At 64.4% G+C, this 115,343-nt stretch carries 108 protein-coding genes (1 of these 108 cut by a window edge); 52 read left to right on the top strand and 56 right to left on the bottom strand.

Annotation, left to right across the window (positions count from 1 at the left end):
- Positions 1-591 (top strand): TetR/AcrR family transcriptional regulator, encoded by a 591-nt coding sequence (locus ACIA48_RS09825; RefSeq protein ID WP_396730174.1) that lies wholly within the window; start codon positions 1-3, stop codon positions 589-591.
- A gap of 3 nt (positions 592-594) precedes the next feature.
- On the opposite strand, the gene ACIA48_RS09830 is transcribed toward ACIA48_RS09825, so the two are convergent.
- Genes ACIA48_RS09830 through ACIA48_RS09840 form a run of 3 tightly spaced genes read right to left on the bottom strand, consistent with a single transcriptional unit; the run spans position 595 to position 3,849 of the window.
- A complete protein-coding gene (locus tag ACIA48_RS09830; protein WP_396730176.1) occupies positions 595-1,788 on the bottom strand; it encodes a DUF1214 domain-containing protein in 1,194 nt (397 codons plus the stop codon).
- A 4-nt stretch (positions 1,789-1,792) separates the two neighbouring features.
- Positions 1,793-2,932, bottom strand: a complete 1,140-nt coding sequence (locus tag ACIA48_RS09835) for a sulfotransferase family protein (RefSeq protein ID WP_396730178.1) — start codon at positions 2,930-2,932, stop codon at positions 1,793-1,795.
- A 5-nt stretch (positions 2,933-2,937) separates the two neighbouring features.
- Positions 2,938-3,849 (bottom strand): NAD-dependent epimerase/dehydratase family protein, encoded by a 912-nt coding sequence (locus ACIA48_RS09840; protein ID WP_396730180.1) that lies wholly within the window; start codon positions 3,847-3,849, stop codon positions 2,938-2,940.
- Between the two features lie 53 nt (positions 3,850-3,902).
- Here ACIA48_RS09840 and ACIA48_RS09845 point away from each other — a divergent pair, with 53 nt between their 5' ends.
- From ACIA48_RS09845 to ACIA48_RS09860, 4 genes are all read left to right on the top strand, one after another.
- Positions 3,903-4,523 carry a VOC family protein gene (locus tag ACIA48_RS09845; protein WP_396730755.1) on the top strand — a complete coding sequence of 207 codons (621 nt, stop codon included), beginning with the start codon at positions 3,903-3,905 and terminating at the stop codon, positions 4,521-4,523.
- Positions 4,524-4,643: 120 nt separating this feature from the next.
- Positions 4,644-5,576 carry an acyl-CoA thioesterase gene (locus tag ACIA48_RS09850; RefSeq protein WP_396730182.1) on the top strand — a complete coding sequence of 311 codons (933 nt, stop codon included), beginning with the start codon at positions 4,644-4,646 and terminating at the stop codon, positions 5,574-5,576.
- 11 nt (positions 5,577-5,587) lie between these two features.
- Positions 5,588-6,376 (top strand): SDR family NAD(P)-dependent oxidoreductase, encoded by a 789-nt coding sequence (locus ACIA48_RS09855; RefSeq protein WP_396730184.1) that lies wholly within the window; start codon positions 5,588-5,590, stop codon positions 6,374-6,376.
- A 65-nt stretch (positions 6,377-6,441) separates the two neighbouring features.
- Positions 6,442-7,287, top strand: a complete 846-nt coding sequence (locus tag ACIA48_RS09860; RefSeq protein WP_396730186.1) for a mycofactocin-coupled SDR family oxidoreductase — start codon at positions 6,442-6,444, stop codon at positions 7,285-7,287.
- A 3-nt stretch (positions 7,288-7,290) separates the two neighbouring features.
- Here the strand turns inward: ACIA48_RS09860 and ACIA48_RS09865 are convergent, their stop codons facing one another.
- Positions 7,291-9,051 (bottom strand): amidohydrolase family protein, encoded by a 1,761-nt coding sequence (locus ACIA48_RS09865; protein ID WP_396730188.1) that lies wholly within the window; start codon positions 9,049-9,051, stop codon positions 7,291-7,293.
- Positions 9,052-9,139: 88 nt separating this feature from the next.
- Here ACIA48_RS09865 and ACIA48_RS09870 point away from each other — a divergent pair, with 88 nt between their 5' ends.
- The 7 genes from ACIA48_RS09870 (at position 9,140) to ACIA48_RS09900 (ending at position 14,722) form a co-directional block, all read left to right on the top strand.
- Positions 9,140-10,498 (top strand): aromatic ring-hydroxylating dioxygenase subunit alpha, encoded by a 1,359-nt coding sequence (locus ACIA48_RS09870; protein WP_396730190.1) that lies wholly within the window; start codon positions 9,140-9,142, stop codon positions 10,496-10,498.
- Positions 10,473-11,123, top strand: a complete 651-nt coding sequence (locus ACIA48_RS09875) for a TetR/AcrR family transcriptional regulator (RefSeq protein WP_396730192.1) — start codon at positions 10,473-10,475, stop codon at positions 11,121-11,123. The genes ACIA48_RS09870 and ACIA48_RS09875 overlap by 26 nt, the downstream gene beginning before the upstream one ends.
- A complete protein-coding gene (locus ACIA48_RS09880) occupies positions 11,116-12,024 on the top strand; it encodes a sulfotransferase family protein (RefSeq protein ID WP_396730194.1) in 909 nt (302 codons plus the stop codon). Before ACIA48_RS09875 ends, ACIA48_RS09880 begins: the two co-directional genes overlap by 8 nt.
- A gap of 3 nt (positions 12,025-12,027) precedes the next feature.
- Positions 12,028-12,282: a hypothetical protein gene (locus tag ACIA48_RS09885; protein WP_396730195.1), complete on the top strand. Its 255-nt coding sequence runs from the start codon at positions 12,028-12,030 to the stop codon at positions 12,280-12,282.
- 5 nt (positions 12,283-12,287) lie between these two features.
- A complete protein-coding gene (locus ACIA48_RS09890; RefSeq protein WP_396730196.1) occupies positions 12,288-12,824 on the top strand; it encodes a nuclear transport factor 2 family protein in 537 nt (178 codons plus the stop codon).
- Between the two features lie 120 nt (positions 12,825-12,944).
- Complete coding sequence (locus ACIA48_RS09895; RefSeq protein WP_396730198.1) at positions 12,945-14,228, top strand: nitrate/nitrite transporter; 1,284 nt, start codon at positions 12,945-12,947, stop codon at positions 14,226-14,228.
- 11 nt (positions 14,229-14,239) lie between these two features.
- On the top strand, positions 14,240-14,722 hold the full coding sequence (locus ACIA48_RS09900) for a nucleoside deaminase (protein WP_396730200.1): 483 nt from the start codon (positions 14,240-14,242) through the stop codon (positions 14,720-14,722).
- An 11-nt stretch (positions 14,723-14,733) separates the two neighbouring features.
- On the opposite strand, the gene ACIA48_RS09905 is transcribed toward ACIA48_RS09900, so the two are convergent.
- The 3 genes from ACIA48_RS09905 to ACIA48_RS09915 all read right to left on the bottom strand — a co-directional run bounded on the left by ACIA48_RS09905 (position 14,734) and on the right by ACIA48_RS09915 (position 18,830).
- Entirely contained in the window at positions 14,734-17,643 is a 2,910-nt protein-coding gene (locus ACIA48_RS09905; RefSeq protein WP_396730202.1) for an RND family transporter, read from the bottom strand.
- Positions 17,640-18,086 (bottom strand): MmpS family transport accessory protein, encoded by a 447-nt coding sequence (locus ACIA48_RS09910; RefSeq protein ID WP_396730204.1) that lies wholly within the window; start codon positions 18,084-18,086, stop codon positions 17,640-17,642. The genes ACIA48_RS09905 and ACIA48_RS09910 overlap by 4 nt, the downstream gene beginning before the upstream one ends.
- 147 nt (positions 18,087-18,233) lie before the next feature.
- Complete coding sequence (locus tag ACIA48_RS09915) at positions 18,234-18,830, bottom strand: TetR/AcrR family transcriptional regulator (protein ID WP_396730206.1); 597 nt, start codon at positions 18,828-18,830, stop codon at positions 18,234-18,236.
- Positions 18,831-19,008: 178 nt separating this feature from the next.
- Here ACIA48_RS09915 and ACIA48_RS09920 point away from each other — a divergent pair, with 178 nt between their 5' ends.
- From ACIA48_RS09920 to ACIA48_RS09930, 3 genes are all read left to right on the top strand, one after another.
- Positions 19,009-19,713 (top strand): response regulator transcription factor, encoded by a 705-nt coding sequence (locus ACIA48_RS09920; protein WP_396730756.1) that lies wholly within the window; start codon positions 19,009-19,011, stop codon positions 19,711-19,713.
- Positions 19,710-21,221, top strand: a complete 1,512-nt coding sequence (locus ACIA48_RS09925; RefSeq protein WP_396730208.1) for a sensor histidine kinase — start codon at positions 19,710-19,712, stop codon at positions 21,219-21,221. The genes ACIA48_RS09920 and ACIA48_RS09925 overlap by 4 nt, the downstream gene beginning before the upstream one ends.
- Positions 21,222-21,329: 108 nt before the next feature.
- A complete protein-coding gene (locus tag ACIA48_RS09930) occupies positions 21,330-21,749 on the top strand; it encodes a DoxX family protein (protein ID WP_396730210.1) in 420 nt (139 codons plus the stop codon).
- Here the strand turns inward: ACIA48_RS09930 and ACIA48_RS09935 are convergent.
- The 5 genes from ACIA48_RS09935 to ACIA48_RS09955 are packed head-to-tail and all read right to left on the bottom strand — an operon-like array spanning position 21,712 to position 28,412.
- Complete coding sequence (locus ACIA48_RS09935; protein ID WP_396730212.1) at positions 21,712-23,451, bottom strand: DUF3556 domain-containing protein; 1,740 nt, start codon at positions 23,449-23,451, stop codon at positions 21,712-21,714. The genes ACIA48_RS09930 and ACIA48_RS09935 overlap by 38 nt on opposite strands.
- Before the next feature lie 5 nt (positions 23,452-23,456).
- Positions 23,457-24,596 (bottom strand): epoxide hydrolase family protein, encoded by a 1,140-nt coding sequence (locus ACIA48_RS09940; protein WP_396730214.1) that lies wholly within the window; start codon positions 24,594-24,596, stop codon positions 23,457-23,459.
- Positions 24,593-25,726, bottom strand: a complete 1,134-nt coding sequence (locus tag ACIA48_RS09945; protein WP_396730216.1) for an aromatic ring-hydroxylating dioxygenase subunit alpha — start codon at positions 25,724-25,726, stop codon at positions 24,593-24,595. Before ACIA48_RS09945 ends, ACIA48_RS09940 begins: the two co-directional genes overlap by 4 nt.
- A gap of 9 nt (positions 25,727-25,735) precedes the next feature.
- A complete protein-coding gene (locus ACIA48_RS09950) occupies positions 25,736-26,647 on the bottom strand; it encodes an alpha/beta hydrolase (protein ID WP_396730217.1) in 912 nt (303 codons plus the stop codon).
- Complete coding sequence (locus tag ACIA48_RS09955) at positions 26,640-28,412, bottom strand: amidohydrolase family protein (RefSeq protein ID WP_396730219.1); 1,773 nt, start codon at positions 28,410-28,412, stop codon at positions 26,640-26,642. The genes ACIA48_RS09950 and ACIA48_RS09955 overlap by 8 nt, the downstream gene beginning before the upstream one ends.
- Positions 28,413-28,480: 68 nt before the next feature.
- Here ACIA48_RS09955 and ACIA48_RS09960 point away from each other — a divergent pair, with 68 nt between their 5' ends.
- Entirely contained in the window at positions 28,481-29,380 is a 900-nt protein-coding gene (locus tag ACIA48_RS09960; RefSeq protein WP_396730221.1) for an alpha/beta fold hydrolase, read from the top strand.
- A gap of 58 nt (positions 29,381-29,438) precedes the next feature.
- On the opposite strand, the gene ACIA48_RS09965 is transcribed toward ACIA48_RS09960, so the two are convergent.
- The 4 genes from ACIA48_RS09965 to ACIA48_RS09980 are packed head-to-tail and all read right to left on the bottom strand — an operon-like array spanning position 29,439 to position 34,656.
- Entirely contained in the window at positions 29,439-30,464 is a 1,026-nt protein-coding gene (locus ACIA48_RS09965; protein WP_396730223.1) for an alcohol dehydrogenase catalytic domain-containing protein, read from the bottom strand.
- Entirely contained in the window at positions 30,461-31,891 is a 1,431-nt protein-coding gene (locus tag ACIA48_RS09970) for a phytoene desaturase family protein (RefSeq protein ID WP_396730224.1), read from the bottom strand. Before ACIA48_RS09970 ends, ACIA48_RS09965 begins: the two co-directional genes overlap by 4 nt.
- The gene (locus ACIA48_RS09975) at positions 31,879-32,661 is read right to left on the bottom strand and encodes an SDR family oxidoreductase (protein ID WP_396730226.1); all 783 of its coding nucleotides are present in this window, start codon (positions 32,659-32,661) and stop codon (positions 31,879-31,881) included. The genes ACIA48_RS09970 and ACIA48_RS09975 overlap by 13 nt, the downstream gene beginning before the upstream one ends.
- A 27-nt stretch (positions 32,662-32,688) precedes the next feature.
- On the bottom strand, positions 32,689-34,656 hold the full coding sequence (locus tag ACIA48_RS09980) for a flavin-containing monooxygenase (protein WP_396730227.1): 1,968 nt from the start codon (positions 34,654-34,656) through the stop codon (positions 32,689-32,691).
- A 114-nt stretch (positions 34,657-34,770) separates the two neighbouring features.
- Here ACIA48_RS09980 and ACIA48_RS09985 point away from each other — a divergent pair, with 114 nt between their 5' ends.
- Together ACIA48_RS09985 and ACIA48_RS09990 are read left to right on the top strand one after the other, a co-directional pair.
- The gene (locus tag ACIA48_RS09985; RefSeq protein ID WP_396730228.1) at positions 34,771-35,694 is read left to right on the top strand and encodes a metal-dependent hydrolase; all 924 of its coding nucleotides are present in this window, start codon (positions 34,771-34,773) and stop codon (positions 35,692-35,694) included.
- A gap of 65 nt (positions 35,695-35,759) precedes the next feature.
- On the top strand, positions 35,760-36,434 hold the full coding sequence (locus ACIA48_RS09990; RefSeq protein WP_396730230.1) for a TetR/AcrR family transcriptional regulator: 675 nt from the start codon (positions 35,760-35,762) through the stop codon (positions 36,432-36,434).
- Here ACIA48_RS09990 and ACIA48_RS09995 read toward each other — a convergent pair whose 3' ends face one another.
- The gene (locus tag ACIA48_RS09995) at positions 36,435-37,937 is read right to left on the bottom strand and encodes a serine hydrolase domain-containing protein (protein WP_396730232.1); all 1,503 of its coding nucleotides are present in this window, start codon (positions 37,935-37,937) and stop codon (positions 36,435-36,437) included.
- Between the two features lie 59 nt (positions 37,938-37,996).
- Here ACIA48_RS09995 and ACIA48_RS10000 point away from each other — a divergent pair, with 59 nt between their 5' ends.
- The gene (locus ACIA48_RS10000) at positions 37,997-38,803 is read left to right on the top strand and encodes a DUF1906 domain-containing protein (RefSeq protein ID WP_396730234.1); all 807 of its coding nucleotides are present in this window, start codon (positions 37,997-37,999) and stop codon (positions 38,801-38,803) included.
- Positions 38,804-38,937: 134 nt separating this feature from the next.
- Here the strand turns inward: ACIA48_RS10000 and ACIA48_RS10005 are convergent, their stop codons facing one another.
- The gene (locus tag ACIA48_RS10005; protein ID WP_396730236.1) at positions 38,938-39,264 is read right to left on the bottom strand and encodes a hemophore-related protein; all 327 of its coding nucleotides are present in this window, start codon (positions 39,262-39,264) and stop codon (positions 38,938-38,940) included.
- Positions 39,265-39,457: 193 nt separating this feature from the next.
- On the opposite strand from ACIA48_RS10005, the gene ACIA48_RS10010 reads away from it, so the two are divergent.
- Positions 39,458-41,785, top strand: coding sequence for an arylsulfatase (locus ACIA48_RS10010; protein WP_396730238.1), 2,328 nt, complete (start codon positions 39,458-39,460; stop codon positions 41,783-41,785).
- 80 nt (positions 41,786-41,865) lie between these two features.
- Here ACIA48_RS10010 and ACIA48_RS10015 read toward each other — a convergent pair whose 3' ends face one another.
- Together ACIA48_RS10015 and ACIA48_RS10020 are read right to left on the bottom strand one after the other, a co-directional pair.
- The gene (locus tag ACIA48_RS10015; RefSeq protein WP_396730240.1) at positions 41,866-43,461 is read right to left on the bottom strand and encodes a flavin-containing monooxygenase; all 1,596 of its coding nucleotides are present in this window, start codon (positions 43,459-43,461) and stop codon (positions 41,866-41,868) included.
- Complete coding sequence (locus tag ACIA48_RS10020) at positions 43,458-44,381, bottom strand: alpha/beta hydrolase (protein WP_396730242.1); 924 nt, start codon at positions 44,379-44,381, stop codon at positions 43,458-43,460. Before ACIA48_RS10020 ends, ACIA48_RS10015 begins: the two co-directional genes overlap by 4 nt.
- A 63-nt stretch (positions 44,382-44,444) precedes the next feature.
- On the opposite strand from ACIA48_RS10020, the gene ACIA48_RS10025 reads away from it, so the two are divergent.
- Positions 44,445-45,689, top strand: coding sequence for a cytochrome P450 (locus ACIA48_RS10025; protein ID WP_396730244.1), 1,245 nt, complete (start codon positions 44,445-44,447; stop codon positions 45,687-45,689).
- On the opposite strand, the gene fadD1 is transcribed toward ACIA48_RS10025, so the two are convergent.
- The 7 genes from fadD1 to ACIA48_RS10060 all read right to left on the bottom strand — a co-directional run bounded on the left by fadD1 (position 45,665) and on the right by ACIA48_RS10060 (position 52,061).
- The gene (fadD1, locus tag ACIA48_RS10030) at positions 45,665-47,242 is read right to left on the bottom strand and encodes a fatty-acid--CoA ligase FadD1 (RefSeq protein WP_396730246.1); all 1,578 of its coding nucleotides are present in this window, start codon (positions 47,240-47,242) and stop codon (positions 45,665-45,667) included. The genes ACIA48_RS10025 and fadD1 overlap by 25 nt on opposite strands.
- A complete protein-coding gene (locus ACIA48_RS10035) occupies positions 47,235-47,636 on the bottom strand; it encodes a Zn-ribbon domain-containing OB-fold protein (protein WP_396730758.1) in 402 nt (133 codons plus the stop codon). The genes fadD1 and ACIA48_RS10035 overlap by 8 nt, the downstream gene beginning before the upstream one ends.
- 32 nt (positions 47,637-47,668) lie before the next feature.
- Positions 47,669-48,871: a thiolase family protein gene (locus tag ACIA48_RS10040; protein ID WP_396730248.1), complete on the bottom strand. Its 1,203-nt coding sequence runs from the start codon at positions 48,869-48,871 to the stop codon at positions 47,669-47,671.
- Positions 48,868-49,284, bottom strand: a complete 417-nt coding sequence (locus tag ACIA48_RS10045; protein ID WP_396730250.1) for an acyl dehydratase — start codon at positions 49,282-49,284, stop codon at positions 48,868-48,870. The genes ACIA48_RS10040 and ACIA48_RS10045 overlap by 4 nt, the downstream gene beginning before the upstream one ends.
- Before the next feature lie 101 nt (positions 49,285-49,385).
- Positions 49,386-49,889: a MaoC family dehydratase gene (locus ACIA48_RS10050; protein WP_396730252.1), complete on the bottom strand. Its 504-nt coding sequence runs from the start codon at positions 49,887-49,889 to the stop codon at positions 49,386-49,388.
- The gene (locus ACIA48_RS10055) at positions 49,886-50,905 is read right to left on the bottom strand and encodes an acyl-CoA dehydrogenase family protein (RefSeq protein ID WP_396730253.1); all 1,020 of its coding nucleotides are present in this window, start codon (positions 50,903-50,905) and stop codon (positions 49,886-49,888) included. The genes ACIA48_RS10050 and ACIA48_RS10055 overlap by 4 nt, the downstream gene beginning before the upstream one ends.
- Before the next feature lie 4 nt (positions 50,906-50,909).
- Positions 50,910-52,061, bottom strand: coding sequence for an acyl-CoA dehydrogenase family protein (locus tag ACIA48_RS10060; protein ID WP_396730255.1), 1,152 nt, complete (start codon positions 52,059-52,061; stop codon positions 50,910-50,912).
- 123 nt (positions 52,062-52,184) lie between these two features.
- Here ACIA48_RS10060 and ACIA48_RS10065 point away from each other — a divergent pair, with 123 nt between their 5' ends.
- Positions 52,185-53,963 carry a serine/threonine-protein kinase gene (locus tag ACIA48_RS10065; RefSeq protein WP_396730257.1) on the top strand — a complete coding sequence of 593 codons (1,779 nt, stop codon included), beginning with the start codon at positions 52,185-52,187 and terminating at the stop codon, positions 53,961-53,963.
- 7 nt (positions 53,964-53,970) lie between these two features.
- Positions 53,971-54,726 carry an acyl-[acyl-carrier-protein] thioesterase gene (locus ACIA48_RS10070; protein ID WP_396730259.1) on the top strand — a complete coding sequence of 252 codons (756 nt, stop codon included), beginning with the start codon at positions 53,971-53,973 and terminating at the stop codon, positions 54,724-54,726.
- 3 nt (positions 54,727-54,729) lie between these two features.
- On the opposite strand, the gene ACIA48_RS10075 is transcribed toward ACIA48_RS10070, so the two are convergent.
- Positions 54,730-55,419: a TetR/AcrR family transcriptional regulator gene (locus tag ACIA48_RS10075; protein WP_396730261.1), complete on the bottom strand. Its 690-nt coding sequence runs from the start codon at positions 55,417-55,419 to the stop codon at positions 54,730-54,732.
- A 104-nt stretch (positions 55,420-55,523) separates the two neighbouring features.
- Between ACIA48_RS10075 and ACIA48_RS10080 the strand changes: the two genes are divergently transcribed.
- Genes ACIA48_RS10080 through ACIA48_RS10090 form a run of 3 tightly spaced genes read left to right on the top strand, consistent with a single transcriptional unit; the run spans position 55,524 to position 57,883 of the window.
- A complete protein-coding gene (locus ACIA48_RS10080; RefSeq protein ID WP_396730760.1) occupies positions 55,524-56,225 on the top strand; it encodes a carboxymuconolactone decarboxylase family protein in 702 nt (233 codons plus the stop codon).
- Between the two features lie 3 nt (positions 56,226-56,228).
- A complete protein-coding gene (locus ACIA48_RS10085; protein WP_396730263.1) occupies positions 56,229-57,062 on the top strand; it encodes a mycofactocin-coupled SDR family oxidoreductase in 834 nt (277 codons plus the stop codon).
- A gap of 2 nt (positions 57,063-57,064) precedes the next feature.
- On the top strand, positions 57,065-57,883 hold the full coding sequence (locus tag ACIA48_RS10090; protein ID WP_396730265.1) for a mycofactocin-coupled SDR family oxidoreductase: 819 nt from the start codon (positions 57,065-57,067) through the stop codon (positions 57,881-57,883).
- Between the two features lie 9 nt (positions 57,884-57,892).
- Here the strand turns inward: ACIA48_RS10090 and ACIA48_RS10095 are convergent, their stop codons facing one another.
- Positions 57,893-59,032, bottom strand: a complete 1,140-nt coding sequence (locus ACIA48_RS10095; protein WP_396730266.1) for an acyl-CoA dehydrogenase family protein — start codon at positions 59,030-59,032, stop codon at positions 57,893-57,895.
- Between the two features lie 94 nt (positions 59,033-59,126).
- Between ACIA48_RS10095 and ACIA48_RS10100 the strand changes: the two genes are divergently transcribed.
- Entirely contained in the window at positions 59,127-59,774 is a 648-nt protein-coding gene (locus tag ACIA48_RS10100; protein ID WP_396730268.1) for a TetR/AcrR family transcriptional regulator, read from the top strand.
- On the opposite strand, the gene ACIA48_RS10105 is transcribed toward ACIA48_RS10100, so the two are convergent.
- Genes ACIA48_RS10105 through ACIA48_RS10125 form a run of 5 tightly spaced genes read right to left on the bottom strand, consistent with a single transcriptional unit; the run spans position 59,739 to position 64,439 of the window.
- Positions 59,739-60,503, bottom strand: a complete 765-nt coding sequence (locus ACIA48_RS10105) for an SDR family NAD(P)-dependent oxidoreductase (protein WP_396730270.1) — start codon at positions 60,501-60,503, stop codon at positions 59,739-59,741. The two genes, ACIA48_RS10100 and ACIA48_RS10105, sit on opposite strands and share 36 nt — an antisense overlap.
- Entirely contained in the window at positions 60,500-61,531 is a 1,032-nt protein-coding gene (locus ACIA48_RS10110) for a phosphotransferase family protein (protein ID WP_396730272.1), read from the bottom strand. Before ACIA48_RS10110 ends, ACIA48_RS10105 begins: the two co-directional genes overlap by 4 nt.
- On the bottom strand, positions 61,528-62,121 hold the full coding sequence (locus tag ACIA48_RS10115; protein ID WP_396730274.1) for a TetR family transcriptional regulator: 594 nt from the start codon (positions 62,119-62,121) through the stop codon (positions 61,528-61,530). Before ACIA48_RS10115 ends, ACIA48_RS10110 begins: the two co-directional genes overlap by 4 nt.
- A 6-nt stretch (positions 62,122-62,127) precedes the next feature.
- Positions 62,128-63,147, bottom strand: a complete 1,020-nt coding sequence (locus tag ACIA48_RS10120; protein ID WP_396730276.1) for an NAD(P)-dependent alcohol dehydrogenase — start codon at positions 63,145-63,147, stop codon at positions 62,128-62,130.
- Positions 63,144-64,439: an acyl-CoA dehydrogenase family protein gene (locus ACIA48_RS10125; RefSeq protein ID WP_396730278.1), complete on the bottom strand. Its 1,296-nt coding sequence runs from the start codon at positions 64,437-64,439 to the stop codon at positions 63,144-63,146. Before ACIA48_RS10125 ends, ACIA48_RS10120 begins: the two co-directional genes overlap by 4 nt.
- A 92-nt stretch (positions 64,440-64,531) precedes the next feature.
- Here ACIA48_RS10125 and ACIA48_RS10130 point away from each other — a divergent pair, with 92 nt between their 5' ends.
- The gene (locus ACIA48_RS10130) at positions 64,532-65,533 is read left to right on the top strand and encodes an NADPH:quinone oxidoreductase family protein (protein WP_396730280.1); all 1,002 of its coding nucleotides are present in this window, start codon (positions 64,532-64,534) and stop codon (positions 65,531-65,533) included.
- A 14-nt stretch (positions 65,534-65,547) separates the two neighbouring features.
- Here ACIA48_RS10130 and ACIA48_RS10135 read toward each other — a convergent pair whose 3' ends face one another.
- On the bottom strand, positions 65,548-66,111 hold the full coding sequence (locus tag ACIA48_RS10135; RefSeq protein ID WP_396730282.1) for a nuclear transport factor 2 family protein: 564 nt from the start codon (positions 66,109-66,111) through the stop codon (positions 65,548-65,550).
- A 103-nt stretch (positions 66,112-66,214) separates the two neighbouring features.
- Between ACIA48_RS10135 and ACIA48_RS10140 the strand changes: the two genes are divergently transcribed.
- Complete coding sequence (locus ACIA48_RS10140) at positions 66,215-66,838, top strand: TetR/AcrR family transcriptional regulator (RefSeq protein WP_396730283.1); 624 nt, start codon at positions 66,215-66,217, stop codon at positions 66,836-66,838.
- A gap of 4 nt (positions 66,839-66,842) precedes the next feature.
- Here the strand turns inward: ACIA48_RS10140 and ACIA48_RS10145 are convergent, their stop codons facing one another.
- Genes ACIA48_RS10145 through ACIA48_RS10155 form a run of 3 tightly spaced genes read right to left on the bottom strand, consistent with a single transcriptional unit; the run spans position 66,843 to position 69,195 of the window.
- On the bottom strand, positions 66,843-67,682 hold the full coding sequence (locus ACIA48_RS10145; RefSeq protein WP_396730285.1) for an SDR family NAD(P)-dependent oxidoreductase: 840 nt from the start codon (positions 67,680-67,682) through the stop codon (positions 66,843-66,845).
- Positions 67,679-68,422 carry an SDR family oxidoreductase gene (locus ACIA48_RS10150; RefSeq protein WP_396730287.1) on the bottom strand — a complete coding sequence of 248 codons (744 nt, stop codon included), beginning with the start codon at positions 68,420-68,422 and terminating at the stop codon, positions 67,679-67,681. The genes ACIA48_RS10145 and ACIA48_RS10150 overlap by 4 nt, the downstream gene beginning before the upstream one ends.
- 2 nt (positions 68,423-68,424) lie before the next feature.
- The gene (locus ACIA48_RS10155; protein WP_396730289.1) at positions 68,425-69,195 is read right to left on the bottom strand and encodes an SDR family NAD(P)-dependent oxidoreductase; all 771 of its coding nucleotides are present in this window, start codon (positions 69,193-69,195) and stop codon (positions 68,425-68,427) included.
- 96 nt (positions 69,196-69,291) lie between these two features.
- On the opposite strand from ACIA48_RS10155, the gene ACIA48_RS10160 reads away from it, so the two are divergent.
- Entirely contained in the window at positions 69,292-70,485 is a 1,194-nt protein-coding gene (locus ACIA48_RS10160; protein ID WP_396730291.1) for a cytochrome P450, read from the top strand.
- Here ACIA48_RS10160 and ACIA48_RS10165 read toward each other — a convergent pair.
- Positions 70,482-71,108, bottom strand: a complete 627-nt coding sequence (locus ACIA48_RS10165; RefSeq protein ID WP_396730293.1) for a class I SAM-dependent methyltransferase — start codon at positions 71,106-71,108, stop codon at positions 70,482-70,484. The genes ACIA48_RS10160 and ACIA48_RS10165 overlap by 4 nt on opposite strands.
- Complete coding sequence (locus ACIA48_RS10170; protein ID WP_396730295.1) at positions 71,105-72,469, bottom strand: cytochrome P450; 1,365 nt, start codon at positions 72,467-72,469, stop codon at positions 71,105-71,107. Before ACIA48_RS10170 ends, ACIA48_RS10165 begins: the two co-directional genes overlap by 4 nt.
- Positions 72,470-72,546: 77 nt before the next feature.
- Between ACIA48_RS10170 and ACIA48_RS10175 the strand changes: the two genes are divergently transcribed.
- The 6 genes from ACIA48_RS10175 to ACIA48_RS10200 are packed head-to-tail and all read left to right on the top strand — an operon-like array spanning position 72,547 to position 78,540.
- Positions 72,547-73,146 carry a TetR/AcrR family transcriptional regulator gene (locus tag ACIA48_RS10175; protein WP_396730297.1) on the top strand — a complete coding sequence of 200 codons (600 nt, stop codon included), beginning with the start codon at positions 72,547-72,549 and terminating at the stop codon, positions 73,144-73,146.
- A gap of 44 nt (positions 73,147-73,190) precedes the next feature.
- Complete coding sequence (locus ACIA48_RS10180) at positions 73,191-73,871, top strand: metalloregulator ArsR/SmtB family transcription factor (RefSeq protein WP_396730299.1); 681 nt, start codon at positions 73,191-73,193, stop codon at positions 73,869-73,871.
- Between the two features lie 25 nt (positions 73,872-73,896).
- A complete protein-coding gene (gene mddA, locus ACIA48_RS10185; protein WP_396730301.1) occupies positions 73,897-74,670 on the top strand; it encodes a methanethiol S-methyltransferase in 774 nt (257 codons plus the stop codon).
- A 14-nt stretch (positions 74,671-74,684) separates the two neighbouring features.
- Positions 74,685-76,049 carry a rhodanese-like domain-containing protein gene (locus ACIA48_RS10190; RefSeq protein ID WP_396730303.1) on the top strand — a complete coding sequence of 455 codons (1,365 nt, stop codon included), beginning with the start codon at positions 74,685-74,687 and terminating at the stop codon, positions 76,047-76,049.
- Positions 76,046-77,302: an MFS transporter gene (locus ACIA48_RS10195; RefSeq protein ID WP_396730305.1), complete on the top strand. Its 1,257-nt coding sequence runs from the start codon at positions 76,046-76,048 to the stop codon at positions 77,300-77,302. Before ACIA48_RS10190 ends, ACIA48_RS10195 begins: the two co-directional genes overlap by 4 nt.
- On the top strand, positions 77,299-78,540 hold the full coding sequence (locus tag ACIA48_RS10200; protein WP_396730307.1) for an MFS transporter: 1,242 nt from the start codon (positions 77,299-77,301) through the stop codon (positions 78,538-78,540). Before ACIA48_RS10195 ends, ACIA48_RS10200 begins: the two co-directional genes overlap by 4 nt.
- On the opposite strand, the gene ACIA48_RS10205 is transcribed toward ACIA48_RS10200, so the two are convergent.
- Complete coding sequence (locus ACIA48_RS10205) at positions 78,531-79,742, bottom strand: CynX/NimT family MFS transporter (protein WP_396730762.1); 1,212 nt, start codon at positions 79,740-79,742, stop codon at positions 78,531-78,533. The genes ACIA48_RS10200 and ACIA48_RS10205 overlap by 10 nt on opposite strands.
- A 74-nt stretch (positions 79,743-79,816) precedes the next feature.
- On the opposite strand from ACIA48_RS10205, the gene ACIA48_RS10210 reads away from it, so the two are divergent.
- The gene (locus ACIA48_RS10210) at positions 79,817-80,485 is read left to right on the top strand and encodes a FadR/GntR family transcriptional regulator (RefSeq protein WP_396730309.1); all 669 of its coding nucleotides are present in this window, start codon (positions 79,817-79,819) and stop codon (positions 80,483-80,485) included.
- Between the two features lie 27 nt (positions 80,486-80,512).
- Here the strand turns inward: ACIA48_RS10210 and ACIA48_RS10215 are convergent, their stop codons facing one another.
- Both ACIA48_RS10215 and ACIA48_RS10220 read right to left on the bottom strand, forming a co-directional pair.
- On the bottom strand, positions 80,513-81,931 hold the full coding sequence (locus ACIA48_RS10215; RefSeq protein WP_396730310.1) for an SDR family NAD(P)-dependent oxidoreductase: 1,419 nt from the start codon (positions 81,929-81,931) through the stop codon (positions 80,513-80,515).
- 78 nt (positions 81,932-82,009) lie between these two features.
- Entirely contained in the window at positions 82,010-83,500 is a 1,491-nt protein-coding gene (locus tag ACIA48_RS10220; RefSeq protein ID WP_396730312.1) for an FGGY-family carbohydrate kinase, read from the bottom strand.
- A gap of 130 nt (positions 83,501-83,630) precedes the next feature.
- Between ACIA48_RS10220 and ACIA48_RS10225 the strand changes: the two genes are divergently transcribed.
- The gene (locus ACIA48_RS10225; RefSeq protein ID WP_396730314.1) at positions 83,631-84,413 is read left to right on the top strand and encodes an LLM class flavin-dependent oxidoreductase; all 783 of its coding nucleotides are present in this window, start codon (positions 83,631-83,633) and stop codon (positions 84,411-84,413) included.
- Between the two features lie 5 nt (positions 84,414-84,418).
- Here the strand turns inward: ACIA48_RS10225 and ACIA48_RS10230 are convergent, their stop codons facing one another.
- Positions 84,419-85,780, bottom strand: coding sequence for a tryptophan 2,3-dioxygenase family protein (locus ACIA48_RS10230; RefSeq protein ID WP_396730316.1), 1,362 nt, complete (start codon positions 85,778-85,780; stop codon positions 84,419-84,421).
- 233 nt (positions 85,781-86,013) lie between these two features.
- Entirely contained in the window at positions 86,014-86,712 is a 699-nt protein-coding gene (locus ACIA48_RS10235; protein ID WP_396730318.1) for a DsbA family protein, read from the bottom strand.
- A gap of 65 nt (positions 86,713-86,777) precedes the next feature.
- Between ACIA48_RS10235 and ACIA48_RS10240 the strand changes: the two genes are divergently transcribed.
- Both ACIA48_RS10240 and ACIA48_RS10245 read left to right on the top strand, forming a co-directional pair.
- Positions 86,778-87,653 (top strand): 3-keto-5-aminohexanoate cleavage protein, encoded by an 876-nt coding sequence (locus ACIA48_RS10240; RefSeq protein WP_396730320.1) that lies wholly within the window; start codon positions 86,778-86,780, stop codon positions 87,651-87,653.
- A 63-nt stretch (positions 87,654-87,716) separates the two neighbouring features.
- Positions 87,717-90,875 carry a cytochrome P450 gene (locus tag ACIA48_RS10245; protein ID WP_396730322.1) on the top strand — a complete coding sequence of 1,053 codons (3,159 nt, stop codon included), beginning with the start codon at positions 87,717-87,719 and terminating at the stop codon, positions 90,873-90,875.
- Here the strand turns inward: ACIA48_RS10245 and ACIA48_RS10250 are convergent.
- Positions 90,872-91,519 (bottom strand): L,D-transpeptidase, encoded by a 648-nt coding sequence (locus ACIA48_RS10250; protein WP_396730324.1) that lies wholly within the window; start codon positions 91,517-91,519, stop codon positions 90,872-90,874. The genes ACIA48_RS10245 and ACIA48_RS10250 overlap by 4 nt on opposite strands.
- 227 nt (positions 91,520-91,746) lie before the next feature.
- On the opposite strand from ACIA48_RS10250, the gene ACIA48_RS10255 reads away from it, so the two are divergent.
- Entirely contained in the window at positions 91,747-92,997 is a 1,251-nt protein-coding gene (locus tag ACIA48_RS10255; protein WP_396730326.1) for a cytochrome P450, read from the top strand.
- Entirely contained in the window at positions 92,990-93,652 is a 663-nt protein-coding gene (locus ACIA48_RS10260; RefSeq protein ID WP_396730329.1) for a TetR/AcrR family transcriptional regulator, read from the top strand. Before ACIA48_RS10255 ends, ACIA48_RS10260 begins: the two co-directional genes overlap by 8 nt.
- A 499-nt stretch (positions 93,653-94,151) precedes the next feature.
- Here ACIA48_RS10260 and ACIA48_RS10265 read toward each other — a convergent pair whose 3' ends face one another.
- The 6 genes from ACIA48_RS10265 to ACIA48_RS10290 all read right to left on the bottom strand — a co-directional run bounded on the left by ACIA48_RS10265 (position 94,152) and on the right by ACIA48_RS10290 (position 100,702).
- Entirely contained in the window at positions 94,152-95,471 is a 1,320-nt protein-coding gene (locus tag ACIA48_RS10265; RefSeq protein ID WP_396730764.1) for an amidohydrolase family protein, read from the bottom strand.
- 291 nt (positions 95,472-95,762) lie between these two features.
- Positions 95,763-96,956, bottom strand: a complete 1,194-nt coding sequence (locus ACIA48_RS10270) for a thiolase family protein (protein ID WP_396730331.1) — start codon at positions 96,954-96,956, stop codon at positions 95,763-95,765.
- Positions 96,956-97,390 carry a Zn-ribbon domain-containing OB-fold protein gene (locus tag ACIA48_RS10275; RefSeq protein WP_396730333.1) on the bottom strand — a complete coding sequence of 145 codons (435 nt, stop codon included), beginning with the start codon at positions 97,388-97,390 and terminating at the stop codon, positions 96,956-96,958. The genes ACIA48_RS10270 and ACIA48_RS10275 overlap by 1 nt, the downstream gene beginning before the upstream one ends.
- Positions 97,383-98,807 carry a Rieske 2Fe-2S domain-containing protein gene (locus ACIA48_RS10280; protein WP_396730335.1) on the bottom strand — a complete coding sequence of 475 codons (1,425 nt, stop codon included), beginning with the start codon at positions 98,805-98,807 and terminating at the stop codon, positions 97,383-97,385. Before ACIA48_RS10280 ends, ACIA48_RS10275 begins: the two co-directional genes overlap by 8 nt.
- A gap of 16 nt (positions 98,808-98,823) precedes the next feature.
- On the bottom strand, positions 98,824-99,726 hold the full coding sequence (locus ACIA48_RS10285; RefSeq protein ID WP_396730337.1) for an SDR family NAD(P)-dependent oxidoreductase: 903 nt from the start codon (positions 99,724-99,726) through the stop codon (positions 98,824-98,826).
- An 85-nt stretch (positions 99,727-99,811) separates the two neighbouring features.
- Complete coding sequence (locus tag ACIA48_RS10290) at positions 99,812-100,702, bottom strand: enoyl-CoA hydratase/isomerase family protein (protein ID WP_396730339.1); 891 nt, start codon at positions 100,700-100,702, stop codon at positions 99,812-99,814.
- An 84-nt stretch (positions 100,703-100,786) separates the two neighbouring features.
- On the opposite strand from ACIA48_RS10290, the gene ACIA48_RS10295 reads away from it, so the two are divergent.
- The 3 genes from ACIA48_RS10295 to ACIA48_RS10305 are packed head-to-tail and all read left to right on the top strand — an operon-like array spanning position 100,787 to position 103,480.
- Entirely contained in the window at positions 100,787-101,224 is a 438-nt protein-coding gene (locus ACIA48_RS10295) for an SRPBCC family protein (RefSeq protein ID WP_396730341.1), read from the top strand.
- Positions 101,221-102,414, top strand: coding sequence for an acyl-CoA dehydrogenase family protein (locus ACIA48_RS10300; RefSeq protein WP_396730343.1), 1,194 nt, complete (start codon positions 101,221-101,223; stop codon positions 102,412-102,414). The genes ACIA48_RS10295 and ACIA48_RS10300 overlap by 4 nt, the downstream gene beginning before the upstream one ends.
- Positions 102,404-103,480: an acyl-CoA dehydrogenase family protein gene (locus ACIA48_RS10305; protein ID WP_396730345.1), complete on the top strand. Its 1,077-nt coding sequence runs from the start codon at positions 102,404-102,406 to the stop codon at positions 103,478-103,480. The genes ACIA48_RS10300 and ACIA48_RS10305 overlap by 11 nt, the downstream gene beginning before the upstream one ends.
- Here ACIA48_RS10305 and ACIA48_RS10310 read toward each other — a convergent pair.
- Genes ACIA48_RS10310 through ACIA48_RS10320 form a run of 3 tightly spaced genes read right to left on the bottom strand, consistent with a single transcriptional unit; the run spans position 103,464 to position 106,346 of the window.
- Positions 103,464-103,883, bottom strand: coding sequence for a nuclear transport factor 2 family protein (locus ACIA48_RS10310; protein ID WP_396730347.1), 420 nt, complete (start codon positions 103,881-103,883; stop codon positions 103,464-103,466). The two genes, ACIA48_RS10305 and ACIA48_RS10310, sit on opposite strands and share 17 nt — an antisense overlap.
- Positions 103,880-105,106 carry a cytochrome P450 gene (locus tag ACIA48_RS10315; RefSeq protein WP_396730349.1) on the bottom strand — a complete coding sequence of 409 codons (1,227 nt, stop codon included), beginning with the start codon at positions 105,104-105,106 and terminating at the stop codon, positions 103,880-103,882. The genes ACIA48_RS10310 and ACIA48_RS10315 overlap by 4 nt, the downstream gene beginning before the upstream one ends.
- 25 nt (positions 105,107-105,131) lie before the next feature.
- A complete protein-coding gene (locus ACIA48_RS10320) occupies positions 105,132-106,346 on the bottom strand; it encodes a cytochrome P450 (protein WP_396730351.1) in 1,215 nt (404 codons plus the stop codon).
- A 130-nt stretch (positions 106,347-106,476) separates the two neighbouring features.
- On the opposite strand from ACIA48_RS10320, the gene ACIA48_RS10325 reads away from it, so the two are divergent.
- The 3 genes from ACIA48_RS10325 to ACIA48_RS10335 are packed head-to-tail and all read left to right on the top strand — an operon-like array spanning position 106,477 to position 109,896.
- Positions 106,477-108,561 (top strand): CoA transferase, encoded by a 2,085-nt coding sequence (locus ACIA48_RS10325; protein ID WP_396730353.1) that lies wholly within the window; start codon positions 106,477-106,479, stop codon positions 108,559-108,561.
- Positions 108,548-108,781, top strand: coding sequence for a hypothetical protein (locus ACIA48_RS10330; protein WP_396730355.1), 234 nt, complete (start codon positions 108,548-108,550; stop codon positions 108,779-108,781). The genes ACIA48_RS10325 and ACIA48_RS10330 overlap by 14 nt, the downstream gene beginning before the upstream one ends.
- On the top strand, positions 108,778-109,896 hold the full coding sequence (locus ACIA48_RS10335; RefSeq protein WP_396730357.1) for a thiolase family protein: 1,119 nt from the start codon (positions 108,778-108,780) through the stop codon (positions 109,894-109,896). The genes ACIA48_RS10330 and ACIA48_RS10335 overlap by 4 nt, the downstream gene beginning before the upstream one ends.
- A gap of 12 nt (positions 109,897-109,908) precedes the next feature.
- Here ACIA48_RS10335 and ACIA48_RS10340 read toward each other — a convergent pair whose 3' ends face one another.
- The gene (locus ACIA48_RS10340) at positions 109,909-111,129 is read right to left on the bottom strand and encodes a CaiB/BaiF CoA transferase family protein (RefSeq protein ID WP_396730359.1); all 1,221 of its coding nucleotides are present in this window, start codon (positions 111,127-111,129) and stop codon (positions 109,909-109,911) included.
- Between the two features lie 176 nt (positions 111,130-111,305).
- Here ACIA48_RS10340 and ACIA48_RS10345 point away from each other — a divergent pair, with 176 nt between their 5' ends.
- The 4 genes in view from ACIA48_RS10345 to ACIA48_RS10360 are tightly spaced (at most 51 nt apart) and all read left to right on the top strand, a layout consistent with a single transcriptional unit that may run on beyond the window.
- The gene (locus ACIA48_RS10345; protein WP_396730361.1) at positions 111,306-112,529 is read left to right on the top strand and encodes a CaiB/BaiF CoA transferase family protein; all 1,224 of its coding nucleotides are present in this window, start codon (positions 111,306-111,308) and stop codon (positions 112,527-112,529) included.
- The gene (locus tag ACIA48_RS10350) at positions 112,526-113,743 is read left to right on the top strand and encodes a CoA transferase (protein ID WP_396730766.1); all 1,218 of its coding nucleotides are present in this window, start codon (positions 112,526-112,528) and stop codon (positions 113,741-113,743) included. Before ACIA48_RS10345 ends, ACIA48_RS10350 begins: the two co-directional genes overlap by 4 nt.
- Positions 113,740-114,186, top strand: a complete 447-nt coding sequence (locus ACIA48_RS10355; RefSeq protein ID WP_396730363.1) for a VOC family protein — start codon at positions 113,740-113,742, stop codon at positions 114,184-114,186. Before ACIA48_RS10350 ends, ACIA48_RS10355 begins: the two co-directional genes overlap by 4 nt.
- A 51-nt stretch (positions 114,187-114,237) precedes the next feature.
- A protein-coding gene (locus tag ACIA48_RS10360) for a cytochrome P450 (protein WP_396730365.1) crosses the window boundary here: on the top strand, positions 114,238-115,343 show its 5' portion. The gene runs 88 nt beyond the window's last position; the window shows 1,106 of its 1,194 coding nt (coding positions 1-1,106); it begins with the start codon at positions 114,238-114,240; its stop codon lies beyond the right edge, outside the window.

The raw sequence follows: 115,343 nt of genomic DNA on the forward strand, positions 1-115,343 counted from the left end.
TTGGCCAGCGAGGGCGCCAAGGGGTTGAGCCACCCGAAGGTAGATCGCTATGCCGAAGTGCCGAACGGCAGTACGTCGTTTTACTTCCGAACCCGCTCGGCATTGCTACAGGCAACAGCGCAACGACTTGCCGAGCTGGATCTCACAGACCTGATGTCGGTGGCGGGTCCGACCGACAGTGACGAGAAGGGACGCCCGGAGGGGGCACCGACACTCGCGACGATGGTCATGCTTTCCGGCGAGGAACCACGGCTGACTCGAACAAAGGCGCGATTCGAGCTGCTGCTGCAAGCCAATCGCGACCCCGAGCTGGCCGAGGTCTTCAGACACAACAGCGAGATCTTCACCGAGTTGCATCGCAAGGAAATCCTGTCGCGGTCGCGGCCCGAGGAGAAGCCAATCCCAGAGGTATTGGACGAACAGACTGCCGTCACAATGAGTTTCGTCAGTGGTCTGCACATGAGGTTCATCGCCGGCGATCGCTCCGTCAACAGTGCCGAGCAACTCGACCTGTTGCTCAAAGGCATCGCAGACGGCATCGCGGACGCCCACGGCAAGAGTGGTCGCCCTCGCCGCAATCCGACGGGCTGAACATCACCAAATGCGGCGGAACTGGGCTCCGATCCGTCGCTGCCGCAACTGCTCTGCCCGCTCCCGCGCCGTGAGGACCGCTGTGCCGGCAGGCAGGTGCTCGAGCACATCGGAAACGGGTACCTTGGTCACCGTCGCCTCGGGATATTCGTCTGCACGATAGAAGCGGGCCTGCAGAATGCCCCACGGCCAATCGGCCTTGTCGAGCCAATTATGTACGCCGGGATCTCTTTTCGATACCACACCACGGAACCAGCCGTCCGGGTCGATGCGCGCCTGAAAGTCGTTGAGGCTCGACTGGCGGTTCACCCAGTCAACTGTCGAGAAGCGGTCGTCGGCCACCAGGATCTGCCAGTAGTGACATGGGTTGGGCACCGGGAACTCCACGACGAGCGCCTCGTCGTCATCGATTTCATGGATGCCGTCGTAATAGGCCTGTTTGGTCGCCAAGCCGCCGCCCTGCTGGATCCATTGTGAGCGCAGTAAAACGTTGATGCCGTGGTGCTCCCGGTAGAACCGGACGAGTTCCATGTCGAAGTCGATCATTCCCTTGATCCAGTCGCCCATCTCGGAGAACCTGCGGGCAATCTCGACGGATGACATGTCCTCCCCCGCATCGTCGAGCCGGTTGATCGCAACCTGCGCGTCGATCTCGGTGTTCCAGTCGCACGCACACTTTCGCATCAGCAGCTTGCCCGCCTCAGGGTTCAGTGGCCACCAGTCGCCGTCTTCACCCGCAGGACGCTCGGCGCTGAGGACCACGCGGAACGAGCCATCCTCGGCGATGGTGAGGTCGTCCAGGTCGTGGGTGATGGCCTGGAACTTCATCTGCCGCTCAACACCCTTGAGACTCTTCATCATTCCCGGCGCGGACTGTGTGATTTCCACAAAGCGCACCGTGCCCCGGCGTCCGACCAGCTCGTAGACGCCGGAGCCGTCGACCTCGGCGTTGAGGTACACGTAGTCGGGATTGGGGCCACCCTGATTGCACGCGTAGTTCCAGAGCGGCATGAAGACAGGTCGCCGAGCGTCGGTGTACACGTGGCACAGATAGCCGCAGGCCAGGATCGACAGCGCCAGCTTGTTCATGTCCTGCACCTCGGCCTCGGATGCGTCGGGGCGCCAGGTCGCCAGTAGATGGTCGGCAACGCCCTTGAGCGCCTCCATCTGCTCGTCCCAGGTCGGTAGTAGGGTCACGGTGTCATCCCTCCACCGCCACATCGAAATGGCGGATATAAAAGTCATAGTCGGAACGAATCTGTGCGGCGCTGAGATCGAACTGCTCGGGTGTGTAATGATGAGTGCCCTTGGCGCCCATGGTGTTAGCCTCCTGCCAGGTGAAGATTGTCTGCTCGACAGCTGGCGTTAGCTCGAGACCCAGCCAGTGGTACACGCGTCGGATCGTGCCCCTGGGATCGGAGACCAATTCACGGTGGTGAACGTCGAGGAACCGATTTTCGCCGATGCGAGTGCGCTCTTCGATGGCGCGCCGCATGCCCTCACGTAGATGCTCACTCACTTCGTGACCCAACGCATGGAGGTCACGCTGGCCGTCGGCGGGAGGAAAGATCGTTGACACCAGACTGGTGTAGGACGGCACTACCTTCGCGGGGTCTCGATGCGTCATCACGAACCGCATATCGGGGTACGCCCGCGACAACGCCTCCAGGTGGAACTTGTGGTGCGGGGCCTTGAACAGCCAGAGTTCGGGCGGACGCTTCGACCCGAGCAACTTCACGACTCGACGGTGGTACCGGTAGGTCTGCGTCAAATCCGCACTACGCCACCACTTCCGGTAACCCGCGACCGGAAGCGTCATCTGCTGGCCATGAAACGCCATTCCGAGAATCTCGGTGTCTTCCATGGTCGCGTCGACCTCGAAGATGTGCATGGCCGCGCTTTCGGCCGGCCGCTCCTGGTGCCTGCGTACGAACTCCACGCGTCGCGGGTCCTCGGCTTCACCCTCGGCGACCGGCGGCGGCACCGGCTTGGTCTGCTCCCACCCGCGCAGACAACGGAATTGCGGGTCGAGCGACAACATGTCGGCCAGCGCGGTGGTCCCGGTGCGCGGGAGCCCGTTGATGTCGATGGGGCCCTTGATCGGGACGTTGGCCACCTCAGGATGCTCGGCATACCAGGCCTCGACATCGAGCCGGTTGACCAGGCGACGCCGTAGGTCGCCGATCACCGCGTCATCGGTGTCCGGGTGCAGGTCGCCGTCACGTTCGAGGCTCTCCAGCAGGACCGCCAGACCGTCGCGGAAATCGCCGGGACCGAAATCGACGTGACCTCCCTCGGCGGCAGCCTCGGCAAGCAGCTGCTCGGGCGATGGATACCGCATACGATTCATTTCACGCGGTCCGGATAGTGGTGCGCGGCCATGGCACGGAACCCTTCACGCCAGTCCACTGTGCACGGTCCGGTGATCGATATTCGCTTGGTGTGGGCACCGACTGAGCCGATCGATGCCCCCGGAACTGCTTCGACGCGGAGATCGAGCTCCACACCGAGCAGGTCCGCGAAATATCGTGACCACTCCTGCACGGACACCGGCACGTCGCCAGCCCAATTCACGATCGTCGCAGGAACACTTGCTGCCTCGATCAGCGCCTCGACTTGCGCATTGATGTCGGTGTAGTGAATCGGACTGTAGGGCAGCGGATCCCACCGCGCCACCACAGGTTTGCCCTCGGCGATCGCATTGAGATGCCACAGCGGCAGACCCCCGCGCTCACCGTAAGCACTACCCATGCGGGCGATAGTGATCGGCAGGTCGAACTCGCGTGCGCAGTACCGGGCCACCGCTTCCTCGGCGATTTTCACGATGGAGTACGGCTGCGGGGTGGGCAGTCCGGCGTCCCCGATCGGATCGTCCTCGGAAAAGGGGTGCCAGGGATCGGGATGGGGTCTATAGACGGTGATTGTGGACATCACCAGCGCCGCTTTGGCATTGCGGCAGTGTGACAGCAATAGTCCGGTACCCTCCGCGTTGACCCGCAATCCCTGATCGTAATCCTCGCCGAAATCTGCGGCGATATGCAGTAGATAGGTGAAATCGTCTGGGACGGAGCTGAAGTCGGCGTCACCGAGGTCGACGGTTCGCGTGGTGACGCCCAGCGCCTCGACGTCGTCGCGGATGACGGGATCGGAGAACCGGGCGATACCCCACACCTCGTTGTGCGGCGCAAGTGTTTTGGCTATGCCATGTGCGATTCGTCCACCTGGCCCCGTGATGAGGATCTTTTCGCCGCTCAACATGTGCCACTCTCCCGTCCCGTCCGAGTGTGCGCCATGTGCCGGTGCCCCGTGTCATGATCGTCGTCATGGACGCGGACGCAATGACGCCACCGGCCCATCCGCTGTTCGAACAGCCATGGCCCGAGGGCGAGTTCCGGTTCTTTCAGCTCGGCCACGTCGTCGACGACGTCATCACGGCCGCCGCCCGCTGGGTGCAGACCTTCGGTATCGGTCCCTTTCACGTGCTTCCCGTCGTCGGCCAACAAGCCGACTACGGCGGCGAAATCCGCACGGTTCAGATCCAGGTCGCCGTCGCCCAGGCGGGGCCTGTCCAGATCGAGTTGATCCAACAGCACTGCGATACACCGAGCATCTTCTCCGAATGGAGCCGTGGCGGCACGTCCGCTTTTCACCAGATAGCCACGCTGACAAGCGATTACGATGGGAAGATCGCACACTTCCGGGCTCTCGGCCATTCGATTGCCGCGGAGAGCCTCGGCGGCGGGTTTCGGGTGGCCTACATCGACACCGCAGCGGAGTTCGGGTTCTATACCGAGGTCGTCCAAGCCCCACCCAGCTTCGTGGACCAGGTACGCAGCATCTCGGACACCTGCGCCGACTGGGACGGGCGCGACCCCGTGCGAATCATGACGCGGGGCGGCTACCGAGTGCCAGAAGGGGCCGACGGGCAGTGATCCGGACATCAGCGGCAATGCCACCCCCACGTCAATGTAGTGAGCTAGTCTACGCAATGACTCTAAAGTCTTAGAGCAACGGAATGCAACCAACATCCCAAACCCAGCAGGAGGACGCAGGTGGGCGGTGAACAGTCCACCTCGGCCGATGATCTGACGGGCCCGCTGCGGGGCACGGCACTCGAACAGTCGGTCCTGCGGGCACTCGACACTCTCGAGCGGGCACTGCAGCTAGAGCCCATGGGCGACAACTCGTTTCGCGCGACCAACGAAGCTGATCGCTTTGGCCGCATCTTCGGAGGTCAGCTGCTCGCGCAGGCGCTGCACGCAGCATCATCGACCGTTGAGCAGCACAAACCACACTCCCTCCATGCCTACTTCCTGCAGACCGGCGACTCAAGACAACCGGTCGAGATTGTCGTGGAAGGCGTTCGCGACGGGCGGAGCATGTCGACGCGGCAGGTGAGCGTGGCGCAGGGTGACCGCACGCTACTCACCGCGCTGGCGTCGTTCCACAGCAACCCGGCAGAACCTGAGGCCAGCTCGGAATCGCTCGATGTGCCGCGACCGGAAGACATGCCGCTCCTACAGCACTGGGTTCATCGCGTGCCGCCGCCGATGCGCAAAAACGCACAGACGTGGATCGACGTCCCACCCGCGCTGGAGATGCGGATTGCGGAGCCAACGACATTTCTGGGCGGCAGGCAGACCTCCGGACCGCGGTCGCACTGGATGCGCCTACCGCGAAGCATCGCCGATCCGGCACTGCACGCCGCGCTTCTTGCCTACGCCAGTGACTATCTGATGCTCGACATGGCACTTCGCAGCCATCCTCATCCCGCCGACTACGCGTCGGTGGCGGCGGTGAGCCTGGACCACGCCCTCTGGTTGCACCGCCCGATTCACTTCGACGAATGGCATCTCTACACGCAGGAAACAGCTGCCATCACCGGGCATCGCGCGATGGTCCGCGGGACCATTCGCGACACGGCCGGCCACACGGTGGCCAGCACCGCACAGGAAGTGCTCATCCGCCCCCTCGCGGGCACGTAGTCAGGACGGCGATGTTCGAGGACGACGTATTCGATCTGACCGGGCGCGTTGCGCTCGTGACAGGCGGCGGAACGGGAATCGGTGCCGCGACGGCGATGCTGCTTGCCAAACATGGCGCCGACGTCGCAATCGCCGCGCGGACAGTGTCCGATCTGGAGCGAACCGCCGCGGAGGTGACCGCTGCCTCGGGGCGCAGGTGCCTCGTCGTGCCGACCGACGTCAAGGTCGAGGATCAGGTAGTGGCGATGGTGGGTCGAACCGTCGATGAACTCGGGCGGCTGGACATTCTGGTCAACAATGCCGGTGGCACACGAATGGGTCCGCTGCAGGATCTTCCGACCAGAGCGTGGGACTCGGTGTTCGAGCTCAACGTGCGATCGGCCTACGTCGCGACGCGTGAGGCCGGAATTCACTTCCGCGCGCAGGGATCCGGCGCGATCGTGAACATCTCGTCAGACGCCGGCATCCACGGCGTGAAGGGCGGCGCGCACTACGCTTCGGCGAAGGCTGCTCTGCAGATGTTCACGACGGTCACCGCCGCCGAGTGGGGTCGATACGGAGTACGGGTCAACTGCATCGCAGTCGGAGCCATCGCATCCGAGCGAGTGGTTGCGGCGTGGGAAGTCGCCGGCATCGATCAATCCGAGTTCGCGGCTAGAGTCCCCTTGGGTCGCGCCGGCCGGCCCGACGAAGTGGCATGGGCCGTCCTGTTCATGGTCAGCGACGCCGCCTCGTACATCACCGGCCAGACGTTCGCCGTCGACGGCGGGCCGAGCCTCGGCGGTATTCCGGATTCCTGAGCGCCATCGTTGACTTCGCTCCTGTCGCAGCGGAATGTGTAGAGGCCATTGAACGAAAGGTGACGATGACTAAGACAATGGGTCGGGTGGCCGGCAAGGTCGCTTTCATCACGGGCGCAGCGCGCGGTCAGGGCCGCGAACACGCCATCCGGCTCGCCGAGGAAGGCGCCGACATCATCGCCGTCGACGCCTGCACCGACATCGACGGCGCTCCCTATCCCTTGGCGACCGAGGCCGACCTCGACGAAACAGCAGCGCTCGTCGAGAAGTTGGACCGCCGCATCGTCACCGCGAAGGCTGACGTCAGGGACGTCAAGGCGCTCGGAGCCGCACTGCAACAGGGAATCGACGAGCTGGGCCGGCCGGACATCGTCATCGCCAACGCTGGGATCAGCGGCAGCCCCGCCCCCGCCGCGATGATCTCCGAAGCCGCCTGGCAGACGATGCTCGACATCAACATCACGGGCGTATGGCACACGGTCAAGGTAGCCGTCCCGCACATGTCCGACGGGCGTGGCGGATCGATCGTCCTGGTGAGTTCGATGCTGGGTCTTCGCGGCGGCGGCTACATGGCCCACTACGCCTCGGCCAAGCACGCCGTCGTCGGCCTGATGAACTCACTCGCCAACGAACTTGCCCCGCAATGGATCCGGGTGAACTCCATCCATCCAGGCAACATCCAGACGCCGATGATCGACAACGAGCAGTTCCACCGCACCCTGCGGCCTGACCTCGCCGAGCCGACCATGGCCGACGCGGGCGAGATCATCGGCACCTTCCACATGCTGCCGGTGCCCTACTTCGAGGCACGTGCGGTCAGCAACGCGGTGCTGTTCCTGGCCTCGGACGAGGCCAAGTACATCACCGGCGCGGCGCTCCCGATCGACGCGGGAGCGACCGCGAAGTTCTGAGGCTCAGCGCGCTCCGCGCACCAGCCGGCCGGGGCGGGCGCCGGTGTCCACGCTGTTGCGGCGGGTGACGACGCCATTGACGATCGTGGCGCTGTAGCCGCTGGCATTCTGGACCAGGCGCTGACCGCCGGCCGGCAAGTCGTAAACCATCTTCGCCGGGTGCAACGTCAGCGCGTCCATGTCGATGACGTTGATGTCGGCCTTCTTGCCCTTCTGGATGACGCCGCGATCGGTCAGCCCGAACAGCTGCGCGGTGTCGTGAGATTGCTTGCGCACCACGTACTCCAGCGGCAGTTTCTCTCCCCGGTGGCGATCCCGCGCCCAATGCGTAAGCAGGAACGTCGGATACGACGCGTCGCAGATCATGCCGCAGTGCGCGCCGCCGTCGGACAAGCCCATCACGCCCGCCGGGTGGGTCATCATTTCGCGAACGGCGTCGCAGTTGCCGTATGAGTAGTTGAACATCGGCAGCATCAGCATCGAGGTCGCATCCGACTCGAGCATCAGATCGTAGAGAGTGGCGAGCGGCTCCTCACCTCTGTTGGCGGCGATCTTTTCCACCGTTCGTTCGTCGGTCGGCTCGTAGTCGGGCGGATCGCCGATGTGATAGATGCGACCGAGGGAGTGCTGCACGAGGGCGAACATGCCGTCGAACAGCTTCGTCGGATCCGGCGCCAGGTCGTCCTCCGCCAGGATCGCCGCCTTCACCGCGGGATCGGCGAGCCGCTGCGCCAGCTCTTCTCGGCTGCATTCGGCCTTGAGCCGACGGAATGTCGGGCGATGCGTGAACGCGTGGTGGCCCGGGAAACCGAAGAGCATGCCGAACGGCCGAGCGGCGACCTGTGGAAACAGTCGGCTACCCGCTTCGTAGGCGTCCGCCGAGATGTCCATCAGCTCACGCCACAGGTCAGGGGCGGCGTCGACCTGGATCATGGCGAAGGACACCGGCCGGTCGATCTCGGCGCTCAGTCGCTTCATCCACTCGAGTTCCTTCTTGGGCGCGACGATGTCCTCACCCGCCGCGCCTTGCGGCGCGAGTTCGAAGACAGCCTGGCCGCCCGCGGCCATCGCACGGCCGAGGCCGAACAGTTCGTCTTCCGCGGCGAATGTGCCCGGCACCGGCTCACCGTCCATCGCGCGGTGACCCAGCGTCCTGGACGTCGAAAGGCCAAGGGCGCCGGCCTCGATCGCTTCTTGCACCAGCCGGGCCATCGCCTCGATGTCCTCAGGGGTGGCGGGTTCGTTGCGGGCCCCCCGCTCGCCCATCGCATAGGCGCGGATCGCGCCGTGTGCGACCTGGCTTCCGACGTCGATCGCGAGTTCGTGTTTGCCGATCGTGTCGAGGTACTCGGGGTAGCTCTCCCAACCCCAGGTCAGTCCCTCGGTAAGGGCGGTGCCGGGAATGTCCTCGACGCCCTCCATCAGCTCGATCAGCCATTCCTCCGAACCTGGCCGCACGGGGGCGAACCCGACGCCGCAATTGCCCATCACGACCGTCGTCACGCCGTGTCCGCTCGAGGGCTCCAGCGAGCTGTCCCAGCTCACCTGGCCGTCGTAGTGGGTGTGGATGTCGACGAATCCCGGTGCGACGACCTTGCCCGTCGCGTCGATCGTCTCGGTCGCGTTGCCCTCCAGCGGCGCGTCACCGGACCCGCGGCGCCGAATCTCGACGATCTTGCCGTCCTTGACGCCCACGTCGGCCAGGAATCGGTCGCCGCCCGTGCCGTCTACGACGGTTCCGCCAGTGATTTTCAGATCGAACACGATTTACTCCCTCAACGTCCGGGCTGCCGTTATGGTGGCCAATGTAACACCGTTACAGATGGCGGCAGCCGGAATCGGAGGGCGAATCGTGACGCGAACGGCACCGGTTGGCCGCATCGTCGGGAACCCGACCCACACCCAGCGCGAGGACGCCATCGGTACGCCACCACAGCGGCCCACCCTCGTGCCGGCGCAGCGCTACTACTCGCCCGATTTCGCTCGCCTCGAGTCAGAGCGGATGTGGCCCAAGGTGTGGCAACTCGCCTGCACCGTCGACCACGTCGCCGAACCGGGCGACTACTTCGAGTACCGCTGCGGGTCCTACTCCGTCCTGATCGTGCACGGCGACGACGGCGAGTTGCGCGCCTTCCAGAACGTGTGCCGTCATCGGGGCAATTCGTTGTGCGCCGGATCGGGGTCGGATCTACGCGAACTTCGGTGCGGCTATCACGGATGGACGTGGGACCTCGCCGGGTCGCTCAAGCGTGTGCCAAACCGGAAGGGGTTCGGCGCGCTGAAGCTGACCGATTTTCCGCTGCTGGGTGTTCGCGTCGCAACGTGGGAACGGCTGGTATTCGTCAACCTCGACTCCGATGCGATCCCGCTGCGCGACTACCTCGAGGCCATGCCCGCCGACATCGAATGGAACCGACTCGGCGACTTCCGGTGCTACGCCACCATGACCATCGAGGTCGACGCGAACTGGAAGACGATCGCCGACGGGTTCAGCGAGACGTACCACATCCAGACACTGCATCCCGAACTTCACCGTTGCATGGACGACGTCTATGCGCCGCAAGTGATCTGGGGCCACACTGGAAAGTCCGAACAGGTCTACGGCGTGCCCAGCCCGTCGATCAAGGAGGGGGTGACCGACGCCGAGGTGTGGGACGCCTACGTCACCACACAGGGCGCGCTGATGGGCGTCGAGGAGGGCACGCCGTTTCCCGCCGATCAGGATGGGCACGCGGCGGCGGACGTGATCGCTGCGCGGACAAAGGCTTTCGCTGACGGGCGCGGAGTCGACCTCAGTTGGGCGAGCACCGACCAGGTGATGCGGCTGCACCAATACAACGCATTCCCGAACATGTCGCTGCTGACCAACGCCGATCACCTGACGGTGCTGGTCGCCCGCCCCGGACCCGACCCCGACCGCGGCGAGTTGGTGATGATCGTGTGGATGCGGATGCCCCCGGACGCGCCACGAATCAAGCCGACCGACGTGCGGATGACGGCAAGCGATGCGCACCCCGGCCTGGTGCTCACACAAGACATCGAGGTGTTGGCGGGCCTGCAGCGCGGCCTTCACCAGCCGGGGTTCACTCACGTGGTGCTGTCCAACGAGGAACGCCGCGTGATCAACATGCACCGCAACCTCGAACGCTATCTGGATCTACCCGAAGCAGATCGCATCACCGGTGGTGAGACGGTTGACGTCGCCACGTAGCAAGAGCGGTGCGTCCGTCACGGCCGATCAGATTCTCGAGACCGCCGCCGGGATGATCGATGTCGACGGGGTGGAGGCATTCAGCATGCGCCGCCTGGCCGAGCAGCTGGGCGTCGCGGTCACCTCCATCTACTGGCACGTCGGTGGCAGGGACAAACTCTTCGACAGCCTGGTCGAGGGACTACTCGCACAGATGGCGTCTCTGCCGAGCGACGGCGACAACCCCGTCGACCGGATTGCGTCGATCGCGCGATCGCAACGCAGGCTGCTCATCGAGAAGCAGAATCTTTTGGCCATCGCCCACGAACGCGACCGAACACCGCAGCTGTTCCTGCCCATTCAGCAGCGGCTGGCGGCGGAGCTGTCCGGACTGGGCATCACAGGCACCGAAGCCGCGCTCATGGTGCGCGTCGTGGAGGTTCACGTGATTTCCTCTGCGATCATGCAGTTCTCGGCGGTCCGCGGCGCCAAGCACGACGAAGAGGATCCGTCCCTGTGGGCCGACGCGTGGCCCGACCGGGCACTCGTCGAAGCCCTGCAGTCCCCGACCGACTACGACGCGGTGTTCGAGTACGGACTGAACGCGCTGCTGGCGCCTTTGCGCGACAAGGTGTCCGGTGGGTGACGTCTCGTCTGCGGAGGTCATCGCCACCGCGCAGGAAAGCGCGGGACTCTCCGACTTCGGTGGTGACGAATGGCGAATTGCGCTCGACGCGCTGACTGACGCACTGTCCGCGGAAGCGGGCTTGACGGAGTTCGGAGACGTCGTCGCGCTGGGCGACCTTGTCGGCTCCCTCACCAGACGACTGCAGATCGTCGAGTACCGGCGCACGCACCCCGAAGTCGCCGAAATGCACGTAGAGCGGCCAGTTTTCATCGTCGGCCAGGTGCGCACCGGCACCACGATCCTGTACGAACTCTTAGCTCAGGATCCCGACGCGAGGGCACCGTTGACATGGGAGGTCGACGCGCCGTGTCCGCCGCCGGAGGCGTCGACGTATCACACCGACCCGCGCATCGAGGACAGCCGTCAGATCCAGGAGATGATGACGTCGATCATCCCCGACCTCAAGGCGATGCATCCGATCGGACCGCTGCTCGCGCAGGAGTGTGTCCGCATCACGGGGATGGACTACAAGAGCTTCATTTTCCCGACGATGTACCGCATCCCGTCCTACGCCCAGTGGCTGCTGCGCGCCGACATGGCATCGGCGTACCAATGGCATCGCGGCTTCCTCCAGCATCTCCAGTCGCGAATCCCGGTGAACCGCTGGGTGGTCAAGTCACCCGGGCACATCTGGGCCCTGGACGCGATGATGAAGGAGTACCCGGACGCGCAGGTGATCCAGACCCACCGAGATCCGCTCCGGACCATCGCGTCGGTGTCCTCGCTGGCGTGCACGCTGCGCACATTCGCGGCCGAACCGACGCCCATCGAAGAAGTCGCCCGCGAGTGGGCCGACTACGTCATCGACGGACTCGACCGGTCGATCGACGCGCGGGAGTCGGGAATCATCCCCGCCTAGCAGGTGGTCGACGTCCAGTATCAGTCGTTCGCGGCCGACCCGATCGCCGCCGTCGCGGCCGCGTACGACCAACTCGGACTGGAGTTCACGGCCGAGGCCGAAACGAAGATGCGCGCCTTCCTGGCCGCCCAACCGCCTCACGAACACGGCGGGCATCATTACACGTTCGCGCAAACGGGGTTGGACGAGAACGAACTCCGCGAGCGGACGGCCCGCTATCAGAACTTCTTCGGCGTCCCCAACGAGCCACTAGGGTGAGCGCGATGGACCCGGCACTTCAGGACATGCTCGATGAGCATGCGCTGCGAAAGCTTGTCCATGCCTACTGCCGCGCGGTGGACCGCGGTGATATCGACGCGCTTCGGAAGCTCTACCACCATGACGCCGTCGACGCCCACGGCGCGTTTTCGACAGGCGCGGTCGAGGGGTTCTTCGAGCAGCTCGTTGCCGCTCGTCCCTACCTACGCGCGATGGCGCACAACATCACGACGGTGAACTTCGCGATCGACGGGAACGCGGCGGAGGGCGAAATCTACAACATCGCGGTTCACACGCTCGCCGGTAAGGGCCGCGACATCGACCTCGTGATCGGCGGTCGCTATCTCGACAAGTACGAGAAGCGTGACGGCGTGTGGAAACTACTCGAGCGAACCATCGTCACCGACTGGGCACGCGTGACCGATCCCTCGTCGATGGATATGAGCCACCCGATCACCGCTGACACGCTCAAAGGCGCCCTCGACACGACGGACCCCTCGTATCAGTTCTTCTCGCTGATCGTCGGCCTCAGCGCAAGCTGAGACCCGCCTAGATCAAGATCGGCAAACCTGACACAGCGGCCCGAGTAGCGGTTATCCTCGGTTTTATCCGCGCGGTCCAGAACAGGGCTACGCACACGGGGAGTGTGATTGGCATGCGCGATGGCGACCTCTGAGCGCGCTCCGCACCGGGCCCAGGCGATTGTCGTCTGGGGCCTCGGCACGTTCTTCCTGGGGCTGGGCCTACTCACCGCGGTGATGATCGGGATCGTGGCCGAACAGGTCCGAGACCGTCTCGAGGTCTCCGAGCACGCCATCGGCATGTTGAGCGCCGTCTTCTATGTCGCGTACTCGATCGCTCAGTTCATCGGCGGCATCATGCTCGACCGTCTGAACCCGCGCTGGATTCTCGGAATCTCCTCGCTGATCGCCGCGGTCGGGTGCGTCCTACTCGCCAACGCATCGACCATGAGCGTCACTGTCGCCGGCAGGATCATCCTCGGGATCGGGCTGTCGACCAGCTTCCTCGGAGCCATCTACCTCGCCAGAATCTGGTTCCCTCCGCAGCGATTCGCGGTGATGTCGTCCATCTCGCAGTTGGCGACCAACGTGGTTCTGGCCCTCATGCTGATCGGCCTCTCGGTCACCGAGACCATCCCGCCGCTGCACGCCGCCATGATCGGCATGGCTATCGGCTACGTGGTACTGGGGATCGCGATCCTGCTGCTCGTGTTCAGACCGGCCACAGCCGAAACCGCTCCGCAGGCCGACGGCGGGGCCGGCATCGGCAGCCAGTTGCGGATGGTGGTGGGAGTCCCGCAATTCTGGCTGGGCACAGCATTTTTCGCGAGCGTGTTCGGTGTCCTCATTGCGTGGAACGACCTGTGGGGAATCATGAACCAGCGTGCCTACGGGCGCACCCTGGAGATGGCGACGGCGTTGACGTCCACCGGAGCCATCGCCGCGGGCGTCGGCGGCCTGCTGTCGGGCTGGCTCTCGGATCGGCTCGGGAAGCGATCGCGGATCACCCAGATCACCATCTGGCTGCTGACGCTGACGATAACCCTGGTGCTGTTCCTTCCGCGGCTGCCAACGGCCGGCGTGTTCGTTCTCTTGTTCGTCTTCGGATTCCTGTTGGGCAGCAACATTCTTGGCTTCGCCCAGGTAGGGCAGCACATCCCCGACAACGCGCAGGCGACCGCGTTCGGTCTGATGACCAGCTTCGGTTTCCTGACCGGCGCCGGGCTCGACTATGTGATCGGCGTTCTCGTGGGCGAGGCCCCGCAGGCCGGCACGGACATCGCGATCAGCCACTACCGGGGGGCGTTGATCCCCCTGCTCGTCGTGCTCGTCGTCGGCTCGTTGTGCGCGCTTGCATTGAAGGACCGGGCGCAACCGCCGTCAGCCGCGACCGTCGATCCCCTGCCAGTACAGACCGCCAAGTAAGGAGCCGATTGATGGACGACATGAAGTACCTCCTGCATGCCGTAGACGTGTCCAAACGATCTGTGCGCGAGGGGAATCACCCGTTCGGGTCCGTCCTCGTCGACAGCGAGGGCAACGTCCTTCTGGAGCAGACGAACACCGAAGTCACCGAGTCGGACTGCACCGGACACGCGGAAACCGCGCTGATGCGCCAGGCGTCGAAGAAATACGACAAAGACTTCCTCGCCACGTGCACGCTGTACACGACCGCGGAACCCTGCTCGATGTGCGCGGGAGCCATGTACTGGGCGAACGTCCGACGGCTCGTGTACGGCATCACGGAAAAGCAATTGCTCGCCGAAACCGGCGACGACCCGCGAAACCCGACGCTAAGCCTCGACTGTCGAACGGTGTTCGGGGCGGGCCAGAAGGACATCGAGGTTGTCGGCCCGGTACCGGAGGTCGCCGACGCCGCGCTGGAACCGCACAAGAACTACTGGAACCAGCAGAGCTGACGTCACCTTACTTAACGGCGTTCGGACGACGCGACTGGATCGCCGTCCTCCCACAGCAACAGCTGACGGACGGAGGCGCGAGATCCATAGGGCTGCAACATCGTGCTCGCCGGCCGCGGGCGCACTTTCAGCGGCCACCAGAACCACCGGCCCAGAAGCACGGCGATGGACGGTGTCATAAACGAGCGCACGATCAGTGTGTCGAACAGCAGGCCGAGGGCGATCGTGGTGCCGATCTGGCCCAGCACGACCAGATCGCTGTACACGAAGGACGCCATGGTGAACGCGAACACCAAACCGGCCGCGGTCACCACTCCACCGGTACCCGCCATTGCCCGGATGATGCCGGTGTTCAACCCGGCACCGATTTCCTCCTTGAAGCGAGATATCAACAGCAGGTTGTAGTCCGAGCCCACGGCCAGTAGCAGGATGATGGCCAGCGGGATGATGACCCAATACAACTTAATGCCCAAGAGGTGCTGCCAGACCAATATCGACAGACCGAGTGAGGCGCCTAGTGACAGCGCCACGGTGCCCACGATGACGATCGCCGCGATCAGGCTGCGCGTGATGAACATCATGATGAGCAGGATCAGGCTGAGCGCCGCGATCACGACGATCATCAAGTCGTACTTGGCGCTTTCCTGGATGTCCTTGTACGTCGCCGCCGTGCCACCGATGTAGATGTGCGAACCGGCCAGCGGCGTGCCCTTGACGGCCTCCTCCGCCGAGTGCCTGATCGCATCGATGTGCGAAATACCCTGCGGGGTCGCGGGATCGACGTCATGGGTGATGATCATCCGCGCGGCCTTGCCGTCGGGTGACAGAAACAGTTTCAGACCGCGCTGGAACTCGGCGTTCTGGAACACCTCGGGCGGCACGTAGAACGAGTCGTCGATCTTCGCCGCGTCGAACGCCGCTCCCAACGCCGTGGAGTTCTCCAGGGCCGCCGCGTTCTGGCTGTAAATGCCCGACAGCGTTGCGTAATTTGTCATGACCAGATCGCGGTTGGTCATCTGGCTGGCGATCTGGGGCGGGATCAGCTCGAGCAACTTCGGCTGTATCGAGTCCAGCTTGTCCAGGCTTGTCGTGACGTTGGCGAGCTGATCGGTGAGCGCATTGATGCCGTCAAGCGCATCGAAAAGCGACCGAATCGCAAAGCACATCGGGATGTTGTAACAGTGTGGCTCCCAATAGAAATAGTTGCGCAGCGGGCGGAACTGGTCGTCGAAGTTGGCGATCTTGTCGCGCAGGTCCCGGGCCACTGCGACGGTTTCGTGGAAGGCCGCGACCTGCTCGTGCGTCGCGTCGTTCGCCTGCTGTTGCAAGGACGCCTGCTGTCGCAGAATACCAATCGTCTTGTCGATCTCGTCGACCTGCTTGAGCAAGTCGTTCGCCCTGTCCTGCTGATACCCGAGATTCTGTATCTGACCGGCACTTTGGGCGCTGATCTGAAACGGAATCGACGTGTGGTCCAGCGGCGTGCCGAGCGGGCGGGTGATCGACTGCACCTGTGCGATACCGGCCGTGTGGAAGACGGCCTTCGCCACGCGCTCCAACAGGATCATGTCGGTCGGATTGCGCAGATCATGGTCAGCCTGGATCATCAGCAGCTCCGGGTTGAGCCGGGCTTTCGAGAAGTGCCGCTCGGCAGCGGCGTAACCGATGTTGGACGGCGCCCGGTCAGGCATGTAGACGCCGACGTCGTAGCTGGTCTTATATCCGGGCAGCGCCAGCAGACCGATCGCGGCCACCGCCATCGTCGCCACGAGGATCGGTCCGGGCCACCGCACGATCGCGGTACCGATCCGACGCCAACCCCGTGTCCGCGCTTTGCGTTTCGGGTCCAGCAGCCCGAAACGCGCGCCAATGGTCATCACCGCGGGCGCGAGGGTGAGCGCGGCCGCCAAGGCCACGAACATGCCTATCGCGGCGGGGACGCCGAGGCTCTGAAAGTACGGCAGCCGGGTGAAACTCAGACACAGGACCGCGCCCGCGACCGTCAGACCCGAACCAAGGATGACGTGAGCGGTCCCGCGGTACATGTTGTAGAAGGACGTCTCCCGGTCGATCCCGTTGTTGCGGTCTTCGTGGTACCGGCCCATGAGGAAGATCGCATAATCGGTGCCAGCCGCTATGACGAGCAGCGTCAGGATGTTGGTCGAGTACGTCGAGAGTCCGATGATGCCTTCGTTGCCGAGGAAGGCGACAATGCCTCGGGCCGCCGACATTTCGATGAGCACGGTGATCAACACCAGCAGCATGGTGGCGATCGAGCGGTAGACGAGCAGCAGCATCACCGCGATCACCAGCACCGTCAGCACCGTGACCTTGGTGGTGCCTTCGTTGCCGACCTCGAACTGGTCGGCGACCTGGGGCGCCGGACCGGCGACATAGGCCTTGATGCCCGGCGGGGCAGGCGTGCTGTTGACGATGTCGCGCAGTGCGTCGACGGATGCTATGGACTGCGCCTCGCCCTGGTTTCCCGTGAGGAACACCTGAACGTAGGCCGCCTTACCGTCCGAGCTCTGCGATCCCGCGGCCGTCAGCGGGTCTCCCCAGAAGTCCTGAACGTGCTGAACGTGCTTGTGGTCCTCCTCAATTCGATCGATCAGGGTGTCGTAGAACTGATGGGCGGCTGCTCCCAGCGGCTCGTCGCCTTCCAGCACCACCATTGCCGCACTGTCGGAGTCGAATTCCTGGAAGACCTCGCCAATCTTCTTGAACGCCTGCAGCGACGGCGAATCGGGCGAGCTCAACGCCACGTTGTGTTCTTCGCCGACGATTTCCAGCTGCGGCACGAGGGCATTGGTGAGGCCGGCGATCACCAGCCAGAACAGGATGATGGGCACGGACAGCACGCGGGTCGACTTCGCGACGCGGTCCGTAAAGGACGTGCGTGACTCCTGATGGGTGCTCATCCAGATTTGTCCAGGCAGAAGGTGTACGCGTTCATCGTGTTGACCGTTCTCTCGTCCTTGACCACGTCATCGATCACGATGCGACAGCCGAGGGAGTCGCTATCGCCCTGCGCCATGACGTTGACAAGTACTGCCGTCTGGGTCGTGGTGATGTCGTATCTCCACGGGAGCGCCACATTCTCGGCGCGCTGAGGTTGAGCGTTGACGTCCAGATAGTTGATCGTCGCCACGGCGCCCGGTGGGCCGAACACCTCGAGGACCACGTGTTTGGGATTGAACGGAATGATCTCGTCCGAGAGGGCTTCGGCGGTCGAGGTGTCGTGGTTCGACCCGAATACGCCGTGCAGGCGAAAAACGGCGTACCCCGCGATAGCCACGACCACGACGGCGACGATGAGCATCCAGCCACGACCGAGAAGCCGACCAACCGAAATCCGCTGCACCCGCCAGCCTTTCGATACCCGCGACACGAGGACCGGACTGAACCCTAGTCCAGTCCAACGACATATCAACCTCGTTGACAGTACGGTACGGTACCGGACAGCACAACCCGTATAAGCCGCGCCGATTCCCGCTGGCCAGGCCGTTTTCTAGCGGTTGTGGCGGGTGAGGCTGGGCATCATGACGTCGTCGACCAGCGATTGCACCGTGCGCCGACTCGGCGGCCGCAACGAAAAGATTGACCGGAAGATGAGGTAGCCGGGCAGCACGTCCCAGAGGTCCTCGGTGATGGCGGCCGCATCGATCTCCCCGCGCGCGACGGCCTGCCCCAATATCTGCTTGAACAGGGCCTTCCGCTGATCAAGGAACTGGTGCTGCATGACGTCGTTGAGCGCGGGGTTGCGCGACACCTCCACCATCACCGCGCGCATGGTGCTGGCGTGTGTGCGCGCCTGATCGCAGATCACATCCCCCAGCTGCAGCAGGTCGCCACGCAGGGTGCCGGTCTCGGGGGCGACGGCGACGTGGCGGACGCCTTCGATGAATGCCGCCAACACCAGTTCGGCCTTGGTCGGCCATCGGCGGTACACCGTCGCCTTGCTCGCCCGCGCGCCGGCGGCGACCGCGTCGACGGTCAAGCCGTCATAGCCCTCTTCCTGCAACAACCGCAAGGTGACGGCCAGCAGTTCGGCCTCCCGCGGCGACCACGGCGACGACTCCACAGCGTGAGCGGCACCGGTGGTCATCGCACCAGGGTAGATCGATTCAACTCGTCGCGACCATTACCGCGCTGGACGTCGGCACATGTGAAGTTCCTATGAGGAAAGTGCCGATCCGCTGTGAGACCGCGAGAATGGTCGGGTGACGTCCGCGCCAGCCAGCAACCGGGGGCCCCGTCGCGCCGTACTCGGCCAATTGCCGCGGATGTACCGCGCTGACGGGTCCGCGATTCGCGTGCTTCTGGTCGACGATGAACGCGCGTTGACGAACCTGGTGCGGATGGCACTGCGGTATGAGGGGTGGGAGATCGACGTCGCGCACGATGCCGCCGAAGCCGTCGAGAAGTATCGAGCGAACGTCCCCGACGTCATCGTCCTCGACATCATGCTGCCCGACATGGACGGCCTTGGCGTGCTGGCGCAGATCCGCGACTCCGACACCTACACTCCGACCCTGTTCCTCACCGCTCGCGATTCGGTCGCCGACCGCGTCGGCGGGCTGACCGCAGGCGGCGACGACTACATGACGAAGCCCTTCTCGCTCGAGGAACTCGTCGCCCGGCTGCGCGGACTGCTGCGCCGAACCGCCTACCTGACCCCCACCGATCACGAGTCGCTGACCGTCGGCGATCTCACTCTCAATGTCGCCAGCCACGAAGTGACCCGCGACGGCGTGCCGATCTCGCTCACCACGACTGAGTTCGAGTTGCTGCGGTTCCTGATGCGAAACCCGCGACGCGCGTTGAACCGTCAAGAGATTCTTCGGCGTGTGTGGGACTACGACTTCGGCGGGCGATCGAGCATCGTCGATCTGTACGTGTCGTATCTGCGCAAGAAGATCGACACGGGCCACGAACCGATGCTGCACACCGTACGCGGCGTGGGATACATGCTGCGGCAACCGGAATGAAAGAGACCTGGCAGCAGTGGAGCATGCTGCGGCAGCTCGTCGTCGGCGTTTCCGCAGTGGTCATGATCGCATTGGTGACCGTCGGAACCCTATCGGTCGTGACGCTGCGGTCCTCGGTACTCGGAATCATCGACACCCAACTATCCGGAGCCGCAGACGGATTCAGCCAGTCGCTGACTAAGTACCGAGTCACGCCTCTTCCGACGGGTGAGCTGCCGCCGCCCGGGGCGATGAAACCGCTCACGCACCTCATCGGACAGGCAGAAGGAAACGTCGTCGCACTCATTCAGGGCGGCAAGGTCGTCGATTCCGCCTATTTTGTCAACGGCGAGGGGCGCCCGGCCCCGCAGACGGCCGTCGACGCCATCGCTGCCTCGTCGGCGGCGGGAGCCGTGGCGCACACCGTCGAGCTGCCTGGGCTCGGGTGGTACCGGATGGTCAGCCGACCCGGTGACGGCGACGAAATCCTGGTCACCGGAGTATCGCGAACGCCGGCGTGGAATGCGATGGTGCGCGAAACCATCGTCGTGTCGGCGATGACCGCAATTGCCCTCTTGGTCACCGCGCTGAGCACGGTGGCGATCGTGCGGTTCGCCCTGCGTCCGCTGCGCCGGGTGTCAGCGACGGCAGCCGAAGTGGCGACGCTGCCACTCGATCGCGACAACTACGCCATCACCCCACGCGTTCCTGGCCGCGACACAGATCCCCGTACCGAGGTGGGACTCGTCGGCGACACGCTCAATCGACTGCTCGACCACGTCGAACGCGCGCTCGCCGACGTCGCCGCCTCGGATCGGCGGATGCGCCAATTCATCACCGACGCCAGCCATGAACTACGCACTCCCCTTGCGGCCATCAACGGCTATGCCGAATTGACGCGCCAAGACAGCTCGGTGCTACCCGAGACCACCGAATACTCTCTAGCGCGCATCGAGGCCGAAGCACACCGAATGAGTTCATTGGTCGCGGATCTGCTTTTGTTGGCGCGGCTCGACGAGGGCCACGATCTCGACAGCACCAGCGTGGACCTCGCCGACGTGGTCGCCGACGCCGTCAACGATGCGAGAGTTTCGGCGCCGACTCATCACTGGCAGATGAACGTTCCGGACAATGAAGTGTGGGTTCGTGGGGACCGTACGCGGCTGCACCAGACGCTGGCTGTGTTGCTGTCCAACGCACGGGTGCATACGCCCGAAGGGACGACCGTGGTCACCACGGTCGCGACCGGGCGGGCCGATGACGGCAAGGCGTACGTCGAGGTGACGGTGTCCGATGACGGGCCGGGAATCGACTCCGAGCTGCTGCCCCATCTCTTCGAGCGGTTCGTGCGGGCCGACAAGTCGAGGTCGCGTGAAGCAGGTAGTTTCGGGTTGGGCCTTTCGATCGCCGCCTCGATCGTCGAAGCACACGGCGGTACGATCTCGGCTCAATCCGATTCGGGAAGAACCGCTTTCAGCGTGCGCCTACCCACCGCCGAGGCACCGGCTCAGCACGCCTCGTCGACGTAAATCGTGTCGGTGATTTAACAACGATCCGTGATGCTGATACGGAAGCCGAACATGTGAATCGTCTATGAGTGACGTGACGCGGTCCGGGTGCCGACCAACGATGGATATATGACCGCTACTTCGGTAATCCCCGCCCGCCTGCAATCACCGACCGCAGCGAGAACCGCACTGGGTGTGTTTCGCATCCTCGTGGGCTTGCTGTTCATGACTCACGGGACGGCCAAGCTCTTCGGGTGGCCCACGGGTACCCCGGCCGCGCTGGGCGCCTGGCCGATGTGGTGGGCAGGTGTGCTCGAGGTGGTGCTCGGCGGCCTCATCGCACTCGGCCTCTTCACGCGTCCCGCGGCATTCGTCGCATCCGGCATGATGGCCGTCGCCTACTTCTGGATGCACTTCCCAGATGGCTTCTGGCCCAGCGTCAATGGCGGCGAGGCTGCGGTGCTGTACTGCTTCGTGTTCCTGCTGCTCGTCTTCACGGGGCCGGGAGCTCTCACGGTCTCCCGGCGGTCTTCCCAGCCGTCACCCTGATCGGGACGTCGTCCTGCCACGGCTGACGGATGACGAGATCGGCGATGTTGAAGGTCCCACGCTCGAACTCGCCCGTTGCGGCGTCGACGAGGCGGTACTCCTGGCGTTGGTGGTGGATGGGTTGACCGTCGATCATGATGATGCGGACTTCGCCGGGCTCGAAATGACAGCGCGCTTGCAACGCCCGAACCAGGTTCTCGTTGTGCAGATGACCGTCGCCGAAGCTCCACCCGAGCGCGTACGCGGCTACCATCTCGCCCTCGACCACCGCGTAGTCGCCCTCACGCCCCGGTGGCATGACGCGGTTCAACAGTGTGACGACCGCGCGGCCATGCGCATACATCGCACGGAACGCCAAGCCGCGATGCATGGCGATCTCGGCGTTCTCCGGGCCGACGAGTTGTTCGAGTTGTTTGTGCTGCAGCTGGCCCAGACCGATTCCCTGCGCGTGAATCTTGTCCGTCGCGGACTCGGTCAGGCACCACGTCGAAATATCCCAATTGCCTGCGTAATAGCGCATCCCCGGCAGGAAGGACACCGAGGGCGGATGGATATTGCCGAGCATGATCGCCACCACGATCACGGCCATCAGCGCCGCGACGAGCCACGGGTGCTCGAGATCACCGAGGCCGAAGCCGGCATGCGCGACAAACAGCGATCCGATGCCGAAGATCATGAAGACGTTCCACTCCAGCGGCACACCCAATGGGATCGCTGTGAGAATCACCAGATGGAACACCACCATGACGATCGCGGCCACCGCACTCACCACGCCGCCATGGGAGAAGAACAACACCAGCGGCACACCCATCTCGATCACGGTGCCACCGTGCGCGAGAAACTGCGGAATGATGCTGGGCCGTATGTCTTCTGGGAAGCGCCGATACAGCGCCTTGCGTAGCCATCGCCACCGGATCAACGGATTGTTTCCCATCATCGTCGCGACGACATACGGAAAGTGGTGGTTCAGCTTCGATGTCGCCGCACCGATCCAGATCGCGACCATCACCAGCTTCGCCGCGACGATCATGTCCACACCGGGCAGCAGGAACGTCGCTGTCAGCGCCCCGTACACCTCGCCGCGGCAGGCGAGGAAGATGAGCTTGTCGCGAAGGCCCACAACGGCGAGCAGGACGACGATCAGCGCAATGTTCCAGGTGGGCAGCAGACCAACGCCGGTGTCCAGCGCAGGAACGGGTCCGGTGCCGTCGGACAGCAGGGCGTAGACGGTCGTCGTCAGCAGGCCCGCGTACAGCACGACCTCGAACGGGGTGCGACGATCACCGGCGGTCAAGGGAATTCGGTTGGGCCACGGTGGCAGTCGCAGCGTTCCCGTGCGCAGCCAATAGAGCACCGAGCCCATCGGTGGCTTGAATTTTCCTGTCAGTGGGCCGAATCCACACCCCAGCCCGAGCACCTCGAACAGCAGTGCCCACAGCACGACCTTCTGAAAGACGATCGGTTCGCTCCACCACGACGTGACATTGCCCCATCCGTCGATCCCGCTGGTGGCCAACGCGAAACACATACCGCCTACGATGAACAGCACGATCTTCACGGCGTACACCACATAGAGCACGTCGGGATTGCCCATCCCCCGCTCGGCGATGTGCTGCACAAGTGGCTTCAGCCGTTCTGAACGGCTGCCCGATCGCCATGACTGATACTCGATTTCCGGTGAATCGGCCTTGAGAAACCCCATTGCGCTTAAAACACTCCCAATTCCCGAAGAGCGTCACCGTAATTGTTCACGTCGGCTGCGAACAGCTGCGGCTGTTCGAACGCGGCGAAGTGCCCGCCGCGGTCCTGCACACTGTGATGCACCAGGTTGTAACGTCGTTCGGCCCAAACCCGCGGTGTCTGCAGAAGCTCGTAGGGGTAGACCGCGTAGCCCGTCGGGACGTCGACCTGTCCGCTCCATTCACTCAGCGCTGAGTTTCCGGCCCGTGTCGCCTCGCAGTAAAGTCGTGCCGCCGACGTCGCGGTGCCGGTGAGCCAGTACAGCATTAGGTTGTCGATCAGGCGGTCGGTGGAAATCGGCATGCCCTCGCGGATGTCGCACCACGCGTGAAACTTCTCCAGTATCCAGCCGGCCAGGCCCAGCGGTGAATCGTCGAGCCCGAAGCCAAGCGAATGCGGCCTCGTCGACTGAATGTCCATATAGGCTGTGCCGTCCGTGATGCGTTGCGCAGACGAGACCAGCGCATTCAGTTCGCTTTCCGTGACGCCTGTCATTGCGTCGGCGTCCACGCCGTCGAAGGGTGCGAACAACATGTTGGTGTGGATGGCGGCCACGTTCGGCACGTGGTGCTGACCGAGATGCCGGACGACGAGTGCGCCCCAGTCCCCGCCCTGGGCAAGGTATCGCTCGTAGCCGAGCTGGGCCATCACGTCGGCGACCGCGGCGGCGACCTTGGCGACGTCCACACCGCGCTCGGACGTCGGGCCCGAGAATCCGTAGCCGGGCATGGAGACGACGACGACGTGGAAACGCTCGCGCAGCATCGGCAGCACGTCGAGGAACTCGACGATGGACCCTGGCCACCCGTGAACCAGCACCAGCGGGATCGCATCGGCGGCGTCGGACCGCGAATGCAGCAGGTGTATCCGCTGGCCGGCGGCGGTGGTGACGAACGATCCCCACTCGTTGAGCTCGGCTTCGGTTGCCCGCCAGTCATATCCGTCACGCCACCGGTCAATGACTAACCGCAGGAACGCCTGCTCGGTTCCGTAGTCCCAGCCACTGCCGGGCAGCTCGGCCGGGAATCGCGCGGAGTCCAGCCGGCGACGCAAGTCGTCGAGATCGGCCTGTGCAATGGCGATCGGGAACGGCGTCATCGTGCTCATCTGATACTCCCGGAGAGTGACTGCCGCCGGACCGACGCCAAGTGGTGCAGCAGGGGCTCGTTGCGACCGAACACGACGTGGTCGACGCCGGCCTCGAGTCCCCGCTGGCATGCCGCCGCCATCGGGAAGTCCTGGCCGTCGAGTACCTGTGCTGCACCGTCGATTCCCATTTTGTACCAGGCGCGTTCCTCGTCCGTGGTCACTTCTATGGGCGCCCCGATGGAGAGATAGATGGTGGTCTCGCCGGGATTCCTGCCCGGGTACGCGCGCAGCATCTGCGATGTCCCAGGGGCCTCGATCAGCACGCAGCTGGGAAACAGGCCGTAGACGACGGTGCCGAAGAACTGGTCGGGCCAGTCAGCCTCGGGGGTGTCGCGGTACTGGACGATGTCGCGGAACGGGAACGACCAACGAATGTGGCGACCGTAGATGTCGTACACGGAGTTGTTCGAGGCCAGCGGATCAAGGGTGTCGGCGTGGACATAGGGAAAGTGATAGCCCTCGAAATTCACATCCACAGCGAGCTTCCAATTGCACGCGATGTCGAAGCGCCGGCTCTCCGCGTGGTGATTGTGGTCGAAACCGTATTCCGAAAGCGGTGCCGCAATGTCACCCAGGGCCGCCGAAACGTCGACGTCGTCCGACAGTCCCACGACGATCAGGCCCGCTTCGCCACTGACGGGCAGCGGGATCAGACCGCGCTGGTCCAGGTCCGCTCCGTCGAACATCTTGCGTGCGGGAGTCCCGGTGAGTCGGCCATCGAGACCGTAGGTCCAACCGTGATAGGGACACTTGAATATTCGCGTCTTCCCGCAGTCGTCGGCGACCTGCGCGCCGCGATGCGCACAGCCGTTGACGAACGCGCGAAGCACACCGTCCTTCCCACGAACCACCAGAACGGGAACGCCCATCACATCTTTGGTGGTGTAAGAACCTGGCGCCGCGACTTCGCCCGTCCAGCCGATGACGTGCGGCACACTCCGCAACATCCGCAGGTCGGCGTCGAAGTATTCGCGGTCTACGTACACGTCCCGCGGCTCGCGCCAGACGTCGTCGGCGATGTCGAGGGTGTCGTTCTCGAAATGCTTGAGGACGCGGCGCGTGAGGTCGAGAGCTTCCTGCCGTGGCATCGTGCCTCCTCAGAAAAACGCGTGGTCGTCGACGAGCGCCGCACGCAACGCTCGACACTGACTGGCAAAGAAGCGTTGAGACACCGAGGCATTCGTGGCGATCAGGTCGAATGCGTGGAAGGCTCCGTGCGCGATCTCTTCGTGCACCGGCACGCCCGCCTCCCGCAGTCGCGCGGCGTACGCGACACACTCCTCGTGGAAGAGGTCCTGGTCACCCACACCGATCCAGGTCGGCGGCAGCCCCGAAAGGTCGGCCCGCCGCGCGGGTACGGCCGCCACCGGATCGGCACCGGCGAGGTACCACTGCCACGCCAACTGATTGTCGTCACCCGACCACATCACGCGTCCCCGGTCGCCGTTCGACCCGGTGCGGTCGTCGAGCATCGGGTACACCAGCATCTGCAGTCTGAGCTTGACGTCACCGCGATCGCGTGCGAGTTGAGCTGCGGCAGCGCTGAATCCGCCACCCGCGCTCGCACCGCCGACAGCGACCCGCGTGGAATCGACCCAGGTCTGACGGGCCAGCCAGCGCAACGCCGAATAGCAATCCTCCAGCGGTGTGGGAAAGGGGTGTTCAGGGGCCAGCCGGTGATCCACCGCCGCGACGGTGACGTCGGTGAAGTTGGCGAGCTTGCGACAGAACGCATCTTCCTGTGCGGCATTGCCCATCACCATGCCGCCGCCGTGGATCCACAACATCGCGGGACCGGGCTCGCCGATTCCGGTGGGTCGATGGACGCGCACGCTGACGCCGGGCGCAACGTCGGCCACCTCGACACCGCGAATCCTACCGACTGCTCCCGCCACCTTCATCAATGCGCGTGGTCGCGTCAAACTACGCTGCAGCGCATAGCCTTTGGGCAGAAGACGGGCCCGCGACCGAAGTTCGGGATCGAACCTCGAGTAGTCGATCTCACCCACTGACGGCCACCGCCGGCTGTGCGGGAGCCGCGATCTTGCGGCCGGCGCGCAGGAAGCTACCGGTACGCACGGTGCCGACGATGTCGGTCGGCACCCCCTTGCGGAACACCGTGCGACCGCCGACGAGAACGGCGGCGACCGTGTCGTCGTTGCGGTTGACCATGCGGCTCAACCCGCCATACTGCTCGACGGATTCCTCGGCGTACGCACTGAGCGACTCGTCGAGGTGAGCGGGATCGACCACCGCGATGTCGGCACGGTCACCCACCCGCAGGTGCCCGGCGTCCAGTGAGTACCAGTCCGCCAGCTCCCCCGTCAGGCGGTGCACCGCGTGCTCGGCCGTCATGAACGGCGCCCCCGCCTCGGCGCTCTGATGCACGTGACGCAGCAGGCAGAGTCCGCTGTTGTAGAACGCCATGTTGCGCAGGTGGGCACCGGCATCTGAGAAGCCGACCTGCACACCGGGATCCACCGCCAGCTTCTTGAGCACCTTGGGTCGGTGGTTCGAGATGACGGTGCGCCACCGCAGGTCTCGCCCATGCTCGAGGACGAGGTCAAGGAAGGCGTCCACCGGATGTACACCGCGGTCCAGTCCGAGCTGACCGAACGTCTTGCCGATCAGCGAGGAGTCTGGACAGGCGACGATGTCGGCATCGAAGAAATCGCGGTGCCAGGCGCCGATGCTGAACCTGTCGTCGTACTCCTTGCGGAACTGGCGGCGGTAATCTTCGTTCCGCATCAACTCATTTCGTTCGACCTCGTCGCGCAGGTGCAATGCCGCCGCGCCTGCGCCCAGCTCCTCGAAGATCACCAGATCGATGCCGTCGCCGTACACCTCGAACGGCACCGGAAGATGCTGCCACCGGAAGTCGCCGCCGAGCGCGTTGATCAGGCGGGCCGCACCGGTCAGGATCTTGTAGCCGATCGGGTTCGACTTGGCGTCGGCGGCCGCCAGGAAGCTGATCTTCAGCGGGCGGCGCAGCCCACCGATGGACCTCGCCAGTTGCGCCGCCACCCGCGGCGGGTGCTGGATGTCGGGACCGCTCTGCAGCACCCGGCCACACTTGCGGACAAGCTGCGTGAGCCGTCGCATCTCGCGTCGCTTCACGTAGGTCGACGGCAGCGTGCGGGATCGGCAGACATCGCCGTCGATCCGGTCGAACAGCAACTGCTGCGACGACAGTCCGATGAAGCCGGCGTCGAGCGCCTCGGTCAGCCAGCGCTCCATCGTCGCAAGCTCGGCCTTCGTGGGCTGGTCGTCCTTTGTCGTCGCGCGCTCGAGTCCCATGACGGCGGTGCGCATGTCGGAGTGACCGATGAACGCGGTCACATTCGGCCCGAGCGGTCGGGCCTCGACTGCCTCGATGTACTCCTCGGCGGTGGACCAGGTCTTGTGCTGATCGACGGCGGCAATCACGTGGTCGCGCGGGATGGCCTCGACCCTGCCGAAGAGGTCGCCGGCGTCGGTGCCGTCGACGTGCACCGTGGAGATGGAGCACGATCCGACGACCACCGTCGTCACGCCATGCCGCAGCGATTCCGACAGCGACGGTCCGTTGAGGAGTTCGACGTCGTAGTGGGTGTGGATGTCGATCAGGCCGGGCGTCACCCACTGCCCCGTTGCGTCGATCTCCTCGATGCCCTCGATCGGATCCTCGGTGACGACCGCGACACGGCCGTCCCGAATGCCGACATTGCGCACCGAGGACGGACCACCCGTTCCGTCGAAAAACCGGCCGTTCCTGATCACCACGTCGAAGCGCACGGGCTCTCCCCTCCATCGTCGGGTTGCGACCATCACAATACACTTATCGAATATTGTATGGTCAAGGGGTGACCGAGCCCGAAGTGGTCGAATTCGACCTTCCCCGCCTGCGGATGACCGCTCTCACCTGGGGTCCGCCGGACGGCAGGCTGGCACTGTGCGTCCACGGTTTTCCCGACAGCGCACACAGCTGGCGACGACTCGCACCCATGCTGGCGGCCAGGGGATTTCGCGTTGTCGCACCGTTCACCCGGGGCTATGCGCCGACCGGGCCCGCGCCCGACGACGACTACCACCTGGGCGCGTTGATGAGCGACCTCGTCGATCTGCACCAGCACCTCGACGGCGGATCCAATACGGTGTTGATCGGCCACGACTGGGGCTGCTTCACTGCCAACGGACTCGCGGCATACGCCGGATCGCCGTTCGGTGCGTACGTCTCGATGGCACTGCCGCCGCTGCGCGCGTTCGACAACTCGCGACACAGCCTCGCGGAGAACCTGCGGATGTCGGCCGTTCAGCTGCGCAGGAGCTGGTACGTCCTCTTCTTCCAGCTGCCGTTCCTTCCGGAGCGCGTACTGCACCGAGTCATCCCGCGACTGTGGAAGGACTGGTCGCCCCCGGGTGCCGACGTTGACGACGACGTGGCGCGCACCCAGGCCGCGCTCCCGACCCTCGCCCATCGCAAGGCCGCCGTCGGGTATTACCGCGCGATGATCCGATTCACCCGGGCCTCGCCGCCGTATGCGGGCCTGCACCGCTTCCGGTTCAGGCTTCCGCTCACCCCGGTGCTCGTGCTGCACGGGGAACAGGACGGCGCGGTACAGGTCGGTTACCTCGCCGGCGTGATCGATGCCCTGCCGCCGGGCAGTCGGGTGCAGACCATTGCCGGGGCCGGCCACTTTCTCCAGGTCGACCAGCCCGAGGCGGTATGCGCGGCGATCCTCGACTACCTGAAGGTCGAGTGAGCTTGACGGGTTGATTGCGTGCACCAGGTACACGCGATCAACCAGCTAGTGCCACACGTCAGATCGTCAGCGACACCTTGACGCAGTCGGCGGTGCGTGCCGCCACCGCAGCGTAGGCCGCGGGGGCGTCAGCCAGCGGCATGGTGTCGGTGAAGATACCGCTGACGTCCAGGCGGCCCGACTGCAGCAGCGGTACCAGTTCCGGCCAGGTGCGCTGTACGGGTGCGGTGGTCATCCTCAGCGTGATGCTGCGAATCAGGCTGATGGTCGCGGGGAATGGGAACGGTTGCAGGTTGTGGACACCGACCACGGAGACCGTGCCGCCCGCCCGGACCAGGTTCAGCGCGTCGGTCATCGAACCATCGCTGCCGACCGCATCGATGACTGACGCTGCACCACGTCCACCGGTCGCCTCCTGAACTGCCTGCAGTGCAGGCGGTTCCAGAGGAGTCGCGCCGAGCCGTTCGGCCCGGAGCCGCCGGCCTTCGACGGGGTCGACGGCGAAAACGGTACCCGCGCCGAGCGTCAACGCACTCTGCACCGCACACAGGCCGACCGCCCCGAGGCCGAGCACCACCACCGTGCCGCCGGGCGGGAAGTCGGCCCGCTGCGCGGCGGCCCACCCGGTGGCGAGGTTGTCCGTCAGCAGCAGCGCCTCCTCGGTGTCGATGTCGTCGGGCAGGCGCAACAGCTGGAAGTCTGCCGCGGGCACGGCCAACAGCTCCGATTGCGCCCCGCCGAGCGCACCGGCGCCGAAGATCCGTGGACCACCGACGCAGGTCACCGGGTCGCGGGTCTCGCAGCCCGCACACGCCCCGCAGCCGGCGACGGACGAGACCAGCACCTCGTCACCGACGGCGAATGTGCGTACGTCAGGCCCGATCTCGACGATCGTGCCAATCGCTTCGTGTCCGAGTGGCACCGGATCCGCGAGCGGGTAATCGCCTTCGTAGAAGTGCAGATCCGAGCCGCAGATGGCGGCAGATCGCACCTCGATGACGGCGCCGTCGGGGCCGGGCAGTGTCGGGTCGGGCAGCGTCTCCACGCGGACCTGTCCCGGCGTATCGATCACGACGCTCTTCATCGGTGGTCACCCTTTCTCAGCTTCTTCAGCGCCAGTTGCGCCGCGTTGAAGCCGCACATGCCGTGTGCGCCCGGTCCCGGCGGCGTCGCCGCCGAGCAGATGTACATTCCCGGCACACCAAGACTGTACGGAGACAGCGTTATTCGTGGACCGAAGACGAGTTGCCGAATGTCTTTGGCTCCGGTGTTGATGTCGCCGCCGACGTAGTTCGTGTTGTACCTACTCATCTCGGTGGCCGAACTAACCTCGTAGCCGACCACGCGGTCGCGGAATCCCGGGGCGAACCGCTCGATCTGCGCGAAGATCTGCTCGGTCGCGTCGCCGGTGTATCCGTTAGGCACGTGGGCGTAGGAATACAGCGGATGCACGTCACCGGCCGAACGCTGCGGATCGGCCAGGTACTGCTGGCCGATCAGGACGAAGGGCCGCTCCGGCATCCGCCCCATATGGAGTCCGCGTTCATTCTCGGCGACTTCGGCGAAGTCACCGCCGAGATGCAACGTGCCCGCGCGATGTGCGTCGGGGTGGCTCCACGGCACGCCACCTTCGACGGCGAAATCGACCTTGAACGCCGCAGGCCCGAAGCGGAAACGCTGGTATGCCTTGACTATCCGGGACGGCAACCGCTCGCCGAGGACGGCCGCGACTGCGGGCGGGTCGAGGTCGAAGATGGTGACATCGGCGGGCGGCAACTCGGCCGCCGACGTGATGCGGACACCGGTTTCGACCCGTCCGCCCAGTTCGACTAGCAGCGCGGCCAGTGCGTCGGTGATGGCGCGCGAGCCGCCGGCTGCGACGCCCCATCCCGCGTTATGTCCTGCGGTGAGGATGCCCAGCCCGATGGCCGACGTCAGCGGCCGGTCCAACGGCTGAAATGTATGCGCCGCAACGCCTCCGAAGAGGGCTCGGGCCTGCTCCGTCGTGAAGGTCTTGGCGAGTACGGAGGCCGGAAGCACAGTCGGCAGCCCGAACCGCGCGAGCGTGAACGGATGGCGCGGCACCCGCAGCAGCGGTCCCAGGATGTCGTCGGACAGTGCGTCGTAACGGCTCTCGTTGTGCGCGAACAGCGTCCGCCACCGCCCGCCGTCACGACCGAGCCCGGCCGCGGTCTGCTCGACGGAGCGGTACAGCACACCCGCGGTGCCGTCGTCGAGCGGATGCACGCAGTCGACCTCGGGAAACCGCCACTCCAGGCCGTACCGCTCCAAGCCGAGAGCGTTCAGAAACGGTGAACCCACCGCCATCGGGTGCGTCGCCGCGCAGGAGTCGATCAACAGTCCGGGGACTATCGCCTCGACCGTGCGGGTGCCGCCGCCGATCGTGTCGGCGGCCTCGAGCACCGTGACCGAGAGACCCGCGCGGGCCAGGGTGACCGCCGCCGCGAGTCCGTTGGGACCCGCGCCGACGATCAGTGCTACGTCACCCACTCGGGCTGCTGCTCGACCTCGACGGCGGAGAAGTCCTTGTGCCCCAGCCCGGCGGTGCACCCGCCGTCGACGACGAACTCCGAGCCCGTCGAGTAGCTGGAGTCGTCACTCGCGAGGTACACGACGAGATTGGAGACCTCGCGTGGGTCCGCGGCGCGGCCAAGTGCCGTTTGGAAGATGTCGTCGGGCACCCACTCGGTCATCGGTGTCTTGATGAGACCGGGGTGGATCGAGTTGACCCGAATTCCGCTGGGCCCCAACTCCAGAGCGGCCGACTTCGTCAATCCGCGGACCGCGAACTTCGTGGCAGTGTAGCCATGGCACGCGATGGTACCCGCCATGCCCTCGATCGACGAGATGTTGATGATCGACCCGCGGCCGGCGGCCTTCATCGGTGTCACCGCCGCGCGAATGCCGAGGAACACGCCGGTGAGGTTGATGTCGAGGATGCGGTGCCACTCGGACAGTTCGTAGTCTTCGATGGTTCCGACGTTGAGGATGCCGGCGTTGTTCACGAGGACGTCGAGGCCGCCGAACTCGTCGACCGCCATGGCGACGGCCTGCTCCCAGTCGTCGGGTTGGGTGACGTCGAGATGGAGGTAGCGCGCTGAGTCGCCGACGTCTTTGGCGACGACCTCGCCCTCGGCATCGAGGATGTCGCCGAGAACGACCTTGGCTCCTTCGTCCACCAGCGCGCGCACGTGTGATGCGCCCATCCCCCGGGCTCCGCCGCTCACCAACGCGACCTTGCCGCTCAACCGTCCCGCCATCAATTCCTCCTGCTAGGCCGGCCCAAGCTAGGGCCGCAGTTCATAGTCGTCCGGATTCACATGGTTGGTCCAGGTCCAATAGTCGAAGATACGAAACCCGTACAGCGTCGGCAGATCGCCTGCGGCGTTCTTGTAGTAGCTGCTGGTGACCGCCGGATGGCTGTACACCATCTCACGCAGGCGTTCCTGGGCACGCCGGTTGTACTCGTCGCACACCTGGGCTCGGGGCATGGCCGATCCGAAACCACCGGACGCCACCATGTCGATACACCCCATGATGTATCGCATCTGGCACTCCGAGTTGTAGATGATGCTGGCGCCGTTCACCGCATTGGTACCCGGACCGTACATGCAGTAGAAGTTCGGGAAGCCCGGCACCGTGACACCCAGGTACGCATACGCCGAATCACCCCAGGCCTCGTTGAGTTCCAGCCCGCCCAGCCCGCGGACGTTGATTGGTCCGAGTTGGTGGTTGACGTCGAACCCGGTGGCCCAGAGCAGCACGTCGGCGGGTCGGTGCACACCGTCGACAGTGGTCACTCCGTGGGCGGTGATCTCAGCGATGCCGTCGGTGACCAACTCAACGTCGTCGCGCTGCAATGCCGTGAGCCAGGTTCCGTTGTCCTGCAACGTCCTTTTGCCCATCGGCGGGTACTTCGGGGTGACCTTTTCGAGGAGCTCCTCGTCGGTGCAGAAAACCCGCATCCACGCGATGAACATCTCACGGATCGCGTGGTTCGACTCGTTGCACGACAGCCCGCCGTTGTCCCAATCGGGGTCGATCTTGACCTGCTCGTCGAGCGCGTCGGCGATCGGCCACCACGACACGAATCGCAGCCATCGCCCGTAGTACGGCAGATGGCGAATCGCCCACCTGGCGCCATCGGGAATGGCGTCGTGATAAATCGGGTTGGGCGCCATCCACTGCGGAGTGCGCTGATAGACGTCGACCCGCTGGGTGAAGTCCGCGATAGCGGGCACGAGCTGGAATCCGCTGGCCCCGGCGCCGATGACCGCCACCCGCTTGCCATCCAGGTCGACGTCGTCGCGCCAGTCCGCGGTGTGAAAGGACGGCCCACTGAAGCCGTTGGCGCCCTTGATGTCTGGGATCACCGAGTTGCTGAACTGCCCGACGGCACAGATCAGCGCCCGCGCGGTCAGCACCTCGGCTCCGCCGTCGGCCCCGCTGATCGTCACCTGCCAGGTCGCCGACTCGTCATCCCACGCGGCGCCGGTGACCGCGGTGTTGAAGCGCACGTGCGGAGCGATGTCGTGCTTGGTCGCGACGTCCTGCAGGTACTGGAGGATCTCGGGCTGTTCGGAGTAGTAGTGCGTCCAGTGGTCGGTGGGCTCGAACGAGTAGGCGTAGTACTGATTGGCGATGTCGACGCGGCAACCGGGATAGCGATTCGCCAGCCAGGTTCCACCAACCGCGGACTGCTTCTCGACGATCGTGAACGGCACGCCCGCCGCCTTGAGCTTGATCCCTGCCAGCAAGCCCGCCTCACCGCATCCGATGACCACGACCGGGAAGTCGCTGCGCTGCTCCGGTGTCGACGCGAGTGCCGGTCCGTACTGGTCGGCGCGGCTGAACCGCAGGTCGGCGGCGACGTAGTCCACGTGGTCTTCAGTCACCGTCCCCGCCGACATCACGTCGAACATCACCCGCATCTGCTCGGGATCGGGAACGAACGGGGGCGGGCATCCGCGATCGCGGTAGTCGCGGATGACTTCGAACGCCCGCTCGCGCACCAGCACCTTGTCGGGTTCGCTCATGGCGCCCTGGAGGTCCATCGCAATGAGCGCGTAGGGGCCGGGCAACTCGCGGAGTAGGCCCAGGTCGCCCGTCATGTGCACCATCGACATCAGCAGCGCGGGCACGCTGGCCTCGGCGACCGCGGCCCGGATCACGTCATCGGAGTCGTCGAACGGCAGCCCGATCAACGCGTCGATGTCTGTGCCCCGAGTGGTGGTGGTTACCGACGAATGACCCATTCAGTCACCATACACAATCGTTTCAGCGTATGGTCTAGAGATTGCGATTGATATGGCCATACATTTCTCTAATTACGTATTGTCATCGTCGAGCGACCGGGCTACCGTCGAGCAATGACGAATCTGCAAGTGCGTCGCGTGCGGTTCGACCTCGCCGGTGACGACATCCCCTTCAATTGGCATCCGCAACGACCGGCATTTGCCATGCAGTGCAACCTGATCACCTTCTTCGCACCGGGTTTCGAGAAGTTCATCGTCGATGCGACCCGCGAAGCAATTCCCTTGATGCGCGATCCGTCGCATGCCGAAGAAGCCAATGCCTACCTGCGCCAGGAAGCCCAGCACTCGGCGGCGCACATGAGCCACTACCGAGCGCTCGTGCGCCGCTGGCCGGGCCTGCAGGAGACGATGGACGAGGTCATCGCGTCTTACGACCGGCTCACCGCCACAAAGCCTTTGGCGTGGCGGCTGGCCTACACCGCAGTCATCGAGAACACCTTCACGCCTTACTTCAAGGTATTCCTCGACCACGAGGACAAACTGTTCGAACCCGGTGACGAACGCGTCGCGTCGCTGTTCCTGTGGCACTTCGTCGAAGAGATCGAGCACCGCAGCTCCGCGTTGATGGTCTACGACGCCGTGCACGGCGACTTTCCCTACCGCGTGCGGACGATCGCGGCCGTGATCAAACATCTCGGCGAGATCATTTCGATCGTTTCTCGCGGATTCCAAAAGCACGTACCCGAGGCCGATGGCGGGCACTACGGTCGGCTGCTTCCCAATGGATTGACGCCGCGGTCCATGTTCTCGGCCGCACGCGCGTCCCGGCAGCTGACCGAGCCAGGTCAGGCCACGTATGCCGGCGTGCCCAAGCGGGAGTTCTGCACAATGCTGACCGGCCTTGTCCGATCGCAGGGTCCGAGCCATGACCCGGAGTTCGAGAACCTCCCGCCCTTCGCCGGACGGTGGTTCCGGCGCTACAGCGAGGAGCCGAAGAGCGCTGCCCGCTGGTATTCAATCGGCGCGGCCAGCCGATAGCGCCACTATGTGCGACGATGCCGCCGATATGATCGCGGCATGCAGGTCGCACGGGTAGGCGCGTAATGGTTCGTAGTCACGGCTGGTCGGGGAACACACCGACCTCCGACGAGGAGGCAATCACCCGCATCCTCGACGCGGCCGACGAGATCATCGCCGAGCGCGGATCCGCGATGCGCATCGCCGACGTCGCCCGCTCACTCGGCGTGACTCGCCAGACTGTGTACCGCTACTTCCCCGGCACCGAAGCGCTCTTGCTCGCAACAGCGATGCGATCCGGCGACGGCTTCCTGGAGCAGCTGGCCAACCACGTCCGCGGCGAGACCGATGCCGTCACCGCGGTGATCGAGGGCCTGGCCTTCGCGATCGAAAACTTGTCCAAGGACGAGCGTATCGGGTTCATGATGACCAAGCGATCGCGCGGCGAGGTCGCCCCGTCGCTCACCTCCGATACCGCGCTTTCGTTCAGCCGATCCATGCTGCACCGATACGAGGTGGACTGGGAGGCAAACGGTTTCGACGAAGAGGCCCTCGGTGAGCTGTCCGAGTTTTGCCTCCGGGTGCTGTATTCGTTTCTCATCGATACCGCCAAGACCCCGCGCCATGGGGAGAACCTGCGCACCTTCCTGGCCCGGTGGGTCGGACCAGCGGTCATCTACCCACGTTTCACCGATGCGATGGGATCCCTCACGAAAGTGACGGCGCCGCCGACGCGATCGCGACGACGTTCCGCTTCCTGACTAGAGACGCAGCGCGCGGGCGGCCAACGTCGCGAGGTCGCCCTGCAGATTCGTGATCGGGGCACTCCCACGTAGATGAATCACGTTCGTCAGAAGGATGACGTAGGTGTCTGAGCCCGGATCGATCCACAGCGATGTTCCGGTGAACCCCACATGGCCGAAACTGCCGATGGGGAACACCATTCCCCGTGGCTTGGAATGGCCGGTGTCGATGTCCCAGCCGAAACCGCGCAGATTCTGGCCCGCGATCGCCGGATAGTGCGGGGCGAGCAGCGGATGCTCTGTGTTCGGGGTCGCCGCGATAGCTTCCTGGGTCGCGGCGTTCGCCGCCGCTATTTGTCCGGGAGTATGCCCTGGCTGCTCGGGACTCGTCATGAGCTGCAAGGTCGCCTGTGTGAGCGGAAACGTGCTCGGCCGGCCCGCCAGCCGATCCAGCAACGCTTGGGCATAGATGCTCATGTCGTGCGCCGTCGAGAAGACACCGGCACTGCCGGCGACGCCACCCATGCGGCGCGCAGTCGGATCGTGCACGGTGCCGCGCAGCAGGAAGTCGAGGTCGGGGTTGGCGCCCGGAGCGGCGCGACCTTCCTCGTCACGCGCGGTCGGCGCCACCCGTGGCAAGATATCGGCGCTCCAGTCGTCCGGAGGGCAGGTGCTCGTTGGTCCAGGAAGCCATGCGACCGCGGATCCTCTGATCTGGTGCGGCCCACACGCTTTCGCCGGCGGCAGATATCGAGTATCCCCCATGCCGAGCGGCTCGAAGACATTCTGCTGCACGTAAACGTCTTCCGGTTGACCGGTGATCCTCTCCACCATCAAGCCGAGCAATATGAAGTTGACGTCGGAGTAGCGGAAGCCCGCACCGGGGGCCGCCTCCAGTGGCTTGGCGAGCGCGCGGCGGATGCCTTGAGCCTTGTCCGGTCCATTCAGACCCCACGGATCGCGAAGATCTAGTTCGCCCACCAAACCCGAAGTGTGCGTGAGCAACATACGCACCGTCACGTCGGCGCGTTGCGGATCATGCCCGGGGTTGAAGTCGGGCAGATATGTCTCTACGGCGTCATCGAACTGGACCTTGCCCTGTTCGTACAGCTGCATGACAGCGGTCGACGTCGCGAGCGATTTTGTCAACGACGCCAAATCGAAGATCGTGTCCTCGGTCATCGGCTCTTCGGGTGCCGGTGCTCCATCCGGTCCCGGTTCACCGGCGAGCTTGCGCATTCCGAAGGCCTGCTCGAACACGGTCGTGCCGCCGTGTCCTACCACGACCACCGCCCCAGGGAGCTCGTGTGCCGCGATCGCGTCGTTGATGAGCGCGGTGACGGTGTCGAAGTCCTTGTTAGGGATCGGTTTTGGCGTTATTGAAGGCGTCACGGACGTTGTGGTCTGCGTCGCCTGCGTGCTTTCAACAGGTTCGGGTTGGCGCACCTCACCGCACGACGTCGTCGCGGCGAGTGCCAGCAGGACAGCAGCGACAGCGCGGGCCTTACCTGAAGCTGTCATCGCCACCTCATCGGATCAACCCTCAGCATATGTAGTCGGGACCTTGTTACCATCGCGGCGTGGTCGACTCGAGTGCGCCACCCGGTCGCGGCGTAGCGCCAACCCGCCGAGAGGTACTGAAATATGCCCTCTCGGCACCTGCTTTGCTGATTGCCGGGTCCGCCGCGGCGACCATGGGTACCCCTGAGGCGTCGGCCGCGCCCGCGAAACTGATCGATTTCACGCACCGGCAGGTCGCTCCTGAGCTGATCAAGTCGGCGGGCTTCGACGGCGCGCTTGTCTATGTGTCCGAGTTGCGGCCTAACGCGGACTTCGATTTCAAGCCCGTCACCCGTGGATATGCGGACGGGTTGCGCGCGGAGGGGCTCGAAGTCGTCAGCTGCTATCAGTACGGAAAGCCCAATTGGCCGAACGCTCCGTCGGATTACACCCGCGGCTTCGACGGTGGCGTGGCGGACGGGCAGACGGCAATGCGACTGCACACCGCGGCCGGCGGACCGGATTCCGCGCCGATCTTCTTCAGCGTCGACGAGGACATCGACCTCGATATCTGGAACAGCGTTGCGGTGCAGTGGTATCGCGGCATCAACTCGGTGCTCGGTGTGAACCGCACCGGCATGTACGGACATGCGAACGCATGCGCATGGGCGATCCAAGACGGTGTAATCGGACCGTCGACCAGTCCCGGCCACGCGTGGGCGTGGCAGACGAGAGCGTGGTCCGACGGTGCGCGCGAGCCGGCGGCTGTGCTGTATCAGGACGTGATCGTCACATCCACCGACCCGGGGGTCATTCTCGGCGGGACCAGCGTGGACGTGGATCTGGTCCTAGCGCCCGACTTCGGGCAGTGGTCGCTGCCGCGGTAGTCACGACTGCCGATGTCGCCGCCGGGGCGGCTCCGCGCTCCAAGAAACCTGCAAGGCCCGTGCACCAATCTGCTGTCAGCAAGTGCGGGGGCCCCACCCGACGAGGTCCCCGCACTTGCCGCAGCAAGTTCGGGTCAGTAGTTGTTGCAGGTGTTGGCGATCGCCGCCATGGCGCCGAAGTACTTCTGACCCCATGACGTGGCCTGGTACTCCTGAGCGAGCTGCACGCGTTCGCCCGGAGGCGCGGACAAGAAATTGCTCAGCATCACACCTGCGAGCGGGTTCGCATTGAACTTCTCCGCCAGCGCGGGATTCTCGCTGCTCAGGGCTGCCATGACCTGCGGATAGCTGCAGGTGGTATCGATGATGGGGTCTGCGGACGCCACCCCGAGTCCAGCGGTTAACGACAGCGCAGTACCACCGATAGCGGTGATCACCAGGCTTTTCAATGAATTGAGCATGATCCGGGGACCTTCCAACTTATGCAGTGGCCCCCGACTGGCCCTGACTTCAACAGTGCACCCATGGTAGCTCGCGATTGCTCCGCCGTCACGAAAAGTGCTAGAGCCGGCCGGTCTTCTCCCTCTAGACACATAGTGGTAGGTCAGGCCCCCTAGAGTGGCTCGCACGTAGCCGAAAAGCGAAAGGACAGGGATGTCTGACAACGTGGTGGCCCCAAAAATCACCGGTGGCGAAACACTGCCCTTCGCGCCCACCCCTTCGGCGAGCATCGCGGGACGCACGCTTCAGGAATCCACCTACGCCCAGCGGGTCGTGCCCCGACGTCTACCGGAAAACGCGCCGAATGTCGTCATCGTGCTCATCGACGACGCGGGCCCAGGTCTGCCCACGACCTTCGGTGGCGAGGTACGCACCGACACCATGGACAGGGTGTGCGCTGACGGAGTCTCCTACAACAGGTTTCACACCACCGCGATGTGCTCGCCAACGCGGGCGTCACTGTTGACGGGCCGCAATCACCACGAGATCGGCAACGGTCAGATCGCCGAGCTGGCCAACGATTGGGACGGGTACGCGGGAAAGATTCCACGTAGCAGCGCGACGGTCGCCGAAGTGCTCAAGCAATACGGATACGCCACCTCGGCGTTCGGGAAGTGGCACAACACGCCCGCCGAGGAGACCACCGCGGCCGGCCCCTTTGAAAACTGGCCCACCGGACTGGGATTCGAGTACTTCTACGGATTTCTCGCCGGTGAGGCTTCTCAGTACGAGCCGCATCTCGTGCGCAACACGACGGTCGTCGCACCCACCAAAACCCCCGAAGAGGGCTACCACCTGTCAGAGGACCTGGCCGACGACGCCATCGGCTGGCTGCGGCGGCACAAGGCGTTCAACGCGGACAAGCCGTTCTTCATGTACTGGGCCAGCGGCTGCCTGCACGGACCGCACCACATCATGAAGGAATGGTCCGATAAGTACGCCGGCAAGTTCGACGAGGGCTGGGATGCCTACCGCGAGCGAGTCTTCGCGCGCGCCAAGGAGAGTGGCTGGATCCCGCAGGACTGCGCGCTCACCGAGCGCGACGAGAAGCTGGCATCGTGGGACAGCATCCCCGAGGACGAGAAACCATTTCAGCGACGCCTGATGGAAGTGGCCGCCGGCTTCGCCGAACACGTCGACGTCCAGGTCGGGCGGATCGCCGACGAACTCGACGAACTCGGCTACGGCGACAACACTTTGTTCTTCTACATCTGGGGGGACAACGGGTCGTCGGGCGAAGGTCAGAACGGGACGATTGCGGAACTTTTGGCGCAGAACGGAATTCCCACCACGGTCCGGCAGCACATCGATGTCCTCGATGAACTCGGCGGGCTGGACGTGCTGGGCTCACCGCTGGTCGACAACCAGTACCACGCTGCGTGGGCGTGGGCGGGCAGCACTCCGTACAAGGGCATGAAGCTGCTCGCCTCGCACCTCGGCGGTACCCGTAACCCGATGGCGGTCAAGTGGCCCAGCCAGATTCAGCCCGACGCCGCGCCGCGGGACGCGTTCCTGCACTGCAATGACGTCGTCCCGACGATCTACGACGTCATCGGGATCGAGCCGCCGCTCGTCGTCAACGGCACCCCGCAGATCCCACTAGCCGGTTCGAGTTTCGCACGCACGCTCACCGACCGATCGGCCGAAGGCGGCAAGAAGACCCAGTACTTCGAGATCATGGGCAGCCGAGCGATCTACCACGACGGCTGGCTGGCCAGCGCGCGCGGTCCACGGCTGCCGTGGGTGCCCGGTCAGCCCGAGGGCATCGCGACCTGGACACCTGACAACGACCAGTGGGAGCTGTACCACCTGGACGAGGACTGGTCACAGGCCAACGACCTCGCCGACGCGCATCCCGACAAGCTGGTCCAGATGCGGGAGATGTTCGCCATCGAGGCCGCGCGGAACTCAGTGCTGCCCGTCGGCGGCGGCCTATGGGTACCCGTCTATCACCCGGAGTTGCGGATCGCTCCGCCCTACAAGGAGTGGGAGTTCTCCGGCGACACCGTGCGGATGCCCGAATTCTGCGCACCGGCGCTCGGTAACAAGAACAACACCGTCACGATCGAACTGGATCTGCCCGAGAACGCCAACGGCGTGCTGTACGCCCTCGGGGCGGCCGCGGGCGGACTGACGTGCTATCTCGACGACGGCTACCTCTGCTACGAATACAACCTGTTCATCCTGATGCGCACCAAGATTCGGTCTGAGGCGAAGCTGTCCGCAGGCCCGGCGACGATCACGGTCGACACGCGTTATGCCGAGCAACGCCCGGCGGGTCCGCTCGACGTGTCGCTTCGGGTCGGGGACGACACCGTCGCTACGGGCCAGGTGCCCGTGAGCGCTCCCCTGTTGTTCACCGCGAACGACTGTCTGGATATCGGCACGTGCCTCGGCTCGCCGGTGTCACTGGATTACCGTGAGCGCGCGCCCTTCCCGTTCGAAGGCCATATCCGGCGCGTGCACGTCGCCTATACGTAGGCTCCGAACGTGCACGCAGTGCGAAATTTTGACGAGTTTTTCGCAGTGGACGCACGTTGGATTTGGCACCGAGCAGGCGATCACGGCGAGCGCGTCGTCAGCACCAACCCGGCGTACTTCGCGGACGCCGTGTCGTCGAGATGGGTTCGGTAGACACCGAAACCGCCCGCGTACGGCATGAACACCCGCTTCTTGCCGTCGATGTTCGCACCGAGGTACCACGACGACTGCGCCTTGAGGAACAGCGTGCGTGCGGCCGCCTCGCCCACATGCTCAGTCCACGCCACCGCGGCGTCGCGCCGCGGCTCGACCTCGGTAATGCCCTGATCGCGCGCCGCGGCCATGAGCTTTACCGCCCAGTCGACCTGAACCTCCGCGTGCAACACCATGTTCGCGAGCACCGAAGGGCTGCCGGGCCCGCTGAAGCTGAACAGATTCGGAAGTCCGGGAACCATCACTCCCAGGAACGTCACCGGCCCGTTCGCCCAGACATGCGACAGCCGGTCGCCGCGGGGACCCACCGGATCGATGCGCGTCATCGCTCCGGTCAACGCGTCGAATCCCGTGGCGAACACCAAGACATCGCACGGGTAGATCGCGGCGCTCGTGCGGACGCCGTCGGCCGTGACCTCCTCGATCGGCTCGCGCCGCAGATTCACCAGCGCGACGTTGTGACGATTGAACATCTCGAAATAGCCCGCGTCGGTGCAGATCCGTTTGGTTCCGATCGGGTGGTCCGTCGGGATCAGGTCATGCGCCACAACGGGATCGGCCACGATCTCGCGGATGCGGTCCTCCGCGAACTGCCGCGCGATGTCGTTGGCTTCCAGAACCGACGTCTGATCGGGAAATGTCTTGCTGAACAACACCCCGCCGTCGCGCCACCGCGCCCACAGCGCCTGCAGACGCTCTTCGGGTTCTGTCTCGAGCGCCTTCTTGTGATAAGTGCCGTGCGGTGTACCCGCAGGCGCATACGCCGACTTCTTCCGCCGCTCCGGGTACTCCTCACGAATGCGTTGCAGGTCATCGTCCGACCACGGATGGTTCGGCATGGGAATGGTGTAGTTCGGCGACCGCTGGAACACCGTCAGCGTGTCCGCCTGCTCGGCGAGGATCGGCGTCACCTGGATGCCCGACGATCCCGTGCCGATGACACCCACCCGCTTGCCGCGCAGATCCGGATGCTCACGCGGCCAGGCCGCCGTGTAGTACACCTCCCCCGCGAAGCCATTGAGGCCGGGAATGTCGGGCCGGTTGACCGCGGACAGACATCCTGTCGCGCACAACAGGAATCGGCCGCGGTGGGACTCGCCCGTCGAGGTCTCGACCACCCACTGCCCGGCGTCGAAGCGCGCGCTGATCACCGTGGTGTCGAATCGGTAGTGCTTGCGTAGATCGAACCGGTCCGCCACATGATCGAGATAGGCAAGGATTTCCGGCTGCGCCGCGAACCGTTCCGACCACGTCCAGTCGCCCTGCAGGTCCTCGTCGAAAGAGTAGGAGTAGTCGACACTTTCGACATCGCAGCGCGCGCCCGGATACCGGTTCCAGTACCACGTGCCGCCCACGCTCGGCGCCGCCTCTAGACCGAGTACCGTCAAACCGTCCGAGACGCAACGGTGCACCGCATATAGTCCGGCAAAGCCGGCGCCGATGACGATCGCGTCCACGCTCATACCGGAACCCTCATCAGCCCCCGGATATCCGACCACAGCAGATCACGCGCCGAGGTACCGGCGGCAAACGGCATCATCGTCACGAAGCCGTGGAACAGACCGGGGAAATCCCGATGCACCACAGGCACTTTCGCTGCCCCTAGCTTCGCCGCGTAGCCGGCGCCCTCGTCGTGCAGGACATCGAATCCCGCCGTCACGACCACCGCTGGCGGTAGGCCTGCAAGAGTGTCGGCGCGCCCGGGCGCCACCAGTTGCGTCGGCGCGGCGCCGTCGAGGTACTGCTGCCAGTACCACTGCATCGCCGCGCGGGTGTTGACATAGCCGCTGGCGTACGCCTGGTAGCTCGCCGTCTCGAAGGTCGGCTCGATCACGGGATAGATGAGCACCTGGCCCGCGGGCATCAGCACCCCGCGTTCACGACACATCAACGCGACCACCGCCGCCAGGTTGCCGCCCGCGCTGTCACCGGCCACGATCAGCCGCCCGGCATCCACGTCGAGGTCGGCGGCGTGCTCGACGACCCATCGATACGCGGCGTACGCGTCCTCGACGGCCGCGGGCGCGCGGTGTTCGGGAGCGAGCCGATAGTCGACCGACACCACGACGGACTCGGTGTGCCGAGACATCGCCCGGCAGAAGCTGTCGTGCGAGTCCAGGTCGCACAGCGCGAATCCGCCGCCATGGAAGAAGACCACCGCAGGGTGAGATGCGCCGTCGCCGTGCGGGCGGTAGATCCGCACCGGGAGGTCGCCGCCCGGACCTGTGATGACGCGGTCGTCGGCGCTCGCGACGTCGTCGAGGTTTTCGACGGGCAGCCGGCGGCCGACGAGGATCGCCCTGACCTCCGGTGCCGTCATCGTCTCGACCGCGGGAAAGGCGCCGTCGACGGTGCGCATGAATGCCTGAACGCCGTCGTCCACGATTCGAACCGTATCCCACGGTTGGCTGGTTACGATCACGAAAAGCCACCCTGAGGAGGTCTCATGGCCGCTCCTAATCTGCCTGCCGGCTTCGATTTCACCGATCCCGACATCTACGCCTCCCGCCTACCCATGGAGGAGCTCGCCGAGGTCCGACGCGCGGCCCCGATCTGGTGGAACGAGCAGGCCCCCGACGCCGGCGGCTACCGCGACGGCGGTTTCTGGGTGGTCAGCAAGCACCGCGACGTCCGCGAGGTGTCGCTGCGCAGCGACGTGTTCTCCGCGGCCGCGAAGACCGTCGTCCCGCATTTCAAGCCTTCGGTCGACGTCGAGGGACAGATCGCTGCGTCGAAGTTGTCGCTGCTGATGATGGACGACCCTGAGCACGCCCGGCTGCGCAAGATCGTCTCGCGAGGGTTCACGCCGCGCGCCGTCGACCGACTACGCGCCGAGCTGAACGAACGGGCGCAGCGGATCGCCGCCGAAGCGGCGACGCACACCTCAGGTGACTTCGTCCTCGACGTCTCTCGTGAGTTGCCGTTGCAGGCGATCGCCGAACTCCTGGGTGTTCCGCTGGAGGATCGGGAGAAGTTGTTCGACTGGTCCAACCAGATGGTCGGCGGTGACGATCCCGAGTTCGAGGAACACAACTCTCTGGGCGCGGTCGTCGAATTGATCGGCTACGCGATGGAATTGGCGAAGCTACGGGAGAAGGAGCCGGGCGACGACATCGTGAGCACGCTGATCGACTCCGAAGCCGACGGTCAACTCACCGAGGCCGAGTTCGGGATGTTCGTTGTCACGCTTGCGGTCGCGGGTAATGAGACGAGCCGCAACTCGATCACGCAGGGCATGATGGCGTTCACCGATTTCCCTGATCAATGGGAGCTGTTCAAGCAGCGGCGACCGAAGACTGCCGCCGACGAGATCATCCGCTGGGCCAGTCCGATCACGGCGTTTCAGCGCACCGCTCTGGTGGATACGGAACTATCAGGTGTGCCGATCAAGAAGGGCCAGCGCCTGGTGCTCTTCTACCGGTCCGCCAACTTCGACGAAGACGTCTTCGACGACCCGTATACGTTCAACATTCTGCGAGATCCGAACCCGCACCTGGGTTTCGGTGGAACTGGCGCGCACTACTGCGTCGGCGCCAACCTCGCGCGGATGACGATCGACCTGATGTTCAACGCGATCGCCGATCACCTACCCGACCTACGACCAGTGTCGGCGCCGGAGAGGCTGCGGTCGAGCTTCATCAACGGCATCAAGCACTGGCAGGTCGACTACCGAACGACCGCCACCGTGTAGCAACGGCTGCGGGCCTCGCGGCCCCACAGCACACCGTCACCCGCGGTGACGCCCTCCTGGATCAGTGCGCGCTTGAGGATCTTGTTCGTCGCGGTCTGAGGCAGGTCGTCGTTGATCCGCACGTAGCGCGGCCACGCCTTCGGTGACAGGTCCTGCTGTGCGGCAAGGAAATCCTCGAACTGCTGCGGTGTGAGTTCCTGGTTGAGGACGAGGGCCGCCATCACCTGGTCGCCGACGTGTTCGTCGGGCACGGCGTACACCGCGACCAGGCCGATCTCGGGCATGCGTTGCAGAATCCGCTCGACCGGGCCGGCCGCGAGATTCTCGCCGTCGACTCGCATCCAGTCGGCGGTGCGGCCGGCCAGGAAGATCCATCCGTCGGCATCGCGGTAGGCGAGGTCGCCCGACCAGTACATCCCGTGCCGCATCCGCTCGTCGGTGGCCGACTGGTCGTTGTAGTAGCCGGTGAAACCACCCGATCCGTAGGTGTTGACCAACTCCCCCACGGCGTCGTCGAAGTTGGCCAGCGCGCCGTGCTCATCGAATTCCGCAGTCGCGCATTCGGTCACAGTGTCGGCGTGGTACACGCTGACCCCCGGATAGCCCTTGCCAATCGATCCCGGCGGGCATCCATCCTCGCGCATCACCACGACCGCGAACTCGCTCGACCCGAAGCTGTCCACCACTCGGCAGCCGAACCGCGTGGCGAACAGGTCGATATCGCGTTCGGTCGCTTCATTGCCGAACGCCGCGCGCAGTGTGTTGTCGGCGTCGTCGGGCTTCTCCGGCGTCGCGAGGACGAGAGCGAGCGGCTTGCCGACGTAGTTCATGTACGTGGCGCCGTAGTGCCGGATATCTGGCAGGAACCGCGACGGTGAGAACTTCGCGGGCACCATCGTCGCGCCACAGGCGATCGCGACGGCCCATCCCGCCGCCACGCCATTCGAGTGGAACAGCGGCATCGACAGGTAGGCCACATCGTCGGCGGTGAGCTCGAAGCGGTCTACCAGGCTCGCGCCGCACAGCACCGCCATCGCGTGCGCGAACCGCACCGCCTTGGGGTCGCCACTGGTTCCCGAGGTGAAGATCATCAGAGCGGTGTCCTGACCGGTGACTTCGCGGTGCGGGACAAGCGGTTTCGCCGCGTGCACGGCCGACTTATACTCAGCGCTGTCGACGTCGACGACGGTGGCGCCGCCGAGGTCCAGTCCGTCCAGCAGCGGCAGATGGTCGGTGTCGACAAGCACCAGTCGGCAGTCGGCGCGCCGGATGTCAGTCGCCAGCCCCTCGCCGCGCCGCGTCGTGTTGATCCCGCACAGCACGTAGCCGCCGAGCGCGGCGGCGGCCATCGACCGCAGCATCTCCGGCGTATTGCCCAGCAGCGCACCGACATGCAGCGGCCCATCCGTGGCGGCCATGTCGATCAGGACCGCGGCCTCCGCCGACGCTTCTCCCAGGTGCTCGCGCCACGTCCACGTCCGGTCGCCGTGCAGCATTGCGAGGCCGTCGTCGTCCTTGCGGGTGCGCAGCAGCTGTTGCACCGTTTCAATCATGGGCGGGCCGGTAGCGGAGCAGGGTCACCCCGTCCTCGTCACAGAACACCGGGGAGACGCGCATGCCGATCCGGATGTCCTCCGGTGCCACATCGATGAGCTCGGTGCTCACTCGCGGACCGGCGTCCCATTTGACGACAGCCAGCAGTTGCGGCTGTTTCTCAGCCCATGGCGGTCCGGTCGGTCGGCGCGCGACGGTGTAGGTGTACACCGTTCCCGCACCGTCGATCTCGCGCCATTCAAGGTCCTCGGCGAGGGTGCCGGGCGCCAACGTGCGCGGGTAGAACACGTATTTACCCGACGATGGCGAGTATTGAATCAGTATTCGATGCTCGCGCAACGCATCCCAGTACGGCTGGGATACGGGTGTCGGTTCTGGCGTGGGCGTGGCCATCTCGGATCCGTCCTTCTTCGCGCGAGCGCTCATCAGTCACCTCCCAGGATCAAGGCGACCTGCTCGCTCATGATGCCGCCGGTGCCGCTGACGAACGCCGTGTTGCAGTCGGACACCTGGGCGGCGGCCGCGCGTCCCATCACCTGCCGCGCACCGTCGACGACGTGATGCATACCGCCTGCCATACCTGGCTGCCCGTACGACAGTTGCCCGCCCGCGGTGTTGAGCGGGAAGTCGCCGCGGAAGGTCAGATCGTGGTCAGTCAGCCACGTCATGCCCTCACCTTTGGGACAGAATCCCGCGTCCTCGAGTGTCATCAGCACGGTGATCGTGTAGCAGTCGTACACCGACGCCACGTCGATGTCGGACCGCTGTAGCCCTGCCATCGCGAACGCGCGTTCCGCGGACCGAGTGACCGGCGTGTTGAGCAGATCGTCGGCGTAAGTCGGCGTCTTGAATCGGATGTGCTCCCCGAAACCCTTGAGCCACACCGGGCGATGGCGGCCACGGCGTGCCACATCGGCGTTGGCGATCAATACGCCGGAGCCGCCCTGCACGCGCATCACGGTTTCGAGCATGTGGATCGGGTCGGCGATCACCGGGCTGTTGAGTACGTCGTCGACGGAGATCGGTGTGCCGTGAAAGACGGCGCCGGGGTGCGCGCACGCGTTGGTCCGCTGGTCCACCGCGATCTTGGCCAATGCTGCGGCGTCGTAGCCGAATTCGTACCCATAGCGCTGCGCGATCTGTGCGAAGGGTCCGTTCTGGCCTACGTTGCCGAACGGGATCTCGAATTCGGCCTGCGGCGAACCGTAGTGGTTGCTCGACGCGCCGTACCAGCTGAGTGTGCGCCCAGGCTTCGCCTCCGACCGGGGGATCTCGGTGGACCCGGGAACTACGGCGAGCACCGCATCGCACAGTCCCAGTTCGACGGCGGCGGCGGCGCGCCACACCATGCCGGCCGCGGTCGCGCCGCCGAGGTCGACGCGGTCGCCGAAGTTCAGCGGCAGACCCAGGTATTCGGACAGCGTGGCCGGGGCGAACATGTCGGACTCCGCGATGCCATGTGTCGAAAGGCCGTTCACGACAGCAGGATCCACACCGGCGTCCTCGATGACCATCTTGGCGAGGCGCGCGTACTGATCCAGGGTGAACGACGGCGGGCCGCTCTGCCGCTTCTCGGCGGGCAGCTCCGCGATACCGATGATCGCCGCCTCGCCACGCAGACCCGTCACGTCGCGGCTTTCGACGGCAGCGCGACGGTCGCGGTGCCCGGCATCAGGACCTCGTCGCCGCGTTTGCAGTAGATGTCGAGGTCCACGAGGCCGTCTTCCCGTTTCCCGGTGATGACGCCGCCAAAGGTCAACTGCTGTCTGGGATACGCGATCGCGCGGTTCTGGACGGAGAACGCGACCAGCCGTCCCGCGCCACCGATCCAGTCGGTCAGCGCCCGCGACAGCAGCGCCGCCTGCAACGGACCCTGGACAAGGACGTTGTCATAGCCCTCGGTATCGCGGGCCCAGTCCTTGTCATAGTGGATGCGGTGGCCGTTGTACGTGGCCGCGCTGAAGAAGAACATCTGCGTCTCGTCGACGCTCGCCGTCAGTGCGGGAATTTCGTCACCAGTGTCGACGTCCTCGAACAACACTTGCTCGCGAGCAGACGTGAAACCCCCCTTTTGTGGCGCATTTTGGGGGTTTTTGCGTTCCCCAGCTGACGCGTGGGCCCAGCTCGCGGAACGATCGGCAGTCATGCGGGGCGCGCGATCATCGACGTTGATGCCTCGGCGAGAAGCTCACGATGCTGGTTGCGGTATTCGGAACGCCAAGTCACCACCACGAATCTGCCGGACCGACCTTCCTTCTCGACGATCGACTCGACGGTGCGTGTCATTTCGATCGCGTCGCCGTGGTAGGCGGGCAGGTGAAAGCTGGTGCTCTCCCCTCCGGCCATGCGTCGCGGCGCCTTCGGGAACGCCATGCTGCCAGTCACCGCACCGGACGACCCATCGGGCCGCAACTCGCCGAGTGCGGCGACACCGAGGACCGAGTACTGCAGATACATCGGCGGGCAGATGATGTCGCGATAGCCGTGCTGCCGCGCGTAGTCCGCGTCAAACCACAACGGGTTGTGATCGCCGACCGCGGCGGCCCAACGCTGCCAGTCCCGCCGGTACACCTCGCCGGAGGCGACGGCGACCACGGTGCCGACCTTGGCCGCCGAGTCGGCGTCGATGAGGCTGTCCGTACTCACCGCGCGCCTGCCCAGTTCGTCTTCCCGTCAAGCCATTTCGCGGCGACATCCGCGCCGCCGCCCAGCGTCGCAAGCACCCGCGCGCGTTCGGAGAACAGGTGGAGGCCGGTGTCGACGACGTACCCCATCCCTCCGTGCAGCTGATGCGCGTCGAGGGTGATCTTCTTGACATCGGCGGCCCGCATCCGCGCGATCGCGGTCTCGCGCGTGGCCGTACTGCCGCGGCCGATCCAGAACGTCGCCGATTGCGCCGCCAGCCGCGCCGCCGCCAGCGCGATGTGCATGTCGGCGACCACGTGCTGCGCGGCCTGAAACGACGCGATCGGTCGGCCGAACTGTTCGCGCATCGTCGTGTAGGCGACGGTGCGGTCGATCACCGCGTCGCCGACCCCCACGAGATCCAGACAGTCCAGTGCCACAATGGCATTAGCCATCCGTCGCAGTGTTTCCTCGTCGACGGGCGTGGGCTCGTCGACCAGGACGTCGTCGAACCGGACCGTGAACACTCCGAAGCCGCCCATGATGGGCAGCGGCTCGATCTCGATCCCGTTCGCCGCGGTGTCGACGGCGACGACGCCCGCGTCGGCGCTCGCGACGATCACATCGGCTTGGTCAGCGTCCGCTACGTAGTCAGCACTGCCGCTCACCCGCCATGTATCGCCGTCGCGGCGCACGCGCAGTCGGGGCGTCACGTCGGCGGCATCACGGGGATTGAACAGCGCATATGTGCCGCGCGCCTCGCCCGACGTCAACCGGGGCAGCCACGCCGATCCGACACCTAACCAGTCCACAGCCAGCGCCGCGTACACCGTGCTCTGAACGACTTTGGGGCACAACGCCCGTCCCGCCTCGACGCAGAACACGCCGATGTCGTTGAGGCTGCCGTCGACCACCAACCCGAGGACACCCGCCGAGGCCAGCGCCTTCCACTGCGCGTCCGGATCGAGATCGGCCGCCAGAACGCTGCGGCACATCGCGGCCAGATCGCGCTCGTCCTGCGAAGGAATCACCCGCATACCGTCACCTCCCGTACGACGGCATCCGGTGACCGCGCTGAGCGATCACATCACGAAGAACCTCGTTGGTGCCGCCGCCGAACCGCATCAGCGGTGACACGCGGTAGAGCCGCTCGAAGAATCCGTCCACGGGTGCGCCCGCGCTGCGATGCGCCCGCAGGCCCTCGGGACCTAGCATGTCGATGGCGAGATCCGCGATCCGCTGCCGCAGCTCGCTGGTGAAGATCTTCTCGACGCTGACCTCCACGGAGGGGATGCGGCCACTGTCGAGCATCGAAGCCGCCTCCAGACCCATCAACCGAGCGACCTCGACATCGGCCTCAGCTTGCGCCAGCCGCCGACGGAACGCCGGATCGGGGTCACTGACGAGCGCGGTCAGCTCATCGAGCGCGCGGCGCAGGTCGCCCACATTGATGAGCGCACCGCGCTCCAGATCCAGCGCGCCGGTGATGTAGGTCCAGCCCATGTTCAGCTCACCGATCAGGTTGGTGACCGGCACCCGGACGTCGCGGAAAAACGTCTCGTTGGTCCGGTAGCCAGACCACGCGTACAGCGGGTGGATCTCGATACCAGGACTGTCGATCGGAACCGCGATCACCGAGATGCCACGGTGCCGCGGCGCATCCGGGTCGGTGCGCACACACAGCCACTCGTGGGTGGATCGCTGGGCCCCGCTGTTCCAGATCTTGGAGCCGTTGATCACCCATTCGTCACCATCGCGCACCGCACGCGTGCGCAGGCTGGCGAGATCGGTGCCCGCGTTGGGTTCGGAGTAGCCGAGCGCGAACACGATCTCGCCCCTGGCGATGCCCGGCAGGAACTCCTTCTTGTTCTGCTCCGTGCCGTGCCTCATGATCATCGGCGCCACCGACGTCACCGTCAGGTCGGGTCCGGGAACGCCGACGTACTCGAACTCGCCCATCAGCAGGTGCTGGTGCATGGCGGTGAGCCCGAGGCCGCCGTATTCCTTGGGCCAGTTCAGCCCGAACCAGCCCTTCTCGCCGATCTTGCGCCGAAACGCCGTCAGCTCACCGCCCTGGTGTTCCAGTCCGTGCTCGGCCATCTCTGCACGTAGCGCGGCGGTCGCGTGCTCGTCGAGGAACTGCCGTACTTCGGCGACCCAGGCCCGCTGCTCGTCATCGAGCTCGAAATCCACGCAGGCGACACTATCGAGAAAGTGTTCACGCGGCGGGCGAACGCACGTTGTCCCAGGCCATCCGAAAGGGCCCGTCACCGGCATAGTTCGTCGCCCGCGCGTCCTGGTTTGTAGTCTTCGTGGATGCCGTTTGAGAACGGCGAGGTCTTCGCCGGCTACGTGATCCAGCGATTGCTGGGCACCGGTGGTTCGGGCGAGGTCTACCTCGCCCAACATCCTCGCCTGCCCCGTCAGGATGCGCTGAAGGTGCTCTCACTGGATTCAACGGCCGATGAGGAGTTCCGCGCGCGGTTCAACCGCGAGGCCGAACTGGCGGCCACGTTGTGGCACCCACACATCGTCGGTGTGCTCGATCGTGGTGAGTTCAAGGGCCGGCTCTGGATCTCGATGGACTACGTGGACGGCACCGATGCGGGCCGACTGCTTCGCGAGAACTACACCGGCGGCATGCCGGAACAGGAAGTCTTCGAGATCGTGACGGCCATGGCCGATGCGCTCGATTTCGGTCACGAGCGACGTCTGCTTCATCGTGACGTCAAACCGGAGAACATTCTCGTTGCCGCCGCCGATGGTCATCGGCGACGGGTGCTGCTGACCGACTTCGGGATCGCTCGCCGGATCGACGACGCAAGCAACCTCACGAACACCAACATCGCACTGGGCACGATCAATTACGTGGCGCCCGAGCAGCTGCTCGGCAAGCCGCTCGACGGCCGGGCGGATCAGTACGCACTGGCAGCCACGACGTTCCATCTGTTGACGGGGACGCCGGTGTTTCAAGACCCGAATCCCGCCGTCATCATCAGCCACCATCTGGGTACGACGCCGCCGCGGATATCGGAGCGTCGACCCGATCTCGCGCATCTCGACGATGTGCTGGCGCGGGCGCTGTCCAAAGACCCGACGCTGCGCTACCCGACGTGCATGGGCTTCGCGCGAGCCCTCACCCAGTCGAGTCCACGCCCGCAGGCACCGACCACGGACGCCGCCGAGACCTCAAGTGAGCGCCCGGTCACGCAACGTCTGGAACGTCTTGTCATTCATGGCACTGCGCGAGGCGTACAGCGCCGCGCTCTCGGCGCCCAAGCGGAGATCGGACTGCTGTCGTTTCACCTGGTGCCGTTCGAACCGGTCGCCGGGCGGACTGCTCCGGTCCCCGTGGAGATACAGACTGAGCTCGTCGCGGATCAGCTCACCGATGGGGACGAGGTCGAGGTCAGCGGAACCTGGGACGGCGATGGCCTTGATGCGGACACGATCGTCAACATCTCAGCCGGCCCGAAACGGCGGCGGCCGCAGGTCCCGGCGCCTAAACCACCCCAAGACGACGCACCAACCAACACTCGTAATCGCTGGCTGATCCCGATTGCAGCACTTATCGCAGTGATCGCGCTGGCGGCGGGCGCGGTACTTTATTTCACGACCGGATCCGGCGTCTCGCGCGGCCCCGGTCCGATCGTCAAACCTGAGAGCGCGACCGTCTTCTCTCCCGGCGGTTCGACGGACAACCCGCAAGACGCGGGCAAGGCCATCGACGGTGACCCGAATACCGCATGGTCCACTGTCACCTATCGCGACGCAGTTCCCTTTCCGACGTTCATCGAGGGCCAGGGCTTGATGCTGCACCTGGCCGGACCGACGGCACTTAGTGCGGTCACCATCGACATCTCCAGCACGGGAACCGAAGTGCAGATCCGCTCATCGTCGACCGAGAAGCCCGCGGCGTTGGCCGACACCACCGAACTGGCCCCCACCACCACGCTGCAGCCAGGAGAGAACCGTATCGAAATCGAGGATCCGTCCAAGACATCCAATGTCCTGGTGTGGATCTCGAAACTGGGCACGACGGACGGCAAGAGCCGCACGGAGATCTCGGAGGTCACGCTGCAGGCAGCGGGCTGAGTACGCGATGCAGAACGACGCTGTCGACCGTCGACTGAGCCCGCTGCCGTCGGCCGGCTACGTCTACCAAACCTCGTGGCCCGTGCCGACCGGCGACATAGGTAGTCAGCTGCAGCTGCGTCTCGACGGGGTGGCCCGCTTCATCCAGGAGGTCGGCGCCGAAAATCTGCTCGACGCAGGCGAAGCCGAAGACCATCCGCACTGGCTGGTGCAGCGCACGGTGATCGACGTCATCGAACCGATCGAATGGCCCAACGAGGTGTCGTTCAGCCGCTGGTGCTCGGCGCTGTCGACGCGGTGGTGCACCATGCGCGTCGACCTGGTCGGAAACGAAGGCGGACGCATCGAGACCGAAGGGTTCTGGATCGCGATCAACGAGCGCACCCTCACGCCGCAGCGGGTCTCCGACAGTCTCATCGAGAAGTTCGCGACCACCACCACCGAACACCGTCTCAAGTGGCGACCTTGGCTGACCAACCCCGACGCCACCGATGTCATCACCCCGTTTGCATTGCGCCGCACCGACATCGACGTGTTCGAACACGTCACCAACACCGCATACTGGCACGCCATTCACGAAGTCATGGCCGACGTACCCGACGTGTGTCGTGCCCCGTACCGCGCCGTCATCGAGTACCGCCGGCCGATTCAGTACGGCGAAGACGTCACCTTGCGATGGGCGCGCCGCGACGACGACGTGAACATCGCCATCGCCGTTGGCGAGGACATACGAGCCGCGGCGCTGTTGCGCAAGCTCGAGTAAGACCTACGGCAGCGCGCGCAGCATCGGCCGTTTCGCGCTTGCGCCCTTCAGGGCGACGAGGGTTTCCTCTGAGGGAGTCGCCGCCAGGAGCGCAACGAAGCCGTCAAGAAGTGAACTCACATGCACAGCGTAGGACGGCACCGGCATGCCGACAAGGCGCGCGCGATGGCGGTCGGCACAGGCGTGCACACACATCGAAGAGACATCATGGATGCGGTTGTCGCGCAATGGTTGCGGCACAAAGTCGATCAGTGCGCCGACTCTGTCGACGTAGCTTTGATGTGACTCCCGATGTGCATCCGGCAGCGAGGTCAGCGGATTCACCGAGTAGTCGTAGCGCAGGAGCTGCTCGAGAAATGGTAGATAGAAACAGCTTTCATCCTCGGCGAGTTCGATCAACGGTAGTTGATGCGCCTCGACGACGGCTCGCAGGTCATCGGATGGCGTGCGAGCCTCCAAGAGTTGTCGCCGACGCGTCAGATGCTCGAGACGGTTGAGCAGGATCGCCTGGATAAGACCTTCCTTGGATCCGAAGTGATACTGCACGGCCGACTTGTTCGCCATACCCGCTTCGGTGCCGATCTGGCGCAGCGGCACGCCGTCGAGACCGCGCTGTGCGAACAACCGCTCGGCGGTGAGCACGAGCTGCTGCTTTGCCGACGGCCCCACCGGTACGGGCGCGGACTTGGACATGGAATTCAGAATCCCACACTGGACGAATTAAGTCTATCGCCTTATTCTTCAGTCGTTAGACTTCGATTGAAAGCGTGGTGCAGGTGGAGGCCTATCAAGACGTGATGGTCGCCGACCCGGTGTTCGGCCCGGTGTGGGCGCGTCCTGGCCTGAGCCGACGCGACCGGCGATTCGTCACCCTGACCTGCGTGTGCGCGTCGGAGAGCGTCAGCCAGATGAACGACCACGTGTACGCGGCGCTGGCCAGCGGGGATATCACCTATGACGAACTGCTGGAGTTCGTTCTTCAGTTCGCCGTGTACTGCGGGTGGCCACGCGGGTCCGAGGCCGAAGGGGCGGTGCGGTCGCAGTTCGCCCGGCTCGCCGCCGAGCGAGGCGAAGACGTTCCACCGCGTTCGGATCTCCCGTTGGAGTCTTTGGGGCCGACGGATCACGGACGTCGCCTCGACGACGGCGAAAAGTGCTTTCTGGACGTGAACCTGCTTCCGCCACCACCGCGGGATTCGCCGTACTTTCAGGCCGGCATTCTGGCGTTCGTCTTCGGCCACCTCTGGCGGCGACCCGACCTCGGCCGCCGCGAGCGTCGGTTGATCACGGTGGCCGCGGTCGGAGTATCTGGAGCATTGGGCCCGATCTATTCGCACGTCGGGTCGGCGCTGGAGTCTGGCGACATCAGCCGTTCAGAGATGGACGAAGTCATCCTCCAGTTCTCCGCCTACGCGGGGTTCCCGAAAGGCCGTGTCCTACAGAAGGCTGCCGACGACTCGTGGCAGCGGATATCGGCGTCCAACAAAGAAGGGCAGTGAGAAGTGTCGAGATCACTTGAGGGACGCGTCGCGTTCATCACCGGGGTGGCCAGAGGTCAAGGCCGCAGCCACGCGGTGCGGCTCGCTCGCGAAGGCGCGAACATCATCGGTATCGACATCTGCGAGAACATCGCTGCGAATCACTACCCGATGGCGTCGCGCGAAGAGCTCGACGAGACAGTCGATCTCGTCGAGCAGGCCGGCGGCAAGATGCTCGGAACTGCCGCGGACGTGCGCGACTTCCACGCCGTCAAAGCCGCCGTCGATGCGGGGGTTGACCACTTCGGACGCCTCGACATCGTGCTGGCCAACGCGGGCATCTCTCCTCTGGCGTTCCGCGAATTGACCATCGAGGAGGAACTCGAACAATGGCGAGCGGTGACCGCTGTCAACCTGGACGGCGGCTATCACGCCGCCTTCGCCTGCATTCCGCACCTGATCGCGGGTAACCGTGGCGGCGCGATCGTCTTCACCAGCTCCACGGCTGGGCTAAAGGGGTTCGGCGGCGTCCAAGGTGGCGGTCTCGGTTATGCGGCGTCCAAGCACGGCGTCGTCGGTCTCATGCGCACGCTCGCCAATGGATTGGCGCCGTTGAGTATTCGCGTCAATACCGTGCATCCGACGGCGGTCAACACGATGATGGCGACTAACCCAGTCATGACGGAGTTCTTGGAGAACTACCCAGGCGGTGGCCCGCACCTGCAGAACCCGATGCCCGTCGAAATGCTCGAGCCAGAAGACATCAGCGCCGCAATCGCCTACCTGGTGTCCGACGAAGCCAAATACGTGACCGGCGTGACGTTCCCGGTCGACGCCGGCTTCTGCAATAAGCTCTGATCGTGGCGGGCAACGATGCAGCCGGACGCGCAGCCGGCAAGAAGGTGGTGGTCACCGGCGCGGCCCGCGGAATGGGACGAAGTCATGCCGTCCGACTCGCCGAAGAAGGCGCGGATCTCGTCCTGGTCGACATCTGCTCTCCTATTGACGAATTGGACTATCCGCTGTCGAGTGAGGCCGATCTGGAGGAGACCGCACGCCTGGTTCGCGAGCACGGCCGGACGGCGATCACATGCGTGGCCGACGTGCGCGACGAAGCCGCAATAAAAGCCGCGATCGACGCGGCGGCCGACGAACTGGGCGGGTTGGACGCTACCGTCGCCAATGCCGGCGTTCTCACGGTGGGCACCTGGGATGTGACAACCGCAGAACAGTGGCGCGTGGTGGTCGACGTGAACCTCATCGGAGTCTGGAACACCTGCGCCGCGGCGATCCCACACCTGATCGAACGGGGCGGCGGCAGCCTGGTGAACATCAGTTCGTCGGCGGGTGTGAAGGGCACACCACTACACGTGCCCTACACGGCGGCCAAACATGGCATCGTGGGTATGTCACGTGCGCTGGCGAATGAACTTGCTGCGCAGAGCATTCGGGTCAACACCGTTCATCCGACGGGAGTGATGACCGGGATGGCACCACCGTCGATGCATGAACAGATGACGGCACGCACCGATCTGGTACCGATCTTCCTCAACGCGCTGCCCGCCCCGCTCATCGAAGCCGTCGATGTCAGCAACGCCGTGCTGTTTCTGGTCTCCGACGAGTCGCGCTACGTCACCGGGCTCGAGTTCAAGGTCGACGCCGGAGTGTCGATCAGGTAGCCGTTTCCCTCAGAGTCCCAATGTTTTTGCGATGATGTCGCGCTGGATTTCGCTCGTCCCGCCGACGATGGTGCCGACAACGGTGTGGCGCACCATTTCCTCCATGCCCGATTCGGTCGCATACCCCATGCCGCCCATCATCTGCATGCCTTCGAGGGCAGCTTGCTTGGCCAGCTCGGTGGCCTTCAGTTTCACCATCGACGCTTCACGCGGAAGCAGCCGATCTGGTTCTTCGTCCACGCGCTGGGCTACGTCGTGAACCAATAGCCTTGTCGCTTCCAGCTCGGTGGCCAGGTCCGCCAGCCGCTGTGACAGCGCCTGGAACGTACCGATCGGCCGACCGAACTGCTTGCGCTCCTTGACATAAGCCACAGTGTCATCGAAGGCGCGTCGCGCCTGCCCTAGGGCCATGGAGCCGATGATGACGCGCTCGATGTTCAAGCCGGCGATCAACTGGGGCCATCCCTGTCCCTCAATGCCGACGAGACGCTCTTGGGGTACCACGCAGTCGGTGAAATAGACGTCGTTCACTTCGGCGCCCATCGTCTCGATGGGGTGAATCGCCAACCCCTGAGTCGATATGGGGACCGACAGCATGCTGATGCCCTGGTGCTTGTCCTCGCCTGCGGACGTACGCGCCACCACGAGAATGTGGTCAGCGACGTGCGCGTTCGAGATCCAGGTCTTCTGGCCATTGAGCCGATAGCCGTCGTCGACCTTCTCCGCGCGACATATCAGCGACGCCACATCGGACCCAGATCCGGGCTCGGACATCGCGATGGCGGTCGGTGTGCCGGCACAGATGCTCCCGAGCACTTCACGCTTGATCGGCTCGCCCGCGAACTTCAGGTAACTATGGGCAACGATGAGCGTCACCGGGAAGCTGGCGAGCGGAACGCGGCCGTACGCAAGCTCTTCGACGAAGAGGCACGCCTCGAACAGGCCGCCTCCCGAACCGCCATACTCCTGCGGGATCGATAGTCCGAGGAACCCCAATTCGGCCAGCTTCACGGCGATTTCGTGGTTGCTGGTCTTGGTTCCCTGTGCCGTCAGCGCCGAACGCTGTTCCCGCGTCCCGCACTCTTTCGCCGCGAATTCGCGCACCGTCTGCACGAGGCTTTGCTGCTCGTCGGTCAGCCGAAGACTCACCTCGGTTCCTCCCATATTCCGCGATTACGTTCATCGCCGAACGTAATTTATGATCAACGTAGCATGTAATTAGGTTCTTACTAGAATGCAATTTGTGGGCACGCTGCAACTGCCGCCGAACAAGCACCAGGAACGAAGCCTCCGCACCCGTGCACTGCTACTCGACGCGGCGATCAAGAGTCTCGCCGAGGTCGGCTACGTCAACGCATCGACTTCCGATATCGCTTCCCGCGCAGGCGTCACTCGCGGCGCGCACCTGCATCATTTCAAGACGCGGACAGAACTTTTCGCCCAAACGATCGATCACCTGAACACTCGCCAACAAGACGCCGTGCAGCGAGTGGCCGAAGCAGCGACGGACACGAGCGCGCCGGCCGAGATGATCGTCGAGCTCGTCGTGGCCGCTTTCGCCGGCGAGCTGGGCAGAGCGTCGGTGGAGCTGTTCGTGGCGATCCGCAACGACGAAGCACTGCGCCAGCACATGCTGCAGGTCCAGCGCGGGCTGACTCAGGAGCTCCTACAGGTGTGCGCAGAATTGATCGGGACGAACGCACCTGCTCAGCGCTTGGAGCCAACCTTCTGGATGACCCTCAACCTCGTGCGCGGCACGATCGTCGACGAGATGCTGGGCCGCAACGCGAGTAGGCGCAAACAGATGCTCGCTGAATGGAAGCGCTTGGCATCCGTGTCCCTTCAGGACGTGGACTCAACCCGCGACGCCGCCGTCAATCGTCATGAGTGATGCGGTCGTGTAGCTCGACGCGTCGGACAGCAGATAAAGCACCGCTCCGACGACTTCGTCGGGACGGCCTACGCGGCCCAGCGCGACGGAGCTCAGGATCCCCTGCAGCACATCAGGATTCTGCACCAGCCCCGCCGCCGCGTCGGTGTCGAAGGTGCCGCAGACAATCCCGTTGACCCGCACGCCCACCGAGGCGAATTCGCGGGCCGTCGCGCTGGTCAACGCGTTCAACCCGGCCTTGGCTGCGGCGTACACCGTGGTGAGCGGTGTCGGCATGAGCGAGGCCACCGAGCTGATGTTGATGATCGATCCGCCGCCGGTACGCCCCATCGCCGTGGCGGCCAGCGCCGTGAGACGCGTGGGCCCTTTCAGATTGACACCGATCACCTTGTCGAACAACGTCTCCGAGGTGTCGAGCAACGACGGGGCCAGCGGACTCATGCCGGCGTTGTTCACCAGACCGTCCAGCCGGCCCCACCTCGCCACCGCGTCATCGACGACGCCGTTCAACGACTCCCAGTGGCCGACATGGCAGGCCAACGGGTGAGCGTGCCCACCGCCGTCGGTGATCCGCGCCGCGAGTTCTTGGCACGCTTCGAGTTTGCGACTGGCGATGATCACCCGAGCCCCTCGCTGCGCCAGCGCCACACTCATGGCGGCACCCAGACCGCGACTTCCCCCGGTGACCAGGACAACCCGGTCGGTGACGTCGAACAACGGATCGTTCATCGGGCGAACCTCCGGGCGCGGACGAGAAGCTGATTCACCAAAGGGCCGAAGACCTCGTGAACCGGATTGCGGGAGTCCCCGCGGACGTGTGTGGCGTAAGAGCCCTCCAGCACGATGGCGAGCTTCCACGCGCTGAACACCTGATACCAGTCGAACCGTGACAGGTCGCGGCCCGTCGCCGCGGCGTAGCGATCCACCAGTTCGGCCGGTTTCTGACAGTGCTCCTGCTGAATACCGTTGGCAGAGCCGGGAGCCGCCAGCGCGATGGGGTTGCCGTCCTCGGGCCAGAAGATCATCGCCCACGCCAGGTCGATGAGAGGGTCGCCGACGGTGGTCATCTCGAAGTCCACGATGCAGGCGATTCGGGGCGGGGCGGCCGGCGCCCAGATGACGTTGTCGATCTTGTAGTCGCCGTGCATGACAGTGAGATCGGCTCGGTCGGGGATGTTCGCCTGGAGCCAGCACGCGAGTTCGTCGACGTCGTCCAGATCGCGAACCCGGTAGGAGTCCAGCTGGGTCATCCAGCGATCCACCTGGCGATCCAAAAAGCCTTCCGGGCGCGATATTTCGGCCAGCGCGGTGTTGGCCCAGTCCACGGCGTGCAGACCGGCGAGCGTGTCGACGAGTTCTTCACCGATCGACCCCTGGGTGTCCGGGTTGTCACGCAGTGCGGGCGGCAGCCCGTTTCGACGGATGACGTCGCCCTCGACGAAGGACATGACGAAGAACGGCGCCCCGAGAACGGCAGCATCTTCGCTGCGAGCCAACACTCGCGGAACCAAAACACCCTGCCCCGAAAGGGCTTCCATGATTCGAGCCTCGCGGATGACCTGATGGGCAGTCGACGACACGGCGGCGCGCGGTGCCCGACGCACCACCCACGATTCACCGGAGCGATCGACGCGGAACATCTCGCAGCTGCCGCCGCCGCGGATGGCCGTCACGGTGACGTCGACGTGTTCGCCGGTGACCTCGCCCAGCCATGCGCTGAATCGACGCACGTCGAAATCCAAGGGTGGTGCGGTCACGAGCCGGCTTCGTCGCGCCGGATGCCCTCGATGAGGTAATCGATGTGGGCGGTGAACAACTCGTCGACCTCCTCTGGGGTGACCCCTTCCGGATCGCTGCCCGCAGGCCGGCCCCGGCGTCGCGACGACGGGGCCGTCGACGAGGTGCGATCCATGGCGACGAATCCAACAGTCGCCCACGTCAGAAGGCGGCACGCACGGACGGCGCTATCCGTCGACATACCGTCGCGGCGCATGCACTTCAGCAAGGGTCGCGATGCCTCCAGATAAGCCGCCCTTCTGACTTGGACGAACAGTCGGCTGTCGGTTGCCTCGGCGAGTCGCCGACGCATCTGCTGAGTCCAGCGCCGCGCATAGTCCGGCCATCGTTCGCCGCTCTCCACGGCGGGTGCGACATCGGCGAGAAAATGGTCGGCCACAGCGTCCAGAAGCGCGTCCTTGTTCCCGATACGCGCGTACACCGGAGGCGGCGTCACGCCCAGACGGTTGGCGACGCTGCGCATGCTGACCGAGTCGAGTCCGCCTTCGCGCAGGATCTCCACCGCGGCAAGCACAATCTGCTCCGCGCTCAGATCAATTTCGCTCGCCATATCCCGCTACGAAATCTTCAACGCGATCTTGCCCACGTGCTCGCCGGCCTGCAGGACGCGAACCGCCTCACCGAGGTCGTTCCAATCGAATTCGTGGCTGATGTGTGGTCTGATCCCGTCCCGCTCGATCAACTCGCACAGCGCGGCGAAACTCAGCACGCTGCCCACGGTGATTCCGATGACGCGAATGTTGTTGAGCATCAGGTCGGCGACCGGGATCGGCGCCACATCGAAACCGGTGAGTACCCCGATCACCGCGACCGTCCCGCCCATACGGCTGGCCCGTACCGACTTGGCCAGGGTTTCCGGGCCGCCAAGGTCCACGACGAGGTCGGCACCCCGTCCGTCCGTGATCCGCTTGACCTCCGCATCCCACTCGGGATTCGACCGGTAGTTGATCAGATGCATAGCGCCCAAACGCGATCCGATCTCAAGCTTCTCGTCTGACGATGATGTCAGGATGACGGTGGCGCCGAGCGCGCGTGCGAATTGCACGGCGAACAGCGACACACCGCCAGTACCCTGGGTGACCACGACATCACCGTCACCGATACTCGCCTCTAACAACGCATTCCAAGCCGTCACGCCGGCGCAGGGCAGGGTGGCGGCCTCGATATCGCTCAGGTGGGCGGGACTGGCCACCAGCCCTGAGACTTTCGCGATCCGATACTGCTGGAACCAGCCGTCCACGGAATCACCGGGGACCTCGGCTTTCGCTTCCGGCGTCGGAGGGCCATCCAGCCAGCCGGGGTGGAAGGCGCCCATGACGCGGTCGCCCACGGCAAGCGCGGTGACGTCGGGACCTACCGCGACGATCACGCCGGCCCCGTCGGTCATCGGAATCCGCGGCCATGGTCCCCAGATCAGCCCGGCGAGGTTGACGGTGTCGTGGAAGTTGACGCTGGAAGCGTTGACTTTGACGAGTACCTCACCTTCCCTCGGAGTGCCGACGGGCCGCTCTTCGGGCACAGGTTCCGCGCCCTGCGACATCATCACCATGACCCGCTGGGTATCGGCAATGCTCATGCCACACCGGCTTCCAGCTTCAGTTGCTCCCACTTGCGTTGCGCAGCGGGGCGGCGCGATGGCAGATGCTCGGTCGGCCACCCTTCGACAGGACGGTACTGCTTGAGCACGTGGCGTGCCAGCACCGACTTGTGCAGCTCGTCGGGGCCGTCGCCGATCGATCCGAACCTGGTGGTCCGATACCACTGCTCGATCGGGAGATCGCCGGAATAGCCGAGTGCGCCGCAGACCTGGATGGCGCGGTCGAGGACTGCGAGCACCACCTTGGACACGTGCGCCTTGACCATGCCCAAGTCGGCACGGACGGCGGCGGCGCCGAGCCGGTCCATCTTCCACGCCGTCTGGAACGTCAGCAGCCTCGCGGCCTGAATCTCCATGTGCGACAGGGCAACGTAGTCCTGAACCATCTGGTGCTCGCTGAGCAGCCGGCCGTGTGACTGCCGCGATACGGCTCGCTCCCCCATGATGTCCAATGCACGTTGGGCCTGTCCGAGCCAGCGCATCGCGTGATGGATTCGCCCACCGCCGAGGCGCTGCTGAGCAAGCCGGAAGCCTTCGCCGCGCGCGCCGATCAGATGCCCCGACGGCACGCGGCAGTCGGTGAATACCACCTCGGCGTGGTTACCCCTGCGCCCGTACTCGGGGGCGGGATGAGCCATCGTGGGGATCTCGCGCACGATCTCCATGCCGGGTGTGCCGGCGGGCACGACAAAGATCGACGCATGCCGATGCGGCCGACCCGCCGGGTCGGTTTCGGCGACCACCAAGATGATGTCGGCGCACGACGCGTTGGTGGTGAACCACTTGTGCCCGTTGATCACCCAGGTGTCGCCGTCGAGGACCGCGGTCGTCGCGATGATCGTCGGGTCGGCGCCGGCCAAGAACGGTTCGGTCAACGCGAATGCGCTGGAGATCTCCCCACGCAGGTTCGGGTACAACCACCGCTGCTTCTGTTCGTCATCTGCGCCGTGGGCGAGCAACTCCATGTTGCCGCTGTCGGGCGCCTGCACGCCGAACAGCTCCATCGACACCATGCAGCGGCCGATGATCTCCGACATCAGCGCCAGTTTGAGCTGCCCTTCGCCGGTGCCACCCAGGCTCGGATCCAGGAACATGCCCCACAGCCCCTGCGCTTTCACCTGCTCCTGCAGGTGCCGCTTGACCAGCGCCCATTCGTCGGCGGGCAGCTCGGCCAGGACGGGTTCGAGCGGAATCACCTCGTCGTCGATGAAACCGCGCATCCATGCCAGCTTTTCGGCGAACTCCGGATCGGTTTCGAAGTCCCAAGCCATGGTCCACCCCACTATCGATCCGATCTTTAAATTACAGTGTAATCATGGTGTGATCTAGATTGGCAAGGACACGGACCGAGTGGGGATCAGCGATGAAGGCATGGCAGGTGCACGGGGCCGGCGAACCCGAAGACGTCATGCGGATGATCGACCGTCAACTACCCGACCCAGGACCCGGCCAGGTAAAGATCGAGGTGTCCGCCGCAGGAATCGGATTGCCGGACGTCCTGATGTGCCGCGGTACCTACCCGCTCACTCCCCAAGGGCCGTTCACGCCCGGTCAGGAACTGGCGGGCACAGTGACCGCGGTCGGCCCCGACGTCGACATCGCGATCGGTACACGGGTGCTGGGCGTCAGCGACTTCATGAACGGCAACGGCTCATTCGCCGCCGAGGCGCTCGCGTCAGCGACGACAGTCCTACCCGCCCCTGACTCCATGGATGACGCGGCGGCCGCGGGCTTCTGGATTCCCAACATGACCGCGTGGATGGGCTTGGTAGACCGTGGCCAGCTGTGGGAGGGAGAGCGGCTCGTCGTGCTCGGCGCTGCGGGCGGCACGGGCACCGCGGCGGTACAACTGGGAAAGGCGCTTGGCGCCAAGGTGATCGCAGTCGTCGGCGAAGAGTCCCGCGCAGAGTTCTGCCGGAGTTACGGCGCCGACCACGTGCTCGTCGGCAGGGACGACACTCTCGCCGACGGACGATCGCTCGCGCAGGCTCTGCGCGAGCTCACCGATGGGCAGGGGGTCGACATCGTCTTCGACCCGGTCGGCGGGGCGCAGGGCACCAGCGCGATGAGCGCGCTCGCGCGTGGCGGGAAGCATCTGGCGATCGGATTCGCCAGCGGCGCTTGGCCAACGGTCGACGTACAGATGATGACGCTCATGAACACGTCGCTTGTCGGCGTCCTCGCCGCCGGCTACTCGCAGGAACACGTCGAGGACATCCTGCAAAATTTGACGACCATGATGGAAAGCGGCGCCTTACGCGAAGCGGTGATCGAGACAGTGCCCTTCGACGAACTCCCCGCTGCATTGACGCGTGTGGCGGCGCGAAAGACGCTGGGCAAGTGCGTCGTCGATATGAAAAATTGACGCCCATAGGGTCGTCACCAGCGAGCCGGCGCCGGGGTGTCGATGGTCAGCGGCCGCTGATAGGAAAGGTCGGAGCGGTCGCGCGTTCCGACTAGATATCCCTTCTCGGTGAAGAACGACGATTGCAGGACTCTGGCATCGGCGAGGAACATTCCTTCGACCGTCGAGCGGCGAACAGTGATACGCCACCGGCCATCGCGCCTGTCCAGCCGATCGATGTACCGGCCTGTGATGAACTGGGCGCTCTTCGAGTCGTTGCCGATCAGGACGACGATCGCATAGCTCTCCGCATAGGCAGTGTCGCCGTCGATCTCGCAGGTGTGGGTGGTGATGTTGTGAGTGTGCACCCGCGATGTCTCCGCATGCGTTTCATTGGCCCACGCGCCGTACTCCGGGCCTGGGTTGACGGCGTGACCGTGTTCGTCCACACCGTCTGCGTGGTAGGCCGACGAAATCAGGTCGATGTCGTGGCGATCGCAACCGCGGGCGTGGCGCGAGATGCAATCAAGGATTTCCGTGCGATCCATCAGGTACCGCACGTCGCGCGCAAGGCAGTCCAAGTCGGTGTCGACGGTCATCGTTCTCCTGCCAGAAGAGTAGGTCACCGCAACCGGCGACACTATACGACTGTACAGCAGGCGATCGTATAGCAGAATAAAATGACGACTGGAATGGAGTGCCATGGCGACATCGGCGCGACGCGTGGGCGCGGAGACCTCGAAAACGCGCGAAAACTTGCTCGACTGCGTCGAAAAGATGATGCTCGAAGAAGGTTACGCAAGCGTCTCCTATAGAGCACTTGCCGCGAAGGCAGGTGTCACGCCGAGCCTGGTCCAGTACTACTTTCCCAATCTCGACGACATCTTCGTCGCGGCGATCAGGCGCTACTCGGACCGCAATCTGGCACTTCTGACCGAAGCGCTCGAGCGCCGTTCGGATGATCCGCTGCGCGCGGTCTGGGAATACTCGTGGGACGAGGCGACAGGTGCGCTCATCACGGAGTTCATGGCGCTCGGCAACCACCGCAAGTCCATCCGCAATGAGATCGCCGCCGTGACCGAGAGCGTGCGCACGGTCCAGTTGAACGCTCTCGTCACGAAATTCGGCAAGGATGCGCGACCGATCGGCAACCTGTCGTTGCCCGCCCTTCAGCTGCTGATGTCGGGTCTCCCTAAGTTCCTCAATCTCGAGAAGGGCATCGGCGTCAAGTCGGCGCATGCCGAGGTCACCGAGGCTTTTGAACGCTATATCGACGCCGTGGAGCCGCGACCCAAGCGAAGGGCGCCGTCCAAACGAGGGCGTTGAACCGTCAGCGCATCACATGCGCGATCTGCCGATGGGGATGTACGCCGAAAAGTTCACGGTACGAAGGTGGTTGACGGCCGCCATCGTCAGCAATTCCATACTTGACCGCCAGTTCCGCGCCGATCAGTGTCTGCCCGCTCAGCGCCATCAACTCCGGGTCGTTGTAGAGAGCCCAGATCACATGGCCGGTCAGCTCGGGCGTTTCCGCGGTCTCCAGGATGTGACCGAACTTGTCGGGATTGGTGGCGACGATCTTTCGCACGCGATCGGTGAGCAGTGAACCCATCCAGATCGATACGGCGGCGATGCCGAATTCCCTGAAATCGAAGGCCATGTCGGCCGCCATCTTGTCGGTCCCAGCCTTCGGTACTCCGTAGGCAGGGCCGAACGCGTAATGCACCGCGCCCGAGGACGACGAGAACGCCACCAGACCGCGCTGCCGCGAAAGCATCAGTGGTGCGGCGTACACCGTGGCCACGTAGCTGCTGCGCAGTCCGACTTTCAACGTATCGAGGACGGACAAGGGCTCCTCCCAGAATTTGGTCCGGCCCATCATCTCGTCACGGATGACCGCCGCGTTGTTGACCAGGATGTCCAAGCGGCCCTGTTCGTCGCTGATGCGCTCGAACAGCACTCGAACCTGTTCATCGTCGCCATGATCGACCTGTACCGCGATGCCCTGTCCGCCTGAGGCATTCACCAATCCGGCCGTCGAGTCGATGCCGCTTCGGGTCCGGCCGGTGACGTACACCGTGCAGCCGTGACTGCCCAGCGCGTGCGCGATCCCCGCACCCGCACCTCGACTGGCACCCGTCACCACAGCGATAGGGGGTGCAGACGTCATACGACCGCTCCTCCGTTGACACCGATCACCTGACCGTTGACGTAGCCGGCCCCTTCCGAGCAGAGAAACGAGCACACCGCGGCGACGTCGTCACCATCCCCCAGACGCCGAGCGGGAATGGTCTGTGTCAGAGCCTCGGTCGCCGGCAGCCTGCCATCTCGCTGCTGTTGCCGCAGCATCGGCGAGTCGATGACAAACGGCGGCACCGTATTGGCCGTAATGCCTTTGCGCGCATAGTCCAGCGCGATGGTCTTCGTCATCGCGATTACTCCCCCTTTGCTGGCGGAATAGTGCCCCTGCGCGGGAGCGCCCTGCTGGCCCGCGGCCGAGGAAATCGTGACGATACGCCCCCATCGCGCCGCGACCATGTCGGTCAGTGCTGCCCGGGCGCAGAGGAATGTGCCGGTGAGGTTCACCGCCAGATATCGGTTCCATTCATCGAGTGTGATCCTGTCGAACCGCGTGAAGCCCGCTATCGCGGCGCTGGTCACTAGGATCTCCGTGGCCCCGAATGCGGCACGCACCGCGGCGAAGGCCGATTCGACTGCGGATTCGTCGGACACGTCGACCGCGATTGATTCGGCCACACCTCCCGCGGCCCGGATCTCGGCGGCGACCGCCTCAGCGCTTTCGTGGTTCACGTCAAGCACAGCGACGCGATGTCCGTCGGCCGCGAGCTGGAGGCTGATCGACCGCCCCAGACCCGATCCGCCCCCGGTAACCACTGCTGTCCGACCCATGATCACACCCCCGCGTTTCCTGGTGCACCGTGCATGTAGAGCGTCTGACCCGAGCAGAAGCTCGACGCGTCGGACGCGAAGAACAAGACGCCATAGCCGATCTCGTCGGGTTCGCCGAGGCGACCGAGGCCGTTGGTCATCGCGATCGCCTCGGGATCCAGCCCGTAACGCGCGGCGTCGTCGGTCAGCGTCGCAGCACGTACAGCACCGACGGCGATGGAGTTGACGCGAATACCCTTCATGGCCCACGCGGCGGCCATCGCGCCGGTCAGGTTGTTCACCGCCGCCTTGGCCGCGCCGTAGGGCGCAGCTTGTGGCATGGCCAACAGGCTCGCGCCGGATGAGATGTTGACAATCGCACCCCTCCCCTGCGCCATCATCGGTTTGGCCGCCGCTTTCGAAAGATGCCATACCGCTTTGAAATTCAGTGCGAGCACGTTCTCGAAATCGTCGTCGGGCCACTTCAAGATCGACTTCGTTTCGGCGCCACCGGCGCAATTGACCAAGATGTCGAGCCTGCCGAACTCGGACATGGTCGTCTGGACCAGATCGCGGCAGGCCGCGGCGATGGTGACATCTGTCGGCACCGCCAGTGCAAAGTTACCCATCTTCCGCACCTCTTCTGCCGTCGCATGGAGCGGATCCGGGCGCCGGCCCGCAAGTACGACGTCGGCGCCGTGTTCTGCGAGGACCAGCGCGGCGGCTCGTCCAATGCCGGTGCCGCCACCAGTAATGAGTGCCACGCGGCCATCGAGTGCGAACCGGCTGCCCATTCTGCTCCTTCGTGGATTCGTGGTTGTACGGTCGTACAGCGATAGATTACTGTACGACCGTACAGCGCAGTATCGCAACCAGCCCAGGAGCCGACGTTGAACGACCTGTACTACGACCCGTGGGACTTCGACATCGACCTCGACCCCTACCCGACCTACCGACGCCTGCGGGACGAGTGTCCCGTCTACTACAACGAGCGGCACGACTTCTGGGGAGTGAGCAGATACGCCGATGTCGATGTGGCGCTGAAGGATACGATGCGGCTCAGCTCGGCCAAGGGCGACATCTTGGAGGTCGTGATGGCGGATCCCGTCATGCCTCCGGGCATCTTCATCAACGAAGATCCACCACTGCACACCATTCACCGTGCCATCGTGTCGAGAGCTTTCACCCCGAAGAAGATGCGGGCCATCGAGGACAAGATCCGTGCGTTCTGTGTCGCGTGCCTCGACCCTCTCGTCGGGGGAAACCGCTTCGACTTCGTCCAGGACCTCGGAGCCGAACTACCGATGCGCACCATCGGTATGCTCGCCGGCATCCCGGACGCCGAGCAGCCCGCGGTCCGGGCGCACGCCAACCGGGTGCTGCGCAACGACCCAGGCAAACCGATGGAGATCCAGAAGGACCATTACTTCACCGGTGAGATGTTCGGCGAATACGTCGAGTGGCGTGAGAACAACCCGTCCGACGACCTGATCACCGAACTGCTCAACGTGGAGTTCGAGGACGAGACTGGCGCCACGCGGAAGCTGACGAAGCAGGAACTCATCGTGTTCCTCGCCGTCGTCGCTGGCGCCGGGGTGGAGACGACCGGCCGTCTCTTCGGGTGGATGGGCAAGGTCCTGGGTGAGCATCCCGATCAACGAAAAGAACTCGCCGCTGACCACTCCCGGATTCCTGCCGCGATCGAGGAGCTGCTCCGGTTCGAACCGCCGGGACCGCACGTCGCGCGCTATGTGGCGGCCGAGGATGTCGCATTCCAGGGAAAGGTGATCCCTGCCGGAAGTGCCCTGCTCATGATGCTGGCCTCGGCCAACCGCGACGAACGGCACTTCGATAATCCCGACACCTTCGACATTCACCGAAAGCCCGGCGGTCACCTCACTTTCGGGCGCGGTGCGCACTTCTGTGTGGGCGCTCCCCTGGCCCGCCTCGAGGGCCGCGTTGCGCTCGAAGAGGTGCTCAAGCGGTGGCCCGATTGGGACATCGACATGACCGGGGCGGTCCGGTCACGCACCTCGACGGTGCGCGGGTGGGACAGCATGCCTGCGGTCGTCGGCTCGGCTTAGCGCTTTTGGGCCACGAGGCGTTCGACGACTCCGAGCTTGAATCGGTCGGAACGCTCAATCTCGAACGGCCGCTCGCGGAGCTTGGACAGCGGGCGGCGCAGGAAGTGCTCACTGGCCATCGGGACCGTGACGACCTCGGCCGCACGTTGGACGACACGGGCAATCCGTGACGAGCTCTCCACGTGGTCGACCAGGATGAGCCGACCGCCGGGCTTGAGCACCCGACTCATCTCGTCCAATGCGGCATCGATATCGGGAATCGCGCAGAGTCCGAACGTGCACACGACGGCGTCGTACGTCGCGTCCCCGAACGGCAGACTGTGTGCATCGCCTTGGCGCAGATCCACATCCAGCCCCAGTTCATGTGCGCGATTTCGGGCGATGTCCAGCATCTGCTCACTGAGATCGATGCCGGTCAAGCGGACACCTGGCGGGTAGGCGTGCAGGTTCAACCCCGTACCCACGGCGACCTCGAGCACGTCGCCGCCGGCTTGTGAACACGCCCAGACCCGGGAGTCTTCGAAAAGCACGCGTTCGAAGAATCTCATCTCGCGGTCGTATCCACGGGCCTTCTTGTCCCAATATCGAAGCCACCGATCGGTGTGGGCTTGTGTCTGGGTCATTTCGACAATCCCTTCCCTGCGCTGATATCGGGCTGACTGGTTTCACCCGTGACATGGGCCTTGGGTGAGATCGCGATGCGTGCGCGGCGCCGTGGCACGTTGGTGATATTGCGGACGTGACCTTGCTCGGGTTCAGCACCAGCAGGGAGCGCCAAGTTGTATCGCGTCAGGATTTCGCGCAACACTGCGGTTCCTTCCATCAAGGAGAAACCGGCACCAATGCAGCGGCGCACCCCGCCACCGAATGGCAGCCAGGTATTCGGTTCGACCTCGTTGGCCAGGAACCGTTCTGGCCTATACGTCAATGCATCAGGGAAATTCTCTGGGCGCTGGTGCGCCAGGATGATCGACGTGTTCACGACAGTGCCAGCTGGGAGTTGCCATCCACCGATGACTTGGTCTCGCGTGAGTTTGCGTGCGGTGGAGGCGATCACGGGATGCAGCCGCATGCTCTCTTTCAGAGTCGCTTCGAGATATTTGTCGTCGTGGTCGCGGGCGGCGACGGCGGCCCGCTCTTGCAGTTCGGGATGGATGGCGAGTTCGTGCAGCGTCCACGAGAGTGCTGCAGCGGTGGTTTCATGGCCCGCGAGAAGCAGGGTGACCAACTGATCGCGCAACTCTTCGTCAGTCAGCGGCGTGTCACCTGCTTCGCCGCCCACCTGCAGCAGCCGAGACAGCACATCGGTGCGCTCGTCGAGATCGGGCGCCTGACGACGTTTGCCGATCTCCGCGTACAGCAATGAGTCGACTTCGATTTGGTTGCGGCGGAAACGTTTCCACGGGCCAAGGCGATTGAGGCTCGGAAAAACCCAACCCAGCAGCACGATCGGGCTGATATCGACCATCCGATGCAGCCGCGGCGCCAATTGGTCGCGAGTGCGCCGGTCAGTGACGCCGAAGACGACGCGCATGATCACTTCGAGGGTCACCGCGTTCATTCGGTCGAGTGCGACGATTTCGCGGGATGCGCTCCAGTCGTTCACCTCTGACCGGACGATCTCGGTGACGAGTTCGCCGTACCCGCGCAGCGATGCGCCGTTGAACGCGGGCATGAGGAGGCGTCTGGCACGGGCGTGCTCCTGCTCGTCGGTCAGCAGCACCGAATGCGCACCCATCACCGGACCGAGCACCTGGTTGCCTTCACCGGCATGCAAGTCGACCGGATCGCCGGCAAAGATCTCCTTGATGTGCTCCGGACTGCTGAACACGACGACGTTGTCGGCGTAGGGCGGGACCCGAAGCGAAAAGACATCGCCATACCGACGCCTCATCGCCGGAAGCAGCCAGGCGCGGCGGCGCTGGAACAGGACACTCTGCACTGCCGCGGGCCAGCGTGGCCCGGGCGGATACGCCGGCTTCACGGGTAGCTCCTTCGACACGCTGAATCGCGTAAACGCTTGTTTCATTCAAACGTTTGTTTATCACGTATGCTGTGGTTGTGCAAGAACCGTCCGCCGACATCGGCAGCAAGGAGCGACTTCTGCGAGGTGCCCTGGCGTGCATTTCCGAACGCGGCTACGCAGCCACCACCTCGCGAGATATCGCCAGAGCTGCAAACGCCAACGTGGCATCCATCAACTACCACTTCGGCAGCAAGGACGCACTCGTCACCGAGGCGCTGGGTCAGTGCTTTGGGATGTGGAACCAACGCGTCGAGAATGCGTTTGTCGACGCCGCCGGCCTTTCCCCCCGCAAGCAGCTCGAAGCGATCGTCAGCGCGGCCGTCGACTCGTTCGCCGAGTTGCGATCCTCAGTGCATGCCTGCGTCGAAACATATGCTCCTGCTTTGCGATCCGACGAGCTACGCCAACGGATGGCGATGGGTTATGCGAACGTGCGCGAGTCCGCAGTGCGGCTTGCGACCAAAGCGATGCAGGACGGCGGCGTGGAGGTACCCGACAACCTGGCCGCGGTCACGTCTGTTCTCATGGCCGTGTGCGACGGCCTGATGCTCCAGTGGATCGCCGACCCCGATGCCCCACCGAACGCCGCCGACACGCTCGACGCTCTCCGCGTCATCGGAGCGCTCGCATCGTAAGACTGGGGGTTCCCAACAGGCTATTCAATAACTATATTGAATAGGTGACTATCGCCCCCGAGGCCAAACGGGACTTCAAAGACCGCCTCTATTCGGAGTTCGCCCGGATCGGGAAGGCGCTGGCGAGCCCGCACCGCCTCGAGATGCTCGAAGTCTTGGCCCAGGGAGAGCGCACCGTTGAATCACTGGCAAACGAAACCGGACTTTCAATAGCGAACGCGTCCCGGCATCTCCAACTGCTGCGGCAGGCACAACTGGTGCTCGGCCGCCGAGAAGGACTGTTCGTTCACTACCGCGTGGCAGGCCCCGAAGTGGTGAGCTTGATGCTGACCCTGCGGGCTGCCGCCGAGGAACATCTCGCCGAGGTCGACCGCGTGGTGAACGATTACCTCGGCGAGCGCAGCAGCTTCGAGGCGGTGACGCCCGACGAGTTGGCGCGGCGCATGACCAACGACGAAGTCGTAGTGCTCGACGTGCGGCCGGAGCAGGAGTTCGCGGCCGGGCATATCGCCGGCGCGCGATCGATCCCCGTGAGCGATCTACCGGCACGTCTCACCGAACTCCCCCGTGAGAAGGCTTTCGTGGCGTACTGCCGCGGACCCTATTGCGTCTACGCCGACGAAGCAGTCGAAGTGCTACGCGCGAACGGGCTCAAGGCGCACCGCCTCACCGAGGGCTACCCAGAGTGGTGGCTGTCGGGGCGCCCGGTGCGCGCAGAGAAGTAATCAGTCAGGTACGAGGAGGTTCCCAATGAAGCGCTTACTCACCATCGGCTATGGCGCCGTGTGCTACGTCGCCTTTCTCGCGTCATTCCTCTACGCAATTGGCTTTGTCGGCAACCTCGTCGTGCCACGCAGCATCGACCGCGCCGTCGACGCACCGATCACGGAAGCCATCCTGGTGAATGTGCTCCTGCTCGGCGTATTCGCTATCCAGCACAGTGTCATGGCTCGGCCGGTGTTCAAGCGGTGGTGGATTCGCCTTATACCGAAGACAATTGAGCGCAGCACCTACGTACTGCTCTCGAGCCTGGCACTGTTTCTGCTGTACTGGCAGTGGCGAACGATGCCCGCGATTGTCTGGGACGTGACATGGGCACCTGGCGCCGTCGCACTGTGGACCTTGTTCGCGCTGGGATGGATCGTCGTCCTGTTGTCGACGTTCATGATCAGTCACTTCGACCTGTTCGGGCTGAGGCAGGTGTACCTCGCGTGGCGTGGACAGCCATACACAGATCTGCCATTCCGGGAGTCGCTGTTGTACCGAATCGTGCGGCATCCACTCATGTTGGGATTCATCGTCGCGTTCTGGGCCACTCCCACAATGACTGCAGGCCATCTCCTCTTCGCGGTGGCGACCACGGCGTACATCCTCATCGCAGTGCAACTCGAGGAGCGCGACCTCGTCGCGGCCATCGGCGAACGGTATCTCGCCTACCGAAGGCGGGTGCCGATGCTCGTTCCGCTGATGCGTCACCACCGCCACCACGGACCGATGTCCTCCATGACAACGCGATCGGCTTAAGCCCAAGGACCACAATGACGAATGTTGAGCTTGTCTCCCTTGTCGACGAGGGGTTGGGAAATTCTGCGTACATTGTCGATCTCGGCGACGGGCGTGCCCTCGCGGTCGACGTCAGCCGCGATCTGCGCGCGGTGTATGAAGTCACCGCCAAGCGGGGATTGACCGTCGCATTCGCCGCGGATACCCACCTGCATGCCGATTTCCTTTCCGGTGCTACTCAGCTCGCGGCGGACCAGGGCTCAACGGTCCTGGCGTCAGCCGCCGGCTATCGGCAGTTCACCCACACCGGCTTGCACGACGGTGACGAGGTCGACCTAGGCGGTCTGCGTCTGCGAGCGCTGCTGACACCCGGGCACACGCACGAACACCTGGCATTCGTATTACTCGACGGAGAACGCGAACTCGGTGTGTTCACCGGCGGATCGCTCATCGTCGGTTCAGCCGCCCGCACCGACCTCGTCTCGGAAGAGCGCACCGAAGAACTGGCCCGCGCTCAGTACGCGTCACTGCATCGATTGGCGACCATGCCCGGGTACGTGCGCGTTTGGCCAACCCACGGAGCCGGATCATTCTGTTCTGCACCGCCGGGCGCTGAGCGCACCAGTACCATCGCCACCGAGCTGGCAACCAATCCGCTGCTGCGCGCGCCGGACGAAAAGTCATTCGTGACACAGCTTCTCGAATCGCTCGGCAGCTATCCGCCCTATTTTCGGCGACTCGGCGAACTGAACCGTGTCGGTCCACCCGTGTTGGCCGGCGAACCGGCTTTACGCAAGTTGAGTCCTGCCGATGTGGGCAGGGCGGTCGACAGCGATGCCGCCGTCGTCATCGATACTCGACCGATCGATAAGTTCGCGATGGGACACATCCCTGGCGCAGTCTCCATACCGTTACGACCAGTATTCGCCAGTTGGCTCGGATGGCTCGCGCCCATCGAACAGCCTCTGATCATCGTCCGTGACATGGGACAAGATCCCGCCGAAATAGTTTGGCAGGCAGTGAAAATTGGCTACGACAATATCGCCGGCGAGCTCGATGGCGGAATGACGTCCTGGCAGTCGGCCGGTAACAACGAGGCCCGAATTGCTTTGTTGAAGGCCAGTGAAGTTGACGGCCGACGTGTCCTGGACATCCGGCAACGCCCGGAGTACCTGGACGGACACATACCTGGAGCCATGCACGTCGAACTCGGTGATGTTCCGCAGCGGGCGAGCGAGATACCGAACGAGCCCACGGTGGTCATGTGTGGACATGGTGAGCGCGCGATGGGCGCCGCCAGTCTGCTGAAGGCCGCCGGACACCGTGACGTCGTCGTGCTCGACGGTGGCCCACAGGATTGGGTGGACGCCACCGACGGCACCCTTGAAACTGGCGCATGACGGAAACGCAACCACGACTCGGACTGCGTCCGAACCTCTTTCAGTTCATACTGCTTGTTGTCGTCAATGCGCTCGTCGGAGGCATGGTCGGCCAGGAACAAGCGGTCCTGCCACTACTGGCGAAGCAACATTTTCAGCTGAGCGGCTATACATTCTTGTTCACCTACGTGCTTGCCTTCGGAATTACCAAGGCGGCCACGAACTATTTTGCCGGCACCTGGGCGGACCGATTCGGACGGAAACCGGTCCTGATCGTCGGCTGGCTCTTTGCGATCCCGGTACCCCTGCTGTTGATGTGGGCGCCCTCATGGGAGTGGGTCATCGCCGCCAATGTGCTGCTCGGCATCAACCAGGGTTTGACCTGGTCGACCACAGTGGTGATGAAGATCGACCTCGTGGGTCCCCGGCAGCGCGGTCTGGCAATGGGATTCAATGAAGCAGCAGGCTATTGTGCCGTCGCGTTGACCGCTCTCTTGGCCGGATATCTCGCCGCTCACCACGGATTGCGCCCTGCTCCATTCTTCGTGGGCCTTGCATATGCAGTGATAGGTCTCGGTATCAGCGCGCTGTTCGTTCGCGAGACCCGCGGCCATGCCCACCTCGAAGCGGCCAGCCATGCCGACGATGCGAGTCAACCCCATCTGTCGGACCGGGAAATATTCGTGCGCACCAGCTTCCGCGATCCTGCACTATCGTCAGCAAGCCAGGCAGGATTGGTCAACAACCTCAACTTCGGTCTGTCGTGGGGGTTGTTTCCCCTCCTGTTCGCAAGCACCGGTATGTCGGTGGCGCGCGTCGGAGTCCTCGTCGCTGTCTATCCGGCGGTCTGGGGGCTGGGGCAAATTGCGACCGGCGCGATGTCGGATCGGTGGGGACGCAAACATCTCATCACATTTGGAATGCTTACCCAGGCCGCCGGACTTGCCCTGATCGCAGCGGTCGACACTTTCGCGTGGTGGATCGTGGCGAGTGCCTTGCTCGGGTTAGGCACCGCAATGGTCTATCCCACACTGCTGGCAGCTATCGGTGACGTCGCGCATCCCTTGTGGCGCGGCCGCGCTGTTGGGGTTTATCGACTTTGGCGGGATGGTGGCTATGCCGTCGGCGCGATTGTCGGCGGAGTGGCGGCAGACCTGTGGGGCCTGCGCGCGGCAGTGTGGGTTGCGGTCGCCATCACCGTCATGTCCGGACTCGCGGTGGCATTCCGGATGCCAGAGACACATCGGCGTGTCGAACTGAGCGCGACGCCGTGACACGGGCACCGGCCGAGCCGACAGATATCGCTGCCATCCAGCGACGCACGCTGCGAATACTTGTTGTTGCTCAAATCTTCAGCGGCGCAGGACTCGCAGCCGGTGTCACCGTCGGAGCACTGCTGGCTCAGGACATGCTCGGATCGACCGGTTTGGCCGGATTGCCGAGCGCGTTGTTCACCGTCGGGTCTGCTGCCGCAGCGGTCGGTGTGGGATGGCTGTCACAACGTCGTGGGCGCCGTCCCGGCCTCAGCGCCGGCTACGCAGTGGGTGCACTTGGCAGCCTGGGCGTGGTGGCAGCCGCCGTGATGGACAACATCCCCCTGCTGTTCATGTCGCTGCTGATCTACGGCGCGGGCACCGCGACAAATCTGCAGGCTCGCTACGCCGGCGCCGACCTCGCGCGGACCGAGCACAGCGCCCGCGCGATCAGCACCGTGCTGGTAGCCACGACTGTTGGCGCCGTGCTCGGACCAAATTTGGTCGGCGTACTCGGCGACTTCGCGGACGCGATCGGCATCCCGCGGCTCGCGGGACCGTTTCTGCTTGCTGCAGCAGCGTACGGTGTTGCGGGCATGGTTATTTGGATCTTGCTGCGGCCCGATCCATTGATGATCGCTGTTGGCTTCACGGATGACGATGCCAGCGAGGAGTCCGACACCGTCGATGCCGCGGCCCGCCAAACCTGGAACGTCGCCGTCGTGGCGGGCGCCTCGGTGATGGTGCTGACTCAACTCGTCATGGTGGCAATCATGACCATGACGCCGGTACACATGCTGGGCCACCACCACAGCGTGGACGCCGCTGGCCTCGTCATCTCGATTCACATTGCCTCGATGTATCTTCCGTCGCCGCTGTCGGGCGCGCTCGTCGACCGCTACGGAACCGCCAAGGTCGGCATCCTCGCGGCGGTGGTACTTGCGGCCGCAGGCGTCACGGCCAGTCTGACGCCCGCGGCCTCAATCCTCGGGCTCGCCGTCGCACTGGCTCTGCTCGGGTTCGGCTGGAGCCTCGGATTGGTGGCCGGCACCACCACAATCACCGACCACACTCCCCTAGCTACGCGCGCGAAAACCCAAGGGACAGCTGACCTGTTCATCGCGATCGCCGGCACGGCCGGCGGACTCCTCTCAGGAGTAGTCGTCGCGCTCGCCAGCTTCAGCGTGCTCGCAATCGCGGGCGCCGCGCTTGCCGCGGTGATCGTTCCGGCGCTAGTTCTGACTAGCCGTCAGACGTAGCGGTTGCGGCCGGCCAGCGCGCCCATCGTCATCTGCAGCAGGTAGATCACCAGGACGAAGATCCACGGCACGGTCCAACCATGGGTCACGTCGTGAAGAAGGCCGAAGAGGAACGGGCCGATGCCGGCCAGTAGATAACCGAAGCCCTGCGCCATTCCCGACAACTGCGCGGTGTCCTCGGTGGTGCGGGCACGCAGCGCAATCACGGTGAGCGCCAACGAGAAAACGCTCAACCCCAAGCCGACGAGCACGCTCCATAGCAGCGGTGCGGCAGCCGGATCGACCAGCAGGCCCACGACCCCGGCAAGACCGATGACACCCAGCGCGATGATCCAGCCGCTTTGACTACCGGAGCGAGCCGCCAACGGCGCGAGGAAGATGCTGATCGGTACGGCGATCAGCGACATCAAACCGACCAGCATTCCGGCGGTGGACTTGCTCACCCCGCTGTCGATGAACACCTCCGGCAGCCAGCCCAACATGATGTAGGCCAGCGTGGCCTGGAAGCCGAAGAACAGAGTCACCTGCCACGCCAAGCGATTTCGTAACAGTGAGCCGCCGGTCGGGACGGCAGGCAACTCGACCGCGCGGACTCGCCGCGCGCCGACGATCCATGCGACGAGTGCCAGCACCGCGAGGACCGCCCAAGCGCCGAGCGCGTCACGCCAGTCGCCGAACGCCGACTCCATCGGCGGGGTTAGCGCGGATCCCATGGCGCCGCCACCTTGAAGCGCTGCGGTGTAGATGCCAGTCATCACCCCGATCTGCGCGGGGAACGACCCCTTGATGACCACCGGGATCAACACGTTGATCAATGCGATGCCGCCGGTGGCGACGATCGTGCCGCCGACGACGACAAGTGGCCCGTCAAGCACGCGCAACAGGAGTCCGACGACCAGCGTCACCAACGCGGCACTGATCGCGTGCTGGAGTCCGATCCGGCGGGCGAGCCACGGCGCCGTCAGACCCGCCGCGGCAAAGCACAGTCCAGGCAGTGTGGTCAGCACGCCGGCCCAGGTGGCCGAAGCGCCGAGCGACTCGCGCATCGCACCGAGGAGCGGCCCCACGCTGGTGAGCGCGGGCCGCAGATTCAGCGCCGTGAGGACTACCGCGACGATCAGCAGGCCGCCGCCGACTATCCGGACGGCGGGACTGATCTCGGACTCGACACGCCGCTCGTCGACGCGCTCATCGAGTTCCACGCAGATACCCGGCGCTTCACGATTCACTGGGCTAGTCTGTCATACATCCCATGATTGGATGAATCGAGAGCACTGTGCCCTTGGCAACAACGCGCCGTACCGGCCTGGTCGACCAGGTCATCGGCCAGCTGCGGCAGTCCGTGGCGTCTGGAGAATGGCCCGTCGGCACACGCATCCCCACCGAGCCGACCCTGGTCGAGGAGCTGGGCGTGGGCCGCAACACGGTGCGGGAAGCAGTGCGCGCCCTGGCGCACGCCGGGATCCTCGAAGTCCGGCAGGGTGACGGCACCTACGTGCGCGCCACCAGCGAGGTGTCCGGCGCGTTGCGCCGCCTGTGCGGATCCGAACTCCGCGAGGTTCTGCAGGTGCGCCGCTGCCTCGAGGTCGAGGGGGCCCGACTGGCCGCCGCCGCACGCACCGACAGTGACGTCGCGGCGCTTCGCGGACTGCTTCAGCGTCGCGATGAACTGGAGCTCGGCGAGGACCACTCCGCGTTTGTGGAGGCAGATGCGGCGCTGCACTTCGCCGTGATGCAGGCGTCCGGCAACACCGTCTTGACGGAGCTCTACCGCGGGCTCACCGAAGCCGTCGCTGCCAGCGTCGCCGCCACCAGCGTCACCCATGAACCCCGCCATGTTCGGCATGGTGGACTGGTCGACGCGATCGCCGCCCAGGACGTCGAGCAAGCGGGACTAGAGGCCGGTGGTTTCCTCGACGAACTCATCGACGAATTGCCGTCCTAGCGCTTACAACTCGGTCAGGCGCAGTAGCTACCAGTTGCTCGGCGAGTAATCCTTGAGGAAGCAGCCGTACAGGTCTTCGCCAAGTTCGCCGCGCACGATGGGGTCGTACACGCGGGCGGCCCCGTCGACGAGGTCCAGCGGGGCGTGGAAGCCCTCGTCGGCGAGCCGCAGCTTCGTCGGGTGCGGTCGCTCGTCGGTGATCCAGCCCGTATCGACCGCGGTCATGAGAATGCCGTCGCGCTCGAGCATTTCGGCGGCGCTGGTGCGGGTGAGCATGTTCAGCGCGGCCTTGGCCATGTTGGTGTGCGGATGCCCGGGGCCCTTGTACGCACGGCTGAACTGCCCCTCCATCGCCGACACGTTCACGACGTATTTGCGTCGGGCCGACGACGCGGCCATCGCCGGGCGCAGGCGACTCACCAGAATGAACGGCGCGGTCTGGTTGCACAGCTGAACTTCGAGCAGTTCCATCGCGTCCACCTCGTGCACGCGCTGGGTCCAACTGTTGATCGATGCGGTGTCGGGCAGCAGTCCACCCGCGTCGATGGCGGTGCCCGCGGCGATCCGCTGCGGAGAAGCACTGCGCGCGGTCAACGCGAGTTCGGTTACCGCATGCGGCTTTTGATGCTCGGCAAGGCTTCCCGCGAGTGCGGCCGGGTGGGCGTCACTGACGTGATCGAACGTGATGACGTCGCAGAGCTGCGGGGGCGGAGTGCGCTCACCCTCGACGAGGGCGGCGTAGGAACCTGGTGAGCGTCGCACGGTCTGGGCCGCATTGTTGATCAGGATGTCCAACGGACCGCGCTCGGCCACGGCGTCGGCGAGCGCAACGACCTGAGCCGGATCGCGCAGATCGATGCCGACGATGCTCAGCCGATGCATCCAGTCGGAACTGTCGGGCATCGACGCGAACCGTCGCACGGCGTCGTTCGGGAAGCGGGTGGTGATCGTCGTGTGGGCGCCGTCGCGCAGCAGTCGCAGCGCGATGTACATGCCGATCTTGGCGCGGCCGCCGGTCAACAGGGCGCGCCGGCCGTCGAGATCGGTGCGGGCGTCACGCTTGCCGCGGTTGAAGGCGGCGCAGTCCGGGCAGAGCTGGTGGTAGAAGGCGTCGACCACGGTGTAGCGGTTCTTGCACATGTAGCAAGCGCGCGGCCGCAGCAACGTACCCGCGGTGGCGCCGACCGTGGCGGACACCAGCGGAAGTCCCTGGGTCTCGTCGTCGATGCGGCCGGGTGCACCGGTCGCGGTAGCGGCGGTGACGGCGTGGTCTGCGGCGGCCACGGCGTCGCGTTTCGCGTCGCGGCGGGCCTTCTTGACCGCTTTGAACACCTTGGCGGTGGCCAAACGTACCGCGACGGCATCGGGGTGCTCAGGCGGCAACGACTCGATGTCGGCCAGCACCTGCAGGCAAACGTTGAGCTTGTCGGGGTCGATCGCGTTCACGCTGGAAGCGTATGGCAATGACCGCTGGATCCCCGAATTCGAGCAAGCGGGGTAAGGGCGCCTGTCACCTCATCAGTGTCACGCATCTCGTATGGGCCGGGATTCGGTCGACCGGTGCACCACATCTTTCGTGGCCGGGTACAGCTCACGCCAGGTGTCGAAGAGGTCGTCGTAGAGGCCGCGGTTGGTCGGGTTCGGCTCTATTTCGCGCTCGATCCTCGCCCAGTCGGTGTCCTCCGGCACCATGCCGATACCGATCGCTGCGAGCAGCGCGTCGCCGTAGCTGGCGCCGATCGCCTGTTCCGGCACCAGCTGGGCGCGTCCGGTGACGTCGCTGACCGTCTGCGCCCACAGCGGACTGCGGAGGCCACCACCCACGGCGACAGTCCGCGCGACGGTGTGAGCGTCACCGAATAGTTCCAGGATCTGCCTGATGCCGAACGAAATGCCTTCGTAGGCAGCGCGAACCAGGTGTCCGCGGCCATGGCGCAGCGTGAGGCCGGCCAGCACGCCGCGGGCCAATGGATCGAATACCGGCGTGCGCTCCCCCGCGAAGTACGGCAGCATCAGCAATCCCTCGCTGCCCGGCGGCACTGCAGTGGCCTCGGCCATCAACTCGCCGAAAGGGACGTCGCCGGTGACCGATTGCAGCCATTCGATGAGACTTCCCGCGGTCGACGTGCCCGCAGCGAGGGCGAGGCTTCCGCGCTCGACACCGGTCGTGGTCCACAATGTCGGGTCGCGGTAGTACCCATCGATGATCTGGACGAGGAACATTGTCGATCCGTACATCAGCATCTGGTCTCCGGGATGCCGGACCCCGCCAGAGAACGCTTCGGCGTAAGCGTCGACGGTGCCCGCCACCACCGGTGTGCCTGCAGGCACGCCGGTGGCGTCCGCGGCGTCGGGACGCACCGTGCCGACGACCTCGCTGGGCCACACCAACCTCGGGAGGGGCAGGTGCCTGCAGATGCGTTCGGCCCACTGCCGGTTCCAGTCGAAATCGCGAGTCGCGTAGAGCGGATCACACTGGCTGGCAGTGTGATGGTCCATCACGTACTCACCAGTCAGCTTGGCGGTGATGTAGGAGTTCGACCCGTACCAGCCTGCCGCACTGTTGAATACGTCGGGTTCGTGCCGATAGACCCATTCCAGTTTCGGCCCGACGGCCTGACTCGACAACACCGAGCCGGCTCGGTCGAGAATGGCTTCGTATCCGAATTCTTCTGTGAGTAAATGGATCTCGTCAGTGGCGCGCGTATCGATGCCGTAGAGGATTGCGGGACGAAGCGGGCGTAACTCTTCGTCGCAGAACACCAGACACGGCCCGACACCGCTGACACACATGGCTTTGATCGCCGCACCAGCGGGAAGCCGTGCGGTCAATGTTCGGCTGATCTCGCAGACCTCTCGCCACCACAGTCGCCCAGCATCGACCTCAGCCCATCCGGGGCGCGGCAACTGCATCGCATGAGCGATGGTTTCGGTGGCGATGACCGCCCCAGACTCATCAACCAGGACGCCCTTGCTGCTGCCAGTTCCCATATCGATGCCGAGCACCAGGTCCACGGGACGACCCTACGTCTGACCCTGATCAAAAGACCCGGGAAACCACCCGACGTTGACGGCTGTTTCGGCTGACAACGTGCGAGGAATGCGGGACGCTAATTCGATGAGGACAGTCGGCTCAGGACTATTCTTGCCTCCGTTCGAAGCACTCGCCGACCCGATAACCGTTGCACGCTTGGCCGCCGAAGCCGAGGAAGCAGGCTGGACGGGTGTGTTCGTCTGGGATCATCTGCGGTGGTGCGAACCGATATCGGCGATAGCTGACCCGTGGATCACCCTGGCGGCCATGGCAACTGCGACATCGCGTATTCGGATCGGTCCGATGGTGACGCCACTTGCACGCCGACGCCCAGCCAAGGTCGCCAAAGAGACGGCGACGCTGGACGTCCTCAGTGGCGGCCGCCTGACCTTCGGTGTGGGCCTCGGCAGTGACGCCTATGGCGTCGAATACACCAAGACCGGCGAAGAAGTCGACGACCGCAAGCGCGCGGCCATGCTCGATGAATCACTGGAGGTGATCACCCGCGCCTGGACCGGTGAGGAGGTCGTCCATCGGGGCGAGCACTACACCGTCGACGGAGTGCGCTTCCTACCCCGGCCGGTCCAACAACCGCGGATTCCGATATGGGTCGCCGGCTTGATAGGAAACAAGCGGCCACGACGTCGCGCCGCGCGCTACGACGGGTATTTTCCGGTGTTTCTGGAAACCGCCGACCAGGCTGCCGAGGCCGTCGCCGATATCAATGCGCTGAAACCCAAAGACGACTTCGATTTTGTGGTTCCCCTGTCACCGGGGACAGATCCGGCCCCGTACATCGCGGCGGGGGCGACCTGGTGGGTGGTGGAGTTCCCCTGGGCGTCGACGACGGTGGACCTGGTCCGCGGAGTGATCCGCGACGGACCCTTGACGTGACCGGCTCAACCCGCCCTCGAGCCCTCCAAATAGTCGGCGAGCCGCCAGAAGAGTCGATTCTCCAAGCACTTGCGAAGGTAGGGAACACCCGCAGTGTAGCCGGAGCCGTGAGCCTCCCCGAGCATCCGCGCGGCGAGTGAGTGGTGGGTGGCCTTCCAGCGCTGATGACCGCCCTCGAGCTTGTTCAGCGCGGCGTCAAGGACGTCCCATTGATCAGCCGTGAACATGTTGTCGCGGCGGGCGTCCAGGTAGGCCTGAGAAAGGCTGTCGTGGCCGGCGATCGCATCGGCCTGCACTGCAGGCACGTTGGTGAAGGCGTCTGACTTCAGGCGCTCGGCCGACGGTGCGCCGCAGGCGATTTCGAAGCGCTTGTACTGCTCGGACTGTATCGCGCTGGCGCCTTGAGTGAATTCCCGGAAGGCGTGGAAATGGTCGGGGCGCATCGTGGCGACCAGTCGGAACAGCATGGCCGCCCGGGGGTAGACCTTGTTCGCGTGCTCAATGCTTGCCACCGCATCGTCGAAGCGACCGTCGCGGAGCGAAGTCGTCGCTGCGCGCAGATCCGTGGCCAGCGTCGTGAAGACCATCTCGTGGGCCTGCAGGGCCCGCATGAAGAAGTACTCGTCGTGGGCGACGTACACCGGCGCAATGGTCTTGTCGAACCAATCACCGGCCTGCGTCGCGGGAAGTGCGGGCAAGGTTTCGAGCACCTGGGCGAGGTCCAGGTCGCGGCCAACGTCGTTGCTGTCTGCGTCGTGGAAGCTGGCCAGGAACCGCAGCGCGTGAGTGATGCGCTTGCGCGACGTCGCCGGGTCCGGCCGGTCGGCAATGGAATCGTCGGCGGCCGATGCGGTCTCGAACCTGACGACGTCGGCCAACAAGAGGGCCGACATCTGCTCCGGGTCGAGATCGGACAGCACGTCGTCGCAGATTTCCTCCAGCAGCGGGAGTGCGAGGTATGTCCGGTTGTAGTAACGACCTTCGAACTTGTCGAGGACGCTGTGGAGGAACGCATCGAGAAATGCATCGCCCGCGCCATGCTGACGCCGGATTTCGGCCAGCCGCACCAGGATTGGAACGGAAAGGAAGTGCTTTCCGACGGCACGAACGTGGTCGGAGATCAGCTGCGCCAAGACCAAGCCGTCTGGCGCGCCGATCGCCGACCAGCGATCAATCGCGTCGATGACCGGCTGATCGCGCCACAGGTCGGCAGGCGATGTCACCTTCGTGTCCAGGCCGTCGTCTGGCGCGGCCGGCGCTTTCGCCGCGAATGGGCACCTGCTCACCCTCCCCTGGGCCAAGCCTGCGTCGGCGACCCGCTCGATTGAGGGCCGTGTCGCGGTGGGTGCTTGCTCGTGGGTGACCATTTCCGCTCCTTGGGTTGTTCCTGCCGGGGAACAAGGTGTTCAAGGAGAATTTTCAGATTTGAGCAGGGGCCGCCGTAATCGCCGCGAGGCGGTATTTCGCTCCACGAATGGGGAGGGTTTCCTATCCGATCGGTAAGCAGGGCAACGCAGCCGGGCCAAACACGCAGGCCCAAGTCGTGCGCTCATGCCTCTCGCGCGCAAAAGCGGGGAAGCAGATGTAGTTGCGCCGCCGGTCAGACCTCAGTGTCAAACCTGATGACTTCGCCCCGATTGATCGACACCCAGTCGCGAGCCTCGAGATACGGTCGGAATGTCTCGGTGATCAGCTCTCCGTCTTGCGGAGTCTTCGGCCGCTGAAGTTCGTAGAGATGGGGGAACTCCGTCCAGGCGACAACAGCGTCCCAGAGCCGCAGCGCCGCCTCGCCGGTGGGCGGGTCGACGAGCACCGGGCCGAACAGACACTGCCCGTCGGGAAAGAACAACGTCGGCACCCCGTATCCGCCGGCGTCGACCACCCGCTGATGCTCGGCCAGCACTTCGTCGCCGGTCGTCGGGTCGGCTATCGCGCGGTCCACCAGTTCTGGATCGAGGCCGATCTCCCCGAGCAGTAGACGGGCGACCGCCTTCTCGTGTGGCTTGTGTCCGTCGACGTGCAGCGCTCGGCCTGCCCGCGCGTACCACGCGTCGAGGTCCGCCATTGAGTGCCGCCGCAGCAACGCACCGATGCGCATCATCGACCAGCCGTAGGACCACTCTCGTTCCCACGGGTGCTTTTTGCCCTCTTCACGGTTGATCTCTTCGAGGCTGAAGAAGCGCCAGTTCACTTCGAGGCCCGTCAGGTCCCGGACCTCGCGAATCCACAGCGACGTCTGGTACGCGTAGGGACACATCACGTCGAAGTGGAAGTCGACGGAGGCCGGACGACTCGTCACCTTTGCAGCCTAGCCAAAGGACGCGGGTTGAAGTGCGACGATCGATATCCACGAAAGGAATCCCGATGGACCCGGTCATCATCGAATGTGCGATCAACGGTGTCACGTCGAAGGCCACGAACCCGCATGTGCCCGTTGAACCGTCCGAGATCGTCATTGACGCCTTGACCTGCATGGAAGCCGGCGCAGCGATCATCCACAATCACATCGACCTGTCCGGTGTCAGCGTGGAGCGTGCCGTCGAGCGTTATCTCGAAGCGTGGCGGCCGGTGCTTGATGCGCGGCCCGACGCGTTGCTCTATCCGACGATTCATTTCGATGCCGGTGGCTCATGCTCATATGAGCACCTGGTCGCTCTGTCCGCCGCGGGTATGCGCGTAGGGATCACCGATCCGGGGTCGGTGAATCTTGGCATCAGAGGCACCGACGGCCTTCCTTCGGGCGGCTTCGTGTACCGCAATTCCTTCGACGTGATCGGCCACGCCTTCGACATCTGCCGCGACGGACAGCTGGGCCCAAGCCTGGCGATCTACGAACCGGGCTTTCTCCGGGCCACCCTCGCGTGGTGGCGCGCCGGCCAATTGCCGGCCGGCGCGATGATCAAGTTGTACTTCTCCACCGAACGGGGTTACCTCGGAGCGCCTTTCGGGCTGCCGCCGACCGAACGCGCGCTTGATGCATACCTCGAAGTGCTCGATGGATGTGAGATTCCGTGGGCGGTGTCCATCGTCGGCGGCGACCTGTGCGCAGATCGACTCGCGGGGATGGCACTCGAACGCGGGGGCCACCTCCACGTGGGACTGGAGTTCTATGGCGGCGATCGCACGCCGACGAACGCCGAGCTGGTGACCGAAGCCGTGGCACTGTGCCGGCGGTTCGGCCGACCGGTCGCGACGCCCGACGAGGCGGCGCGGATCCTTGGACTGCCACGCGGGCGATGATTCAGCCCGCCGCAATTGTCAGAAACGTCAGATCCATTGCGCGGTGTTTCTAAGCTGCCCAGCATGGCTGAGTTCACGCCGTCGCTGCCGCCGCAACTCGATGACGTCCCTTCCGCCGTGGGCGGACTCCCCACCTGGGCGGACGTCGCCGGCCGCCCCTACGCCCTGCCGATCGACATTCTGGGCGAGCGTCACGGGCCGCTCTTCTACTCGGACCACAACGGCTTCCGCAAGCTCTATGCGTGCTCAGCTGACCTGGTAGATGAACTCTGCGACGAGAGCAGGTTCGCCAAGAACCTGACCCGAACGCTGGCCCGGGTCCGTCCGCTTGCCGGCGACGGGCTGTTCACAGCCTTCTACGGGGAACCGAATTGGAAGAAAGCGCACGATGTTCTGCTCCCAGGCTTCAGCTATGCCGGTCTGCGCAACTACCACGCCCCGATGCTCGACATCAGCTCGCAGCTCATCGCCCGCTGGGATGCCCGCGTTGGCCGTGAGGCTGTCGACGCCTCCGCCGATCTGCAGAAGCTGGCGATGGACACCGTCGCATTGGCCGGGTTCGGGGCTCGGTTCGACTCGTTCGATCACGATGGTCTCTCACCGGTCCCGGCAAGCTTCACTGCCGCACTCGGTGAGCTCGGAAACGACGGCACGACAACCCGATTCGAGACCGAACTCACGTACCTGAACGCGTACTTCGATGACCTGATCGAGGCGCACAGCACTGACAAGCCCGGTGATTTCGACGACCTGCTGTACGTCATGGTCGGACGGGATACAGACGGCAACCCCGTGCTCGATCCGCAGAACGTCCGCAATCAGATCATGACGTTCTTGATCGCCGGGCAGCTGACGACGTCGGAATTGATGCCCAACGCGCTCTACAACTTGATGCATCATCCCGCTGTACTCCAGCGGGTCCAAGCAGAAGTCGATGGCGTCTTCGGCTCAGACAACGACTATGTACCCAGCTACGACGACATCGGGAAGTTGAACTATTTGCGGCAGGTGATCGACGAAACCCTACGACTGTCCCCACCGGTGCTCGGATTCGATCGAATGGCTCTGTCGGACACCGTCATCGGCGGGAAGTACCCGGTCAAGGCCGGTGAGGCCGTCACGGTGCTCACCGGGGCGCTACACCGCCAACCCGGCTGGGGCGACAACGTCGAGTTCTTCGATCCGGACCGCTTCGACACCGCGCGCTCCGCGGCGCGCCCAGCGGCGTTGTTCAAGCCGTTCGGCACCGGGGCCCGGTCCTGCATCGGGCGCCAGTTCGCCCTGCACGAAGCCACCATGGCGTTGGCCCGCGTCGTGCACAGGTATCGGTTGATCGACTCGCAACACTATGCGCTGCAATGGGAAGGCCCGCTGAGCCGACGGCCGGTCGGCTTCTGTCTCGATGTCGTCCCGCGGACCCCGGACGATCGTCGATCCGACGTCGCCACCGAGGTTGCGGTCCGGCCGAGCGCGAGCCCTGCACATGTGACGGCGATGAAACAGGGGACCACGCTGGCGGTGTTGTTCGGCTCCAATCTGGGGACGTGCCGCGCGTTGGCGACACAGCTCGCCGAGGAAGCCACCGATATGGGCTGCACCGTGACCGTCGGGCCACTCGACGACGCGGTGGGCGGCCTGCCGGACGCCGACGCGATCCTGATCATCACCTCGTCCTACAACGGCCAGCCCACCGATGACGCGCGCGCGTTTCTCTCCTGGTTGTCGAGCGACGATGCGGCCCTGCGCCGCAACCCCAACGTCGCGATACTCGGTGTCGGTGATCGAAACTGGGCCGAGACCTACCAGGCGGTGCCCAAGCGCATCGATGAACGGCTGACAGAACTCGGCGCGACATCGCTGCTCCCCCGAGCCGAAGCCGATACTTCGGGAGATCTCACTGGGACGGTCGAGGAGTTCGAGGTCGCCTTATGGACGGCCATGGCACAGCACTTCGGCGACCCCGACGCCGCGCCCATCAGCGACACCGACGAGCCGCTCTACGATCTGCGCCCCATCGAAGGACCGGTCACGACCGCGTTGGACGAACGCTTCATGGTCGTGCCGATGACCGTGGTGGAAAACGACGAATTGGTCAGCGCCGACAACGCGTTGGGCCAGGCGAAACGTCATGTCCGCGTGGCCCTTCCCGATGATTTCACCTACCACACGGGTGACCATCTGACGGTGCTCGCCGACAACCCGCCCGAACTGGTCGACGCCGTGCTGGAAGGACTGGGCATCGATGGCGCGCAGCGGCTGGCCATCAACCCCCGGCGGAGCAGCCGACGACTCATAGCCCTGGACCGCGAGGTCAGTGTGCGCGAATTGCTCACCCATTTCGTGGAGTTGCGGAAGCCGGCCACGCCCAGTCAGTTACGTCGGCTCGCGGCATCCAACAAGTGTGGACCGGAACGGCAACGGTTGGAAGAGCTCGCCGGGGCAAGCGGACCGTGCGAACTCAGTCCCGTGGAGTGCCTGCTGGAGTTCGCGGCATGCGATATCACCGGGGCGGAATTGCTCGAGATGCTCGAGCCGATGACGCCGCGTCATTACTCCATCGCGTCGTCGTCGAGGCGATCCCCCGGCGTGGTGCACCTCATCGTCAGCGTGCTCGACGCTCCGGCGCGGTCCGGTCGCGGTCTGTTCAAGGGCGTGGCGTCGAACCATTTGGCGGCCATCAGTCCCGGGGTGCCGATCCGGGCTCGGGTGGACCAGGCGCGGGAGGCTTTTCGCGCCGGCGCCGACCCCGAGAAGAACGTGATCCTGGTCAGCGCGGGTACCGGCGTGGCCCCATTCTGCGGATTCCTCGGTGACCGGTTGGCGGCGAGGGAGGCCGACGAACCATACTCGACCGCGCTGTGCTTCTTTGGTGTGCGCGACCCTGACGTGGACTACATCTTCCGCGACCAGTTCGAGATGGGCGAAGAACTCGGAATCGTCCGGATGCGTCCGGCGTTCTCCCGTGCACCGCAGGACGGTGTCCGCTACGTGCAAGACCGGATCGCCGCCGACGCCGACGATGTTTGGGACCTGCTCGGCGACCCCGCGAAGGACACGCACGTCTACGTCTGCGGGGACGGTGCCAAAATGGCACCTGCGGTGCGCCAGGCATTTCTTGACATCTACTGCACGCGAACCGGTTCCGACGAAAGCCAGGCCCGCGACTGGCTCATCGACCTCGTCGAGTCTGACCGCTACGTCGAGGATGTGTGGGCCGGCTAGGTCGAGACCAGCGAAGGACTTCCCACGCCGATGGTGATCCGCGGAGACGCCGACGGGTCGAGCCAATTCAGCACCGCGCGCATCTCATCACGACCGATCGCGACACAACCCCACGTGGGACTGCCGTCGGTGACATGAAGGAAGATCCCCGATACGCGTCCCGGGATGCGTTGTGGGTTCACCGCGATGTTGACGGCATAGTCGTAGACAGGTCCAGAGTCGTACAGGTTCTCGGCGATCGAGGAAGGACTGTCGGGCCCGCGCACGTGGGTGTTGTAGGTCGGCGATTGGGCGTCTTCGTCCCACCAGTCCTGATTGGTGGCTTGGAAATACGGCATTTTCGTGCCGGGATTCGGCTGGCGACCAAACGCCTGATCGAACATGAAGGTACCGACGGGCGTCCGATGCACACCGTCAGCGGGCGCGCCGACCCCGACCGCTCCCACCTTGGCGGTTACTGGCCCCAGGACCACTCTCCACTGCTGACCGACGCGCTGATAGGCGGTTAGGGACCCCGTCGTCGCGTCGGCGGCAGGCACACCGACGACTATCCACTGAGAAGTCGGCGCTGCCGCCGCCGCCGTTGGTGCCAGCGACAAACTCAGGAGTACCGCGCTGATGACTCCCAGCGCCCGCAGTTTCACGTTCGCATCCTTACGGGCCCACGTGTCATCCCTGGCAAGGTCGGATAACGATTCGACGGCAGGTAGGCGGATCAATCCCCACGGACGCTTTAAACACCAACGTATGACCATGGCGCGAGATTGTTGGCTCTAACTGGGCTTTTCGTGCTGTTATTGACGGTTTTGCATTAGTGGTCATACACTTTCTACTATTACGTCCGTAGCCCATCCACGGAAGTGAGGCTCCAATGAACGTCCACACCGCTCCCAATGTCTTCGACGCCGGGCTTCCCACGTTCACTTACGGTCTCGACGCCACCCCGCACGATGTCCTCGAAGACGTGCGGGCTGCGCAATCGCGCGCGCCGATCGCGATCGGGCCCCTCGGCCCGGAAATCCTGTCCTACGAACTGGCGCGGGAAATATTGCGCGACAATAGATTCCGGCTGCCGCCCGGTATCACTCTGGCGGCGCAGGGCATCACGTCAGGCCCGTTGTACGACAAGATGGCCACCAGCCTCCTGGGTCTCGACGGTGCACCACACGTCCGGTTGCGCAAGCTGGTTTCGCGCGCCTTCACTCCGCGCGCGACCTCACGGTTGCAGGACACGATCCACGATGTGGTTAATGGACTGATCGACCAGGTCGCAGATGCCGGGCGGTGCGACGTGGTGACCGACATCGCGCGGCGTTACCCCACCCCGATCATGTGCGCGCTGCTCGGTGCGCCTCCCGAGGACTGGCAGTTGTTCGCGGACTGGACCGAGGAGGTCTTCAAAGCTCTCAACTTTCAGCCGGACGCCAACTTCGATGAGGCCGCGATCATGCGCGCATGGACCGAGCTCGACGCCTATGTCGACGGCATGGTCGCCGCCCGCCGAGACCACCTGACCGATGATCTCCTCTCGGAGCTCATTCGCGCCGAGAGTGACGGCGACCGAATGAATCTCGACGAACTCCGCATGCTGGTGGCCGGCTTCTTGATGGCGGGAACGGATACGACGCGAAACCAATTGGCCGCGTCGATCCAGGTGCTCTGCGAACATCCGGACCAATGGGCGAAACTGCGCGACCATCCGGAACTTGCCATGCAGGCGGTCGAGGAGAGCATGCGCCACTCACCGGCGGTATGTATCGCGCCGCGGGCTGCCGTCGACGATGTCGAATTCGGTGGGTACTGGTTCCCTGCGGGCACGTTCGTCCTCGTGAACACCTTTGCAGCCAACCGCGATCCAGCAATCTATGACGATGCTGACCGCTTCGACATCGCGCGCCAGGACTTACCCGCCATTCTGACCTTTGGCGGTGGTGCGCATTACTGCCTAGGGGCTAACCTCGCACGCCGTGAACTGGCAGAAGCCCTTTCCGTCCTGACCCGGCGTCTGGCTGCACCCCAGCGTGTCGGCTCGGCCCCGTGGAAATCTCTACTCGGAATGACCGGCCCCACAACACTTGAGATCGAGTTCGCGGCCGAAAGCCTGGTGGCCGCGAATGCGTAGTCGTGGTTGGGCCGGCGTCACACCCGCCTCCGACGAAGAGGCAATCGACCGCATCCTGAACGCGGTCGACGACGTGGTCGCGGAACACGGTCCAGCGATACGCCTTGCCGACGTCGCGCGGAAATTGGGGGTCACTCGCCAGACGGTGTACCGGTATTTTCCCAATGCAGACGCGCTGCTCATCGCCAGCGCGATGCGTGCGGTCGACGGTTTCATCGACCAAGTCGTGGAACATGTCCGAGGAATCTACGACCCCGTCACCGCGGTCGTAGAAATCATTTCCTTCGCAGTCGAGAATCTCACCGGTGACCCACAGTTGGAGAGCCTGTTAGCGCAGCAATCCAATGGAAAAGCCGCCACCTCGCTTACCTCCGACACGGCGATCACGTTCTGTCTATCCGCTTTCCGCCGCCTCGATGTCGATTGGGAGCTCCACGGCTTCAACACCACCGCGCTCGGTGAGCTCGCCGAAATGACCTTGCGGACAGTGCAGTCCCTCTTGACCGATCCCGGGGAATCTTTGCGCAATGAAGTCGGGCTACGCCGCTTCGTAGCTAAGTGGTTGGGCCCAGCGATTCTCTACCCACGGATAACGACGCTATCGCTCCATACTGGTGCGGACGCGGGTCTCACCAAACCTGAAGACTTCAGCTAGTCAGTGTCCCTCTGGATTGCATTGCCATGGCGGAAGTGTTCACTCCGAGCGACCGTATCGACATGCACTCCGGCAGCTCTGACCGCACACCTCTTGAACGCACGGGCAGCACTACCTAAGGGATACACAAACCCATTGCCGTGCTCGGCATCTCGCGGAGCGCCGACACCAGCAAACAAGACCTCGGCAGCATCCGCCGCTAAGGCGGCCGCAACACACGAACTGACCCGATGATTCGCATCGTGAAGGGAGGCAGTCACAACCAGTACCCTCGGAAATGAGTCCTCCTCCCAAACCAGACTCCCGAAATCGCCACACTTTGCGCCCAGAATTTCGAACGCGCGTGACCACACATTGCCCGGTGTGTAGACAATTACGTCCCAGCCACACGCTGCTCGGTCAAACATGATGCCGCCCGCAGAGTGCACAGCATCTTCAACGCTCTGCGCCATCACTGCCAGGGTGTACCTGGCTGCTGGGTTGATCGCCCAGTGCATGGTTATGACGAGTACCTGCCACCGGTCATGATCGTCGCCATCCGCTCCCGCATCTCGCCGTAAGTGAGCGCCTGGGTCCCAGGCTTCGGAATGCGATCGACGTCGACCGTCGGGGTCGAAAGGTTTTTGTCGGCGACCTTTGCGCGCAGCGCGGCGACGGTGCAGTGTTCCCGGCCAAGTCGTTCGACGCCGGTATAGCCAAAAGCGTTCGCCGCATTACGCCAGCAGATTGATTCGATTTCGTCAGAACTGCACCCCTCAAGCTCTTTGGCGAGTTGTTCCGGAGCGTCGGGCCAGCTCGAGTCCGAATGTGGGTAATCCATTTCCCAGCAGATCGTCTCGATGCCTATTCGGTGCCGATTCTCGATGCCGACGCGGTCACGGATGAAGCAAGACAAGAAGTTCCTGCGAAACACGTCGGTGGGCGTGTTGCCATCACCGAGGTCGTCGCCGGTCCATGCGCGCTGACGACTGTAGATGTCCTCGAAACGTTCGAGCAGGAAAGGAATCCAGCCGATACCACCTTCTGAAAGTGCGAACTTGATGGTCGGAAACTCCTTCACAACGCGGGAGAACAGTAGATCAGCCGTGAACCTTCCGGTGTCCAGAGCCAGCATTGAGTTGTACGCAAGGTAACTGGTCTGGTCCGAAGGCACCGGCATTCCTCCGCCCGTGCCGATGTGGATGTTGACCACCGTGTTGTTCTCACAAACGGCTTCCCACAACGCATCCCAGTGGGGATCCTGCCATGGCGGCTGCCCGTAGTTGCCAACGTGCTGGGGTACCGTTACCGCGCGACAACCGAGCAATGCGAGCCGCCGCACTTCGCTTGCGGATTGGCCTGGATCCCACAGGGGAAGGATCCCCATGGGGATGAAGCGGTCGGGATGAGCGCCGCACCAGTCCTCGATGTGCCAGTCGTTGTAGGCCTTGACCATCACCGCCGAGATCTCGCGTTCACCCCGATAGGTGAACAGCGCACCCGAGATGGTTGGAAACGAGGGGAAGCACACAGAGGCGAGCACTCCGCAGGCGTTCATGTCGTCCACCCGAGCATCGATGTCGTAGCAGCCCTTACGCATGTCCTCGAAACGGGAGGGCTCGAAGCCCCACTCGTCGTTAGGACGGCCCGCTACCGCATTCAGTCCGATGTTGGGTAGCTTCATGCCGTCGTAAACCCAGGCAACCGAACCGTCGGTGTCCTCGACGATCCGCGGCGCGTCGTCCAAATAGCGTGCCGGAACCCGCTTGGCGAACATGTCCGGCGGCTCCACTGTGTGGTCATCCACGCTGATCAAGACCAAGTCGGACGGATCGACCATCACGCAATTCCTCCGTGTACCGGTATTCGCGCGACGGATTCTTTCGCCACGTCGCCCGACCGTTGAACTGCAAGACATAACACCAGAACAGAATATGTACTATTGTGCTCTACCGCAATGGGGTCGCCGAACATCGGTATGTGTCCCGAAAGTCCTCAAGAAAAGTCTTGTCGAAGGGCCGTCCGATGAGCACCGTTCGGCATGAGCCGCAGACTGCTGACATCTCGCATACTTGATGTTCGAGTGTCCACTCATGAGGGAGATTCCGCTCCCGAACGCTAACAGTGGAGGTCAGTACGCCGATCCGTCATGTCGCCGGAGCAGCATCATCGTCGTACCGCTGTTTGCGCCGCCGACACCGCAAGCGGCGAGGTCGGCATCGGCCACTTGGCGAGCGCCGCCCTCACCCCGAATCTGGACACACGCCTCGTGTAGGTGGCCGAAGCCGTGCAGCCGGCCCCCCGAAAGTTGGCCGCCCGCAGTATTGATCGGCAACTCGCCGCCGAACGTAAAGCGCGTCGGATCTGCGATCCACTCCCCTGATTCGCCGTATTGACAGAATCCGAAATCTTCGAGGAAGCACAGTACAAACACGCTGAAGCCGTCGTATAGCGACGCGTAGTCGACGTCACCAGGCGCAAAGTCAGTCCTGTCCCAGATTGTCGACCACCGGGAGTTCAGCCGACCGATGTCCTGACCGCCCTCGAAGAGAAAGCGGTCGTGATGCGCGCAATCGAGCGCCTCGACGACCACTGCCGGATGTTCCAGAGCCGCCGCGTGTTCAGCGCGCGACACCACAAATGCCGTCGCACCGTCGCAGGCGATATCGCAGTCGTACATACACAGCGGGTCGGACACCATACGAGCATCCAGATAGGTGCCGAGGTCGATCGGTTCGCTGTAGACCGCCTTGGGATTTAGTTTGGCGTGTGCTCTTTGGACGATCGCGATCTGACCCAGCTGTTCCCTGGTGAGCCCGAATCGGTGCATCCTGGAGCGGATCTGGAGCGCAGCGAGGTTGGCCGCCGCCGCTCCGTACGGCAATTGCCATCCCAGCTGACCTGTCGCCCGCGATCCGGCAGCCACCCCGTAACCGCGACGACGGCCACTTCCCTGTGCCGTTCCCTCCCAGATGCTCCGCCAGCACAAGACGTGTTTCGCCATACCCCCGGCCACGGCGAGCATCGCATCGACGACGGCGCCGAGCTGGCCGGGGTATTCGACACCCCCGGCCACCCAGTTCGGCTGAATGCCAAGAGCGTCGTGTATCTCGCGCAACCCCGCGCCAGAGAAACCCTTGCCCGCCATCGACGCGCCCGGGTAGGTGGTGAGGCCGTCGATGTCGGCCAGCGTCAATCCCGCATCCTCGACCGCTGCCAGACACGCATCTACGGTGAGCTGCAACGGATCCCGGCCGAGCCGACGCCCGATGTCGGACTGGCCGATGCCGCTGATGATGACGTCGCTGGTCAAACTCGGACGCATCACCGCTCCGGAGCGAACAGGGGTAGGTACACGACCTCTCCCTCTGCGCCGTCATCACCCCTTTCGAAGGTGGCCCGCACCGGCATGCCGACGACGACATCCTCGGGGGCGACATCGATGAGGTTGGTCAGCACACGCGCCCGGGGATCTTCGACCGGGTTGACGAACGCGATGACGTAGGGCGTCGGGATTCCCGGAAAGAACGGGTGGTGATTGACCGTCCAGGACTCGACTCTCCCGCGACCCGACATCGCCACCCACTCGGGTGTGGCGTGGTCGAATTGGCAACGTAGCGCGGGGGGATGGATGATGCGCTCACACTCGGGGCACTGCTGCAACCGCCACACCCCCTCGGCGCCGGACGTCCAATATGGGCGGTTGAGCTCCGATAGCGCTGGCAGAGGTCGGCCGCTGGACGCCCCCTCGTCAGGCACCGACCGCCCCGTCCGCGGCCGCGTCGTCGACGCCGAAGATGAAGCGATCGGCAATCGCATGTTCGTTGCGGATCGACATCTCTTGAGCGGTATTGAGCCACAGACCGTCGAAACCATTGGAATGCATGCCCGCGTGGATCGCTCCAATGTTCATGAGATCCTGGGTCGGCAGTTCCCCCCAGCCGTCATGGTCCTGCCAGCGTTCGAATTCCAGCCAATCGGTCTCGGGGACCTCACCTGGCGCGAAGTGCTCCAGTGAGAACATCTCGAAGACGCACCTGTTCGGGTCCTCGGCGTCAGGCAGCATCCGATATCCGAGGATGCAGGATTTCTCGACCAGGATCACAAGGGTCGGAAACACGTGCCAGTCCCCATTGCCCGCGAAGTACTGCTCCATGGTCATCTTGGGGAAATCGACACCCTCGGCCAGGGCGAGTTCCTCGCACATCTGGTGGTAGAGCACGAACGGCGGAATATCGCCGGGCTCCATCATCGCAAGCTGTTGCGCCACTCGATAATCACGTTCGGTGGCTAAGGATCGCACTTCGAGGTAGTTGTACTGCATCGAGTTGGCGAAGACCTCCGGGCGGGCCGCCTGCTCCTTGCGCGCGCTGTCCTTGTCTCCGCTGTCGGGTCGCGCCGTGTAGATGAATCGGGAGTGGTTGCGGTACGGAATCGTCGGCGTATAGGGGGCGTAGACGAACTCCTGTGGTGGCGCCGGTTCCGTCGATGGCCGCGGGCCCTGTGTGGCGCGCAGCGTCTGTGGATGCGTACCCGGCGTGTGATACCCCTCGATGAACGCGTCGATCACCGTTTTGTAGTTGGCCGGCAGGAACGTCCGCTTACGCCAACGGAAGCGCATGTCCTGCAAGCGGAACGGAGCAAGCGCGGTCGGCAGGGGGTCGAGCCAGTCCAGGAGATCCGGCGGATCCTCGTTCATGCTGACGAACACCCAGCCGCCCCAGGCGCCCACCGCAACCGGCCGTAGCGACCACTGTTCGCGAGGACGATTGAGAAACTCGTCGCGCGAGGGCACGAACGACGAACGGCCGTCGAAGGCGTAACGCCAACCGTGGAATTCGCACCGCAGCTCGCCGTCAGCGGCGCAGCCCGTACCGCGCACAACCTTCATTCCCCGGTGCGTGCAGGCGTTGTAGAACGCTTTGATGCTCGCGTCCTTCTGCCGCACCACCATGACCGACTGCCTGCCGATCGTGTACTCGTAGTAGTTGCCAGCTTCGGGTATCTCCTCTTCGCGGCAGGCGGGTTGCCACACCTGCGTGAAGAGCCGATCGAGTTCGAGCTTCAGGAATTCGGGATCGATGTAGCGGCTCTTCGGAACGAAGGTCTCGCCGCAGGCGTACCGAGGTGGCACCTTCCCGGTGGCTTCCTGTATTACGTTGTCGATGGTCGTCATCGCGCATCGATTCCGATCAGCTGGCGGGGGGCTTGTCGAAGATGTTCGGGGACACCGAGCCCTTGAACGACGCCTCGATCTCGGCGAACGCCGTCGGGATGTCCCAGGTGCCCGACGCGGACACGATCTCGCGTTCGAATACCGGGTTGGTCATCAAGCTGATCCGTCCGTTACCCGCGAAGATAATGCGCCGATTGAGCCATTCGGACTGTTCACTTGCCAGGTAAACCACGGGCGGCACAACGTTTTCCGGAGCGAGTCGCTTATTCTCCGCCGAATAGTCCAGACTGCCCCCGCCCTTGATGCCCTGGGTCATCCGGGTGCCGGCGATCGGAGCGATGGCGTTGCTGCGCACCCCGTAACCTGCGAGCGCATTCGCACACGAGTACGTGAGTCCGACGATTCCCATCTTGGCCGCGGCGTAGTTCGGCTGACTGGGCGCGCCGTGCAGACCGGACATCGACGTGAAGTTGATCAACCGATACTGACCGCCGCGGTTCTCCCGCCACCACGTAGCCGCATGCCGAGTCAGGTTGAACGTACCCTTCAGATGAACCGAAACGACGGTGTCAAAGTCCTGTTCACTCATCTTGAAGATCATGTTGTCGCGAAGGATTCCAGCGGCATTGACCATGATGTCGAATCCGCCCAGCGTCGACGCGACACGGTTGATCAGTTCCTCGCAGGCGCCGAAATCGGTGATGTCGGTGGTGTCGGAGAACGCCTTACCCCCGCGCTCGTTGATCGCGGCGGCGACACTTTCGGCGGGACCCGCATCATGGCCGCTGCCGTCGACCGCGACACCGGCGTCGGACACCATCACAGTGGCCCCTTCGGCTGCCAACCCCTCGGCGACAGCCGCTCCGATTCCGCGCCCGGCACCGGTCACCAGCGCCTTTCGTCCGTCCAGGACTCCCATAATCGACTCCTCACCGATCAGTCACCGACCAGCATACAGAACACATGCACAGTATTTGTATAGCTGTTACCGGGCTTTTCGCAACTCAGTCGAAGCCCCATTCCGTATACCTGCGTTCGAGCTCGGCCATCGCTTCCCGGCCGCCGCGCATTGTGCGCTCTTTCATGAAGTTGAACTCGTCCTCGCGCCACGCGAGGTTGGTGAACACGCTGTGGCCCATCGGGACCCAGTCGCCGAACTGGGCCATTCCCACCGCGTTCCAGAAGGTGATCAGCGCATGCTTTCCGATCATCAGGCCGTCGGCGGAGTGATGGGCGATCGCTCGGGCGTAACGCATAGCCTCCTCGCGCAGTCCGTCTACGGGGACAACCGACGAAGCCACCCCCCACTCCTTGAGTTCGGCGGCTTTGACCTTGCGGCCGGTGATCATCGCCTCGTATCCGCGGTTGGGTCCGAGCTTGAGCAGTGCCAGCGGCATGATGGTGGAAAAGCCGGCGAAGCCGATTCGCGCCTGGGGCCTCGCGATGTACATGTCCTCAGAGACCACGAGGATGTCTGCGGCCAGGGCCAGATTCATCCCAGCACCCAACGTCGCGCCCTGACATGCGGCGATGACGGTTTTAGGGAACTCCATCCAGTTCGTGAAGTGGCGGTGCAAACGTCGGGCGTTGGCCAGTCGGGCCGTCTGGGGAAGCCTCGTGCCCTTCTTCAAGCCAGCCTGTTCAACCGGCAACCGCCGGACGTCGTCTCCGCTGCAGAAGTCCTTGCCCGGAGCCACCAGCACAACGACTTTGACCTCGTCGTCCGCCTCTGCCCTGTCCAACCGCTCCTTGAACAGCGCGTGCATATCGGGGGAAAGGATGGCGTTTCGTCGGTCGGGCCGATTGATCGTTATGCAGGCGATGTGTGGTTCGACGACCTCGTAGGTCACCCAGTCCTCGTCGACCTCGAACTCGCTGTCTTTGTCGTCACCCACGAGTCTTGCCTTCCGCGCCACCACTGATCCTGAACATTAAGACAATATCCGATCATTTGTTTCATCGGTGATATTCTCCTTCGCATGCCGCAACTCGTCATCACGAAGCACGTCGATGCGACCCCGGCGACCGTGTGGGCGATTGTCGCGGACTTCGCTGACGTGAATTGGATTCCTGTGGCCGGAGCGGTGGAGGTCGAGGGCGACGGCATCGGCATGCGCCGCTTGATCCACGGGAGCGGAGCCAAACCGGTTTCCGAAACCTTGACGAGCTTGAATCCCGACCGCATGGAGCTGGGCTACTCAATCGCCGACAACCCCCTGCCCGTCGCGCGATTCGACGCGCTCGTCTCCGTGCGCCCCGCCGGTGATGCCGCGGCGGCAGTCACGTGGAACGTCGACTACGACCCGGCGGGCACCACCGACGAGGAGCAGACCGCCGCGCGCGAAGCGATCGAGGCGGTGTACGGGATGATGGCCGGCTGGCTGGCGGACGCCTCGTCGACGCGTGAGGCCACGTGACCGACCGCGACTACGGCGTTCCGCTCGCGTCGTCGGATCGCATTTTCCGCGACGAGGTTTGCGACTTCCTCGCCGCGGCACTGACCCCGGATCTGCGCTCACGCGAAGGCGGCGAGTCCGGCCGACTGGATCGGATGCGCACCTGGCAGAGCCGTCTCCACGAGGCCGGGCTGGCTGCGATCTCCTGGCCAACGGAGTTCGGCGGCCGCAGCGCAACGCCGGTGCAGCAGTTGATCTTCAACGCCGAAATGGCGTCTGTACACGCTCCTGAGCCGATCAACCGGAGCGCCATAAATCAACTCGGTCCCACGATCATTCAATGGGGCACCGACGAACAGCGAGTCCAGTATCTGCCGCGCATCCTCTCCGCCGAGGACGTCTGGTGCCAGGGCTTCAGCGAGCCCGACGCGGGAAGTGATCTGGCGTCTCTGAGGACAAGAGCCATCATCGATGGCGACGAGCTGGTGATCAGCGGGCAGAAGGTGTGGACGTCAAAGGCGCAGTACGCCAACAAGATCTATCTGCTCGTTCGAACTGATCCCGCTGCCCCGGCACACGACGGGATCAGTTATGTACTGGCCGACCTAGCGGTCGACGGTATCGAGGTGCGCCCCATTCGGCAGATCACCGGCGACGCCGAGTTCAACGAGGTCTTCTTCGACAACGCGCGGGTGCCGCTCGCCGGCGTTCTCGGGCCGTTGAACGAAGGCTGGCGGGTGGCGAAGTCAACGCTTGGCTACGAGCGAGTCGGCCAGAGCCGCACGCACCGGATCGAGCGTCGCCTGGCCATCCTCACATCGATGGCCAGGGAGCCGAATGCGCTCAGTGACAACGGTTTGGACGACGAGTACGTCGCTGATCAGTTGGTGCGCTTCACCGCGCAGGTGGAGGCGCTACGCCAGATCGCCGCGCAGGCGACGGCCGCGGGTGTACGCGGGCTGAGCCCAGGACCCGAGGCGTCTGTCGCCAAATTGTTGACTTCGGAGGTTGACCAGGCGATGACGAACTTCGGTCTTGATCTCGCCGGTCCGGCTGGCACGCTGTTGCCTGGTTCCCCCGGTGCGGCGAAGAAGGGCAATGTCGCCAAAAGCTATCTGCTGATGCGCGCCTCGACGTTCGGTGCCGGAACATCAGAGATCCAGCGAAACGTCATTGCCGAGAGACTACTGGGACTGCCTCGTGACCCGTGATCGTGAACCGTCGTTGAACGAGATCGCGGACACCGCAGCAGAACTCAGCGAGCTGCAGGCCACGGCGGATGACATCTTGAGCCACGCGTGGGCGGTCGAGCGCACCCGCCGCCTCCTTGACGGCCGCGAACCGGCTTTCGATACGGACCTGTGGAAAGCAGTTGTCGAGATGGGTTGGCCCGACGTGCTGGTTTCCGAGCCCCGCGGCGGCGGAGGCGCAGGGATACGCGAGTTGTGCGTGCTCACCGAGGCGGCCGGTGCGGTTGCCCTGCCGATTCCACTGGCCTCAGTCGCGTCCGCCGCGTGGTGCGAAGACCGCTGCGCCGAGGGCATCAGCCTCGTTCTGGAGGACGTGGGTGCGACACTCAGCGAGTGCGAGGTCACGGGATCCTGGCCTTTGGTGTCATTCGGCGCGGTAGCCCAGCGGCTGATCGTCCTCACGCGCCGCGACGGAGAACCCGTGTTGGGCGTGGTCGACGCGGCCGACGGCGGTGTGCGACGGCAGTCGCAACAGCCGCTTGACCACAACCCGACCAGCAGCATCACCCTGACGGGAGCAGCGTTGCTACCGATCAGCTCAGGCTCTGATGCCGTTGAGCGCCACCGCAAGGCGTTGATGCGCGGCCGGCTCGCCACCATCGCGGAAGTCATCGGGATCGCGTCGGCCGCCAATGACGCCGCGGTCGAATATGCGAAGGTGCGGAACACGTTCGGTCGTCCGATCGGATCCCGACAGGCGATCAAGCACCGCCTGGCCGACCAACGTTCGGTGATCGAGGTCGCTCGTGCACTGGTGAATCGGGCTGCCGACGCCTGCGAACTCGACCACCCCGACGCCGAACCCCTCGTGTCCTTGGCCGCGTTCTGGGCGATCGACTCACTGCGACGAGTTCCCGAAGGCGCCATCCAGGTCTTCGGAGGAATCGCCTACACATGGGAACACGACGCGCACGTGCATCTGCGACGGGCCGCGAGCCGCATCGCCGAACTCGGGTCGCGCTCGTTGCACCGCTCGGTCGTCGCTCGCTGGCTCGATTCGAGAGTCTCGTCTACCCGAAATCCATGATGAGATGGGTGAGTTTCGACTCGGCGAGGGCCCAGTGTCCGTCGGTGCGTACCCAACGATCGTGGTAGTGCCCGAAGGCCGTCAGCGACGTTCCGTTGTCCCAGAGGACACGCTCCTGCACGGGCCATATGGCATGGGCTTCATCCCCCGATATCTCCACTTCTGGGATGTGGACCTGGTGCACGGTTCGGGCGCCTGCCACTGATTCCCTGATCGCTGCGATGACGTTGTCGCGGCCCACGATGGGCTCGATGTCCGGGTTGCCGTCACTGAGGTCGAGGCTGACATCCGACGTCAGCACCGTGGCGAATACTTCCCAATCTTTGGTATCGAGCGTCCTGCAGTATCTCGCCTTGGCTTGGCAGAGCTCGTGAATCGCCGACAGAGCTGTGTGGCCGATCATTTGACGGCGAGCTCCAACCGCTCGAGACGACGCACCAGAATGCTTGGAAGCCAGCGTCCCGCCCCGGCGAGAACGATCCATTCGGTGTGTTCCAACAGCATTTCCAGGACGAGCCGAGCTTCGAGGCGAGCAAGTGCCGCTCCGACACAGAAGTGCGCACCCTTGCCGAAAGTGATGTGACCCTTGCCTTTCTGACGATCCAGTCGAAAGTCATCCGGGCTTTCGAACTGTGCGGGATCCCGGTTTGCCGCGCCCCACAACAAGAACAACCGGCTTCCGGCTGGCAGTTCGACGCCTCCTAGCGCGGTGTCATTGACCACGTGCCGATAGTGCCCTCGGAAGGGCGGCTCGAATCGCAACGACTCTTCGATGAATGCGCCCAGCAGGGCCGGATCAGCACGAAGCTGACGCTGGATGTCAGGATGCGTGGCCAAGATCCAGACGGCGCTGCCCAACAGCGACGCCGTCGACTCACCACCCGCACTGAACAAGGTCAGCATGATCACCCGGGCGGTGTTGTCGTCGAGGGCTCCCGACGCACACGCCGTGGCGAGGTCGCCAAGCAGGTTGTCGCCGGGGTCGGTGGCCGCTCGCGCAAAGTAATCGCTGATGTAGCCACTTAACTCGATCGCCGCTGTTCCGGCGGCCGCGAGACCATCGGCGTCGATCAGTCCGTCGAGTAATTGCGTTGTCGCATAACCCGACTCGATGAGCATGTCGACATCGTCGTCAGGAACACCAATCAGCCGTGTCACCACCATCATCGGGAGGCGGTTGGCCATCGCGCTCATCCACTCGATCCGTCCATCCGTCTCCCCGCCGCGCCAGAGGCTGGCAGCGGTATCCGCGACGAATCGCTCGGTTGCCCGAATTCGCTTGGCTGCGAGTTGGGGAACAAGCATCTTCCGATGAATCGCGTGGACGGGGTCGTCCGCAGTCGCGAGAACGTGGGACGACCCTCCTAACCCTTCCATTTCGAACGCGCCGACCCCGCTCTCAGGGGTGTACGTCATCGTGGCGGTGAGATTGGATGAAAAGTCTTCGGGGCGACCGATGACTTCGTTCACTGCGTCCCAACTGCAGACCGCGTAGAAGCCCGAGCCGGCGACCTCCTGCACCGGCCCGCGTTCGCGGATCCGCGCGTAGTACGGATACGGGTTCTGGATCGTGGCGTCACTGAAGAACTCCACCCCGGAACCGGCTGCGTGAACACTCACCGACATCTCGCTCGGCCCTTCGCGTAGGCGATCAGCGGTAATCGAGCGTGACGGGCAGCCGATCGTATGTGTGCACCAAGGCCGACGGACGCAAGGTGCCCTCGCCTGTCACGTGAATACCCTTGGCGCGCTTGATCACTTCGTCCAGGACAAATCGGGCCTCGCGCCGGGCCAATGCTGCTCCCATACAGAAATGCTCTCCCACACCGAAACCCAGATGTCCCGCGGCATCACTACGGTGCACATCGAATTCCTCGGCGGTGGGACCCCAATGGTCAGCGTCTCGGTTGGCGGATGCATAGGCGAGGAGGAGCCCGTCGCCTTCGCGGATCGTGGCACCGCGCAAATCGACATCTTGCGCCGCCTGTCGAGCCATGCTCATCACCGGCGTCCACCAGCGCAGCACCTCCTCGACCGCGTTGTTGCCGACCTCAGGATCCGCGAACGCCTGCTGTGCCTGATCAGGATGCATGTCGAAGCACGCAGCAATGCCGGCGATCAGACTCTGCGTAGTCTCACTGCCTGCGGCCAGTAGCGTCAGCGCGTAGGTCATCACCTGGATCTCGTTGAGCGGTTCGGAGTCGATGCGCACCTGCGAGAGCATCGACAGCAGATCATCGGTCGGTTCCTTGGCGCGCTCGGCAACCAGTTCCATGAGATAGGGGGCGACCTCACCGAAGATCGTCTCCATGTCGCCGTCGTCAGCGACGCCGCTGCCGACCTTCGCGATCGTCGTGGCCCAGCCGGCGACCTTGGACCAGTCGGCCTCAGGCACGCCCAGCAGATGGGCGAAGACATACACCGGGAACGGCTCAGCGACGCGTTCGATCCAGTCGAATTCGCCGTCGGGGAGGTCATCGAAGATCGCGGCGACCACCTCACGAACGCGAGTCTCGAGTTTGGCGACGGCACCCGGGGTGAAGCGGACGCCGATCGCCTTGCGGTGTGCGCGGTGTTCGGGCGGATCCATGAACATGATGCCGCGAGCCCCATAGCCCTGCGGATCGCGGCCTTCCCGGTGCGCGATCAAGTCCATCATGATCCCGATGCGCTCGGAGGAGAACTTCTCCGGACGCGCCGAAATGGTCTTGATGTCGTCGTACTTCGTCACGACCCAGAACTGCCCCTGCTCGTACCAATGCACCGGGTCGGTGTCACGCAAGTGGGCAAACGTGGCATTCGGATCACCCAGATAAAACGAGGCATCGTCGAAGCGGGCGTCAGAGAGGGCCGTGGTCGTCGCCATGACTCTGAACAATAGAACATTTTGTGTGAATGTGTGAATACCCGCGGGTGCCCGGGGTGGTTGGACATCAATAGAACGAATGTTGTTCAATTGTATAAATAGCCATGCCGCAGTCAGGAGCTGATGAAGGGTGACCGACGACGTGCCCTCCTCAGGATTCTTGTCCGGTGTGCGCGTATTGCAGCTTGGTGACGGTATCGCGGGGTCATCGGCCGCCGCCCTGCTGGCCAGCCTCGGTGCCGACGTCGCCCGCCTTCCCCAACCGACTGCACGCCGTGCTGGGCCCGCCATCGACACTGCCGCGGGTCCCCAAGCGGCCGTCGACCTCGTCCTCGACCGACAGAAGCGGACACTGCCATCCGAGGAGGAACCCGACCTCGGCGACTACGACATCGTCATCAACGACGGTGCGACTGAGCAGCCGTCCGCCACCGAGGGGGTCGTCATCGTCAACCTCACGGCCTTCGGAATGGACGGGCGGCACCGTATGCGGCCGGGCGGTGAGATCGTCGCGCAGGCGAGCGGCGGCCTGCTGGCCACCATCGAGGATGTCGACGGCACACCCGTACCTGCACCAGGATACGTCGCATCCAAATCAGTGGGGGCAGTGGCGGCGCTGGCGGCACTGCACGGGTTGGACCGGTACAACCACGATGGTGGAGCCGTCGTGGTCGACGTCTCGGCGCAGGAGGCGGTGATCTTCACCGCTGCGCTCCCTGAGTGCGCCCACACGATGTTTCGGTGTCCCGGGCGCGCCGGCAGCGGACGTTACCTGGCGCCGTCGGGCGTCTTCGAATGTCAGGATGGACTCGTCCGTATCACTGCCGTAGAGAATCACCAGTGGCAGCAGTTGAGGAAGACCTTCGGCGATCCCCCTTGGGCGGCAGGCCTCGACGAACGAGCCGCGCGTATCGAGCATGCCGGCCTGATCAACGCCCGGGTCACCGAATGGACGAGACATCAGAACAAGGCCGAATGCGCCGCCTTGTTGCAGGCCAACGGCGTCCCCTCCACCCCGGTCAATCACCCCGGCGAATTGTTGGACTCCCCGCAGTTGGCGTACCGCAGCGCGCTGCAATCCGCGCGCATCGACGATCGCGACATCACCGTGCTCGGTCCACCGTGGACGGGGGCTGCGGGTCGCCCCGGCCGCAGGCGAGGCACCGGAATCACCGGACTGCGTATCGCCGAGCTCACCCACGTGCTCGCCGGGCCCATCGTCGGGGCGTTGCTCGGTGGGATGGGCGCAACGGTCGTTCGACTCGAAGATCCCAACCGCTTGGATATCTACCGCCGCAGCGGCCCTTTCGCCGACGGGATCGCCGGCCCCGAGCGTGGCGCGTACTACGCCGTGGCCAATCACTCCAAGCACAGCGTCTTGCTCGACCCGCAGCACTCTGGCGCCGATGTCGCCGAGATCCTTGCCGACTCCGATGTGCTCATCGAGAATGTCGGATCGTCTCGGTTGAAGCGCCTCGGCATGGACCCTGCGGAACTCGCAGACACCGGCCGATTGACTCTCCGAGTCTCGGGATTCGGCTCCGACGGACCACTGGCTGGATATCGGGTGTACGCCAACAACGTTCAGGGTTACGGCGGTTTGGCGGCGCTGAGCACGACCGCCGACGGATCTCCTGCTCGTCTGGGCACTGTGCTGGCCGACCCGCTGTCGTCGGTCGTCGGGGCCGTGGTGATCGCTGCGTGGGCGCTGGACCGAAACCCCTCCGGCGGCACAGTGATCGATCTGTCCATGGCCGAAGTGGTCGCGTCGACGGTTGCCGAGTACGTCGCCGCCGCGTCGACAGAACAGACGACGACGGCTGACGACGTCCGACGGTTCGTCCACGGTTCGACCGACGGTCGCTGGGTCGCAGTCGAACTGGCCGCAGGGCAGTGCGAGGCAGACAGCATCGAGTTCGTCCGCGCCCTCATCGGCACCAATCGGGCCGACGAAGCGGCACTGAAACTCGAGGGCGCGGGCATTTCGGCTGCCGTGGTCCGACGCGCCGACGAGCTGGTGAACGACAGCCACCTCGCCGAGCGAGGGTTCTTCCCCGAGATCGCTCATCCGGATCCCGATCTGAGAACCGCCCGATTGGTCGGACTCCCTTGGCGGTTCGCCGGCGAAGGTCCCATTCCGCTGAGTCCACCGCCCGCGCTGGGGAGTTCGAATGCTCTCTACGAGAGAAAGCCAGATGCCGATGTCACCGCCTGACCGTCTGGCGACCGTGTGGTCGTCGACTTTCATCCCCTCGAAGTCACCCCTGCCGGGCTTCGGCGCAGAGGGTTACAGCGTGGCCTGGGTCGACAGCGGCACCGAACGACTTCAAGTGGTCGTGGACGGTCCCCGTCCAACGCCCGGAACAACGGGGCGGTTGGTGGGCCGCACCTTCGACGATCAGATAGTCGAGATGTTCACGGCGGATGACCGATGACCGGCGTTCATCTCGCCGGTGTCGGTATGACGGAGTTCGGAAAACACCGTGACGTCCCGCTGGTCGAACTCGGCGTCACAGCGGCGCGGCTAGCGCTGCAGGACTCCGGGCTGGATTACGCCGACATCGGTGAAGTGTTCACCGCGTCGTCGCTGGCCGGCCCGCAGACCGGCATCAAGGTTGCACTCGAATTGGGACGCACCGGGATTCCGGTTACCGCAACCGAAAGTGCCTCGGCGAGTGGCATGGTCGCGCTCAGACACGCGATCTCTGCAGTCGCTTCGGGGCGAAGCACTGCCGCTCTCGCGATCGGCTACGAGAAGACCACCACCCTGGAGCCCGGCGGTGTGGTGCCCGCAGCTGTCGGGTTCTGGGACCGCTTTCCCGCCCAGACGCACTATGCCATCGAGGCCGCACGCTGGCTGCACGACGCCGGCTGTGGACCCGAGGTGATCGCTGCTGTGGCCGCGAAATCATACAACCAGGCCCGCCTGAATCCGCTTGCCGTACGGCGCAACTCCGATGCGGTGACCGTGGAGGATGTCCTCTCTGCTCGGATGGTGGCCGAGCCACTGACGAAGATGATGTGCCATGCCTCGGTTGACGGCGCCGCGGCGGTCGTCGTGACGCGCGACTCTCGCCCGCGTTCGGTCTCGGTATTGGCGGTCGAACAGACCAGCTGGCCTACGGATCCGACCTGGCCCCTTGTCGGGCCCGTCGTAGGACCGCCGTCGCAACTCAGGCTCACCGCCGAACGGGCATACACCACCGCAGGCATCGAACCGGGAGATATCGGCGTGATCTCGCTCCACGACATGTGTGCCAGCGAGGAGATCACTGCACTCATCGCGATGGGATTGGCCGACTCCGCGGGAGTTGCCGCACTCGCGCAGACCGGTGGTCTCGCGCACGACGGAACGCTGCCGACGAACACCGACGGTGGCTGCATCGCCCGCGGCCACGCTTTTGGAGCGACCGGTCTGGCTCAGGCTGCCGAAGTCGTCACCCAGCTTCGCGGCGAGGCCGGAGCGAGGCAGGTGGCGCAGCCACGAGTCGGGATGGCTCAAGCTGTCGGCGGTGGCGGCTCCTGCGTCGTGGCGCTGATGCGCGCCTGACCTGGCGATCTTCTACGCGATCGCGCCACTCTCTTTGAGCGCGAGGATCCGGTCCCAGTCACCACCGAGATCCAAGATGAGTTGCTCTGTGTCAGCGGCGAATTCGGGCATGGGCGTTAACGACAGCGGGGTTTCGTCGAAAAGCACGGGGCTTGCCACGAGATCGAAACTCGCTCCCTGGTCATCCACCGTGACGATATTGCCGTTCGCGCGCACCTGCGGGTCGGCGGCCACCTCGACGGTCGTCTGCACCGGTGCCCATTGGCCGTCGATACCCTCCAGGGCGACCCGCCAATGAGCCAGCGGCTGAGCGCCGATTGTTGCGCGCAGCACCGCTATCGCCTCTGCACCGTTGGCACCGAGCAGCTGGTGGGTCGCAAAGCGTTCATCCTCGGCCAGTTCAGGAACGCCCACCCGGCGACAGAACTCAGCGAAGTAGCGAAATCCCTGCAGCATGGACAGCCCCAGGAACCGCCCGTCTGCGGTCCGGTAGAACCCCACCAATGGATTGTTCGGGGTGACGTTGGCTCCCGCAGGATTGGTCTGCCACGGTTGACCACTGACCAACGCGGCGTTGATCGCCACGCCGGAAGCCCACACACCCACCCCCAACAGCGAGATATCCACCACGCGAGCATGACCCGTGCGCTCACGCTCGAAGAGCGCAGCGGCGATACCGCCGGCGATCGTCATTCCACCGATCGAATCCCCGTACGCGGGGCCCGGTTGCGGAACCACCCCGTCGATATCGCAGGGCGTCGAACCGGCGGCCCCCGCGGCCCGGCTCCAAAATCCCGTCATGTCGTAGCCACCGGTACCGGCGTCAGGCCCCAGCGGCCCATAGGCGCTGCCGCGCGCATACACGATGTCGGGATTGACCGCCCGCAGATCGTCGACGTCGATCCGCAGTTTCTTGCGGGCATCCGGCAAGAAGTTGGTGAGGAACACATCGCTCGTGCGGGCGATGTCCATCAGCAACTCATGCCCGTCCGGCGTGGCCATGTCCAATGCGACCGAACGTTTCCCGCGGTTTGCGTGCTCCATCACCGGGTTTCGATCGCCCTCGATCGTGATGTGCCCCAGTTGACGTAGGCCGCGCTGGGAGTCACCGGTCTGTGGATGTTCGATCTTGACGACGTCAGCGCCCCAGTCTGCCAACACTGCGCCGGCAGCGGGCACAAACGTCCACTGAGCAACTTCGAGCACCCGTACACCCGACATGGGTCCGCTCATCGAATTCCCTTCTAGCCGTTGATGGATTGCCCGCGGGTCAGCAGAGCGTCAGCAGCAGATCGAGATCGAACTGAGGCTGGTCGAAGTTGCTTCCGAGGTCGCCGACAGCGGGTCCGTGACCGTCGCCATCCATGAACAATAGAACATAATCTGTTTATTTGCGATATGGTTGTCCGGTGACGGCTGCCTTGTCGCACCTTCGGGTGTGTGACCTCAGCGGGCAACTGGCCGGCGCGGGTGCGACGAAGCTCCTGGCCGCATTCGGTGCCGAGGTGATCCGCGTCGAGGATCCCGCGACCCGCGGACTGTGGGACGCACTACGAGGGGTGGGCCCCTTCGTCGACGACCGTCGCGGTATCGACCTCGGCGCCGGGTTCAACAACCACAATCTCGGAAAGTACGGCGTCACCATCAACCTGCGTCTCGATGAAGGTAAGCAGCTGCTGCGTGAACTCGTGGCGGTCAGCGACGTCGTCTGTGAGAACTTCGCGGCCGGCGTGATGGAACACCGCGGTTTCGGTTACGACAAACTACGCGAGATCAAGCCGGACATCATCTACGTATCCAACTGCGGATTCGGTCACACCGGGCCCTACCGCGACTTCAAGACGTGGGGTCCCATCGTGCAGGCGATGAGCGGGCTCACGTACACCTCAGGGCTGCCCGATGCCGAACCGGCCGGCTGGGGCTTCTCCTACATGGATCACGGTTCGGCTTTCTACATGACGGTGGCCATCATGGCGGCGTTACACCATCGCGACCGTACGGGCGAAGGTCAGCACGTCGATCTGGCCACGGTGCCCGCGGGCATCGCCATGCTGCCTACCGAGGTACTCGACTGGACGGTGAATCAGCGACGCACCTCGGCACGAGGCAACCGTGCCGACTTCGACGAGTTCGCGCCACACGGCATCTACCCATGCGCCGGCGAGGACCGATGGATCGCCATGGCGTGCCGTGACGACAGGGAGGCGGCGTTGCTGGCCAAGGTGCTGGACGAACCCGCAATCGCATCGGAGCGATTCACGACATTGGCTGCGAGAGTCGCCGCGGCCGATGAACTCGACGACCTGGTCGCCGCGGCCACCTCCCGCCGCGATGCCATCGCGCTGGCGGACGACCTCGTCGATGCCGGCATTGCCGCGAGTGTCGTCAAGAGCCCCCGCGAGCGCATCGACGAGGACCCTGACCTGGCACGGATGGGACTCTTTCCGACTGTTACTCACCCTGACATCGGTGCAGTGCGCGTCGAGGGTGTTCCTCTCACCTTCTCTGAGACCCCCTGGCGGATCGACAAGCCGGGACCCAAACTGGGCCAACACAATCGCGAGATCTTCGGAGAGCTCCTCGGCCACGATGACGCGACCCTTGATCTGTGGGCTGAGCGAGGTGTGATCTGAGCGCGCTTGCCGATCTCCGCGTAGTGGAGATAAGCGACCAGTTCACGCCTGTAGGCGGGCGCGTGCTGGCCGAACTCGGAGCCGAAGTCATCGTCGTCGAACCGCCCCGGGGTTCCCCGCACCGGCTGCGCCCGCCGTTCGTCGATGACGAACCCGGCGTTGACCGCAGCCTGCGTTGGTGGAGTCAGAACGTCGGAAAGCGCAGCGTGACCGTTGACCTTGAATCGGAGTCGGGCGTCGCCGCGCTGTGCCGCCTGATCGGTGGTGCGGACATTGTGCTTGCCGGAGGCGATCGACTGGCGGGCGGCATTACTTATCGCGACACCGCCGCGGACCATCGGGGTCTGATCTGGGTATCGGTGACCCCTTTCGGGCTTAGCAGCGTTCGAGCCGACCACCCCGCCACCGATCTCACCGTGCTCGCCGGAGGCGGGCCGGTATGGAATTGCGGCTACGACGACCACTCCGTACCGCCGATGCGCGGCTCTGGCGATCAGGCCGCCAACATCGGCGGCATGTACGCCGCAATCGGCGCACTGATCGCGCTCTCACACCGCGAACACACCGGCGTGGGCCAACTCATCGACGTCAACGTGACTGCGGCCTGCAATGTGACTTGCGAACAGACCACCTATCACTGGCTTGTGAACCAGGCGGTGTGCGTGCGGCAGACGGGACGCCATGCCTACCCCACACCCAGTTCCGAGGTCCAAGTACGTTGTGCCGATGGACATTACGCGACTACCGGGGTGTTGCCGCGCAAGCCCGAGGAGTTCAGTCGGATGATCGCCTGGCTCTCCGAGCTGGAACTGACCGAGGAGCTGCCGGAGACCGTGTTCCTCGAGATGGCCGCCGCCCGGACCGCGCCAGTCGACCTCGCCTCCATCGGCGAGGACGACGAAACGACGGCGATCATGAGCGCGGCCCGTGAGGCCATCAGGTTGATCGCCTCGCGCATGCCAGCCAAGGAGTTCTTCATCGCGAGCCAGCAAAGGGGTTTCCCGGCGGGCGCCATCCTGCCGCCAGATGAGGCCTTCGATGACGAACACATGGTGGCGCGCGGCATGCACGTTCCAGTTGAACACTCCGAACTCGGCCGGACCGTCGTCTATCCCGGTGTGCCGTACACATTCTCGGCCAGTCCTGCGTCACCGCCGAGACGTGCGCCGCTGCTTGGAGAGCACAACTTCCTTCTCGACGAATCGACGCCGTGAGTCCCGGCCATCGCCTCACCCACGTCGGGCTGTGCGTGACGAACATCGAACGGTCGACGGAGTTCTACTGTTCAGCAATTGGATTCACCAAGATCGGCGAAATGCACATCGACGACGCAGCGTCCGCGCGACTGCTTGACGTCGAGGGTTTGGTGCTCGATCTGGTGTATCTGCAGCGCGATGGATTTCGCCTGGAGCTACTGGCCTACCCCACACCGGGTACGACGGGCGATGGTGAGCCGCGCCAGATGAACGCCCTCGGCTTCACGCATCTGTCTTTCCGTGTCGACGACGCCGATGCTCTCGCCGAGGCGGTCGTCGAGTACGGCGGGCAGCTGCTCGCCGACCGCACGGTCGCGTTCGGCGCCGGTAATCGCGGGATGATGCTCACCGATCCCGACGGCAATTTGCTCGAACTCATCGAGCGTGTCCGCGGCCAGTGAGCAACTAGTCACAATTCGTTCTGTTGTTCAACAGGGTGGTAGAGTCCGACTGTGCCCGCTACCAGCGAGTTGATGTACTCACCGTTTTCCAAGGCCGTGTTCGACGACCCCTATCCGGTCTACCGTCGGCTTCGGGACGAGGCGCCGGTGTATCGCGATCCCGAAGACCGCTGGTGGGTGCTTTCACGATTCGCAGACGTGGCGGGCGCGTTACGAGACTGGGAAACGTATTCGTCCAAGCTCGGCCCGGCGCCGGAGAACCCCGACGACGACGGCCGGAAGTATTCCGTCATATCGATGGACCCGCCGCGGCACGACCGTATCCGCGGCGTCCTCAAGGGCTTCTTCACTCCCCGCGCGGTCGCCTCGCTGGAAGGTGCGCTGCAGGCGGTCGTCGACCACCACCTCGGTCGGCTCAAACGCGGCACCACCGTTGACGCGATGGAAGCCTTTGCCTTCGCGGTACCCACCGACGTGATCGGAGATCTACTCGGCGTGCCGCAGGCCGATCGCGAACAGTTGAGGGTCTGGTGGGAAGCATTTTTGACCAGGCACGAGGGCGAAGTCGCGATGCCGCAGAGCGCTATCGACGCCAACCGAAACATCAGCGCCTACATCGGCGATCTCATCGACAGGCGTCGCACCGACCCGGGCGACGATCTGATCAGCATCGTGCTGCAAGCCACCTTCCACGACCCCGAGATCGGCGACGACCGTTCGTTGACGCCGCACGAGGTGTTGATGTTCTGCAACCTGCTTTCTGCCGCGGGTTCGGAGACCACCCAGAAGCTGATCTCCAACGGTCTGGTCGCGCTACACGACCACCCCGACCAGTGGCAGCGAATCGTCAGCGATCACAGCGTGATTCCGGCTGCGGTCAACGAGGCACTGCGTTACGACACCCCCAGCCACTGGGTGGCCCGCACCCTCACGCGGCCGGTCGAGCTACACGGTGTGACCATGAATGCCGGCGACTGGGTGCTGTTGCTGCTGGGCAGCGCCAACCGCGACGAGCGTCGCTACGACGACCCAGATCGCTTCATCATCGATCGGCCTCGTGGCACAGATGTCTATTTCGGCTGGGGCATCCACATCTGCCTCGGCCAGTGGCTGGCTCGTCGCGAGGCACAGATGGTTTTCGAATACGTCGCCAAGAA

Source organism: Mycobacterium sp. NPDC051804, assembly GCF_044452905.1.
GTDB lineage: Bacteria > Actinomycetota > Actinomycetes > Mycobacteriales > Mycobacteriaceae > Mycobacterium.

What these genes read in the sequence shown, in the direction of transcription:
- ACIA48_RS10125 (WP_396730278.1), bottom strand. Translation starts at nt 64,439, where the DNA reads ATGGCTTGGGACTTCGAAACCGATCCGGAGTTCGCCGAAAAGCTGGCA.
- ACIA48_RS10025 (WP_396730244.1), top strand. Translation starts at nt 44,445, where the DNA reads ATGGCCGCTCCTAATCTGCCTGCCGGCTTCGATTTCACCGATCCCGAC.
- ACIA48_RS10055 (WP_396730253.1), bottom strand. Translation starts at nt 50,905, where the DNA reads ATGCGGGTGATTCCTTCGCAGGACGAGCGCGATCTGGCCGCGATGTGC.
- ACIA48_RS09835 (WP_396730178.1), bottom strand. Translation starts at nt 2,932, where the DNA reads ATGCGGTATCCATCGCCCGAGCAGCTGCTTGCCGAGGCTGCCGCCGAG.
- ACIA48_RS09925 (WP_396730208.1), top strand. Translation starts at nt 19,710, where the DNA reads ATGAAAGAGACCTGGCAGCAGTGGAGCATGCTGCGGCAGCTCGTCGTC.
- ACIA48_RS09920 (WP_396730756.1), top strand. Translation starts at nt 19,009, where the DNA reads ATGTACCGCGCTGACGGGTCCGCGATTCGCGTGCTTCTGGTCGACGAT.
- ACIA48_RS10230 (WP_396730316.1), bottom strand. Translation starts at nt 85,780, where the DNA reads ATGGTCACCCACGAGCAAGCACCCACCGCGACACGGCCCTCAATCGAG.
- ACIA48_RS10260 (WP_396730329.1), top strand. Translation starts at nt 92,990, where the DNA reads ATGCGTAGTCGTGGTTGGGCCGGCGTCACACCCGCCTCCGACGAAGAG.
- ACIA48_RS10005 (WP_396730236.1), bottom strand. Translation starts at nt 39,264, where the DNA reads ATGCTCAATTCATTGAAAAGCCTGGTGATCACCGCTATCGGTGGTACT.
- ACIA48_RS09860 (WP_396730186.1), top strand. Translation starts at nt 6,442, where the DNA reads ATGACTAAGACAATGGGTCGGGTGGCCGGCAAGGTCGCTTTCATCACG.
- ACIA48_RS10135 (WP_396730282.1), bottom strand. Translation starts at nt 66,111, where the DNA reads ATGACCGTCGACACCGACTTGGACTGCCTTGCGCGCGACGTGCGGTAC.
- ACIA48_RS10255 (WP_396730326.1), top strand. Translation starts at nt 91,747, where the DNA reads ATGAACGTCCACACCGCTCCCAATGTCTTCGACGCCGGGCTTCCCACG.
- ACIA48_RS10195 (WP_396730305.1), top strand. Translation starts at nt 76,046, where the DNA reads ATGACGGAAACGCAACCACGACTCGGACTGCGTCCGAACCTCTTTCAG.
- ACIA48_RS09940 (WP_396730214.1), bottom strand. Translation starts at nt 24,596, where the DNA reads ATGAGCACGATGACGCCGTTCCCGATCGCCATTGCACAGGCCGATCTC.
- ACIA48_RS10270 (WP_396730331.1), bottom strand. Translation starts at nt 96,956, where the DNA reads ATGCGTCCGAGTTTGACCAGCGACGTCATCATCAGCGGCATCGGCCAG.
- ACIA48_RS10130 (WP_396730280.1), top strand. Translation starts at nt 64,532, where the DNA reads ATGAAGGCATGGCAGGTGCACGGGGCCGGCGAACCCGAAGACGTCATG.
- ACIA48_RS09935 (WP_396730212.1), bottom strand. Translation starts at nt 23,451, where the DNA reads ATGGGGTTTCTCAAGGCCGATTCACCGGAAATCGAGTATCAGTCATGG.
- ACIA48_RS10010 (WP_396730238.1), top strand. Translation starts at nt 39,458, where the DNA reads ATGTCTGACAACGTGGTGGCCCCAAAAATCACCGGTGGCGAAACACTG.
- ACIA48_RS10280 (WP_396730335.1), bottom strand. Translation starts at nt 98,807, where the DNA reads ATGACGACCATCGACAACGTAATACAGGAAGCCACCGGGAAGGTGCCA.
- ACIA48_RS10295 (WP_396730341.1), top strand. Translation starts at nt 100,787, where the DNA reads ATGCCGCAACTCGTCATCACGAAGCACGTCGATGCGACCCCGGCGACC.
- ACIA48_RS10240 (WP_396730320.1), top strand. Translation starts at nt 86,778, where the DNA reads ATGGACCCGGTCATCATCGAATGTGCGATCAACGGTGTCACGTCGAAG.
- ACIA48_RS09890 (WP_396730196.1), top strand. Translation starts at nt 12,288, where the DNA reads ATGGACCCGGCACTTCAGGACATGCTCGATGAGCATGCGCTGCGAAAG.
- ACIA48_RS09945 (WP_396730216.1), bottom strand. Translation starts at nt 25,726, where the DNA reads ATGCCACGGCAGGAAGCTCTCGACCTCACGCGCCGCGTCCTCAAGCAT.
- ACIA48_RS09905 (WP_396730202.1), bottom strand. Translation starts at nt 17,643, where the DNA reads ATGAGCACCCATCAGGAGTCACGCACGTCCTTTACGGACCGCGTCGCG.
- ACIA48_RS10015 (WP_396730240.1), bottom strand. Translation starts at nt 43,461, where the DNA reads ATGAGCGTGGACGCGATCGTCATCGGCGCCGGCTTTGCCGGACTATAT.
- ACIA48_RS10145 (WP_396730285.1), bottom strand. Translation starts at nt 67,682, where the DNA reads ATGACGTCTGCACCCCCTATCGCTGTGGTGACGGGTGCCAGTCGAGGT.
- ACIA48_RS10320 (WP_396730351.1), bottom strand. Translation starts at nt 106,346, where the DNA reads ATGGCGACGACCACGGCCCTCTCTGACGCCCGCTTCGACGATGCCTCG.
- ACIA48_RS10070 (WP_396730259.1), top strand. Translation starts at nt 53,971, where the DNA reads ATGCAGAACGACGCTGTCGACCGTCGACTGAGCCCGCTGCCGTCGGCC.
- ACIA48_RS10115 (WP_396730274.1), bottom strand. Translation starts at nt 62,121, where the DNA reads ATGGCGAGCGAAATTGATCTGAGCGCGGAGCAGATTGTGCTTGCCGCG.
- ACIA48_RS10335 (WP_396730357.1), top strand. Translation starts at nt 108,778, where the DNA reads ATGACCGGCGTTCATCTCGCCGGTGTCGGTATGACGGAGTTCGGAAAA.
- ACIA48_RS10315 (WP_396730349.1), bottom strand. Translation starts at nt 105,106, where the DNA reads ATGTCGGTGAGTGTTCACGCAGCCGGTTCCGGGGTGGAGTTCTTCAGT.
- ACIA48_RS09975 (WP_396730226.1), bottom strand. Translation starts at nt 32,661, where the DNA reads ATGGCGGGACGGTTGAGCGGCAAGGTCGCGTTGGTGAGCGGCGGAGCC.
- ACIA48_RS10105 (WP_396730270.1), bottom strand. Translation starts at nt 60,503, where the DNA reads ATGAACGATCCGTTGTTCGACGTCACCGACCGGGTTGTCCTGGTCACC.
- ACIA48_RS09915 (WP_396730206.1), bottom strand. Translation starts at nt 18,830, where the DNA reads ATGACCACCGGTGCCGCTCACGCTGTGGAGTCGTCGCCGTGGTCGCCG.
- ACIA48_RS09855 (WP_396730184.1), top strand. Translation starts at nt 5,588, where the DNA reads ATGTTCGAGGACGACGTATTCGATCTGACCGGGCGCGTTGCGCTCGTG.
- ACIA48_RS10120 (WP_396730276.1), bottom strand. Translation starts at nt 63,147, where the DNA reads ATGAGCATTGCCGATACCCAGCGGGTCATGGTGATGATGTCGCAGGGC.
- ACIA48_RS10190 (WP_396730303.1), top strand. Translation starts at nt 74,685, where the DNA reads ATGACGAATGTTGAGCTTGTCTCCCTTGTCGACGAGGGGTTGGGAAAT.
- ACIA48_RS09900 (WP_396730200.1), top strand. Translation starts at nt 14,240, where the DNA reads ATGGACGACATGAAGTACCTCCTGCATGCCGTAGACGTGTCCAAACGA.
- fadD1 (WP_396730246.1), bottom strand. Translation starts at nt 47,242, where the DNA reads ATGATTGAAACGGTGCAACAGCTGCTGCGCACCCGCAAGGACGACGAC.
- ACIA48_RS10150 (WP_396730287.1), bottom strand. Translation starts at nt 68,422, where the DNA reads ATGGGTCGGACAGCAGTGGTTACCGGGGGCGGATCGGGTCTGGGGCGG.
- ACIA48_RS09845 (WP_396730755.1), top strand. Translation starts at nt 3,903, where the DNA reads ATGATCGTCGTCATGGACGCGGACGCAATGACGCCACCGGCCCATCCG.
- ACIA48_RS09840 (WP_396730180.1), bottom strand. Translation starts at nt 3,849, where the DNA reads ATGTTGAGCGGCGAAAAGATCCTCATCACGGGGCCAGGTGGACGAATC.
- ACIA48_RS10035 (WP_396730758.1), bottom strand. Translation starts at nt 47,636, where the DNA reads ATGGCCACGCCCACGCCAGAACCGACACCCGTATCCCAGCCGTACTGG.
- ACIA48_RS09990 (WP_396730230.1), top strand. Translation starts at nt 35,760, where the DNA reads ATGGTTCGTAGTCACGGCTGGTCGGGGAACACACCGACCTCCGACGAG.
- ACIA48_RS09895 (WP_396730198.1), top strand. Translation starts at nt 12,945, where the DNA reads ATGGCGACCTCTGAGCGCGCTCCGCACCGGGCCCAGGCGATTGTCGTC.
- ACIA48_RS10080 (WP_396730760.1), top strand. Translation starts at nt 55,524, where the DNA reads ATGGTCGCCGACCCGGTGTTCGGCCCGGTGTGGGCGCGTCCTGGCCTG.
- ACIA48_RS10165 (WP_396730293.1), bottom strand. Translation starts at nt 71,108, where the DNA reads ATGACCCAGACACAAGCCCACACCGATCGGTGGCTTCGATATTGGGAC.
- ACIA48_RS09965 (WP_396730223.1), bottom strand. Translation starts at nt 30,464, where the DNA reads ATGAAGAGCGTCGTGATCGATACGCCGGGACAGGTCCGCGTGGAGACG.
- ACIA48_RS10245 (WP_396730322.1), top strand. Translation starts at nt 87,717, where the DNA reads ATGGCTGAGTTCACGCCGTCGCTGCCGCCGCAACTCGATGACGTCCCT.
- ACIA48_RS10265 (WP_396730764.1), bottom strand. Translation starts at nt 95,471, where the DNA reads ATGGTCGATCCGTCCGACTTGGTCTTGATCAGCGTGGATGACCACACA.
- ACIA48_RS10075 (WP_396730261.1), bottom strand. Translation starts at nt 55,419, where the DNA reads ATGTCCAAGTCCGCGCCCGTACCGGTGGGGCCGTCGGCAAAGCAGCAG.
- mddA (WP_396730301.1), top strand. Translation starts at nt 73,897, where the DNA reads ATGAAGCGCTTACTCACCATCGGCTATGGCGCCGTGTGCTACGTCGCC.
- ACIA48_RS10310 (WP_396730347.1), bottom strand. Translation starts at nt 103,883, where the DNA reads ATGATCGGCCACACAGCTCTGTCGGCGATTCACGAGCTCTGCCAAGCC.
- ACIA48_RS10285 (WP_396730337.1), bottom strand. Translation starts at nt 99,726, where the DNA reads ATGGGAGTCCTGGACGGACGAAAGGCGCTGGTGACCGGTGCCGGGCGC.
- ACIA48_RS10330 (WP_396730355.1), top strand. Translation starts at nt 108,548, where the DNA reads ATGTCACCGCCTGACCGTCTGGCGACCGTGTGGTCGTCGACTTTCATC.
- ACIA48_RS09985 (WP_396730228.1), top strand. Translation starts at nt 34,771, where the DNA reads ATGACGAATCTGCAAGTGCGTCGCGTGCGGTTCGACCTCGCCGGTGAC.
- ACIA48_RS09980 (WP_396730227.1), bottom strand. Translation starts at nt 34,656, where the DNA reads ATGGGTCATTCGTCGGTAACCACCACCACTCGGGGCACAGACATCGAC.
- ACIA48_RS09930 (WP_396730210.1), top strand. Translation starts at nt 21,330, where the DNA reads ATGACCGCTACTTCGGTAATCCCCGCCCGCCTGCAATCACCGACCGCA.
- ACIA48_RS09995 (WP_396730232.1), bottom strand. Translation starts at nt 37,937, where the DNA reads ATGACAGCTTCAGGTAAGGCCCGCGCTGTCGCTGCTGTCCTGCTGGCA.
- ACIA48_RS10340 (WP_396730359.1), bottom strand. Translation starts at nt 111,129, where the DNA reads ATGAGCGGACCCATGTCGGGTGTACGGGTGCTCGAAGTTGCTCAGTGG.
- ACIA48_RS10065 (WP_396730257.1), top strand. Translation starts at nt 52,185, where the DNA reads ATGCCGTTTGAGAACGGCGAGGTCTTCGCCGGCTACGTGATCCAGCGA.
- ACIA48_RS10155 (WP_396730289.1), bottom strand. Translation starts at nt 69,195, where the DNA reads ATGGGCAGCCGGTTCGCACTCGATGGCCGCGTGGCACTCATTACTGGT.
- ACIA48_RS10140 (WP_396730283.1), top strand. Translation starts at nt 66,215, where the DNA reads ATGGCGACATCGGCGCGACGCGTGGGCGCGGAGACCTCGAAAACGCGC.